We start from the raw sequence: 114851 nt of genomic DNA, 5'->3' as shown, positions 1-114851 counted from the left end.
GTCCAGGTGCAGGCGCTGATAAGCCTCGGTCATCACTGCCAGGCCGTCACCCACGGACGGGGTTTCCTGGAAGTTTTCCACTACATACCGACCACGGTTAGCGGCAGCGACGTACGCCTGACGAGTCAAGTAGTAGTGGGCTACGTGAATCTCGTAGGAAGCCAGCAGGTTGCGCAGGTAGATCATGCGCTGCTTGGCGTCCGGCGCGTAGCGGCTGTTTGGGTAGCGGCTGGTGAGCTGGGCGAACTCGTTGTAGGAGTCGCGGGCGGCACCCGGGTCACGCTTGGTCATGTCCAGCGGCAGGAAGCGCGCCAGCAGGCCAACGTCCTGGTCGAACGAAGTCAGGCCCTTCATGTAGTAGGCGTAGTCCACGTTCGGGTGCTGCGGGTGCAGCCGGATAAAACGCTCGGCGGCAGACTTGGCAGCCTCAGGCTCGGCGTTTTTGTAGTTGGCGTAGATCAGCTCGAGCTGTGCCTGGTCGGCGTAGCGCCCGAACGGATAGCGCGACTCCAGGGCCTTCAGCTTGGCTGTGGCACTGGTGTAGCTATTATTGTCCAAGTCTTTTTGAGCTTGTTGGTACAGCTCGACTTCGCTCAGGTTTTCGTCGACGACTTCCTTTGTTGACGAGCAAGCAGCAGTCATGGCGAGGATGGCGATCAGCAGCAGGTGTTTCACTTGCATGGCGGCTTGCGTCCCTATGACGGCCGCTGTCTTGGGCGGGGCCGTCCTGTTATGATGAGCGCCCCGTTGAAAGCCTCGGGGCAAAAGACGCCGTATTTAACCACAAGCGCGCAGCCGAAACCAAAGGCTGTGCCACGCCTAGTCTGAGCATGTCCGATAAAATTGAACTTCGCGCAGAGGTGCCGTCCGAATTGGGCGGCCAACGCCTCGATCAAGTCGCCGCACAATTATTCGCTGAGCACTCGCGCTCGCGCCTTTCCGCCTGGATCAAAGACGGCCGCCTGACTGTGGATGGAGCGGTTATCCGCCCGCGAGACATAGTTCATGGTGGTGCGATTCTTGAGCTGACTGCCGAGCAGGAAGCCCAGGGAGAATGGGTCGCACAGGACATCGAGCTGGATATCGTCTATGAAGACGACGACATCCTGGTCATCAATAAACCCGCAGGCCTGGTGGTTCACCCGGCGGCCGGGCACGCTGATGGCACCTTGCTCAATGCCCTGTTGCACCACGTGCCGGACATCATCAATGTCCCGCGCTGCGGCATCGTGCACCGCCTGGACAAGGACACCACCGGTTTGATGGTGGTGGCCAAGACTATCCAGGCCCAGACGCAGTTGGTCACACAATTGCAGAGCCGTAGCGTCAGCCGCATCTACGAATGCATCGTGATCGGCGTGGTGGTGGCAGGTGGCAAGATCAACGCCCCTATCGGCCGCCACGGCCAGCAGCGCCAGCGTATGGCGGTAATGGAGGGCGGTAAGCAGGCCGTCAGCCACTACCGTGTACTTGAGCGTTTCCGCTCCCATACTCATGTGCGGGTCAAGCTGGAAACCGGTCGTACGCACCAGATTCGCGTGCACATGGCGCACATTAATTTCCCGTTGGTCGGAGATCCGGCCTACGGCGGTCGCTTCCGTATTCCGCCAGCGGCGAGCCAGACCATGGTTGAATCGCTCAAATCCTTCCCGCGCCAGGCACTGCATGCCCGTTTCCTGGAACTGGATCATCCGACGAGCGGTAAGCGGATGAGCTGGGAATCGCCTCTTCCAGACGATCTGGTCTGGTTGTTGTCGCTGCTCAAGCAGGATCGCGAGGCGTTTATCGGATGAGTGACTGGCTGATTCCTGACTGGCCCGCGCCGGCCGGGGTGAAAGCCTGCGTTACCACCCGTGCGGGCGGCGTCAGTCTGGCGCCGTTCGACAGCCTCAACCTGGGTGATCATGTCGAGGACAGCCTTGAGGCCGTCCTTGAGAATCGCCGTCGTCTGACCGATGCCCTTGATATTCAACCTGCCTGGCTGCGCCAAGTCCACGGGACCACCGTGGTCGAGGCTGACCCGTCGTGCATCGCCGAAGCCGATGGCAGCTGGACCAGCACTGCAGGTATCGCCTGCACATCAATGACCGCCGATTGTCTGCCCGCATTGTTCTGCAACCGCGCCGGTACTCGTGTGGCGGCTGCCCATGCCGGTTGGCGCGGGCTGGCAGCAGGCGTATTGGAAGCAGCCTTTGAAAGCTTGAACACCGAGCCCGGGGAAGTGTTGGTGTGGCTGGGCCCGGCAATCGGCCCGCAAGCCTTTGAGGTCGGCCCGGAAGTGCGTGAAGCCTTTATGCAGCAACTGCCGATTACTGCTGAAGCCTTTGTTCCAAGCCAAAACCCCGGCAAGTACATGGCCGACATCTACCAACTGGCACGCCTGCGCCTGGCCGTGCGCGGTGTCACCGCTGTTTATGGCGGTGGTCTCTGCACTGTGACCGACCCTCGCTTCTTTTCCTACCGGCGCAGCCCTCGCACCGGTCGGTTTGCCTCCCTAATCTGGCTTGACCGCTAGACTCTCTTGATCTGGGTCAATCCTGGTCCATATCGCCCATTGCTCGCTTGAATCTTGCAGAATCCACCCCATCTATAGGGGTATCTGGCAGGTTTCTTCATTCAGGATGTGTGTTTATAGCTCCGGCCTGCTCAAAAGGAAGGTGACTAATGCGTATTGATCGTTTAACCAGCAAATTGCAGTTGGCCTTATCTGACTCTCAATCCCTGGCGGTGGGCCTTGACCACCCGGCCATCGAGCCTGCGCACTTGATGCAGGCCCTTCTGGAGCAGCAAGGTGGTTCTATCAAGCCCTTGCTGATGCAGGTGGGCTTTGACGTCAACAGCCTGCGTAAGGAGTTGAGCAAAGAGCTCGACCAGCTGCCGAAAATTCAAAATCCTACCGGCGACGTGAACATGTCGCAGGACTTGGCGCGCCTGCTTAACCAGGCGGATCGTCTGGCCCAGCAGAAAGGTGACCAGTTCATCTCCAGCGAACTGGTCCTGCTCGCCGCGATGGATGACAACAGCAAGCTTGGCAAATTGTTGCTGGGCCAGGGCGTGAGCAAGAAAGCCCTGGAAAACGCCATCAACAACCTGCGTGGCGGCGAAGCGGTGAATGACCCTAACCATGAGGAGTCGCGCCAGGCCCTGGATAAATACACCGTCGACCTGACCAAGCGCGCTGAAGAAGGCAAGCTTGACCCAGTGATCGGCCGTGACGACGAAATTCGTCGCACCATCCAAGTGTTGCAACGCCGCACCAAAAACAACCCGGTACTGATCGGTGAACCTGGCGTGGGTAAAACCGCGATTGCCGAAGGCCTGGCCCAGCGCATTATCAATGGTGAAGTGCCGGACGGCCTTAAAGGCAAGCGCCTGCTGTCTTTGGACATGGGCTCGCTGATCGCCGGTGCCAAGTTCCGTGGTGAGTTCGAGGAACGCCTGAAATCCCTGCTCAATGAGCTGTCGAAGCAGGACGGGCAGATCATTCTGTTTATCGACGAACTGCACACCATGGTCGGCGCCGGTAAAGGCGAAGGCTCGATGGACGCAGGCAACATGCTCAAGCCAGCCCTGGCTCGGGGTGAGTTGCATTGTGTTGGTGCGACCACGCTCAACGAATACCGCCAGTACATTGAAAAGGACGCGGCCCTTGAGCGTCGTTTCCAGAAAGTACTGGTGGAAGAACCGAGCGAAGAAGACACCATCGCGATCCTGCGTGGCCTGAAAGAACGCTATGAGGTCCACCATAAGGTGGCGATCACTGACGGCGCGATCATTGCGGCGGCCAAATTGAGCCATCGCTATATCACTGACCGTCAGTTGCCGGACAAAGCCATCGACCTGATCGACGAAGCGGCAAGCCGCATTCGCATGGAGATCGACTCCAAGCCGGAAGTGCTTGACCGCCTGGATCGGCGCCTGATTCAACTGAAAGTCGAATCTCAGGCGCTGAAGAAGGAAGAGGACGAGGCGGCGAAGAAACGCTTGGAAAAGCTCCAGGAAGAAATCGTGCGCCTGGAGCGTGAATACTCGGACCTCGAGGAAATCTGGACTTCGGAGAAAGCCGAGGTGCAGGGTTCTGCGCAGATCCAGCAAAAGATCGAGCAGTCCCGTCAGGAACTGGAAGCCGCGCGCCGTAAAGGCGACCTGAACCGCATGGCCGAGTTGCAGTACGGGGTGATCCCGGACCTGGAGCGCAGCCTGCAAATGGTCGATCAGCATGGTAAAAGCGAGAACCAGTTGCTGCGCAGCAAGGTGACCGAGGAAGAGATTGCCGAAGTAGTGTCCAAGTGGACCGGTATCCCGGTGTCGAAAATGCTCGAAGGCGAGCGCGATAAGCTGCTGAAGATGGAGAGCCTGTTGCATCAGCGCGTTATTGGCCAGGAAGAGGCGGTGGTGGCGGTGTCCAATGCGGTACGGCGTTCGCGGGCCGGCTTGTCGGACCCGAACCGTCCGAGCGGCTCGTTCATGTTCCTCGGCCCGACCGGCGTGGGTAAGACGGAGCTGTGCAAGGCGTTGGCCGAGTTCCTCTTTGATACTGAAGAGGCCATGGTGCGGATTGATATGTCCGAGTTCATGGAGAAACACTCGGTGGCGCGCTTGATTGGTGCTCCACCAGGCTACGTGGGCTACGAGGAGGGCGGCTACCTGACCGAAGCTGTGCGGCGTAAGCCTTACTCGGTGATCCTGCTGGACGAGGTCGAGAAGGCCCACCCAGACGTGTTCAACATCTTGCTGCAGGTGCTGGAAGATGGACGCCTGACGGACAGCCACGGGCGTACGGTGGATTTTCGCAACACGGTGATCGTGATGACCTCCAACCTGGGCTCTTCGCAGATCCAGGAACTGGTAGGCGATCGTGAGGCGCAGCGTGCTGCGGTCATGGATGCGCTGACCTCGCACTTCCGCCCGGAGTTTATCAACCGGGTCGATGAAGTGGTGATCTTCGAGCCTTTGGCGCGGGATCAGATCGCGGGCATCACCGAGATCCAGTTGGGCCGCCTGCGCAGCCGCCTGGCCGAACGCGAGCTGGACTTGGAACTGAGCAGTGAGGCGTTGGACAAGCTGATCGCGGTGGGTTACGACCCGGTGTATGGCGCACGGCCTCTCAAACGCGCGATCCAACGCTGGATCGAGAACCCGTTGGCGCAGTTGATCCTGTCGGGCAGCTTCATGCCGGGGACCAGCGTTGCGGCCACGGTGGAAAACGACGAAATCGTCTTCCACTAAGCCCAGCCAGTATGGCTATACGAGCAGGCTCCGCATTGCGGGGCCTTTTTTTTCGATAGGGCGTTGAACTGTAAGGCAAAGGCTTGTAAAGTGCGCCCCGCAGCAACGTCAGCCCACGGGTTTCTTCTCCCCAAGAAGAAATCAGAAAGAAGCGCAAATCATTGTCTTAAAAGCAATTTAAAGGGTTGACAGGGGTTTTTAAGATTGTAGAATAGCGCGCCTCAGAGGCATGAACGTAGCGATACGGACGGGTCGAAGAGAAGGTTGTAAAGCGGTAAAAGTTGTACATTTGAAATATGCAGTTCCGTGATAGCTCAGTCGGTAGAGCAAATGACTGTTAATCATTGGGTCCCAGGTTCGAGTCCTGGTCACGGAGCCAATTTCAAAACCGGGGTATAGCGCAGTCCGGTAGCGCGCCTGCTTTGGGAGCAGGATGTCAGGAGTTCGAATCCCCTTACCCCGACCATTTTTGGGTCGTTAGCTCAGTTGGTAGAGCAGTTGGCTTTTAACCAATTGGTCGTAGGTTCGAATCCCACACGACCCACCATTTTTGAGACCAGTTAATGCTGGAATCGAATCTTAAGATCAGAGGCCAAAAGCACTGATCGAAGAAGGCGACTGAAAGGTCGCCTTTTTTTTACCGGGGTATAGCGCAGTCCGGTAGCGCGCCTGCTTTGGGAGCAGGATGTCAGGAGTTCGAATCCCCTTACCCCGACCATATTAAAAATCCTCGTATCGAAAGATACGGGGATTTTTTTTGCCGTTCGCCCAGCATGGGCGCAATCTTGCGGGTGTAAGTCCGCCGCGAGCAGACCACAGCGAACGAAGTGAAGCGCAACTGCATGAGGGCGACCGAGTGTGGGGAGCAAGCGTGAATCGAAACCGTGAGCCGATGAACAAGAACCGGCTATAAGGCGATGCCGACTAGGGCGAGCGGGCGGTAAACCGCGAAGCTCTTGTGGCCAAAGGGCGGCAGCGTAAATTCGGCGGCTGTGCGGGGAAGGATCGGGTTCTTACCTGGGGAGATCTCGCCTTGTGCCTGAAAGGCCGCCTTCTACGCCGATTGTTGATTCGTTTGCTTGTGCGAATTCCAAACAAATATTGTGCTGATTAGTGCGTTGCTGCGTTGGTGGCGGGTTCCTAGACTGGGCCTCGTCAATTTAATCGCCTCAGGAGCTCGCACCATGACCCTTACTATTGCCACTCATCCCGTCCGCTCATTACCTGCCATGCTCAAGTCCACACTGGTGGGCCTCGGCATGATGATGGGGTTCGGCCACTACGCGGTCGCCGCCGACACGGCCGCGAATCAGCAGCCAACCATTCGCGCCATGTTGGGTGCCAAACCCACAGAACGCCTGGACCCGAAAACCACCGCCCTGCTGGTAATCGACTTCCAGAATGAATACTTCACCGGCCGCATGCCGATACCGGACGGCATGAAGGCTCTGGAAAACACCCAGCGCCTGATCAAATTCGCTGACAAAGAAAAAATCCAGGTCATCCACGTGCAGCACATCGCCCCGGAGGACGCGGCGGTATTCGCCAAGAACGGCAAGACCGTCGATTTTCACCCGCTGATGAAGCCGCGCCCGCAAGACACGCTCGTACAGAAGACCACTGTCAGTGTATTCGCCAGCACCGACCTGGATGCGCAATTGAAGAAGGCAGGCGTCAAGACCCTGATCATCAGTGGCCTGATGACCCACGCCTGTGTTGCCGCAGCTGCCCGGGACGCCGCGCCGTTAGGTTATGACGTTGTGGTAGCATCCGATGCCAGCGCCACCCGGGCGATTACTCGCGCCAATGGCCATTCGGTAACCAAGGATGAGTTGCACAACTCGGCGCTGGCGGAAATTGAAGATACTTTCGGCTCGGTGCTGACCACCTCGCAAATTATCGCGTTGCCGGTTAACTGATTCCCCAAAACCCGCAGGGATCGCTTGTTGCATGAACCAGTTATCCGCCATGCGCGCCTTTCGGTGCATCGTTGACGCCAAAGGCTTTTCTGCCGCCGCAGAGCGCCTGGACACCACGCACTCGACGATTTCCCGGCAGTTGCAGCAGTTAGAGATTGAGCTGGGCGCCCAGTTGATCAACCGCAACACGCGGCGCTTCAGTCTTACGGCGGCCGGGGAGCAGTACTACGCGGCGTGCGTGGATATCCTCGACCGTCTCGACGCTGCATCCCTGGCCATCGCCCACGGGCACCAACGCCCTGAAGGCGTGCTGAGAGTCAGTGTGCCGTTGGTGGTGGGGACCTTGGACCTGCCACACTGGCTGCCGGGTTTTCAGCGCCGCTATCCCGATATTGAGCTGCAACTGTGTTGCGATGATCAATTCGTCGATTTGGTTGCCGATGGGTTTGATATCGCGATACGCATCGCCAGCGCGCTGGCGGATACCTCGCTGATTGCACGCACGTTGACGGTTTCCAGTCAGGTGCTGGTGGCTTCGCCGGGCTACATCGGCCGCCATGGCTTACCGCGTTCAGCCCAGGAGCTCGACAAGCATCACTTGCTGAGCTTCGTGGGGGCATCGTCGGATTGGCAACTGAGCGCGACACGTGGCGGTTTAGTCAGCGTCACGCCGTCGGGGCGGTTCAGCACCAACACTATCAGCGCGCTGCACGCGGCCACGTTGGCCGGGGCGGGCATTGCGTGCTTCACCGAGGCCACCGTGCACAATGATTTGGCGCAGGGCCAACTGGTGCGCATTCTGCCCAATTACTCATTGGGCGAGCGGCACTACTACGCTCTTTATCCACAGTCCCGGCACCTGGCGCCAAAGGTGCGGGCATTTGTCGACTATATGGCCGAGTTCTACCAGCAGAGTTAGCCCAATAAAAAATCCCCCTATCGCGCGATAGGGGGATTTTTTGTGGCCGTTCAGTCGATCAGTGCAGCTTGAGCCGAGGCTCAGTTCCGCGCCCAATCTTGCTGCCCAGCATCAGCATCGCCGTGCGGAAAAAACCGTACAGCGCCATCTGGTGCATGCGATACAGCGATACATAGAACATTCGCGCCAGCCAGCCTTCAAGCATCACGCTGCCAGTCAGGTTGCCCATCAAGTTACCCACCGCGGAGAACCGCGACAGCGAGATCAGCGAACCGTAGTCGGTGTACTTGTAGGGCGGCAGGTCCTTGCCTTCAATGCGTAGCTTCAGCGATTTGGCCAACAACGAAGCCTGCTGGTGAGCGGCCTGGGCACGTGGTGGCACATTGCGGTCCGTGCCCGGTTGCGGGCAGGCGGCGCAGTCGCCAAAGGCGAAGATGTTTTCGTCGCGAGTGGTCTGCAGCGTTGGGAGCACTTGAAGCTGGTTGATGCGGTTGGTTTCCAGGCCATCGATGTCCTTGAGGAAGCCTGGCGCGCGAATCCCGGCGGCCCACACCTTCAGGCTGGCTGGGATGACCTGGCCGCTGCTGGTGATCAGCGCCTCGGCGGTCACTTCGCTGACCGCTGAGTTGGTCAGCACGGTGACACCGAGTTTCTCCAGTGTTTTATGCACAGGCCCACCAATCCGCTCCGGCAGTGCAGGCAATACCCGTGGGCCGGCTTCGATCAGGGTGATGTGCATGTTTTCCGGCTTGATCCGGTCCAGGCCATACGCTGCCAGCTCATGGGCGGCGTTATGCAGTTCGGCGGCGAGTTCAACACCGGTGGCACCGGCACCGACGATGGCGACGCTGATTTGCTCAATGGTATCGGTCTGCCCGGCATGGGCGCGCAGGTAGTGGTTGAGCAACTGCTGGTGAAAGCGCTCGGCTTGTTTGCGCGTGTCGAGGAACAGGCAGTGTTGCGCCGCGCCTTCAGTACCGAAGTCATTGGTGGTGCTACCGACCGCGATCACCAGGCTGTCGTAGCCCAGCACGCGTGCAGGCACCAGTTCGCGGCCTTCTTCATCAAGGGTGGCGGCTAGCTGAATCTTTTTCTGTTCACGGTCGAGCCCACTCATACGCCCCAGTTGGAACTCGAAGTGGTTCCATTTGGCCTGGGCGACATAGTTGAGTTCGTCCTCCGAAGAGTTCAGCGAACCGGCTGCCACTTCATGCAGCAGCGGTTTCCAGATATGGGTCAGGTTGGTGTCCACCAGCGTGATGCTGGCGGTGCCGCGCTTGCCCAGAGTCTTACCCAGGCGGGTAGCCAGCTCCAAGCCGCCGGCGCCGCCGCCGACGATAATAATACGATGGGTCATGGGGATATCTCGCAAGGCTAAAAGAAATCGGAGCAGTTACCCTCGCGAGCGCCAGGCAGCTCATAGCGTCAGATAACTCAAAAGGCGGCTCAGCAGACCAAGCCCGATCACCGCCACCAGCACCACACCAAGGAGCAGCCACGGCCGGAAGGGCTTGCGCTCGACTTGGTTCTGGGAGAGTTGCAGATACTCTTCGACATGCTGTTGGTCATCGGGGTTCAGGCGGCTGGTCATAAAGGCCTCGTCAGGTAGACGTTGCAAAAGGGCGCCACGTTACAGTCAGTGGGGTGGCGGTATTGCCACAAGCGTAGTCTGTGCCCGCGTCACAGGCTGATGCCCACGTCGAATACTATGCTGCGCCCCAGGTTGTTGCGCAAGAAGTCCGGTGCGTCGGGGTGGGCGAACAGCACTCGGGCAAAGGTCGGCCCTACCAGGGACAGCGAGCGCCAGCCCTGGCGCAGGTATTCAGTGGGGGGCGGGAAATGGCTGTTGAGGTCCAGCACCTCGCGCTTGAGGCTGGTGAACGCGATGAGGTCCAGTTCGCCCAGGTCCATACCGCGCTCTTTATAGTTATGCGCTTTTTTGCGCAGCGTCGGTGCCAGGCGCAGCAGGAATTCATGGGCCGGAATGCGCCGCGGCTTGGCCTCGCGCCGCACCAACTGGCTCAGAGAAAATGCACTGCGCCGGCGCAGCAACTCATCACGCCATTCGTCATTCAGACGTCGGCCTTCATCCAGTACGAAAAATACCTCGAAGCTCGCATCGCGAAACAGTACATCCGGCGGCTCTTGACCGGCGGCATGAAACTCTTCGGCCCGGTATGGCACATTCAAGCCTTGCAGCAGGCGCTGGCAGACCCAACGCTCACGCTCCCACTTGCGGGCATTGGACAGGAACGCGTTGGCTTGTTCGGCTGCTACCGTGAGCAGGCGCAAGTAATCTGAGTCATCCATAGGGGTAGCTTAGCGTTCAAATGATGACCGCAGGAAGTCTTGCTTTAAAACGCCGGTGTAGACTGGCCACTCGACCACCATCCGAACCAAGGAGTATGCGGTGAAGTTTTTCGTGGTGCTGTTTTTGAGCCTTTTACCCTTTTTGGCCCAAGCCATCGAAGTGGGGGAGCGTGTCGCGCCGTGGACCTTACTTGATCAGTTTGATCAGGCCTACACCCTGAATGATCAAGCGCAGATTCTGTTGGTGGCTCGCAGTATGAACGCTGCCAAGTTGGTCGATGCGGCGTTGCAAGGTCAACCCAAGGGCTACCTCGAAGCGCGGCATGCAGTGTTTGTTGCGGATATCCAGCGTATGCCCCGGCTTATCGCCAAGCTGTTCGCCGTGCCCGCCATGCAAGCCTACAACTACCGGGTCATGCTCGACCGCGACGCGCGTATCGCCCCGCGTTATCTGGGGGCTGTGGATAAAGTGCTGTGGCTGCAACTCGATAGCGGCAAGCTGGTCGCGCAATCCGAATACAGCTCAGCTGCCGAACTGCGCCAAGCCTTGGAGCAAGTGAAGCCGTGATCAGCGCTGCGGTGCTGGCCCCGGAAACCCTCAGCATCGGCTGGTTGTTGTATGTGCCAGTGGTAATGTGGGCAATCTTGCGCTCGCCGTGGGTTGAGCTGTTCGCCGACCGACGGCGTCAGCATTTGTTGTTCGGTACGGTGTTCGCGCTGTTCATGCTGTGGCTGGTACGGCGAGATTTCGATACGGGGGTTTCCTACCACTTTATCGGCATGACTGCCGTCACCCTGCTGCTCGATTGGCCGTTGGCAGTCGTCGGCGGGTTGGCTGCGCAGTTCGGGCTGGTGCTGCTGGGGCGCCAGGACTTGGCCGCCGTCGGCGTCAACGGCCTGCTGCTGATCGTGTTGCCAGTGCTGATCACTGAGGCCTGCGCGGTGCGGGTCGAGCGGGCGCAACCACGCAATCCCTTTGTGTATATCTTCTGCTCGGGCTTTTTTGCCGCCGCGCTGTCGGCGCTGCTCTGCCTGTTGGCCGCGTTGGGGCTGCTCTGGTTCGACGGCCGTTTTGCAATGCCGCAATGGCTGGAGGATTTTGTCGGTTACCTATGGCTGATCATTTTCCCCGAGGCGTTCATCAACGGCATGGTTGTCAGCGCCCTGGTAGTGTTCTGCCCTGAATGGCTTGAAACCTTCAACCGCACGCGTTATCTATCCGCCCCCTGGAAGGATGACGATTCTCAGCGTTGATCCATATCAAATCTCAGGTAGCCGTACAGGCCCATGCTCTGCGAAATTCTTCCAGGAGCTTGGATTATGAGTGTGTACGAATGGGCAAGGCAGGAGTTGCGCAGGAGCCAGGAAGCCGCACAGGAAATCGGTTTTGACCCTGGCTTGACCCTGCGCGCCATGCTCAGCGCGGTAGTGCAGCAGAGCAAAGGCGTACGCAGTTTCGAAGACTTGGCCGACGAGCTGCAATACCTTGCAGAAAACCTCGACGACCAGCAGGAATACGCCTTTATGCGGCCTTAGTGGCGCGGTGGCAGGTCTTCGGAGAACAGGTCGTCCTCCGCATCCGGGCTGACCGGGATTTTATGTTCTTCCGACGCCCAGGCGCCCAGGTCGATAAGTTTGCAACGGTCCGAGCAGAACGGCCGGTTTGGGTTGGTCGCTTTCCATTCCACGGGCGCACCGCAGGTTGGGCAGTCGACAGTCATAGGTTGGCTCATGATCGGCCTCCACGCAAAGTAAGGTAAAAATGGTGCAGTCGCTCGACCTCGCTGTGTAGCCAGGCGAGGCCTTGGTCATTGACCAGCACGTCATCGGCATGGTTCAGGCGCTCTTCGCGGCTGGACTGAGCCTTCAGAATCGCCTGCACCTGCTGTTCGCTGATGCCGTCGCGCTGCAGGGTACGCTGAATCTGCAGTGATTGCGGCACGTCGATCACCAGGATGCGCTGGGTCATGCTGTACTGGCCGGACTCAATCAGTAGCGGCGACACCAGAATCGCGTATGGCGACCGCGCGCGCGCCAGGTGGCTGCGAATTTCCTCACCAATCAGCGGGTGCAGCAAGGTCTCCAGCCAGCGGCGCTCTTCGGGTACTTCAAAGATCAGCTTGCGCAACGCGGCGCGGTCCAACTGGCCATCGGGCTGCAATACGCCAGTACCGAAATGCTCGGCGATCTGCGCCAGGGCCGGCCGGCCGGGCTCGACTACCCAGCGGGCAGCATGGTCAGCGTCTACCAGGTCGATGCCCAGGTCGATAAAGTGCAGGGCAGCCGCGCTTTTACCGCTGCCGATACCGCCGGTGAGGCCAAGAATCCAAGGTGTTACAACAGAATTGGTCATCTGAAACCGACAGACTGCAAATAGAAGTCGGTTATTTGACCACCCCAGAGCAATGCAATCCAGCCGGCAATCGCCAGGCATGGACCAAACGGCATGGGTATCGAGGCCTGGGGCTTACGCAAGCGCATCACGATCAGCCCGGCGAGCACCCCGAGCAGCGATGACATCAGCAACGTCATCGGCAGAATCTGCCAGCCGCCCCATGCGCCGAGCAGGGCCAATAACTTGAAATCGCCATAGCCCATGCCATCCTTGCCGGTGACCATCTTGAATAGCCAGAACACCGTCCACAGGCTCATATAACCGATCACCGCGCCCCATAGCGCATCGGGCAGTGTCGCTAGCACGTCGGCACTGTTGAGGATCAACCCCAGCCATAACAGCGGCAGCACCAGAATGTCGGGCAGCAGTTGATGATCCACATCGATCAGGCTCATCGCCAGCAACCCCCAGCTCAGCACCATCACTGCGCCGGCTTGCCAGCCGAAGCCGAATTGCCAGGCAACGGTCGCCGAGATCAGCGCGCAGGCAAGCTCCGTGAAGGGGTAGCGCGCGCTGATCGGCTCATGACATCGGGCGCAGCGCCCTCTGAGCAGCAGGTAGCTGAGCAGCGGGATATTTTCCCACGGGCGAATGGGCTGGTTGCACCTCGGACAGCACGAATTGGGCTGCATCAAGTTGTAGGTGGGGCCTGCTGGGTCTGCAGGTAAACCGAGCACCTCTTGGGCCTGGGCGCGCCACTCGCGCTGCAGCATCGTCGGCAGGCGCCACGCCAGCACGTTGATGAAACTGCCGATGATCAGGCCGAGCGCCAGCGCGATCCCGACAAACACCCACGGTTCTTCTTGAAGCAGCAGGCTCAAAATGCGGACCCCAACTGGAACACCGGCAGGTACATGGCGATGACCAAGGCGCCGACGATGCCGCCTAATACCACCATAATCAGTGGCTCCATAAGGCTGGTGAGGTTCTCGATCAGGGTGTCCACGTCGGCCTCATAGTGGTTGGCGACTTTTTCCAGCATGGTATCCAGGGTGCCCGATTCTTCACCGATCGCCGTCATCTGGATCGCCATGCCGGGAAACAGCCCCTTACTGGCCATGGATTGATGCAACTGCATGCCTGTGGATACATCGTGACGCATATGCTCGATCGCCTTTTTGAACAACCCATTACCTACCGCGCCCGCCACGGAATCGAGAGCCTGCACTAAGGGCACACCTGCAGCAAAAGTCGTCGAGAGTGTGCGTGCATAGCGGGCGACGGCGGATTTTTTCAGCAGTGTGCCTGCCAGAGGCGCGTTCAACAAACCGGCGTCCAGCCAGTGGCGAAAACCAGGCAATGTCCGGTAGGCCTGGCGCATCCCGACAATTGTGGCGCCTGCGCCAAGTGCGACCATCCACCAGGCCTGCTGCAGGAATTCGGACAAGGCAATCACCTTCAAGGTAAAGCCGGGCAGTTTGCCGTCGACGCCGGCAAAGAGGCTCTGAAACTGCGGCACCACATGGATCAGCAGGACGCTGCTGACCAGGCATGCGATCACGATCACGGCGAGAGGGTAGGTCATGGCCTTCTTGATTCGCGCCTTGAGTTGCTGGCTTTTTTCCAGGTGCACTGCCACCCGCTCCAGCAGGGTTTCCAGGGCACCGGCCTGTTCGCCAGCAGCGACCAGATTGCAATACAGGTCATCGAAGTAGCGTGGATGTTTGCGCAGTGCTGCGGCCAGGTTATTGCCGGCGGCGATTTCCTGCTTCAAACCTTTTACCAACTCGCGCATCAGTCGGCTGTCGAAGCCTTCGCGGATAATGTCGAAGGCTTGCAACAAGGGGATGCCGGCCTTCAGCAATGTCGCCAACTGGCGGGTGAACAAGGCAATATCGGCGGGTTTTATCGGCGTGGCGAAGCTTGGCAGGTGAGTGGTCTTCTTGCGCACGCGGCTGGGGCAGATCCCTTGCTGGCGCAACTGCGCCTTGATCAGCGCCAGATCATGGCCGACGCTTTGCCCGGACACCTTGCGCCCTTTACGGTTGATGCCTTCCCAGGCGTAGATCGTTGCAGCGTCATTCATTTCACGTTTCCGCACACAGGTCGTTGAAGATTTATAGCTTAGTCTGGTGCCGGATTCGGGCAGGTCGGTGGCGAACGATAAAATGTCAGATTGTGCGTCTTGCACGCGATTGGCCGCTCGCGGATGAGTACACTGGCGCCGCTGCATAATGCGGGGCGTAGGACGCGCCTTGTTACGGGTTCTATCTCTGGAGAGTGAATGTGATGCGTCAGAAAGGTTTTACCTTGATCGAGTTGTTGATCGTCGTGGCAATCATCGGCATTTTGGCCACCGTGTGTTTGCCGCTGTACACCAAGCAACAGGCCAAGGCCAAGTTCACCGCGGGGTTGGCAGAAATCGCTGCGTTGAAGGCCGGTTTCGAAGATACCCTCAACCAAGGCACCGTGCCGACCCTGGCCTTGATCGGTGGCACCAGCCCCACCGCCAATTGCACGATCAGCGTGGCTGGCGATGTGGCTACCGGCACCGGCTCCATAAGTTGTGAAATTCTGGATGCGCCTGCGCCCGTATTGGGCAAAACCATCACGTTGACGCGCAGCGCCACCACGGGCTGGAAGTGCGCAACCAACGTCGACGCGCAGTACGTGGCCAAGGGCTGCGGCGCCGACGGGGCATAACGGCCGCTGGGCGTTAGGCGAGTTAGTTGCCGCATGCCCAATGCGGTGCTAGCTTTAGCCCATCGCCCGTGTAGCTCAGCTGGTAGAGCAGCGCACTCGTAACGCGAAGGTCGCAGGTTCGATTCCTGTCTCGGGCACAAAGGCAACACTGTTTCAAAGGCAACGTTTTCAGATGATCCCAGAATGGTTCTGAAGGCCAGATGAGCCGGTATTCACGCCTGCTCTTTGTATCTGCGCAACCTTGATGACCCAGATGCATCCCCATTCCTCGATCTAAGAGAACAACATGACCACGACTGAAATGACCCAGGAAGTTCGGCACCAAGCAGCGCTCGAAAAATACCTCGAAGAGTCGCCGCAGCTTAAAGACGAGATCAAGGACCTGAGTGATGATGATCAGCGCGATCAGATCCAGTGGGCATTTGAGGATGAGGCCGAAAGCCAGGGCTATCAGCCTTGGGAACTGACCCTCAAGTACACCTCGACACCCGAAGCGTTCGAAGCCGCACGGCTGGCCTTGCACAAAGAGGCCGCCGAGGTGCTGGGTGTCGAATGGGAAGAGTATTGCGAGATGAATGACCTGGTGGTCTAGGCGCTAAGCCTGCAGCGAGCTTGTTGTGGCCAGCCCGCTCGCCACAACAAGCACTTCACCAAGGCTTTTGGTTATGTGCCTCAGATACTCAGGCGCATCGACAAATCCACTGCCTTCACATCCTTGGTCATCGCGCCAATGGAGATGTAGTTCACTCCGGTTTCTGCGATGGGCAGTAGGGTGGTTTCATTGATCCCGCCGCTGGCTTCCAGCTTGGCCTTGCCGGCGTTCAGGCGCACTGCCTCACGCATGTCCTCCAGGCTCAACTCGTCGAGCATGATGATGTCGGCACCCGCCGCCAGTGCTTCGCGCAGTTCATCCAGGCTTTCCACTTCGATTTCTACCGGCTTGCCCGGGGCTATCTGGTGGGCGGCTTTAATCGCCTGGGCAATGCCGCCGCACGCGGCGATATGGTTTTCCTTGATCAGGAATGCGTCATACAAACCGATGCGATGGTTGTGGCAACCGCCGCAGGTTACTGCGTATTTCTGCGCCAGGCGTAAGCCCGGCAGGGTTTTACGGGTGTCCAGCAGCTTGACCTGGGTCGTGGCGACAAAATCTGCCAGCGACTGAGCGCGCGTGGCGACGCCTGACAGCATTTGCAGAAAATTCAGCGCGCAGCGTTCGCCGCTCAGCAGCGAACGGGCTGGGCCTTCGAGGTGGAACAGCACCTGGTCAGGGCTGACGCGCTCACCGTCGGCTACCTGCCAATGCACCGCAACTCTGGGGTCGAGCTGGCGGAATACCGCGTCCACCCAGGCGGTTCCGGCGATAACCGCCGCCTCGCGAGTAATGATCGTGGCTTTGGCCAGCCGTTCGGCCGGGATCAATTGCGCGGTGATGTCGCCGCTGCCGATGTCTTCCAGCAGCGCGCGGCGCACGTTGGCTTCGATTTCGGCGGTGAGGTCGGCAAGACGGAGATTCGGCATAACAGGCTCCACAAACAAAGTGCCTCGATTATAGGGGTTGTGCGCCTTTGAACCCAGGCTCCCATTCATTTACAGCGCAACGGCAGAGTTTGCTGGCGCAACTCCCCTCATTTGCAAGATAATCTCGCGCCTTGCAATTGGCGTCATAGCTTTGACGTCCTGGTGATAATTGGTTTTGCAGCCACCCTTTTGGCCTGTAGTCGTTATTACCCACTTCAACACCGCCGTTTCAGGAGGCCAGGATGCACATTGACGAAAAGGTGGTGCCAATCAGTAAGGCACAGACCACGCCATCGCCGCTCGCGCGCCTGCCGGTGGTGGTGTTGCAGGTTCGCGACAAGGCTGCCCAACAACTGCAGCAAGGCTTGCAGGAGCTGTTCGATAATGCCGACGACACCCTGTTCGAAATGGCCGACAAAGCCCGCAGCAACGCTGACCATCACATTTTCTTTGAAGCCATGCGTGATCTGCGCCTCAAGCGCAAGAATTTCGAGCGCGTGTTCATGGAGCAACTGTTCGCAGCGTTCGCTAACCTGGGCCACACCGGGCACGGTGATCCGCACTGGGTACCCGTGGTGTCTTACGACGCGACGCCTGGCACGTCCAAAGACGATCTCGAAAAAGCCGTTGCGCTGGAGGCCATGCTCGTCCGGGTGCAGCATCGCGATGGCCTGGCGCTGGGGCAACTGACCGCGCGATTGAGCACATTGCTGGAAAAGCCCCTGGATGAACGCGAAAACCCGGTGGGTCCGGCACTGCTGTGTGAGTTCTTTTTGCGCGCAGGGCGCAGCTTAGGGGTAGAGATCCGCGTCAAGCTGATCATGCTCAAGCTCTTTGAAAAGTATGTGCTAAGTGACGCTGATCAACTGTTCGGCGAGGCCAACCAGTTACTGGTTGCCACCGGCGTATTGCCTGAACTCAAGGCCATACCGTCACGTCGCCCTGGCGAGCGAGCGGCGCACGAGCAACGGCACGAAGGCCGCCAGGCCAGCGTCGACCAGCCGTTGGATGAAAACGGCCAGGAAGCCTTCGCCGCGTTGCAAAAGTTGCTCGCGGGCGAGCGTGGCAGCGTAGCGCCCACCCTGGAGGCCAGCGCCGACCCGCAACCCATCGCCCCCCGTGACCTGTTGCGTTTGCTCTCCCACCTGCAGCAATACGTGCCGGAGCCTGAGGTCGAAGACGATTTCGACCTGCGCAACCAGCTTGGGCAGCTGTTGACCCGAGTCAGCGTCAAGAGCGGAAAATCCCGCGTGGTGGAAGACGCTGATGAGGATGCGATCAACCTGATTGCCCTGCTGTTCGAGTTCATCCTCGACGACTGCACCGTGCCGGACGCCTTTAAGGGGTTGATCGCCCGCTTGCAGATCCCGCTGTTGAAAGTCGCGGTGCTGGACAAGAGTTTCTTCAGCCGTACCCACCATCCGGCGCGGCGACTGCTCAATGAAATGGCCGCTGCCGCCATGGGCTGGAGCCCACACGCTGACTACCAGCGTGACAGCCTGTACCTGCAGATTGAGCAGGTGGTGCAATGTTTACTGAATGACTTCGTCGAAGACCCGACGATTTTTTCTCAATTGCTGGCGCAGTTCACCGCGTTTACCGGCGATGAGCGTCGCCGTAGCGAGCTGCTTGAACAGCACACCCGTGAGGCCGAAGAAGGGCGGGTGCGTACGCAAGCCGCTCGTGAGCGTGTAGCCGACCTGCTCAATCGACGGTTAATGGGCAAGGTATTACCGCAATCGGTGGTGCAGTTCCTACAGCAGGCCTGGAGCCAGGTGCTGTTGTTGGCCAGCCTCAAGCACGGCGAACAGTCGGTGCAGTCGCAGGCGGCGGTGCGCACCATGGACGAGTTGATCTGGAGCGTGGGCCTGCAGAAAGACACAGAAGCTGGCCGACACTTGCTGGAGCAACTGCCTGGGCTGCTCACTGCATTGCGCAACGGCTTGACCAGTGCGGCGTTCGATTCCTTCAGCACGCGTGAGTTTTTTGTACGCTTGCAGGCCATGCATCTTCAGACTGCCGAAGGCGAGAGCACCGACACGCCGATCACAGTGCGCGAACCCTTTTCATTCAGTGCCGGGTTACCTGATGCTATGGAAAGCCTGCCGCACGATGACCCGGACCTGCTCAAGGCTCACCAACTGCGTATCGGCGGCTGGTTTGAATTCCAGCAAGACGAAGGCACCTGCCTGCGGTGCAAACTGACAGCGATCATGGCGCCAGCCAATAGCTATATTTTTGTCAGCCGCACAGGGCTCAAAGTCCTGGAGAAAACGGCTGACCAATTAGCGATGGCGTTCAAGCACGGCGCGCTGCGCACCTTGGACGATAGGCTGTTGTTCGACCGTGCGCTGGCGTGTGTGGTTGGCAACCTGCGTCAACTCAATCGCGGCAAGTGATCGCAACCGCAGGGCTGAACGCGGCATACTGGTAATACCTCGTCTCACTCAAGGAACCTGTATGCAGTTGGACCCCACCAGCGGTTGGTGCCAGGGCATTCGTCATTGCCCTTCGCCCAACCATAACGAGCGCCCCGCAGGCGAAATCTCACTGTTGGTGGTGCATAACATCAGTTTGCCGCCGGCGCAGTTTGCCACTGGCAAGGTGCATGAGTTCTTTCAGAATCGTCTGGATGTCACGGAACATCCCTACTATGAAGGCATTGCCGATCTACGCGTGTCTGCGCATTTTCTGATTGAGCGTGACGGCACCGTGACGCAATTTGTATCGTGCCTGGACCGCGCCTGGCATGCCGGGATATCCAGTTTTGAGGGGCGCGAGGTCTGCAACGATTTTTCCCTTGGCATCGAGCTGGAAGGGACGGACGAGCTACCGTTTACCGAAGCCCAATATGCATCGCTGATCGACCTGACGCGCCAGCTGCTGACGGCTTACTCGGACATTACCCTGCAGCGAATTTGTGGCCATAGTGATATCGCCCCGGGACGCAAGACTGACCCGGGCCCGGCTTTTGATTGGACGCGCTTTCGCAGCGCCCTGCAGGATGGAGGACACGCACGATGAGTTTTCTGGTGTTAGTACTGGCGGTCTGGATCGAGAAGTTTTCGGCCCTGCGTCGGCGGTTGCAGCGTGACGGTGGATGGCTGCGTGAGCTGGCCAAGCTGGAATCGAGCCCGCGCATGGGCAAGCAGCCTTGGTTGATTCTCGTGCTGCTGGTGTTGTTGCCGGTGGCCCTGCTCGCGCTGTTGCTGTTGGTACTGGAGCCGGTGGCTTATGGTTTGCTGGCGCTCCCGGTGCACTTGCTGGTGGTGATTTATAGCCTGGGGCGAGGCGACTTGTTGGCTGGGCTCGGGCCGTTTCGCGATGCGTGGCGACGCGGCGACCTGCAAGCGGCGAAACACGTGGCCGAGCGTGATCTGAAGATTGCGGCCGACAGTGGCGAGCAGTTGCTGGAGCGCGTGCAAGGCCATCTGCTCTGGCAGGCTTATCAAAGCTTTTTCGCGGTGATTTTCTGGTACTTCCTGCTGGGCCCGGTCGCTGCACTGGCTTATCGCCTGTTGGCGTTGGCCAGCGAGCATAGCCAGAACCCGTTGGTTGCCGAGCGTGCCGGGCAGATGCGCCATGCGTTTGACTGGCTACCGGTACGCCTGCTGGCGGCGAGTTTTGCTTTGGTGGGTAACTTTGTCGCGGTCAGCCGAGTGATGCTGCATGAGCTGTTGAGCTGGGACATCAGCGCTGCACAGTTGATGGAAAAAGTAGGTCTGGTGGCGGCTGAAATACCACCGCCGTTGGTGGGGGCGGACGGCATCAACAGCCTTGATCGCCTGTGGGAACTGCTGCTGCGTGCGGCGGTGCTGTGGTACGCCGGGTTTGCGATCTGGACGGTGTTGCCGTAGCCAGCAAGAAGTTCGGGTTTGTGTGACGAGGGCGCTTGCTCCTTCGCCACAACAAGCCTGCTCATCACCGGCCATTAACCTTATGTTACAAAACTCCCTTTCGAATTGAGCTATACAGGCAGAGCGCCAAATAGTGGCTTTCTGCCGCGCCCCTTGCGCCTCAATAAAAATAATAGAAAGGGAGTTCACCTGTGAAGAGCTTGCTCTATCCCGCCGTCGCGCTGATGAACCGCCTGAGTTTCGGTATGAAATTCAGCCTGATCAGCGTGCTGTTCCTGCTGCCGATGCTGGTGACCAACTATTTCCTGGTGCGTGATTCCTGGTCTGAATTCCAGGGCACTCGGGTCGAACTGCAAAGCCTTGATCTGCTCGGCAGCAGCCTGGTGCTGCGCCGTGACCTGGAAACCCTCAACAATCAGGTACAGATCAACGCGGTACTTGGCCAGTCCGGTAAGGCCGGTGACCTGGAGAGCAAGATCAGCGCCTTGGAGCAGAGTGTGCTAAGCCGCCTGCAAGCGCTCAACGCGTTGGCCCTCGACCCTGAGCAGGTCAACGCGTTCGACGGCAAGCGCGACGAAATGATCGCTGCGTTCAAGGCCCAGCAACAGGAAACCTCGCTGCTAAGCAAAAGCGCGCTGATCGGCAAGTTGCTCAATCAAGCCCAGATGCTTAGCCTGATCATCGCCAGCCAGTCCGGTTTGAGCCGCGAAGCCCAGAGTGATTTGCGCCAACTCAGTGAGCTGGTCACCCGCGTAACCCCTCACGTCACTCAAACCATGGGCGAAGGGCGCGCTATGGGGGCGTATTCCCTGGGCCAAGGCTTTCTCAATTCATCCTCCAGCACACGCTTTGATGAACTGCTGCAGCAGTTGGAAAAACTCCAGGCTGAGTACGCGTTGAAATTGCAGGATGCACTGGGCGCCAGCAACGCTGCGCATACGGCGCTCGATAACCTGGCCAAGGCCAGCAGTGCGAGCCTCAAGCAAGCCAGTGATGTGTTTGAAGAGCAGGTCGTCATGGCGCAAACCCTCGATGCTCCCTGGCAGGCTTTCTACGAAGACGTCAGCACGCTGATGGCCCAGACCTACCAGCTCGATGAAGCCACCTTGACCTTCCTCAAGCAGCAACTTGAGCAGCGCCTGAGCCAAAACCGTACGCACATAGTGGCGCTGGTCTCAGCCTTGGCGGCGGTCTTTTTACTGATCTTCTACTTGTACGCGGGTTTCTATGCTTCGACCCGCACAACCTTGCGCCGCCTGGGTGCGATGATGGGCAAAGTCGCGGCCGGTGATATGACCGTCACCTTCGTTGCGCACAGCCGCGATGAGCTGGGGGATTTGGGGCAAGTGTTCAACGGCACCGTAGCCAAAATTCACGACCTGATCGAACGCGTCGGCCACACCGTCAGTCAGGTCGAGTTGCAAGCCGGCCAGGTGCAGGCGGTGTCGGTCCAGAGCAATCAGGCGGTTTGTGGGCAGCGCAGTCAGATCGAGCAGGTGGCCACGGCGATGAACCAGATGTCTTCCACGGCTCAGGAAGTGGCGCGCAGCGCGGCGGCAGCGGTCAGCAGTGCCCATAGCGTCAATGATGAAACCGTCAGCGGCCGTGGCTTGGTGCAATCCCAGCAAGGCAGCATTGCGCGCTTGGCCTCGGAAATCGATGAGTCGGTGCGGGTCATTAACCAGTTGGCCACTGACAGCCAGTCGATCAGTAGCGTGCTGGAAGTGATCAAGAGCATCGCCGAACAAACCAACCTGCTCGCGCTGAATGCAGCGATTGAGGCGGCACGTGCCGGTGAGCAGGGCCGTGGTTTTGCGGTGGTCGCTGATGAGGTGCGCACCCTGGCCCGGCGTACCCAGCATTCCACTGAAGAAATCGAACAGATGATCAGCCGATTGCACAGTGGTGTCGATGCCGCGGTAAAGGCCATGGGCACCAGTCATGCCATGGCGAATGGCACCGTGGGGCAGTCGGAAAAGGTCCAACAGGCGCTGGAAAATATCCTCGGTGCGGTCGGCATGATCGTCGATCAGAACCAGCAGATCGCCGCTGCCGTGGAGCAGCAAACTGCCGTCGCCCACGATATCGACCAGAATATCGTCGCCATTAACCGTGCCGGTGAACATGCAGCCCAGGGCGCGTATCAGACCGAAACGGCCAGCCGGCTGCTGTCGGCGCAGGTCATCGAGTTGAAGCAATTGATCGGGGCGTTTCGTGTGTAGGGTCGGCGCGTAGGATTTAGTCTTCGCTGGGCGTGGTGCCTGTCTTGATTTCCGTGTGTGTCTTTTTTCAGTGCCGGAATGGGTGAGAATTTGTTTCAACTCGTCCCGGTCCAAGGAGGCACAACGATGAGCGTTTTTATCGGCATCAAAGGGCATTGCGCCCATTGCGACATCACGTTTGAACTCAAGCCTTGGCAGTTGAACGCCATTGCTATTGATGAGCCGTTTGGTTGCCCGTACTGCCGGAAAACCCTGCAGTTGAGCTGTCCCAGGCAGCTGCGCCAATTTAAGTCGCTGGATCACTGGGGCATGGTGCACCCGAGCATGATGGTCATGACGTGTGCGGTGCTGATCGTGGCGATGGTGGCCGAGTGGCTAGGGTTGCTCAGCGTGATCGGGCAACTCAATGTTTCACTGGTGGTGGTGCTGGTGCACTTCCTGGTGTTGCGTTATGCCCGTTACCGGCGGCGGCTGACGTTAAACTTGCAAGCAGTCAACCCGCTACCAATTGAACACCTCGCACGCATTGCGTGTGCTCGCCTCGGCCAATAATAAGGCGCTTATGCCCATGCGTTCGGCCAAGGCGCTGCAGATGTCCGGCAAGTGTTGCGGGCTGTTGCGCTGGCCTGGGTACATGACGGGCGCCATATCCGGCGAGTCGGTTTCCAGCACTACCGCCTCAAGGGGCAATTGGGCGAGCACCTTGTGCATGCGCAATGCCTGAGGCCAGGTAGCCGCACCGCCCAGGCCCAGTTTGAACCCGAGCTTGATGTACTCGCGAGCCTCTTCAACGCTGCCGGCGAACGCATGGATGATTCCGCCGCGCGGCAGTCGAATGCGCTTGAGCATCGCGATCACCGCCGCGTGACTGCGGCGCACGTGCAGCAGTGCCGGGAGCTGGAAGTCCACCGCCAGTCTCAACTGGGCCTCAAACAGACGTTGCTGGCGCTCACGGTCCAGTTGTTCGAGAAAGTAGTCCAGGCCGATTTCGCCGACGGCGCACAGTTGGCGGTGACCGTGCAGGCGCGAAAGCCAATCGCCCAACTCGCTCAGGTCGGTGGGGCGATGCTCATCGAGGTACACCGGATGCAGGCCGAAGGCGGCGAACAAGTCTTCATCTGCCTGCACCAGATCCCACAACCGTTGCCAATTTTGCTGATACACCCCCAACACCACCATGCGTTGCACGCCGAGTTGACGGCTGTGCGCCAGCACTTCTCGGCGATCAATGTTGAAGTCCGGGAAGTCCAGGTGGGTGTGGGTGTCGATCAGTTCCACGCTCAAGCCTCGTGAATACGCTGCTTGAAGGTCCGGCCGATGGCATGCACGCCCGGTTGGTACTGTTCTTCTTCGATGGCGGCCAGCGCCAGGCGCAGCGCGGTGTCGGCAATCAGCTGATGTTGCTGGGCCATGGCGTTGACTGGCAACGGCAGGAAATCCAGCAATTGGGTGTCACCAAAGGTGCCCAGGCGCAGCGGTCGGGATTTGAGCGGGAAGTCGTGCAGCGCGTCAAACACGCCTTGCAGCAGCACGTAGGAGGTGGTCACCAGTGCGTCAGGCAAATGCCCCAGTTGCTGGAGAAGTTGCTCCATCAGCTGTCGGCCGCAGTCACGGCTGAAGGCTTCACCCTCTTCGATGATGACGTCACCGGTGAACCCTTGCAGGGCTTCGCGGAAACCGGCAGCACGCTCCTGGCTGATGCTCAGCTCGGGCCGTGCACCTATCAGTGCGATCTGCTTGGGCACCGGTTGCAGCAGGCTGCTGGTCAGTTGTTGGCAGGCCTGGCGGTCGTCGCTGACCACTGAGCAGAACTGCTCAGACTCCATCACCCGGTCAATGGCAATCACCGGCAGGCCCTTGGCTTGCAGCTCGCGGTAGCTGTCATCGCTGGCCGGCAGGCAACTGGCAACAAACAGTGCATCGCAGCGCCGTGCGCGGAACAGTTGCAACAACTGGCGCTCGCTCTGCGCCTCATCGTCAGAACTGGCGATCAGTAGCTGATAGCCGCGTGCTCGTGCACCTTGTTCCAACAGCTTGGCGATTCGTGCGTAACTGGGGTTTTCCAGGTCTGGCAGGATGAAACCCAAGGTGCGCGTATGCCGACTGCGCAGCCCGGCCGCCTGGGGGTTTGGGGTAAAACCATGGGCTTGGACCACGCCACGCACGCGCTCGACGGTTGCCTGGCTGATGCGTTGCTGTGCGGCCTTGCCATTGATGACGTAGCTTGCGGTGGTCACGGACACACCGGCCAGACGTGCGATATCACTGAGTTTCAAACCGGGATTTCCTTGTTTTTTCGAGCTTGCCCCGACATTTTGTCCAATCGTAACCGATTCCTGCACACGACTATTGTCTGAGCTCAAGCGCCGAGTGGCCCTTCAAGCTTGCATAATTAGCGCGTAATCTGCCATAAAATCTAGATTAAACGTTTCAGCAGGCGTATTTTTGCGATGTTCGGCGCTGAGTGACTACTGCCAATTGACCGCTCAGTCAGTATTTTTGAACATCCTGCGCTGATTTATTTAAAACAATACCTAGTGCGCACACCGCACTAACTAGGAGAACGGCATGCTTGAGCTCACTGTAGAGCAGATATCCATGGGCCAGATGGCTGTGGATAAATCTGCTGCCTTGCACCTGCTCGCTGACAAACTGGCGGCCGACGGCCTGGTTGCCGAGGGCTACCTCAGTGGTTTGCAAGCCCGTGAAGCCCAAGGCTCGACCTTTCTCGGCCAAGGTATTGCTATCCCTCATGGCACCCCAGAAACCCGTGACCAGGTCTTTTCCACCGGAGTGCGCCTGCTGCAGTTCCCCGAAGGGGTGGACTGGGGGGACGGCCAGATCGTCTACCTGGCTATCGGCATTGCGGCCAAATCCGATGAACACCTGCGCCTGTTGCAACTGCTCACCCGTGCCCTCGGTGAGACGGACCTGGGCCAGGCCCTGCGCCGTGCCAGCTCCGCTGAAGCGTTGCTGAAACTGTTGCAAGGTGCGCCGCAGGAACTGGCGCTGGATGCGCAGATGATCAGCCTGGGCGTGTCCGCCGATGATTTTGAAGAGCTGGTATGGCGCGGTGCGCGTCTGCTGCGCCAGGCCGACTGTGTGAGCAACGGCTTTGCCGCTGTATTGCAGCAAGTTGACGCGCTGCCCCTGGGCGACGGCCTTTGGTGGCTGCACAGCGAGCAGACGGTAAAGCGCCCGGGTCTTGCGTTTGTGACGCCGGACAAACCGATGCGCTACCTCGGCCAGCCCCTCAACGGTTTGTTTTGTTTGGCCAGCCTCGGCGAAGCGCACCAGATCTTGCTCGAACGCCTATGCGCTTTGTTGATTGAAGGTCGCGGCCAGGAATTGGGTCGCGCCACCAGCAGTCGCGCGGTGCTTGAAGTACTCGGCGGCGAACTGCCGCCCGACTGGCCGAGCGCGTGCATCACTCTGGCCAATGCCCATGGCCTGCATGCACGCCCGGCGAAAATCCTCGCGCAATTGGCGAAAAGTTTTGACGGCGATATCCGCGTACGCATCGTCGATGGCCCGGTGGGCGCCGTGTCGGTGAAAAGCCTGAGCAAGTTACTCAGCCTTGGCGCCCGTCGCGGCCAGGTGCTGGAGTTTGTCGCTGAGCCGACGATTGCGGGTGATGCGCTGCCCGCTCTGTTGGCTGCGGTAGAGGCTGGCCTCGGCGAAGAGGTCAAGCCGCTGCCCGCCGTGAGTGCCCAGCCCGCCAGCGTCGACATCGAACCGGTGATCAGCGCGCCCGCAGCAGGCAGCCAGGTCCAGGCCATCGCTGCCGCACCGGGCATTGCCGTCGGGCCTGCGCATATCCAGATTCAGCACGTGTTCGATTACCCCCTTCGCGGTGAGTCCTCAGCCATTGAGCGCCAGCGCCTGCAGAGCGCCCTGGCCGATGTGCGCCTCGATATCCAAGGCCTGATTGAACGCAGCCAGGCCAAAGCCATCCGCGAGATTTTCATCACCCACCAAGAAATGCTCGACGACCCGGAGCTGACCGACGAAGTCGACACGCGCCTCAAACAAGGCGAGAGCGCCCAAGCGGCATGGATGAGTGTGATCGAAGCCGCCGCCAAGCAGCAGGAGTCACTGCAGGATGCCTTGCTCGCCGAGCGCGCCGCGGACCTGCGCGACATTGGCCGCCGTGTGCTGGCCCAACTGTGCGGCATCGACACCGCCGAGGAGCCGAGCGAGCCTTACATCCTGGTGATGGACGAGGTCGGCCCCTCTGACGTTGCACGCCTGGACCCGGCCCGTGTCGCCGGCATCCTCACCGCGCGTGGTGGCGCCACGGCGCACAGCGCCATTGTCGCGCGAGCCTTGGGTATTCCCGCGTTGGTAGGCGCAGGTGCGGCGGTGTTGCTGCTAGCGTCTGGCACGCCGTTGCTGCTCGACGGCCAGCGTGGTCGCTTGCATGTCGACCCCGACGCCGCCGTCCTGCAACGCGCCACCGTCGAGCGTGACACCCGCGAGCAACGCCTGCAAGCCGCCTCGGCCCAGCGCCACGAACCGGCGCTGACCCGCGATGGCCATGCGGTAGAAGTGTTCGCCAACATCGGCGAAAGCGCCGGTGTGGCCAGCGCGGTGGAGCAGGGCGCTGAAGGTATCGGCCTGCTGCGTACCGAACTGATTTTCATGGCTCACCCGCAAGCGCCGGATGAGGCCACCCAAGAAGCCGAATACCGCCGCGTGCTTGATGGCCTCGACGGTCGCCCGCTGGTGGTGCGCACCCTCGACGTGGGTGGCGACAAACCTCTGCCGTATTGGCCGATCGCCGAGGAAGAAAATCCCTTCCTTGGCGTGCGCGGTATTCGCCTGACGTTGCAACGCCCGCAGATCATGGAAGCCCAACTGCGCGCGCTGCTGCGATCGGCGGATAACCGGCCGCTGCGCATCATGTTTCCCATGGTCGGCAGCGTCGATGAATGGCGCGCGGCCCGTGACATGACCGAGCGCCTGCGCCTGGAAATCCCGGTGGCCGACTTGCAACTTGGGATCATGATCGAGGTGCCTTCCGCCGCCTTGCTCGCGCCGGTATTGGCCAAGGAAGTCGACTTTTTCAGCGTCGGCACTAACGACCTGACCCAGTACACCCTGGCCATCGACCGTGGCCACCCGACGCTGTCGGCCCAGGCCGACGGCCTGCACCCGGCGGTGCTGCAACTGATCGATATCACCGTGCGCGCGGCCCACGCCCATGGCAAATGGGTTGGGGTGTGCGGCGAGTTGGCGGCGGACCCGCTGGCGGTGCCGGTGTTGATCGGCCTGGGCGTGGATGAGTTGAGCGTGTCAGCCCGCAGCATTCCTGAAGTGAAGGCGCGGGTGCGCGAATTCAGTCTGAGCGAGGCCCAGGGCTTGGCGCAAAAAGCCCTTGCGGTGGGTTCGCCCGCCGAAGTGCGAGCTTTAGTGGAGGCCGTGTAAATGGCGAAGATTCTGACCCTGACGCTGAATCCGGCGTTGGACCTCACGGTACGCCTGGCACACCTGGAGCCGGGTGAAGTCAACCGCAGCGAAACCCTGTTGACCCATGCGGCCGGCAAGGGTGTGAATGTGGCGCAGGTGCTGGCCGATCTCGGCCATCACGTGAGCGTGGGCGGTTTTCTCGGCGCCGCAAACCCCGAGGCTTTCGATGCCCTGATCGCCAGCCGTGGGTTTGGCGACGCGTTCATTCGCGTGCCGGGCGAAACCCGTAGCAATATCAAGATTGCCGAACAGGACGGCCGGGTCACCGACATCAATGCGCCGGGGCCGTTGGTGAGTGAGCAAGCGCAAAAAGAATTGCTGAGGCTACTGGCGGTAATCGGTCCTGAATTCGATGTGGTGGTGGTCGCCGGCAGCTTGCCGCGTGGCGTCAGCGCGCAGTGGTTTCAGGCATTGCTGGTGGAGCTTAAATCCCTCGGTTTGAAAGTCGTCCTCGACACCAGTGGCGAAGCCTTGCGCGCCGGTTTGCAGGCAGGGCCGTGGTTGATAAAACCCAACACTGAAGAGCTGGCTGAGGCCTTGGATTGCCCCACTGACTCCATCGCGCAACAGGCCCTGGCCGCCGAGCGTTTGCACGCCCAGGGCGTGGAGCACGTGGTGATCTCCCACGGCGCCGACGGTGTGAACTGGTTCAGTCCGGGCACCGCGCTGCACGCCACGCCGCCCAAGGTCAGCGTCGCCAGCACGGTGGGCGCGGGCGACTCGTTGCTGGCCGGGATGCTCCACGGTTTGCTCAGTGCTGATCTGCCGGAAACCACCTTGCGCCGCGCTACCGCGATCGCCGCGATGGCCGTCACGCAGATCGGTTTTGGTATCAGCGATGACGCGCAGTTGGCGCGTCTCGAAAGCGGCGTCCATGTGCGCGCGCTGACAGAACAATAAGAGGGTTTGTGATGAAGTTAGCCATTGTTACTGCCTGCCCGAACGGCATGGTCACCAGTGTGCTGTGCGCCCGCTTGTTGGACGCAGCTGCACAACGCCAAGGCTTGCGCACCAGCGTGGAAGTGGTGGACGTGCAGCGCCCGGAGCGCCAGTTGTCCCAGGCCACGCTTGATGAAGCCGAATGGGTGTTGCTGGTCAGCAGCACGCCGGTGGACATGCAGCGCTTTGTCGGCAAACGTGTGTTCCAGAGCACGCCGGCGCAGGCGCTGGCGGATGTCGAGGCGGTATTGCGCCGTGGCGCCGAAGAGGCTGCCGTCTATGTGGCGACTGCGCAACCGGTTAAAAACGCGCCGCGTATCGTGGCGATCACCGCCTGCCCGACGGGTGTTGCTCACACCTTCATGGCTGCCGAAGCCTTGCAGCAAACCGCCAAGCGTCTGGGCTATGACTTACAGGTTGAGACGCAAGGCTCGGTCGGCGCGCGCACGCCACTAAGCCCGGAGGCCATCGCCAATGCCGACGTGGTGTTGCTGGCGGCTGACATTGAAGTTGCCACCGAGCGCTTCGCCGGTAAGAAGATTTACCGTTGCGGCACCGGTATTGCCCTCAAGCAAGCCGAAGCGACCCTCAACTCGGCCTTGGCCGAGGGCGCGGTGGAAAGTACCGCGAGTGGCGCGGTCGCAAAGAAACCGGAAAAAACCGGCGTGTACAAACACCTGCTCACCGGCGTGTCGTTCATGTTGCCGATGGTGGTGGCGGGCGGTTTGTTGATCGCGTTGTCGTTTGTGTTCGGTATTCATGCGTTTGAAGAAAAAGGCACCTTGGCCGCTGCGCTCAGAGCCGTTGGCGACCAGGCCTTTATGTTGATGGTGCCGCTGCTGGCGGGCTACATCGCTTACTCGATTGCCGACCGGCCCGCCTTGGCACCTGGAATGATCGGAGGCCTGCTGGCGACAACGTTGGGCGCCGGGTTTATCGGTGGGATCTTCGCCGGGTTCCTGGCCGGCTACTGCGTGAAGCTGATTTCGCGCGCGGTGAAATTGCCGCAAAGCCTGGATGCTCTCAAGCCGATTTTGATCATTCCTTTGCTGGCTAGCCTGTTTACCGGGTTGGCGATGATTTACCTGATCGGGCCGCCCGTTGCACGGATGCTCGTGGGCCTGACCAATTTCCTCAGCACGATGGGATCTACCAATGCAGTTCTGCTGGGTATCCTCTTGGGCGGCATGATGTGTGTCGATCTCGGTGGCCCGGTCAACAAGGCGGCCTATGCGTTTTCTGTCGGGATGCTGGCGGCGCATAGTGGTGCGCCGATTGCCGCGACGATGGCGGCCGGTATGGTGCCGCCGATCGGTATGGGCATCGCCACCTTGCTGGCGCGACACAAGTTCGCCCAGACCGAGCGGGAGGCGGGCAAGGCTGCCATGATTCTTGGGATGGTCTTTATCTCCGAAGGCGCTATCCCCTTTGCCGCCAAGGACCCGCTGCGGGTGATTCCGGCGAGTATCGCCGGTGGCGCCTTGACCGGCGCATTGTCGATGTACTTTGGTTGCAAACTTGCCGCCCCCCATGGCGGCCTGTTTGTCCTGGTCATCCCGAACACGATGAACCATGCGCTGCTGTATTTGCTGGCGATTGTCGCCGGCAGCCTGTTGACCGGTTTGGTCTATGCGCTGATCAAGCGCCCGGAAGCGGTGGAGCTGGCGGTTACCTCAGCCAAGGCCTGACGCGATTCAAAATGTGGAAGGGGGGCTCTGGATAGCGCAGTGTCAGCCAGCACATCTATTGGCTGACCCACTGCCATCGGGAGCAAGCCCCCTCCCACATTTGGATCTCCATGGTTGCTGAGTTGGCGTGTCATCTATGCTTCATCCTCGCGTGGTTAAGTGTCCCTTTTGATATTTCAGAGGGCACCTGCATGAGCCACTTCGATCTCGGCCGTCGCCGTGTGATGCAAGCCGTTGGCGCCGGTCTGTTGCTGCCGGGGCTCGCGCCTGCGGTCATTGCGTCGGTCAAAGACCGCCCGCAACTCACCGACGGCGTGCAGTCCGGTGACGTGCTCGGCGACCGTGCGATGATCTGGAGCCGCAGTGACCGCCCGGCGAAGATGGTGGTGGAGTGGGACACTCGCAGTGTGTTCAGCAACCCGCGCAAGTTCATCTCGCCGCTGGCAGACAGCCGTACCGATTTTACCGCCCGCGTCGAACTCACCGGGCTGCCGGTTGATCAGGCGATTTTCTATCGTGTGCACTTTGAAGACGCCCAGACCGGCGTTGCCAGCGAGCCGTGGTTCGGTCACTTGCGCAGTGTGCCGCAACAGCGCCGCGATATCCGTTTTGTATGGAGTGGCGACACCGTCGGCCAGGGCTTCGGCATCAATCCGGACATCGGTGGCATGCGCATCTACGAAGCCATGCGCCTGCGCCTGCCGGACTTCTTTATTCACAGTGGCGACACCATCTACGCCGACGGCCCGGTGCCGGCGCAGCTGACCGTTGAAGACGGTCGCATCTGGCGCAATATCACCACCGAAGCCAAGAGTAAAGTCGCTGAAACCCTGGATGAATATCGCGGCAATTACCGCTACAACCTGCTCGACGAAAATGTGCGCCGCTTCAACGCCGAGGTGCCGCAGATCTGGCAGTGGGATGATCACGAGGTGGTGAATAACTGGTCGCCGAGCAAGCCATTGGATGAGCGTTATCAGACCAAGGACATCAACACCTTGGTCGGACGCGCACGTCAAGCCTGGCTTGAGTATTCACCGATGCGTCGGCAAAGCGCCGATGGCGGCGGGCGTATTTACCGCAAGCTCAGCTATGGCCCGTTGCTGGATGTGTTCGTGCTCGATATGCGCAGCTACCGTGGCCCCAACGACGATAACCTGGGCGGCGAAAAGCCTTTCATGGGCCGTGAGCAACTGGACTGGCTCAAGCGCGAACTCAAGGCCTCTCAGGCACAGTGGAAAGTCATCGCCGCCGACATGCCTATCGGCCTTGGCGTGCCCGACGGCGAGGTCAGCCCCGGCGTGCCGCGCTGGGAAGCTATTGCTAACGGCGACCCTGGCCCCGCGCAAGGCCGCGAGCTGGAAATTGCCGAGCTGTTAGGGTTTTTGCGCGCGCAGCAGGTGCGCAACCATGTATGGCTGACGGCGGATGTGCATTACTGCGCGGCGCATCACTACCACCCGGACCGTGCGGCGTTTCAGGATTTTGAGCCGTTCTGGGAGTTTGTTGCCGGGCCTTTGAATGCGGGAAGTTTTGGGCCGAACCCACTGGACAAGACGTTTGGGCCAGAGGTGGTTTTCGAGAAGGCGCCGCCTGCGCAAAACACCTCGCCGTTTGCCGGGTTTCAGTTTTTTGGCGAGGTGCAGATTGATGGGCAGACGGCGGAGCTGACCGTCATCCTGCGGGATCTGGATGGGGTCTCAGTGTTCGAGCAGAAGCTGCAACCGGTCTGATTTGAAATGCAATCAAATGTGGGAGGAGGCTTGCTCCCACATGTTGATCTATGTTCCTTCAGCGGCTCAATACACATCCCGACGATAGCGCCCTTGCTCAATCAAGCGCTCCACCGTCGCGCTGCCGAGCACCTCGTGCAGCACCTGATCCACGCCAGTCGCCATGCCCTGCAAACTGCCGCAGACATAAATTGCGGCGCCGTCTGCCAGCCATCGGCGCAACACGTCCGCCGATTCGCGTAGACGGTCCTGCACGTAGATCTTCTCTTCCTGATCACGGGAAAACGCCAGATCCAGCAAGGCCAGATCACCGCTGGCCAACCAGCCTTGCAGCTCCTCCTGGCATAAGTAGTCATGGGCGATATTGCGTTCGCCGAACAGCAGCCAGTTGCGCTGCTGGCCATCGGCAATGCGAGCCTTGAGCAAGCTGCGCAGACCGGCAAGGCCAGTGCCGTTGCCCAGCAGAATCAGCGGCACTGGCGCCTCTGGCAAGTGAAAACCACTGTTGCAACGCAGGCGCAGGCTAATGCTTGAACCTATGGCGGCGTACTCCGTCAGCCAGCCGGAACCCAGGCCCAGGCTACCGTCGGGGTGCTGTTCCTGGCGCACGATCAGTTCCAATACGCCGTCGCTGGTAATCGAGGCGATGGAGTATTCGCGCAGGCTTAAAGGCACCAGTGCGTTCACCAGCGCCTGAGCGTGCAGGCCGACCAGGTGCGCACGGTTGTCCGGCAGTTGGCGTGTAGCCAGGGCTTGGTTGAGGGGCTGCGCCAGGCCGTCGATCAATACGCCGTCGCTGCCGGCCAGGCCCAGGCCTTCGAGGAAGTGTTCGACGGCGCGAGGGTCATTGCGCGGCAGTACTTCCACCAAGTCACCTGCCAGCCAGCTTTTTGGTGACGGCGGTGTGAGGCCCAGCAGGTAAATGTTCGCGCCGACGCTGTCACGATTGAGCAAGGTACGTTGGGTGAGTGTCCAGTTTTCGTACTGGGCGGTCTGCCATACCGCTGCAGGCGCGTGACCGGTGAGTTGGCCCAGTTGCTGTTGCCAGGTGAGCAAGGCGCCGGTGTCACCACTGTCGACTTCCACCGGCGCGAACAGCGGGTTGCCGCCCTGATGGGTGAGCCAGAAATGCAGGCGCCGGGCAAAACCACAAAAGTGTTCGTACCGACGATCACCCAAGGCCAGCACCGAGTAGTTAAGGCCTTTAAGCGCCAGGTCCTGGCCGAGCACGCTGCGCTCAAAACCACGGGCGCTGTCGGGAGCTTCGCCGTCGCCGAAGGTGCTGACTACAAACAACGCATTGTCTGACTGGCGCAGATCGTCCTGGCTGACACTGCCCAAGGGCTGTACCTTCACCGGCAGGCCGGCGGCCTGCAATTGCCCAGCCGTCTGCCAGGCAAGCTGCTCGGCGAAGCCACTCTGGCTGGCAAAGCCGACTAACCAGGCCGGGGCATCGCCAGGGGCGGCGCCGAGGCCTTTGCGTGCGTCGCGCACGTGGCGTTTCTTGCGGCGACGGTCGAGGTACAGCAGCCAGCCGGTGATAAAGAACAGCGGCATGCACAACGCGCTGAGGGTGAGAATGATGCGGCCCACCAGTCCGAAATAACTGCCAGTGTGCAGTGCGTAAATACTGGTCAGCAATTGCGCCTTGAGGGTCTTGCTGGCGTACCTGTTATGGACGTTGACCTCGCCGGTGGCTGGGTCGAGGTTAATCTGGTTCAGCGCGCGGTCGTGAGGTGATGATTTGAGCCGGTAATAAATAATGGCCGGTTGCCCGGCGATGGCCGGCATGCGGATGTTGTAAGCGCTTAAGCCGGGGCCAGCACTGGCGTAGATACTGCTCCAGATGGCGTCGTAATTGGCGACCGGCGCGGGGCCTTCAGGCGCCGGCCCGCGCTTGCGTATGCGTTCATTTTGCGGGTCGTCGGAAAGCAGTTTGGTCAGGCCCTGGTTGTACCAATCGTAGGACCAATACAGGCCGGTCAGCGCGGCCAACAGATAAAACAGCAGGCACCAGGTGCCGAACACCGAGTGCAAATCCCAGTTGAAGCTGCGACCCTTTTTGCGCCAGTCCAGTGTCAGCCAGGCGCGCCAGCTCGCCACCTGGCGCGGCCAGCGCAGGTACAGGCCGGAAAGGCAGAAAAATACCAGGATCAGCGTACAGGCGCCGGTGATTTGCTGGCCGGTGTCGCCCATGGCTAGGAAGCGGTGCAGTTGCAGCACAAAACCGAAGAAGTCCTGGCCGACAGCGTCGCCCATGTAGTCGCCGGTGTACGGGTCGAAGTAGCGCATTTGGCCACGACGCGCGTCGGGCGGTGCGCTGAAGATCACCCGCGCGGCGTTGGCGCTTTCGCTTTCCACCCACAGCATCGACACGGTCTTGCCTTCGATGGCCTCAAGCTTGCGCACCAGCTCGGCAGGCGGCAGCACGCCGGCTTCGCGCTTTTCGACGTGCAGCACCGTCGGGTTGAGCGCCCGCAGAATTTCATCCTGGAACGAGACCGTCGCCCCGGTGATCCCCATCAACGCCAGCACCAGCCCGGCGCTAATGCCGAAGAACCAGTGCAACTGGAACAGGGTTTTCTTCAACACGTCTGACGGCCTCGCTGAGCAGGATAGATAGGTCACGGCGCGCATTATGCCGTGGCTTAACGAGAAATATTCTGTTTTACGCGTAAAAGCGCTGCGCATCCGATGCGTGGGGCTTTGGGCTAAAAGTTTGCCGCGTTCAGAAGTGGAAACTGGTGGTCAACAGTGCCGTACGACCGGCGACCTGGTTGGCGAAGTGTGTCGAGAAGGTCTTGTCGTCGTCTGGAGCATGGCTGGGATACCCTCGATTTCTCTGAATTCACGCAAGATCAGACGATAAACCTCAACGCGGGCTCGTTTTCTTCAGTTGGCGGCTTGGAGGGTAATGTCGGCATTGCCCATGGTGTGACGATCGAAGAGGCCAGGGGCGGTAAAGGCAAGAATACGTTAATTGGCAATGCGGCCTTCAATGTCCTGCGGGGCGGTCGTGATAGGGACATTCTGTATGGCGGCAGTGGCGGCGCACAGATGTGGGGCGGGGAAGGGGCGAACACCTTTGCCTTTGATGCCACGTCCAGTGGTAAGCCGAACCTGGTCATGGATTTTGTCAGCGGCAAGGACAAACTCGATTTTTCCGCAATACGCGAGCAATCAGGCCCGCTGAACTTTGTTTCCCGGTTGCCTCTTGATCACAGAACACCTCAGGACCCGAACAACCCAACGTTTATTGCTGGGCGTGGTGACGTGCTTGTCAATTACGACCGCAACGCTCAGCGGATGCTTTTCAGGATGGATACCACGGGCGATGGCAGGATGGATATGCAGATTTTTGTCATCGGGAAGGTCGCTCGCGAGGATATCGTCGTATAAAAAAGCCCATGACATGTCATGGGCTTTTTATTAACCGTGCTGCTTACACGTAGTAAGACTTCAACGGCGGAAAGCCATTGAACTCAATCGCGCTGTAGCTGGTGGTGTACGCGCCCGTCGACAACCAGTACATCCGGTCACCAATCGCCAGGTTCAGCGGCAGGCCGTACTTGTAGTTTTCGTACATGATGTCGGCGCTGTCGCAGGTCGGGCCAGCGATGACCACTTCTTCCATTTCGCCTTTCTTCTCGGTCCAGATCGGGAACTTGATGGCTTCGTCCATGGTTTCGATCAGGCCGGAGAACTTGCCCACATCCGTGTACACCCAACGCTCGACTGCGGTGCGCGATTTACGTGCAACCAATACTACTTCGCTGACCAGAATGCCGGCGTTGGCGATTAACGAACGGCCCGGCTCCAGGATGATTTCCGGCAGGTCGTCGCCGAAATCTTCCTTGAGGAAACGGATGATTTCTTCGGCGTAGGTTTCCAGGCTGTTGGTGCGGGTGATGTAGTTGGCCGGGAAGCCACCGCCCATGTTGATCAGCTTCAGATGAATACCATCTTCTTCTTTCAGGCGCTCGAAGATCACTTTGACCTTGGCGATGGCCGCGTCCCATACGCTGATGTCGCGCTGTTGCGAGCCGACGTGGAACGAGATGCCGTAAGGCACCAGGCCCAGGTCGCGGGCGAGGATCAGCAGGTCCATCGCCATGTCGGTCTGGCAGCCGAATTTACGCGACAGAGGCCAGTCAGCCGTGGTCGAGCCTTCGGTGAGGATACGCACATAGACTTTCGAGCCCGGCGCGGCCTTGGCGATGTTGCGCAGGTCGGCTTCGGAGTCGGTGGAGAACAGGCGCACGCCTTTATCAAAAAAGTAGCGGATGTCCTTGGATTTCTTGATGGTGTTGCCGTAGCTGATACGGTCGGCGCTGACGCCACGGTTCATGACCTTGTCCAGCTCGTAGATCGAGGCGATGTCGAAGCTCGAACCTTTGTCTTTCAACAGGTCGATGATCTCGACAGCCGGGTTGGCCTTGACCGCGTAATAGACTTTGGCGAATTCGAAACCGGCGCGCAGGTCATCGTAGGCCTGGCTGATCATCGCGGTGTCGATCACCACGAACGGGGTTTCTTGCTTGTCGGCGAACGCCTTCATTTTGTCAAAAGTGGCGCGCGCGAAATAATCTTCGACGTTGATCGACATGCTGGAACTCCTAAGGGCAAACTTTAATAAACAATGGGTGCAAATGAACGTCCTCCGTATCCCCACTTTGGTTCGCCTACTTCCCAAGGCATGTCGCCGAAAGCAAAAAGGCCATGGGAATAACCGCTGCCCTTGGCCTTGCTGTCTCGTCGTCAGTACTTGAGCCGGATGGATCGTTTCCAGCATGGACGTTCGGCGCGAACTTTAGGACGTGAGGGGCCATAGATCAACTAAAAATGTCGCGTTTTTGCACGCGTTCGTCGCAGGACCTCGTGCAGCTACTTATGTAACCGACAGGTGTGACGGATTGATGTTCCCCGTCGAGTGGTAATCGAGGCGATTTCCCTGACTCACCGAAGGGGAAATATGGGAGGGGGCTTGCTCCCGATAGCGGTGGATCAGTGACAGATGAAGTAACTGACACACCGCCATCGGGAGCAAGCCCCCTCTCACATTTTTTACCACGTTGTGTCAGGCCAGGGCGGTCTCGGCAGGCGACACAATACTGGTCTTACCGCCACGCGACTTACCGGAACTGAGGTACTCGGCAATCGACTCCTGAGTCACCTCACCCAGGAACACTCGCTCCGCGTCCATCACCGGCAACCACGAGCGGTTGAACTCGTACATGCGCGAGAGCAGGATGCGCAAATGCTCGTCATACGCCGCCGTGGCGTTGAACTCGCGCAAGTACTGGCCGCAGGTGCCGGTCTGACGGTGCAGGTCGCGACGTCGTACATAACCCAGCGCCTTGTTCTCGGCGCAGGTGACCACCACATAGCGACGGTCAGTTTCATCCATCAGTTCCAGCGCATCCGCCACTGGCGTTTCTGGGCTAACCGACGGGGCGTTGTCGGCTGCATCTTCGGCTTTAACCAGCAGCAGGCGCTTGAGGGTGCTGTCCTGGCCGACGAAGTTGCTGACGAACTCGTCAGCCGGATGCGCCAGCAAGGTGTCTGGATGGTCGATCTGCAGCAGCTTGCCGGCGCGGAAGATCGCAATCTTGTCGCCCAGTTTGATGGCTTCGTCGATGTCGTGGCTGACCATGATTACGGTCTTGTTCAGCGCGCGTTGCATCTCGAAGAACTCGTTCTGGATCATCTCGCGGTTGATCGGGTCGACCGCACCGAACGGTTCGTCCATCAGCAGCAACGGTGCATCGGCCGCCAACGCGCGGATCACACCGATCCGCTGTTGCTGGCCACCCGACAGTTCACGCGGGTAACGGTGCAGGTACTGCTTGGGTTCCAGCTTGATCATGCTCATCAATTCGCGGGCGCGGTCGTGGCATTTCTGCTTGTCCCAACCGAGCAGCTTGGGCACCACCACGATGTTTTCCTCGATGGTCATGTTCGGGAACAGGCCGATCTGCTGGATCACATAACCGATGTTGCGACGTAGGGTCACCTCATCCAGGTCGGTGGTGTCTTCGCCATTGATCAGGATCTTGCCCGAGGTGGGCTTTATCAGGCGGTTGATCATTTTCAGCGTGGTGCTCTTGCCGCAGCCCGACGGGCCGAGGAATACGCAAATCTCGCCTTCGTTGACGGTCAGGCTTACGTCGTTCACGGCGGACACAGTTTTGCCGTTGCTTTGAAAAGTCTTGGTCAGGTTTTGAAGTTCGATCATTTGAGCAGTCCTTTTGGAGTCAGCGAGCGTTGCAGCCATTGCAGAAGCAGGTCGGCGAAGATGGCCAGGAGACTGACCAGCACGGCGCCAACGATCAGCATCGACATGTCGCTGCGGCTGATGGAAGCCAGAATAAGTACACCCAGGCCACCGGCGCCGATGGTGGCGGCAATGGTCATGACGCCGATGTTCATCACCACGGCGGTGCGCACGCCGGCGAGGATCACCGGTACAGCGATGGGCAACTCGACCATGCGCAGGCGCTGGCCGAAGGTCATGCCGATGCCTTTGGCGGCTTCGCGAATGCCAGGCTCCACGCCCGTGAGGGCGAGGTAGGTGTTACGCATGATCGGCAGCAGGGAGTAGAGGAACACGGCGGTAATCGCCGGCATCGGCCCCAGGCCCTGGCCGAACCTGGAGTAGAACGGCAGCAGCAGGCCGAACAGGGCGATGGATGGCACGGTCAGCAATACCGTGGCGCTGGCTTGCAGCGGACCGGCCAGGGTTGGGAAGCGGGTCATCAACACGCCCAGGGGCACGCCGACGATAATCGCCAAGATCACGGCAATACCGACCAAGGTGATGTGCTGCCAGGTCAGGTGCAGTACGAGTGCCCAATCAAGATGGGAAAAGGCGTTCAGGAATTCCATGTCTTCTCCTCTTATCAGTTGAGCGGATGTTGGCGCAGGAAGTCTGCGGCGACAGCGGACGGGCTTTCATGGTCGACGTCGACTCGCGCATTCAATTGACGCATGGTTTCATCGTCGAACAGCGCGGCCAACGGCTTGAGGTCAGCCGCCAGTTGCGGGTGAGCATCGAGGTAAGCCTGGCGCACCACGGGGGCGGCGGTGTAGTCCGGGAAGTAATGTTTGTCGTCTTCCAGCAGCTTCAATTTGAAGGCACTTAGGCGACCGTCGGTGGTGTAGACCAAACCGGCAAACACCTGGCCATTACGTAGCGCGGTATAGACCAGGCCGGCGTCCATCTGGCGTGTGTTTTCGCGGGTCAGGTTCATGTCGTACAGCTTGACCATGCCGTCCATACCATCGGAACGGTTGGCGAATTCGGTGTCCAGGGCCACCAGGCGCGTGCCTTTGTTTGTTTGCTCCAAGGCTTGGGTCAGGTCGCTGATGCTGTTGATCTGAGGGAATTCCTTGGACACGTTTTCTGGCAGCGCCAACGCGTAGGTGTTGCTGAATTTCGACGGCGACAGCCAGGCAAGGCCTCGTTTTGCATCGAGTTCTTTCACCCGTGCGTAGGACTCTTCGCTGCTGAGTTTCTCGTCCACATGGTTGTAATTCACCAGCGACACCCCGGTGTATTCCCAGAGCATATCCAGCTGCCCGCTTTCCTGGGCACTGCGCGCCAGGTTACTACCCAGACCGCCGGTCACGCGGGTGTCATAGCCTTTGGTGCGCAGGTACTGGGCCGTGATTTCGGCGAGCAACGTCTGTTCGGTAAACACCCGGGCACCGATGCGGATCACCGGTTTTTCAGCGGCTTGCGCAATACCTGCCAGCAGCAGGACGCAGCTCAATATCAACGTCAGTTTTTTCATGTTGGTTCCTCTTTCAGGCCTAAGACGGGGCCAAGCCTTAAGACGCACGCAGCCCGCGTTCCAGCCAGAGGCGGCTGGCCATGGTTACCAGGCCGTCGAGCAGCAATGCCAGCAACGCGGTACATGCCGCACCGAGCAGCAGCTGCGGATGATTGTTCAGGGCGATGCCGGGGAAGATCAGGCTGCCCAGGCTGTTGGCACCAATCAGGAAGGCCAGCGGTGCGGTGCCGACGTTGATCGCCAGGGCCACGCGCACACCGCCGATAATGATCGGCACGGCGTTCGGCAGTTCCACGCGAAACAGCACCTGGCGCGGCGTCATGCCGATGCCGGTGGCGGCTTCTTTGAGGGAGCCTTGCACGTTTTTCAGACCTTCATAGGTGTTGCGCACGATGGGCAGCAAGGAGGCGAGGAACAGCGCGAAGATCGCCGGGCCGCTGCCGATGCCGAGGACGCCGAGGGCGATGGCCAGTACGGCCAGGGGAGGGACGGTGTTGCCGATGTTGAAGATCTGCATGAAGCGTTCTGCGCGCCCGACCATGTTCGGTCGGCTGAGCAGGATACCGGCAGGGATCCCTACAACGAGGGCAGCCAGCATGGAGACTAGAACGAGGAACAGATGTGCTTGCAGGTAAAACAACAAATCGTCGCGGTACAGTTCGATCGTGTTAATGCCGATCCAGTGGATCAGCAGGGCCAGGAGAGCGACCACGATCACGCCTCCTATCAGCCCTTTGCCATAGCGAATAGCCACAGGCGGACTCCTTTTTTTCTTCTGTCGGCGAACACAATTCTCTGCGGCATGCCATTTCTGGCTGCCTCTGAATGGGGTCGCGAAAAGCAGCTCGCCTATACCGGCAAGGCGGTATGAGTTCGAACCATGAGCGCAGCCTCGTCAGGCTAACTTGCTGATTTTTCAGCCCCTGTTCCGAGTGCGATAGCAGGGGAGTGGACGTCTCTACCTTTTAAAAGGTTCCACACTTGGCAGCATTTAGCCACCCCCAATCGGGTGAACGGTGGTCTGGCTCCCTGGGTTTGCGCTATACTCGCCGCCCTTTTTTGACTCACCTGCTAGGCGATTTCCCATGACCCACCAGGCCGCCGAAGTCGCGAAACGCCGCACTTTCGCCATTATTTCCCACCCCGATGCCGGTAAAACCACCATCACCGAGAAGCTGTTGCTGATGGGCAAGGCAATCGCGGTGGCCGGCACGGTGAAATCCCGAAAATCCGACCGCCATGCCACCTCCGACTGGATGGAAATGGAAAAACAACGGGGTATTTCCATTACCACGTCGGTCATGCAGTTCCCGTATCGCGACCACATGGTCAACCTGCTCGACACGCCGGGCCACGAAGACTTCTCCGAAGACACCTATCGCACATTGACGGCAGTGGACTCGGCCTTGATGGTCCTCGACGGCGGTAAAGGCGTTGAGCCACGTACCATCGCGCTGATGGACGTGTGCCGCCTGCGCGACACGCCGATCGTCAGCTTCATCAACAAACTCGACCGCGACATCCGCGACCCGATCGAGCTGCTGGATGAAATTGAAGCGGTCCTGAAGATCAAGGCTGCGCCGATCACTTGGCCAATCGGTTGCTACCGCGACTTCAAGGGCGTGTACCACCTGGCCGACGACTACATCATTGTCTACACCGCCGGTCACGGCCACGAGCGTACCGACGTCAAGATCATCGAGAAGCTCGATTCCGACGAAGCCCGCGCCCACCTGGGTGACGAGTACGACCGCTTCGTTGATCAGCTGGAACTGGTGCAGGGCGCTTGCCACGAGTTCAACCAGCAGGAATTCCTCGACGGCCAACTGACGCCGGTGTTCTTCGGCACTGCGCTGGGCAACTTCGGTGTCGACCACGTACTCGATGCCGTCGTGAACTGGGCGCCGAAGCCGCTGGCCCGCGTCGCCAACGAGCGTACGGTGGAACCGGTCGAAGAGAAATTCACCGGTTTCGTGTTCAAGATCCAGGCAAACATGGACCCTAAACACCGCGACCGTATCGCCTTCATGCGTATCTGCTCCGGTAAATACGAAAAAGGCATGAAGATGCGCCACGTGCGCACCGGCAAGGACGTGCGCATCGGCGACGCCCTGACGTTCTTCTCCTCCGAGCGCGAACAGCTCGAAGAAGCCTACGCCGGCGACATCATCGGCCTGCACAACCACGGCACTATCCAGATCGGTGACACCTTCACCGAAGGCGAAGTGCTGGGCTTTACCGGTATCCCGCACTTCGCCCCGGAACTGTTCCGCCGCGTGCGCTTGCGTGACCCGCTCAAGTCCAAGCAACTGCGCCAAGGCCTGCAGCAATTGGCGGAAGAGGGCGCCACCCAGGTGTTCTTCCCCGAGCGCAGCAACGACATCATCCTCGGCGCCGTCGGTGTGCTGCAGTTCGACGTGGTCGCCAGCCGCTTGAAAGAGGAATACAAGGTCGAGTGCTCCTACGAGCCGATCACCGTGTACTCCGCGCGCTGGATCGATTGCAGCGATAAGAAGAAGTTGGAAGAGTTCTCCAACAAGGCTGTGGAAAACCTTGCGGTGGACGGCGGTGGTCACCTGACCTACCTGGCGCCGACGCGGGTCAACTTGGCGCTGATGGAAGAGCGCTGGCCGGATGTGAAATTCCGCGCGACCCGCGAGCATCACTAAAAAACGATAGGGGCCATACGATTCGTATGGCCCCTCTTGGTGAGTTTCGTATCAGCGACTAATGCTGGAACGACTCAGGCGAGCATTCAACTGACTACCTTTTAATTGGGAAGTAACTGTTGGTCGTTGCCTCATTGACAAAGCGGTCATATTCGGGGCGTGAGATAAAACCGTTGGTATCTTTGTCTGCAGTCTTGAAGGCGGCGTCATCAAACTCTGATTTATTGGTGTAACCCCGTTCTGTGGCTGTTTTAACGTAGCGGTCATCCATATATATACTCCATTCCTGTCTTGACAGTTGCCCATCCTTATTTCGCTCGGAATAGTCCCAGTTGTCATTGTAGGTGGTGTTGTACAAACCTGCGCAGGCGGTGATGTTTAATAAGACGATGAAGGCTGAAAGTAGGGTAAGAATTCGCTTCATTTTGGTAAGCTCGGCAATGGATGGATGCCGGGACTTTAGTGCGTGGTATTCGATAGATGCAATAAATTCTGTTGAACTTTTACAAATTTCAGAACTGTCTTACTGTGTCATGGCTTAAAGTTTTTTTACGTAAGATTTTTTACCGGGTCGGGGTTTAGGTAAGAGCATGGCACATGCCCCGGGGGCATGAGCATCATTAAGGTCCAAACGGCACAAAAAAGGGCGAAGTCCTTATGGCTTAGCCCTTTTTAACAGGTTGCCAATGAACGTTAAGTTTGTAAGCCGTTCGGCCCGGCGGGAAGTTGTTTCAGCGCCAGTTCAGCGCCCGCGCGAGCCGTTTCAATTTGCGCAATCACAGCATCCTTTACCATCGCTTCGTTAAAGTCACTGAGCTCTAGATTTTTAATATGATCTACGCTGAGGTACAGTAAATGTAGGGTAACGTCCATGGCGCTTTGAAAGGCGACAAGTGTGCTGTCATTACCAAATCTTTCAATCACGCCCTCCCAGCGCCGGTCCGACTCTGCTTGGAGTTTCTTGAACTCAATCAGAGAAACATCGCTATCCTCATAGATATCCTTTAATAACCTTTCAAGTGAGCGAGATATAGGGCGATACTTCATATTGGGTTTTCCGACTCCAGTGAAGAAGTCAAAACTCTATTCGTCTGCTTTGAATTGAGCAATATACAGTGCGATGATGTTGCAAATTTCAGACGTGTCGAACGAGGTCTGTAAGTTATTTCAAGGGGCAGTATTCCTTCTCGACATCAGCATAGGATTGTCCTCGATGTCGTTGGAACAAGGCCGTGCTTAGCCCGTTTTCAAGGCCCCCTATTCTGATCGCCGTGTGGCGAGAAGTTGGCGAGAACCGTGTATCCGGTCTAGCGTTTCGAATACGTCACCCACTTGTCGATGGAATAGGAGACCTGTGTGCGTATAACTCAACGCGCTATCCGCGTGATGCTATTGGCGGCCCTAGGGCTGGCACACATACCGGTGCTGGCCGATGCAGGCACGCCACAGTGGAAAGACACCGGCCCGGTGACCAAGAAAAAGCAGAACGAGGTCAACTCCGGCAGTTGGCAACCCCAAGCCCAGCCCGCGCCCAAGGAGGATGCGGAAAACCCCTATAACGAAGGTGAGGACAGCGAAACCTATGACGACGGCGACACCTGAGGCCTGGCGCAACCCCCCGCATTGGGACTCGCTTCTCGCCAGGCGACGGTAAACCGGCGCCGTGCGGATTCATCTACTGACTGGACGGAAATCGACCATGAGTATTTTTCAACGAGTAGTGCTGTTGATAAAAATGTTGGTGCTGATGTCTCTGGGAATGTCGGCGGCGTGGGCGCATAACCCGGTGCAGAGCAGCCAGGCAGGGTTTGTGGCTGCGAAGACGGTGCAGACCGGTGGTTTGCAACTGGCTAAGAGCGAGGCAGAGCCCGGTGATGAAGATCAGGGCGGCTCCAAGGATTATGATGACCAGCAAGCTCCGCCAGGCGACGATGACACCGAAGGCGACAGCGATACCTGAGTGATAAAAAAGCCCCTTCCACCCTACGTGTGTACCGTCCGGAGGGAGGGGCTGTAGAACACTCACTATGGCGATTAGCCTATATCTTTAAAGTAGTCGCTGCTCAGGATATGTTCGATTGAAAGCCCCGCCTCCGGGCTATAGTCGGCACGGGTAGCCGCGGTAAATTTAATATCCTTGCTGCCCTGGTTAATACTGCGCTCACCTGCAGTTTGCGTACTGGTGGTGTACACCGTGCTGCGCATTTTTACATACCCGCCCATGTCATCTTTTATCTTGGCGAGCTGTTCATTAATTTGTGCTGACGAGAGATTAAGTTTCTTTTCCAGGCGCACACCCCAACGCGTCAGGCACACCTCTGCAAAGTGGCGGACAAGTTGGCCTGGTTCTGCATAGAGCTTTGCACCTTGATTGCCATTGGCGGCAGCATTGCCGACTAAGGTCGCATGGCGGCCGGGCATGGGGTAGATATGAACTTTGGTGGTTTTATCACATTCAGGCACCACACACGCGAAGCCCAGTGAGCGCTCATCTCTAGCATAAAAAGCCACGTACTCTTTAACGTTGCTACCCAGCTTTACCCGGCTATCCTGGAAGTTCAGGAGCCCAGGAACAGGGTCGACGGCGAAGATGTTGACGGGTACTGTCTTTAAGGCGCTGTCATTCAACATGGCATTGGCGAGCATATGGCAGCTGATGCCGCCACGGCTCCAACCGACCAGATTTACTTGGGTCGGAATGATGCCGTCTTTACGAAAGGTCTTGATGATCTGCTCTTGCAGCGCTTGTTGCGTGACTTTGCGCGTACCGTAATCGTAGGTGCGCCAGTACCAACTGCCGGTGATCTTGACCTCTTCAATGGGCACGCCGGCCTTCTGCAGTTGGTTGTAGTTTTCCTCGGTCAGTTTCTCTCGTTGCCAGGTAAACGTGCCCTTCATGATGTTGGCGGCGTGAATAACGTTTTCTTCCCAGCCCGACCCCAAGGCTGTCCCCTTGAGTTGATGGTAATTGCCTGACTCTGTAAACATCTCATCGGCTTGCAAGTTACCGCTGCCGGGGCCGTCGATAACGATCCACTCGGCAAACTCTTTACTCAAGCTTTGGGTGTTTTGCGCCAGTGTGGAGATGAGTTCGCCGTTCCAATAATTGGCGTTGCTATCATCGAATTTAGTTGAGCCGGTGCCGCAGAAAAAAACAGTGAACGTTGTCATGAGCGATTACCCGTCCGTTGGATAAAGTTTGAGAGCCCATGAAAATGCATACAGGTGTGGCTGACTACTGTGAGAACTGACAGGTTGTTAGATTGCTTTCGAATACCTAGCGGGTATTAGTAATAGAAAACTGTTGATGAGCGCGCAAAAAAGAAAGCCCCTCCCGCCAGGCTGATGCGCAACCTGATGGGAAGGGCTGTAGAACTCAAGCAATGCCCCGGATTGAACTGCCGGGGCATTTTTATTTCGGCGTCAAGCCACAAACTGCTCCGCGTAGTGACAAGCCACCTGACGGTTATCCAACGCTCGCAACTGCGGCTCCTCACTGCTGCACCGCGCCGTGGCATACGGGCAACGCTTGTGGAAAGCGCAGCCAGGCGGTGGGTTCAGCGGGTTGGGCAGTTCGCCGACAATCTTGATCTTTGGCTTGTTCGGGTCCGGGTGGATGGTCGGGGTGGCCGACAGCAGCGCCTGGGTGTACGGGTGCAGCGGGCGCGCGTAGATGTCTTCCTTGGGGCCGACTTCTACTGGGCGGCCGAGGTACATCACCATCACATCATCGGCGACGTGTTGCACCACCGCCAGGTTGTGGGAGATGAACACATAGGCGGTGTTGAATTCCTGCTGCAGGTCCATGAACAGGTTCAGCACCTGGGCCTGGATCGACACGTCGAGTGCGGATGTTGGCTCATCCGCCACCAGCACTTTAGGTTGCAGCATCATCGCGCGAGCCAGGGCGATGCGCTGGCGCTGGCCGCCGGAGAACATGTGCGGGTAGCGCTGATAATGCTCAGGGCGCAGGCCCACTTGCTTCATCATCGCCTGGACTTTTTCGCGGCGTTCGGCGGCGGACAGGTTGGTGTTGATCAACAGCGGCTCGCCGAGCTGGTCACCGACCTTCTGGCGCGGGTTCAACGAGGCGTAGGGGCTTTGGAACACCATCTGCACGTCTTTGCGCAATTGCTTGCGCTGGGCCTTGTCGGCGCCGGCAACTTCCTGGCCGGCGATTTTCAAGGAGCCAGACGACGGTTCTTCGATCAGCGTCAGCGCACGAGCCAAGGTGGACTTGCCGCAACCTGATTCGCCTACCACGGCGAGGGTCTTGCCGGCTTCCAGCTCGAACGACACACCATTAAGCGCGCGTACCAGTGCGTGGCCCTTGAACAGGCCACGGGACACTTCGTAGTGACGGGTGAGGTCGCGGGCGGTAAGAACGACGGCCATTACGCCACCTCCTGGTTCAAGGGGTAGAAGCAGCGCGCGAGGCTGTTGCTTTTCGGGTCAAGGCCGGGGCGCTGGGCACGGCAGGATTCCTGCACATACGGGCAGCGCGGCGACAGCAGGCAACCCTGTGGGCGGTCATAGCGCCCAGGTACGATACCCGGCAACGTAGCCAGGCGCGCGGCGCCAAGGCTGTGCTCGGGGATTGCCTTGAGCAGCGCTTCGCTGTATGGGTGCGCCGGAATGTCGAACAACTGCGGCACCTGACCGACTTCAACGGCTTGGCCAGCGTACATCACGCACACGCGCTGGGCGGTTTCGGCCACGACTGCCAAGTCGTGAGTGATCAGCACCAAGCCCATGTTCTGCTCTTTCTGCAGGGCCAGCAGCAGTTCCATGATCTGCGCCTGGATGGTCACGTCCAAGGCCGTGGTCGGTTCATCGGCGATCAGCAGTTTTGGCTCGCCGGCAATTGCCATGGCGATGGCCACACGCTGGCTCATACCACCGGAGAGTTGGTGCGGATAGGCGTCCATACGGCTGGCGGCGCCCGGGATTTCAACTTTTTCGAGCAGTTCGATGGCGCGTTTGCGTGCTTGCTTGCCGGACATTTTCAGGTGCAGGCGCAGCACTTCTTCAATCTGGAAACCCACGGTGTAGCTGGGGTTCAGCGCGGTCATCGGGTCTTGGAACACCATCGCCAAGTCCTTGCCGACGATCTGACGGCGTTGGCGGTTGCTCAGCTTGAGCATGTCCTTGCCGTCAAAGTTCAGCGCGTCGGCGGTGACGATGCCGGGGTGCTCGATCAGGCCCATCAGCGCCATCATGGTCACGGATTTACCCGAGCCCGACTCGCCAACGATCGCCAGGACTTCGCCTTTGTCGACGGAAATGTCGAGGCCATCGACCACCGGCACGGCGGTCTTGTCGCCGAAGCGGACGTTGAGATTCTTGATTTCTAACAGTGACATGGGAATCTCCTCAGGCGGCGTTCTTGAGTTTCGGGTCCAGCGCATCGCGCAGGCCGTCACCCATCAAGTTGATTGCCAGCACGCTGAGCAAAATGGTCAAACCAGGCAAGCTCACCACCCACCAGGCGCGTTCGATGTAGTCACGGGCCGAAGCCAGCATGGTGCCCCATTCAGGGGTTGGTGGCTGTACGCCAAGGCCGAGGAAGCCCAGGGCCGCGGCATCGAGAATCGCTGACGAGAAGCTCAAGGTGGCCTGCACGATCAGCGGCGCCATACAGTTAGGCAGCACGGTGATGAACATCAGGCGTGGCAGGCCGGCGCCGGCGAGGCGGGCGGCTGTCACGTAGTCGCGGTTGAGTTCGCCCATCACTGCAGCACGGGTCAGACGCACATAAGATGGCAACGACACGATGGCGATGGCGATCACGGTGTTGATCAGGCCAGGGCCGAGGATCGCGACAATGGCCACAGCCAGCAGCAGCGACGGCAGGGCCAGCATGATGTCCATCAAGCGCATGATGGTTGGGCCAAGCAGGCGCGGGAAGAACCCGGCGAACAGACCCAGCAGGATGCCCGGAATCAACGACATCACCACCGACGACAAACCGATCAGCAGTGACAGGCGCGAGCCTTGGATCAGGCGCGAGAGCAGGTCACGGCCCAGTTCATCGGTGCCGAGCAGGAACTGCATCTGCCCGCCTTCCAGCCAGACCGGTGGGGTGAGCAGGAAGTCGCGGTATTGCTCACTCGGGTTATGCGGCGCAACCCACGGGGCGAAGATCGCGCAGAACACGATCAGCAACATGAACAGCAGGCCAGCAACTGCGCCTTTGTTCTTGGAAAAAGCTTGCCAGAATTCTTTGTACGGGGACGGATACAGCAGGCTTTGATCGACTGCTGACACTTGAGTAGGTGTGGTCATGGTCATGATCTCAGCGCTGGTGACGGATGCGTGGGTTGGCGAAGCCGTAGAGGATATCCACCACGAAGTTCACCAGGATCACCAGGCAGGCGATCAGCAAGATGCCGTTTTGCACCACCGGGTAGTCCCGCGCGCCAATGGCTTCAATCAGCCATTTGCCGATGCCAGGCCACGAGAAGATGGTTTCGGTCAGTACCGCACCGGCCAGCAGGGTGCCGACTTGCAGGCCGACCACGGTCAGTACCGGGATCAGCGCGTTACGCAGGCCGTGCACGAACACCACGCGCGCTGGCGACAGGCCTTTGGCCTTGGCGGTGCGAATGTAGTCTTCACGCAGTACTTCGAGCATCGACGAACGGGTCATCCGCGCGATAACGGCCAGCGGGATGGTGCCGAGCACGATGGCCGGCAGGATCAGGTGGTGCAGGGCGTCGAAGAACGCGTCTGGCTCGTCAGCCAGCAGCGTGTCGATTAGCATGAAACCGGTACGCGGCGCGATGTCGTAGAGCAGGTCGATACGCCCGGAAACCGGGGTCCAGCCCAGGCTTACCGAGAAGAACATGATCAGGATCAGGCCCCACCAGAAGATCGGCATCGAATATCCCGCAAGGGAGATGCCCATCACCCCATGGTCGAACAGGGATCCTCGTTTAAGGGCCGCGATCACCCCGGCCAACAGGCCCAGGATACCGGCGAACAACAGGGCGGCCATGGACAGTTCCAGGGTCGCAGGGAAGAGGGCGGTGAATTCGGTCCACACGCTGGTGCGCGTGCGCAGGGATTCGCCGAGGTCGCCGTGGGCGAGCTTGCCTACATAGTCAAAGTATTGCGCATAGAGTGGCTTGTTCAGGCCAAGGCGTTCCATTGCCTGTGCGTGCATCTCGGGGTCGACACGGCGTTCGCCCATCATGACTTCTACGGGGTCGCCGGGAATCATGCGAATCAACGCAAACGTCAGCAACGTGATGCCGAAAAACGTGGGGATCAATAACCCCAATCGGCGGGCAATAAAACTAAACATCTTGTTGTGTACCTCAATCAGCCGGTTAGGCAGGTCCGGCACCGTCAATGTCGACGGTGCCGAGCGTCTTCTCTTATTACTTCACCTGGGTGGTGGCGAAGTTATTGGTAGTCAGAGGGCTTTGGGTAAAGCCTTCGACGTTCTTGCGCATGGCGGTGAACATTTTCGGGTAAGCCATGGGAATCCATGGTTGGTCCTTCTCGAAAACCTCCAGAGCTTGTTCATAGAGTGCAGCGCGCTGGGCGGGTTCAGCGATAGCGCGTGCCTTGTCGATCAAGTCTTGAAACTCTTTGTTACACCAGCGGGCGTAGTTTTCGCCGTTTTTCGCTGCGTCGCAACTCAAGTTCGGCGTGAGGAAGTTATCCGGGTCGCCGTTATCGCCTGCCCAGCCAGCGGAAACCATGTCGTGCTCGCCGTTTTTAGCGCGCTTGAGCATTTCGCCCCATTCCATGACTTTGATATTGACCTTCAGGCCAATCTGCGCCAAATCCGCCTGCATGCGCTGGGCGCCGAGCATTGGGTTGGGGTTAGTCGGGCCGCCGCCGTTACGGGTGAACAGGGTGAACTCGGTGCCTTCCGGTACGCCGGCTTCCTTGAGCAGGGCGCGAGCCTTGTCCAGGTCACGCGGCGGGTTTTTCAGCTTGTCGCTGAAGCCCAGCAGGGTTGGCGGGTATGGGCCCGTGGCATCGATGGAGTTGCCTTTGCCGTACAGGGATTCGTTGTAGCCTTTCTTGTCGAACGCGATGTTGATCGCGTGACGCACCCGGGCGTCGCTCATGTACTTGTGGGTGGTGTTCATGGCGGTGTAGCTGGTGGTCATGGCCGCCAGTTCCGCGACTTTCAGGTTTGGATCAGCCTTGGCGCTCGGCACGTCATCGGGCTTGGGATACAGCGCGATCTGGCATTCGTTGGCCTTGAGCTTTTGCAGGCGCACGTTGCTGTCTGTAGTGATGGCCAGGATCAACGGGTCAGCCGGTGGCTTGCCACGGAAGTAATCCGGGTTGGCCTTGAAGCGCACTTGGGCGTCCTTGGCGTAGCGGGTGAAGATGAACGGGCCGGTGCCGATCGGCTTGGCGTTCAGGTCATCGGTCTTGCCGGACTTGAGCAACTGGTCGGCGTATTCGGCGGAATGGATCGAGGAAAACGCCATGGCCAGGTCGGCCAGGAACGGTGCTTCAGGACGGGTCAGGGTGAAGACAACGGTATGGTCGTCGGTCTTCGTTACGCTCTTGAGCAGTTCCTTGAAGCCCATGCTTTCAAAGTACGGGTAGCCCACAGCGGACTTGTTATGCCAAGGGTGGTTCGGGTCCAGCTGGCGCTGGAAACTCCAAAGCACGTCGTCGGCATTCATGTTGCGCGTGGGTTTGAAGTAGTCGGTGGTGTGGAACTTTACGTCGTCACGCAGGTGGAAGGTGTAGGTCAGGCCATCAGCGCTGATCTCGGGCAGGGCCTTGGCCAGTGCCGGTACAACTTCGGTGGTGCCGGGCTTGAAGTCCACCAGGCGGTTGAACATGGTTTCAGCGGCGGCGTCGGCGGTTACTGCGGTGGTGTACAGAACCGGGTCAAAACCTTCCGGGCTGGCTTCGGTGCAGACCACCAGCGGTTTGGCTGAAACGCCGATCGCAACGCTCAACAGCGCAGCGGCAATGGCAGCTTGTAGCGGGAGCATTTTCATTCAGAGCCCTCTGCAATCGATTGAACCAGACAAGCGTAGACGGCGGGTTCGTCATGAACCCGCCGTCTACCTGGCGCTAATTAAAGGATGTTGAACGGGATGGTAGTGACCAGGCGGAACTCACGGATGTTGCCGTCAGCCTGTTGGGCGCTGGCGCGGTGAGTCACGTAGGTACCACGAATGGTGCTGGCTTTAAGCGGACCGCTTTGCAGGGCGTATGTCGCACCAACACCGTATTCCTGGTGGGTCTCACCGTTCATCAGGCGCAGGTCGCTTCGGGCTACACCCGATTCGCCGTAGGCGGTGCCAGTGTAGTGAGTACCGTCAATGCCCCAGCCGCGAGCCGAGTAAACGTTGAATTTCAAGCCTGGCACACCGTATTCAGCCATATTCAGGCCATAGGCAACCTGGAAGGATTTCTCGTTCGGGCTGTTAAAGTCGGACGTCAGGGAGTTGGCCAGATAGATGCCGTTGGTTTCGTGCAGGTAGTCGAAGTATTCGTCACCGTTAACGGCCTGGTAGGCGAAGGTCAGGCTATGGGCCTGGTGAGTCAGGCCCAGAGACAACGAGTAGGTGTCGTTGTCGATCTTGCCCATCTTCTTGCTACCGGTATCGGTCGTTTTGTAGTAGTTCAGGCCGGTCGTCAGGGCCAGCGTCTGAGCATCACCCAGTTCGTGGGTAGCGCCGAAGTAGTACTGATTCCAGAAGTCTTCGACGTTAGCGGCAAAAACGCTGGTTTTCAGGCTCTTGAACGGCTGGTAGTTGAAGCCCAGGGTTTTGACCTTGTCGGTTTCCTGGCCGTTGCCGTACTCGGAGCGGAATTTCGACAGGCTCTGCTCGGTACGTGGCGACACGCGATCAAAGATACCGCCCTGGAACGACAGGTTGCTGAATTCCTGGCTGTCGAACGACACACCTTCAAAGCTCGAAGGCAGCGCACGGTTGCCGATGGTGTCGACAATGCCGCTGCTGAAGTTCTGGCGACCGGCGGTCAAGGTGGTGTTCGAGACACGGAACTTGACGTTGGCCAGGCCCAGTTTGCTCCACTGGCCTACGGCATCGCCGTCGGAGTCAGCCAGCGTACGGTTGGAACCGCCCTTGATGTCACGCTTGCTGCGGTCCAGGGCCACAACGTTGTAAGCCGCCACTTCGGTCGCCACGCCCACGGTGCCTTGGGTGAAGCCTGAGGAGTAGTTAAGGATGGTGCCTTGCAGCCAGTTCGTCCGGTTGGCGTCGGTTTCTTTCACGCCGTGCTTCTTATAAGAGAAGCGCTGGCCACGGAATTTACGCTCGCTGGAGAACCAGTTACGGGTAGTACCACCCAGGCTTTGACCGTCGATAAAGCCTTTGGCCTCGCTTTGGGCGCTGGTGCCGGCCAGTGTGGTAGGAACGAATTCCTGGCTGGTGGGTTCAGCGAAGGCGGTTGCCGTGATGCTGCTGATGGCCAGGGCCAGAAGCGCTTTGCTGCTCAGTTTCATGGGTGAAGCTCCTTTGGTTCTCTTTTTAATGCCGGTCTTTTTAGGTGAACCGGCTATTGGGTGTGTAACTCGTTCAAGCCTTGCAAACGTTTGCCGTAGGAAGTTTCCCAACAAAAGGCTGCACGTTTACCTGGGAGCCAACGTCGCTCCCTGCAATCCGGTTATTTTCTTATGGGGTGATACTGACGCCCGAGAACACGTTGCGGCCGAAGGGGCTGACTTTGAACCCTTCGACTTTGGCGCTTAACGGCTGGTTGACCGTCGAGTGGGCGACTGGCGTGATCGGCACCTGCTGCTTGAGCAGTTGCTGCGCCTGTTTGTACAGAACAGTCCTTTGTTCGCGGTCGGTGACGACCTTGGCTTGCTTGACCAGCTTGTCGTACGCCGGGTCACACCACATGGAGTAGTTGTTCCCGCCGATGGCGTCGCAGCTGTAAAGCGTGCCCAGCCAGTTGTCCGGGTCACCGTTGTCGCCGGTCCAACCGATCAGGCTGACATCGTGCTCACCGTTTTTGGTGCGCTTGATGTATTCGCCCCACTCATAGCTGACGATCTTGACCTTGAGGCCGATCTTGGCCCAGTCGCTTTGCAGCATCTCGGCCATCAACTTGGCGTTGGGGTTGTACGGCCGTTGCACCGGCATCGCCCACAGGGTGATCTCGGTGCCTTCCTTCACGCCGGCAGCCTTGAGCAATTCCTTGGCTTTTTCCGGGTTGTAGGCGGCGTCTTTGATGGTGTCGTCGTAGGACCACTGGGTCGGCGGCATGGCGTTAACCGCCAGTTGGCCAGCGCCCTGGTACACGGCATTCAGGATGCTTTGTTTGTTCACTGCCATGTCCAACGCCTGGCGCACTTCGAGCTGGTCGAAAGGTTTATGGCGCACGTTGTAGGCGATGTAGCCGAGGTTGAAGCCTGGCTTCGTCAGCAGTTGCAGGTTCGGGTCGGCCTTGAGGGCGTCGACGTCGGCCGGGCGTGGGTGCAGGGTGATCTGGCATTCACCGGCCTTGAGCTTCTGCACCCGCACCGATGCGTCGGTGTTGATGGCGAAGATCAGTTGATCGAGCTTGACCCGACTCGGGTCCCAGTACTGTTTGTTGCCCAAATATCGAATCTGCGAGTCTTTCTGGTAGCGCTGGAAGACAAACGGGCCAGTGCCGATCGGCTTCTGGTTGATGTCGCTGGGTTTGCCTTCTTTAAGCAACTGCTCGGCGTATTCGGCCGACAGAATCGAGGCAAAGCTCATGGCGATGTTTTGTACGAACGCAGCGTCGACCGAATTTAAGGTCATCACCACGGTGTGCGGGTCGGTTTTCTCGACCTTGGCAATGTTCTTGTTCAGGCTCATCCCGTTGAAGTACGGGAACTCGGTGGGGTAGGCCTTGCGAAACGGGTGCTCGGGGTCAAGCATCCGGTTGAAGGTGAACAGCACGTCGTCGGCGTTGAAGTCGCGCGTCGGCTTGAACTCCTTGTTGCTGTGGAACTTCACTCCCTCCCTCAGGTGGAAGGTGTAAGTCAGGCCGTCTTCGGAAATATCCCACTTGGTTGCCAGCCCAGGCACCACGTTGGTCGCGCCCTTTTCGAACTCGACCAAGCGGTTATACAGCGGCTCGGCCGCATCGTTATCGGTGGCGGTGGTGTATTGCGCGGTGTCAAACCCGGCCGGGCTGCCTTCAGAGCAGAACACCAGGCTCTTCTTGTCGGCGGCTTGGCCCATCGTGGCCACAGCCAGCAAGCTGGTGCCAAAAATTGCGGATAGAACGGTGGTATGGCGCATGACGATCCCGATCCTTGTTTGTTGTTGTTATCAGCGAGCAATCACCCAGGCTTCTGCCTGGGAGACATCACTGATCCCACACACAGCAAGTGCCTTTCCGTGATTGGTGCTTCTGCTGTCCTACGACGTTATGGGTCGCGGACTTCGCAGTAAATGCGCCAATACGGATTGACCTTGTAGGTAACGGAGCTATACGTCGCGGCTCATTGCTGTAAGACGCAATGACGGCGGTCGTGGCCTGTTTCCTACGGTCTAGGCGGATGCAATAACGGCGACGTTGTGAAACGTCGCCGTTATTAATCCTTACTTGCCGCTTACGCTCACGCCATAGAAGGAGTTCAAGCCGAATGGGCTGATTTTGAAGTCCTGCACGGTGTTGCGCATGGGTTGATACACCGTCGAGTGCGCGATAGGTGTCATCGGGACTGCATCTTTGAGGATATGTTGCGCCTGCTTATACAGCTCGGTGCGTTTGGCGACATCCGACGTAGCCTTGGCTTCTTTCACGATACCGTCGAATTTCTTGTCACACCATTTGGAGAAGTTGTTACCGGCCAGCGAGTCGCAGCCGAACAGCACGTTCAGCCAGTTGTCCGGGTCACCATTGTCGCCGCTCCAGCCAATGATCATGGCCTGGTTCTCGCCGCCTTTGGAACGCTTGATGTACTCGCCCCACTCGTAGCTGACGATGTTGACCTTCAGGCCGATCTGTTTCCAGTCGTTCTGCAGCATCTCAGCCATCAGCTTGGCGTTCGGGTTGTACGGACGCTGAACCGGCATCGCCCACAGGGTGATTTCGGTGCCTTCCTTGACGCCCGCTTCCTTGAGCAAAGCCTTGGCTTTGCTCACATCATGCGGGGCATCCTTGATGGTGGTGTCGTAGGACCATTGGGTCGGCGGCATGGCGTTGACGGCCAGTTGGCCGGCACCCTGGTACACGGAGTCGATGATCTGCTGCTTGTTCACCGACATGTCCAGGGCTTCACGCACGCGGATGTCCGACAGTGGGTTAGGCGCGGTTTGGCCTTTGAGCACCGGCATCACGTTGTAGGCGATGTAGCCCAGGTTGAAACCGGCTTGGTGCGGCAGTTTCAAGTCCTTGTCTTCACCCAGCGCCTTGAGGTCGGCTGGACGTGGGAACAGGGTCACCTGGCATTCGTTTTTCTTCAGCTTCTGGATACGCACCGACGGGTCGGTGGTGATGGCGAAGATCAGGTTGTCGATCTTCACATCTTCAGGCTTCCAGTAATCCTTGTTGCCGGTGTAACGGATGTTGGAATCTTTCTGGTAGCTCTTGAACACGAACGGGCCAGTGCCGATTGGCTTCTGGTTGATGTCTTGTGCCTTGCCTTCTTTCAACAGTTGGGCGGCGTATTCAGCCGACTGGATCGAAGCGAAGCTCATCGCCAGGTTCTGGATGAAAGCAGCGTCCACGGTGCCAAGGGTGAACTTGACGGTGTGGTCATCGACTTTCTCGATGTTCTTGATGTTGGTGTCCATCCCCATGTCCGTGAAGTACGGGAACTCGGTGGGGTAGGCTTTGCGGAACGGATCGTCCTTGTTGATCATGCGGTTGAACGTGAACAGCACGTCATCGGCATTGAAGGTACGGGTCGGCTTGAAGTACGAGGTGGTGTGGAATTTGACACCGTCACGCAAGTGGAAGGTGTACGTCAGGCCATCCGGGGACACGTCCCAACGGGTGGCTAGCCCAGGAATCACAGCGGTGCCGCCGCGTTCGAACTGGGTCAGACGGTTGAACATGGTTTCGGCTGAAGCATCGAAGTCTGTTCCGGTGGTGTACTGGCCTGGGTCAAAACCGGCCGGGCTCCCTTCGGAGCAGAACACCAGGTTAGTCGCCGCTTGGGCGAAAGGGGCTGCGGCCATAAGGCCGGCGCTCACTAAAAGCGGAATGACTGCGTGTTTAAGCATGTTGGCCTCATGATTTGTTGTCATTTTTGGTGGTGAGGGCGACCTCGTGAGTCGGCCTGCGGATACTTATGCAGGGGCCATACCCATTGCAAGATGCTGAGCCGCCACGAGCGTCAAACTGTGGTACGAACGTACAGGAATGTCGCATTTATGAAAGTTTGTACATAAATGCATATATATAGAGGGTTTTTTCGGTGCATCTAGCGCACCAAAAAAGTCCAACCGAGCCGTCTGGCGCACTCGGTTGGGGCGTAGCTGTTACTTATCTAGACTCACACCATAAAACGGCGTGAGGCCAAACGGACTGATCTTGAAGTCCTTAACTTCTTTTCGAATAGGCTGAAAAACCGTCGAGTTTGCGATAGGCGTTATAGGTACTTGTTCCTTAAGGATTTTCTGCGCCTGTTGATACCACTTGATGCGCTGTTCGCGGTCGCTGCTGACCTTGGCTTGCTGCACGAGCGTGTCGTAAGCCGGGTTACACCATTTGGCGTAGTTGCTGCCTTTGACCGCGGCACAACTGTAGAGCACGCCAAGCCAGTTATCCGGGTCGCCGTTGTCGCCGGTCCAGCCGTAAATCATCGCATCGTGCTCGCCATTCTTGGCGCGCTTAATGTACTCGCCCCACTCATAGCTGACGATATTGGCTTTGATACCAACGTTCTCCCAATCCTGCTGGATCATCTGCGCCGACATTCGCGCATTGGGGTTGGAGGCGCGTTGTACGGTCATCGCCCACAGATTGATGGTGGTACCTGGTGCAACCCCTGCTTCTTTTAGTAGCGCCCTCGCCTTGGTCGGGTCGTATGGTGCGTCCTTGATAGTGGGGTCATAAGACCACTGCGCCGGTGGCAGCGCGTTCTGTGCCAATTGCCCGGCGCTTTGATACACGGCCTTGATAATCGCCGGCTTGTCGATGGCCATGTCCAAGGCTTGGCGCACCTTGAGTTGATCCAGTGGCGGGTGGGTCACGTTATAGGCCAGAAAGCCCAGGTTGAAGCCGGCTTGTTGCAGTACCCGAAGGTTCGGGTCCTGTTTCATCACATCGATGTCGGCGGGGCGCGGGTAACCGCTGACCTGGCATTCGCCGGCTTTGAGCTTCTGCAAACGCGAGGCGGCGTCAGGGGTGATGGCGAACACCAGGTTGTCGAGTTTCACATCCTCGGGCTTCCAATACTGTTTGTTGGCGACGTAACGGATCTGTGAGTCTTTCTGGTAGCGCTTGAACACAAACGGCCCGGTGCCCACGGGCTTCTGGTTGATGCTTTCAGCCTTGCCCTCTTTCAACAGCTGGGCTGCGTATTCGGCCGATTGCACCGAAGCAAAACTCATGGCCAGGTTCTGCACGAACGAGGCATCGACGTTATTCAGGTTGAACCGCACGGTGTGGTGGTCAATTTTTTCCACGGTTTTGATCGTGGTGTTCAACCCCATGTCGGTGAAGTAAGGCGACTCGGACGGGTAGGCTTTGCGGAACGGGCTGTCGGCATCCAGCAGGCGGTTGAAGGTGAACAGCACGTCATCCGCGTTGAAATCGCGGGTTGGCGTGAAGTAGTCAGTGGTGTGGAACTTGACGCCATCGCGCAGATGGAAGGTGTAGGTCAGGCCATCTTTGGAGACATCCCAGCGGGTTGCCAGGCCAGGTTCGACTTCGGTGCCGCCACGCTTGAATTGGGTCAAGCGGTTGAACACGGTTTCGGCTGACGCATCGAAATCGGTGCCGCTGGTGTACTGGCTGGGGTCGAAACCGGCGGGGCTGGCTTCGGAGCAGTAAACCAAGGTGCTGGCAGCGTGGGCCATTGGCATAAAGGCCAGAAGGCCTGCGGCAAGGAGCAACGGTTTTAAGGTGATTCTTTCCATGGAGTCCCCTGAAATGGCGGCCCTATATAAAAGCGGCCCAAAAGAAAGCGGCGGTCACCGAGGTTACCGGCGTTCTGAGTGTTCAGGTAGAGACAAGCGTTTGGATTTATTGGCCAGAGGGTTCTGGCACCGAGGCAGTCAACAGTGTGGGTGTCACCTCTTCGATGATGTAAGGGTTATCCGACACTTCGTTACCCAAGCTGATGTTGAAATGGCGGGTGCTGGTCATTTCCATATCCGGAATAAGCTTCATCTCGTCACCCCTTAAGTCATTCAAGTGCCACTTGGCGACGACGTTGACTTGGGCTTCGTTTTTGACAGGGTCATAGTTAATAAAATAGGAGGCGTTACTGACTTTCGGGCTGTAGCCTTCTTTCAAGGCGTTCAGCAACTCAGAATTGGCGGGCCCCGACGATCCTTGATGGGCGATCTCGGAAATACGCGCGCGCAGGCTTGCATCGGGAATCGCGTTCTCGAACTGTTTCAGCCTGTTCTGTTGGATACTTTCGGTTGAGTCCCCGCCGGCGTTGAGCTTGAAATGAAGCTCTCCGTTTTCCGTATAGCGAGTCACCATATAGTTGGCGCGATTGATATCAAGAGTGAAATTATGCGAATAGAGACTGGTGCTGTCGGGTATTGGCCTCGCCCTTTCTGATTCCAGCAGTTCAAACTGCTCTTTTGCGGCCGACCAGGAAATATTTAACTTTCTTCTCAAGACGCCATTTTCTTCATAGCCACTTGTGGACACCGTGTAGGGTTTTGCCTCATCAACGTTCAACAGTTCGTCGAATACCTTAGCCTGCTTGACCGCTCGCCCATCCACCTCGGCGAACAGGTCTGAGAACTCCGGTCTAAGGCGTTCACTGGGCGTTAACGATGCTGAGCGCTGCCATGGCCAAAGTCGAACGCCGCCATCTCCCGGCGCTCGCGCCCATTCGCCACCACGACCGGGTGTGACTACCACCAGTCCCGCACCCTCGTGGTTAATGATTTTGGCAAAGGTATCGCCTGATCGGTAGCGACCGGATATCTCAAATACCCCGCTGGTCCCGGTTTCATCGGTAAGGCGCACGAATTGGCGGAATGCCCCAGTGGCGTCGGTCATTCGATACACCCCCAGTGCGTCACGCGTGGCATTTTTTATCAATTCCTCACCGTTGGGTATGGCATGTTGCGCCAAGTGGATGAGTGACTGGGATTTCGGTAGGGGCACAGGTTTGTTGACTACGAGACGGTTACCGGAGGACGGCCCAGGTTGGGGGGCCTCTATTTCAGAAGGTTCGGGCGGCGCAGTCAGCTTCCCGGATGGTAATTCTGTTTCGGGAGGGCGTGCAAAAGGGTCTTCCGGGGCTGTACTTGCCCCGACCGAGAACAGCGTATTCAGCAAACCGTCGAATGCCTTGGAAGCTCCGTCGTTGCGTTCCGCTTCAGTGTCGCCGGACGAGGTTTTTTCTGCGCCTAAGGTCAGCTCGGTCAACCCGGTGAGTATTGCAGCGCCGGCGACCGGCGCGGCGATGGGCGCAAGCTTGGCTAGCAAACCGGCCGCCGCGGTGATGTCGTTCAGCCAGGTATCGCGAATCACCTCGCTGTTGGACTTGATAACAACGTCGGCATCACTGTGCATCCGCGCTTGACTGGCCGATGTCATTTCCTGAAAAACATCCCCTTTAATGCTTGAGTGTTTGTCATTGATCACGGGGTCTTTCAATTTACCGGCGGCCATTTTGTCGAAGAGGGTGTTCAGGCCGTCCTTCTTTTCCCCAACGTGTGTGAACCACAGCACAGGGACAATTACTTTTTCCAGGCGCGAAAGAAAATTGGCGGTTTGGTCCTGGTGATACATCAACGGAAAATGCCCCATCAATGCGGCGCGTTTTTTTGCATCTTTGGTTTGGTTGACAACCCATTGATCAAGTTTCTCAAGAGAGTCAAACCTGAGAAAAACGGGCACGGCTCCAGGGTAGCAAATCACTTGCCGGCCATTGTCGCCGACACTGAATCGCATGATGTCGTTGGAGGGATAGCCGTGGATGTTAAGGGCGTTCACTTGAACCTTGCTTTTCACCTGCGCCCTGGTCTTGAGTTGTTCGACGGTCAGCGGCGCATTTTCGTCGAGCGGGAGGTTGGACGCTGCGCCCATCACCAGTTCGTAGTCTTCGCGGGTGAAGCGCTGCTCGGGTGGCTGCAGCGCGCGTTCAGCCGGTGATCGGGCTTCAGCCGTTTTTAATTGCTTGCGGGCCTGGTAGACGAACTCGCCTTTGATTGCGGTCTCGTAGTTACCCGCATGAGCATTCCAGAAAGTGTCGATCTTTTGAGTCATCTGGGCTTGAAAGTCAGTCTTCCAGCTTGCGTGCATGAGCTTGGACGGCTCGAGAGGGAATTCGTTATGGGCGCCGTACCCACCCTTTGTGCTTCCACCTGCGCCGACGGTATACAAACCGGCTTGTGCATCCAGGGTGCCCGGGATGCCGTCGTGTTCGGAGAAATTTTTCAGCAGGGCATCCGGCAGGCGTAACGAGGAATACGGCTCTTCGCCGGGGTGTTCCCAGCCAGTAATGGGTATCGGGTCACCGGTTGGCGGGGTGTTGTAGCTATGGAAACGGTTTAAATAAATCGTGTCAGCGTCGACGACTTTGCCGGTCAATTTGAAAATCAGCGCTTCGGCCCACTTCTTGGCTTCTGCCCGCGTGTTTGGCAGGTTATTGGCAACCTCAACGGCCAGGCGTTTGTAAGCCAGTGTCTGGGGGGCGGTACTGTAATACGTGGCAGCATTCTGTTTATGCACTTGCAGAGCATCGGCCGAACGGCTGCTGGCAGGCCGTAAGCGGTCATTGGGGGGGACGGGGTCGAAGGCAACTTTATGTTCCATCTGCCTGATTTGCGCTCGACCCTCAGCGAGGGTGGCGGGGAGTGGCACACCTGCAAAGTGTGCCACTACCTTTGCGGTGACTTGCACGTAGCCATCACGCAATCCCACTCGCAACACGCCACTGTTTCCAGGTGCGATGACTTTGGCGGCCGCCAACAGTGGCCCTGAAATCTGTCCCCATCCGGTGGTGTCCGTGAGACTGAAAGTTTTCTCTTCGCCTCTGACCATGGCGGTCAAAGTCCCCTTAGAGGGGGTGATTGAGACCAGGTTGTCGGGGGTGATTTTCTGTTCACGCATCCAGGCTTGAACAACAGGGTGTTCCAGTTGGTCTCGATACAGTGCAAGCCACTGGCCTAATGTGCTCTCAGGAGGCACTCGTACCAGCTTGGGTGTCAGGCCCAGTACGATGCTTTGTACCGCTTCCAGGTAAGACTTAAGCAACTGCGTTTCTTGAGGCCGGGCCATGTCGCCGGCTGGTAGTTGAGGCGCTTGTGCCTTTGATATTTTGGGGGGTGAGACAGAATCAGCAGGTATGTGGATCTCTTGTGGCAGTTGCACAGAGGGTCTCGGTTTGAGCGCTAAAGTCATAGTTTCGGTTCTCAAGAAATGATTGACGCCTGCGTGTCCCTCCTTGGTGTCGGTGGCAACATTGAGTTGTGAGAACCGAGTATTTGATTCCGTCGTGATATGTCACCGAGTAATACGTGCGTATGCACAGGAGTCCTCAAAAAAAACGGCGCAAACCTACAGGCTGCGCCGTTTTGTCATTCCATACGGGGTTATTGCAGTACTTCAATGACGCCATCAGCGCTCATATTTACCTGGCTGGTGCCGGCTTCTACCTCAGGTGTCGGTGCTGAATCCATCATGGCTGCTTTCATCATCATCCCGCCGTTGCGGGCATACGGCTGTGGGTAACCGTTGGTGTTGAAGTTCAGGTTGACGATCTTGTAGCCCTTGCCGCCCAGTGCATCGGTGGCCAGTTGTGCACGGGCTTTGAAGGCGGCAACCGCGTCTTTGAGCAGCGCATCTTCGCTGGCCTTGCGCGTGGTGTCGGCGATGGCGAAGTCCATGTTTTCCATTTTCAGGGTGTTGAGCAGGTCGCCGGTAAGCTTGGACAGGGCAGGGAAGTCGGCACTTTCGAGGCGCAATTCGGCGCGCTCACGCCAGCCGGTGATCTTTTGGTTCTTGTTGTCGTAGATCGGGTAGCTGTTACGGCTACCCTGGCGTAGGGTCACGCCTTTGACTGCGCGAGCCTCGCCTAGAGCCTTGTTCAGGGTGGTGGTGATTTCGGCGGCGAGCTTGGCCGGGTCGGTATTTTGCGACTCGGTATAAAGGGTAACGATCATCTTGTCGCGGGCCACTTCCTGGCTGACTTCGGCACGCAGGGAAATTTGGTTGTAGTGCAGCTCATCGGCGGCCATGGCCGGAAGGCTGGCCAGGGCGCTGGTGCTGAGGGTGAGAATGGTTGCACTGCGAGTGAAACGAGACATGGAAGCTCCTTGGAATAGTCGTGTTCGGTATGACTGTAGACGCTGGCATCGGGTTCTTCGGGTTTACACATTCGCTACACGTTGCCGTGGCGCCGACGAACGGTCATTTCCCCGGCCTGCGGCAAAGAGCCACACGCGCCGTGCCAGTGCGTCCGCTTCGTTTATACTGCTGCCGATCCGCCTGCAGCGCTCACCGGGAGAGCTCATGCTCGCCGCCGTAAAACTAACTTCCGCCACACGCCAGAATCTCTGGCGCCTGACGTTCATCCGCACCTTGGTATTGGCCGCACAGGCCGGTTCCGTCGGGCTCGCGTATTGGTTCGACCTGCTGCCATTGCCCTGGCTGCAGCTGGCCGTGACCCTCTGCTTCTCCATCGTACTGTGTGTATTCACGGCTATTCGGCTGCGCACCACATGGCCGGTGACCGAATTGGAATACGCTCTGCAGCTGGCCTGCGACCTGTTTATCCACAGTGTGTTGCTGTATTTCTCCGGTGGTTCCACCAACCCATTCGTTTCGTATTACCTGGTGCCACTGACCATCGCGGCCGTCACGTTGCCATGGCGCTACTCCGTGGTGCTGTCGGGTATCGCGCTGACGCTGTACACCTTGTTGCTGGCCCAGTTTTACCCGTTGCAGACGTTCCCCATCGCTCGGGAAAATCTGCAGATCTACGGGATGTGGCTGAGTTTCGCCCTGTCTGCCGCAGTGATTACCTTCTTTGCTGCGCGCATGGCCGAAGAGCTGCGTCGCCAGGAAGAATTGCGCGCTATTCGCCGCGAAGAAGGCCTGCGTGACCAGCAATTGCTGGCCGTCGCCACCCAGGCTGCCGGCGCCGCCCATGAGTTGGGTACGCCGCTGGCAACCATGAGTGTATTGCTCAATGAAATGGTCCAGGACCATCACGACCCGGCCCTGCAAGATGACTTGAGTGTGTTGCAGGAACAGGTCAAGCAATGCAAGCAGACCTTGCAGCAACTGGTGCGCGCCGCCGAAGCCAATCGCCGCCTGGCCGTGGAGATGCAGGACGTGACCCAGTGGCTCGACGAAGCACTGAACCGCTGGCACTTGATGCGCCCCGAAGCCAGTTACCGCTTCAACCTGCTGGGCCAGGGCAGCGTGCCGCGCATGGCGCCGCCGCCGGACCTGACCCAAGCCTTGCTTAACTTGTTGAACAACGCCGCTGACGCTTGCCCCGAAGGCCTGGGTGTGCAGTTGGACTGGGACGCGGAAGACGTGACCATCAGCATTCGTGACCACGGTGCGGGTGTGCCACTGGCCATTGCCGAGCAAATCGGCAAACCCTTCTTTACCACCAAGGGCAAAGGTTTCGGCCTCGGCCTGTTTTTGAGCAAGGCCAGCGTGACCCGCGCGGGCGGCTCAGTGAAGCTCTATAGTCATGAGGAAGGTGGCACGCTCACCGAGCTGCGCCTGCCCCGTGTCGCACGAGGAGATATCGATGAGTGACGAGATCCAAGTCGAAGGCGAAGAACTGCCGCACCTGTTGCTGGTAGATGACGATGCCACCTTTACCCGCGTGATGGCGCGCGCCATGAGCCGTCGTGGCTTTCGCGTGAGCACCGCAGGTTCGGCCGAAGAAGGCCTGACCATCGCCCAGGCCGACTTGCCGGACTATGCCGCGCTCGACCTGAAAATGGACGGCGACTCCGGCTTGGTGCTGCTGCCAAAGTTGCTGGAACTTGACCCGGAAATGCGCGTGGTGATCCTCACCGGTTACTCCAGCATCGCCACCGCCGTCGAGGCGATCAAGCGTGGCGCCTGCAACTACCTGTGCAAGCCGGCGGACGCCGACGATGTGCTGGCTGCCTTGCTCTCCGAGCATGCCGACCTCGACACCCTGGTACCGGAAAACCCGATGTCGGTGGACCGCCTGCAGTGGGAGCACATCCAGCGTGTGCTGACCGAGCACGAAGGCAACATCTCCGCCACCGCCCGCGCCTTGGGCATGCACCGGCGTACTTTGCAGCGCAAGCTGCAGAAGCGTCCGGTACGGCGCTGAACAAAGTCTGAACAATCTGCTTCAGGCCGCACGGAGCCCTGAACCGATCGACTATGATCGGTTCAAACGCCTGTCACCTCTCCTACCGAGCCTGAACGATGAATCAGAACGCTGAGTATTCCGCGGTCAACGACGCAGTGCGTGGGCAATTTTTCCGCCGAATCTGGGCGATGATCACGCCGTATTGGCGCAGTGAAGAGAAGGGCAAGGCTTGGTTGTTGCTGATCACGGTGATCGGCCTGTCACTGTTCAGCGTGGCCATCTCCGTGTGGCTCAACCATTGGTACAAAGACTTCTACAACGCCCTGGAGAAAAAGGACACCGTCGCCTTCTGGCAACTGATCGGCTATTTCTGCGGCATCGCAACCGTGGCTATTCTCGGCGCGGTGTACCGTCTGTACCTGACCCAAATGCTGACCATCCGCTGGCGTGCGTGGCTTACCGAAAAGCATTTCGCGCGTTGGCTCAGTCACAAAAACTACTACCAGTTGGAGCAGGGCGGCTACACCGATAACCCGGACCAGCGGATTTCCGAAGACCTCAATAACTTTACTTCGAATACCTTGAGCCTCGGCCTGGGGCTGCTGCGCAATGTCGTCAGCTTGGTGTCGTTTTCAATCATTTTATGGGGCGTTTCCGGAAGTATCGAAGTATTTGGTATCACCATCCCGGGCTATATGTTCTGGTGTGCGCTGGTCTATGCTGGCGTCGGCAGCTGGTTGACCCACCTGATCGGTCGTCGCTTGATCGGCCTGAGCAACCAGCAGCAACGGTTTGAGGCGGACCTGCGTTTCTCCATGGTCCGGGTGCGGGAGAATGCCGAAAGCATTGCCTTGTACAACGGCGAATCCAACGAAAACCAACGCTTGAGCGTGCGCTTCGGTAGGGTCTGGCATAACTTCTGGGACATCATGAAGGTGTCCAAACGCCTCACGTTCTTCACCGCCGGCTACGAACAGATCGCGACTGTGTTTGCGTTCATTGTGGCGGCACCACGCTACTTCTCCGGCAAGATCGAGCTGGGCGAGCTGATGCAAATCAACTCGGCGTTCGGCAACGTGCAGGGCAACTTCAGTTGGTTCATCAGCGCCTACGCCGACCTGGCCAGTTGGCGTGCTACCAGTGATCGTCTGCTGAGTTTTCATCAGGCGATGCGCGACAACGAGCAGCGCGCGGTAGCCATCGATGTGCGCCCCGAGGGTGAGCACTTGGTGGTGAGTGGCTTGAGCATGGACTTGGCCGACGGCCGTCACTTGCTCGCCGACGCCGACATGACAGTTGCACCAGGCCAGCGTGTGATGCTCAGCGGGCGCTCCGGCAGCGGTAAGAGTACGCTGCTGCGCGCCATGGGCCAGCTGTGGCCAGCGGGACACGGCAGCATTCGCCTGCCGGCTGCGCGTTACTTGTTCCTGCCGCAAAAGCCCTATTTGCCGATTGGCACCTTAAAAGCGGTATTGAGTTATCCACAAGACGACAGCGTTTACACCGCAGAACGTTATGCACAGGTCCTGCAAACCTGCCGCTTGCCGCATCTGGTCAGTCGCCTGGATGAGGCCAACCATTGGCAGCGCATGCTCTCGCCGGGCGAGCAGCAGCGCCTGGCCTTTGCGCGCGCATTGTTGTTCGCACCGCAGTGGCTGTACATGGACGAAGCGACGTCGGCCATGGATGAAGAGGATGAGGCGAGCTTGTATCAAGCGTTGATCGATGAGTTGCCGGGGCTGAGCATCGTCAGCGTCGGTCATCGCAGCAGTCTTAAGCGCTTCCACGGGCGGCATGTGCGGATCGAAGGTGGGTTGTTGCAGGAACAAGCGGTGTCCTGAGGCGTTACTCGGTCAATGTGGGAGCCGGGCTTGCCCGCGATGGCGAAATGTCAGCAGCAGGTGTATTAGCTGGCACACTGCAATCGCAGGCAAGCCACAGTGGAACTCCCTTGTTCTGGCGAGTGAAGCCCAAAAAAGCCCGGATGATCATCGATCAGCCGGGCTTTTTGGGGCTTGAAAATGAGTTACTTCTTCAAGCCGTAATGCTCGTCCAGCATGCCTGGGGCGTTCGGCGTTTTTGGCGCGTAGTCCCTTGGTGGCTCCTGGTTTTCCCGCGGCGGAGTCAGGCGTTCCCGCGGAGTTTGCGGCGCATCGGAATGCAGCGCAGCCAGCAGACGCTGACGGGTTATGTCGTCGAGGGCCAGGCGGTTGGCGCCCTCGGCAAGGTGATCCTGTACTTCCTGGTAGCTCTGAGTGAGCTTCTTGACCAGGGTCGCGGTGCTGTTGAAGTGGGTAACAACCTCGTTCTGATAACTGTCAAAACGTTCCTGAATGTCATCCAACTGACGCTGCGTGCGGTTAGGCGCGGCATTCGGCAGCAGGCGGGCAACCAGGAATCCAATCGCGACACCGGCAACCAAGGCGAGAGTCGGCAACAACCAAACTAAGAGCGAGTGTTCCACGAGTCCTTCCTCTATAAACGGCTTTGCTTTACGTTAACGGCTCGGACCTGCGCTGTATACCGCGATTAAGCTCGCAATGATGCCATGCACAGACTTTTAGCTAGACGAGTCGACCCTTTGAGAGGTCACGGAGTTCATTCCTTGCTCATGCGTGAAACCCCCGTTTTGATCGATGGCCCGGTTGGCCAATTGGAAGCCTTGTATCTTGATCACCCCGAGCCACGTGGCCTGGCGCTGATCTGCCACCCTAACCCGGTGCAGGGCGGGACCATGCTCAATAAAGTTGTCTCGACCCTGCAGCGCACCGCGCGCGATGCCGGTTTGATTACTTTACGTTTCAATTACCGTGGCGTCGGTGCCAGCGCCGGTACACACGATATGGCTACCGGTGAAGTCGACGATGCCGAAGCGGCTGCTACCTGGTTGCGGCAAAAACATCCCGACCTGCCGATCACCTTGCTCGGTTTCTCGTTTGGCGGTTATGTGGCCGCCAGTCTCGGCGGGCGCCTGGAAGCCAAGGGTGAAAAGCTTGCGCACCTGTTCATGGTCGCTGCTGCCGTGATGCGCCTGCGCGATACCGACCTGTTGCCCCAAGACTGCCCATTGACCCTGATCCAGCCGGAAACCGACGAAGTGGTCGACCCGCAGCTGGTTTACGACTGGTCCGCGGCCTTGAAACGCCCCCATACGCTTCTGAAAGTGGCAGAATGCGGACACTTTTTTCATGGCAAGCTGACCGATCTCAAGGATCTGGTACTGCCGCGCCTCTCGAATTGATAGCAGTCTGATAAGCGATTACCCATGACGACTCGTACCCGTATTCTCACCGGCATCACCACCACCGGCACGCCGCACCTGGGCAACTACGCCGGTGCGATCCGCCCGGCGATCCTCGCCAGCCAGGACGCGAATGCCGATTCCTTCTATTTCCTGGCCGACTACCACGCCCTGATCAAATGCGATGACCCGCAGCGCATCCAGCGCTCGCGTATGGAAATCGCCGCGACCTGGCTGGCCGGTGGCCTGGATGTGAACCGGGTGACTTTCTACCGCCAGTCCGACATCCCTGAAATCCCCGAGTTGACCTGGCTGCTGACCTGCGTTGCCGCCAAGGGCCTGCTCAACCGCGCCCACGCCTATAAGGCCTCGGTGGACAAAAACGTGGAGGCCGGCGAAGACCCGGACGCGGGCATCACCATGGGCTTGTACAGCTACCCGGTGCTGATGGCGGCGGACATCCTGATGTTCAACGCGCACAAAGTGCCAGTCGGCCGCGACCAGATCCAGCACGTGGAAATGGCCCGCGACATCGGCCAGCGCTTCAACCACCTGTTCGGCAACGGTAAAGAATTCTTCACCATGCCCGAGGCGTTGATCGAAGAAAGCGTCGCCACCTTGCCGGGCCTCGATGGCCGCAAGATGTCCAAGAGCTACGACAACACTATCCCGTTGTTCACCAGCGCCAAGGACATGAAAGACGCGATCTCGCGGATCGTCACCGATTCGCGCGCGCCCGGCGAAGCCAAAGACCCCGACAACGCGCACCTGTTCACCTTGTTCCAGGCGTTTGCCACCAAGGCCCAGGAAGAACAGTTCCGCGGCGAATTGCTGCAAGGTTTGGGCTGGGGCGAGGCGAAAAACCGCCTGTTCCAACTGCTCGATGGCCAGCTGGGAGAAGCGCGTGAGCGTTACCACCAACTGATGTCGCGCCCTTCGGATATGGAAGACCTGCTGCTGATTGGCGCCAAGAAAGCCCGTGCTGTGGCGGCGCCGTTCCTGGCCGAGCTGCGTGAAGCGGTGGGCCTGCGTTCGTTCGTCAATCAGGCCACCGCGCCGGTTGCGGCTAAAAAGAAAGCCGCCAAAGCCGCACGCTTTGTGAGCTTCCGCGAAGACGACGGCAGTTTCCGCTTCCGCCTGCTGGCGGCCGATGGCGAGCAACTGCTGCTGTCGCGTAACTTTGCCGACGGTAAAGCGGCTGGCGCGGTGACTAAGCAATTGCAAAGTGGCGACGCGCTGGATGTGCGCACTGAGGCTCAGCGTTTTAGTGTGTGGCTGGACGGCGATGCGGTGGCCGACAGCGCTGCGTTCGCCGACGAAGCGTCGCGCGACGCTGCCATCGAAGCCCTGCGCGTCGCGTTGACTCCAATCGAGGATTAACCCGACCAAGGGTTGATTGCCATTCTCCAGGGCCGTCGTTACAGTGACGGCCCGTTTTTGTTGCCTTGCTAACGAAATTATGACGCCCCTAGAACGATATCAAGCTGATCTGAAACGCCCTGAATTCTTCCATGACGCTGCCCAGGAAACCGCGGTGCGTCATTTGCAGCGCCTGTACGACGACTTGGTCGCGGCCTCGCAAAGCAAGCCAGGGATGCTCAGCAAGCTGTTTGGCAAGAAAGACCATACGCCGGTCAAAGGCTTGTACTTCTGGGGTGGCGTGGGCCGGGGCAAGACTTACCTGGTCGACACGTTCTTTGAAGCGCTGCCGTTCAAGGAAAAGGTCCGTACGCACTTCCACCGCTTCATGAAGCGCGTGCATGAAGAAATGAAGACCCTGCCGGGCGAGAAAAACCCGCTGACCATCATCGCCAAGCGCTTCTCCGACGAAGCGAGGGTGATCTGCTTCGATGAGTTCTTCGTCTCCGACATCACCGACGCCATGATCCTCGGCACCCTGATGGAAGAGTTGTTCAAGAATGGCGTGACCTTGGTTGCCACCTCGAACATCGTGCCCGACGGCCTGTACAAGGACGGCCTGCAACGTGCGCGCTTCCTGCCAGCCATCGCGCTGATCAAGCAGAACACCGAGATCGTCAACGTCGACAGCGGCGTCGACTACCGCCTGCGTCACCTGGAGCAAGCCGAGCTGTTTCACTTTCCGCTGAACGAAGCTGCGCACGAAAGCCTGAAAAAAAGCTTCCGCGCGCTCACGCCGGAATGCACCCAGGCGGTGGAAAACGACAAGTTAATGATCGAAAACCGCGAAATCATCGCGCTGCGCACCTGTGATGACGTGGCCTGGTTCGAATTCCGCCAACTGTGCGACGGCCCGCGCAGCCAGAACGACTACATCGAATTGGGCAAGATCTTCCACGCGGTGATCTTGAGCGGTGTGGAGCAGATGAGCGTCACCACCGACGACATCGCGCGCCGGTTTATCAACATGGTCGACGAATTCTACGACCGCAACGTCAAGCTGATCATCTCGGCGGAAGTCGAACTCAAGGACCTCTACACCGGCGGTCGCTTGAACTTTGAATTCCAGCGCACGCTGAGCCGCTTGCTGGAAATGCAGTCCCACGAGTTCCTGTCGCGCGGGCACAAGCCCTAAGCACAGCGCAGGTTCAACGTGGGAGGGGGCTTGCTCCCGATAACGGCGTGTCAGTCACTGTAGATGGTGATTGACCCACCGCAATCGCGAACAAGCCCCCTCCCGCATTGGGTCTACGCGGCCTGCTGGAACTGTTGGCGGTACTGGTTGGGCGACAATTCAGTGTGCTGCCTGAACAGCCGCGCAAAAAAACTTGCATCGTCATAACCCACCTCATAGCTGATGGTCTTGATGCTTTTGCGGCTGCCGGAAAGCAGGCCCTTGGCGGTCTCGATGCGCAGGCGTTGCAGGTAATGCAGCGGCTTGTCGCCGGTTGCAGTCTGGAAGCGGCGCATGAAGTTGCGGATGCTCATGCCGTGTTCCCGGGCGACGTCTTCGAAGCGGAACTTGTCGGCAAAATGCTCTTCGAGCCAGTGCTGGATCTGCAGAATGATCACGTCCTGGTGCAGCTTCTGCCCACCAAAACCAATGCGCCCCGGCGCGTAGCTGCGTTGCACTTCGTAGAGAATATCGCGGGCCACCGCCTGGGCGATATTGGCGCCGCAGAAACGTTCGATCAAATAGATGTAGAGGTCGCACGCCGAGGTAGTGCCGCCGGCGCAGTAAAGGTTGTCGGCGTCGGTGAGGTGCTTGTCCTGATTGAGTTGCACCGTGGGGAAGCGTTCGCTGAAGGCGTTGAAGAACCGCCAGTAAGTAGTCGCCTCTTTGCCATCCAGCAGCCCGGCTTCCGCGAGCCAGAACACTCCGGTGGCTTCGCCGCAGAGCACGGCACCACGCGCATGTTGTTGGCGCAGCCAGGGCAGCACTTGCGGGTAGCGCGTGCACAGGGCGTCGAAGTCATCCCAGAAGGCTGGCAACACGATGATGTCGGCGTCTTCCAGGCCGCCGTCCACCGGCATGATCACATCACTGAAGCTGCGCACCGATTGCCCGTCGGGGCTGACCAGGCGCGTTTCAAACGCTGGGGTCAGGCCCAGGCCTTGTTGTTTGCCATAACGCAGGCTGGCGAGATGGAAGAAATCCTTGGCTTGCATGAGGGTTGAAGCGAATACCCGATCAATGGCCAAAATGCTGACGCGCCGCAGGGGCGTGGAGATTTGGTTAGACATAATTTCATTTATTCTTATAGGGGAAAGTGGTCACCAGACGGCTGGATCGTCTTATTTTTTGTCGCATGTGTCCAGTGTCCCGTGACGCCTTCGCGGCATAGTCTTTGTGGTCCGGTCTTTGTCCGACAATCCACGCAGGTGACCCATGATCCCCAGAACCTTGTTCAGCTCGGAGCACGAACTCTTCCGCGAGAGTGTGCGCACCTTCCTTGAAAAGCACGCCGCGCCGTTCCATGCGCAGTGGGAGAAACAGGGCTATATCGACCGCAGCCTATGGAGCAGGGCAGGCGAGGCGGGGATGCTGTGTTCACATCTGCCGGAGGAATATGGCGGTCTGGGCGCAGACTTTTTGTACAGCGCAGTGGTGATCGAAGAGATCAGCCGCCTGGGGCTGACCGGCATCGGTTTCTCGCTGCATTCGGACATCGTCGCGCCGTACATCCTGCATTACGGCAGTGAAGCGTTGAAACACAAATACCTGCCCAAATTGATCTCTGGCGAGATGGTCACGGCCATCGCCATGACCGAGCCGGGGGCCGGTTCCGACTTGCAGGGCGTCAAGACCACCGCGGTGCTGGACGGCGATGAGTACGTGATCAACGGCTCCAAGACCTTTATCACCAACGGCTTTCTCGCCGAGTTGGTGATCGTGGTGGCCAAGACCGATCCCAAGGCTGGAGCGAAGGGCACCAGCCTGTTTCTGGTGGAAGCCGATACGCCGGGCTTCGACAAGGGCAAGCGCCTGGAGAAGGTGGGCATGAAGGCCCAGGACACCTCGGAGCTGTTCTTTCAGGATGTGCGGGTGCCCAAGGAGAACCTGCTGGGCCAGGCGGGCATGGGCTTCGCGTATTTGATGCAGGAGTTGCCCCAGGAGCGTCTGACCGTGGCGATTGGTGCGCTGTCGTCAGCCGAGGCGGCGCTGCAGTGGACTTTGGAATACACCCGCGAGCGCAAGGCATTCGGTAAGGCGATTGCCGATTTCCAGAACACCCGGTTCAAGTTGGCGGAGATGGCCACCGAGATTCAGATTGGCCGCGTGTTTGTCGATAAGTGCATGGCGTTGCACCTGGACGGCAAGCTGGACGTGCCTACGGCGGCGATGGCCAAGTATTGGGCCACGGATCTGCAATGCAAGGTGCTCGATGAGTGCGTGCAGTTGCACGGCGGTTACGGCTTCATGCGGGAATACCCGATTGCGCGGGCCTGGGCGGATGCGCGGGTGCAGCGCATTTATGCGGGGACCAATGAGATCATGAAGGAGATTATTGCGCGGGCGCTTTGATTTCTTTGTGCTGCAGAGGGCTCCATTGGGAGCAAGCCCTCTGCCACATTTGACGCTGTTCACACATCAAAATGTGGGAGGGGGCTTGCTCCCGATAGCGGCTTAGAGATCAATCAAGGCGCAGGATTCGGGTGATCCTTCTGAATCGCCTCAATCCCTTCCAGCACGTCTTTTGACAGTTTCAGCTCAGCACTGGCGATGTTGCTGTCCAGTTGCATTAGCGTTGTCGCACCAATGATGTTGCTGGTCACAAACGGCTGCTGCGTCACGAACGCCAACGCCATCTGTGCCGGGTCCAGGCCATGCTCGCGCGCCAGCGCCACATAACGGCTGCATGCCGCTTCTGACTGTGGGTTGAAGTAACGGCTGAAGCGGCTGTATTCGGTCAGGCGAGCCTTTGCAGGGCGTGCGCCATTCTCGTACTTGCCGCTGAGCATGCCGAACGCCAGCGGCGAGTAGGCCAGCAGGCCGCATTGCTCACGAATCGCGACTTCCGCCAGGCCCACTTCAAAGCTGCGGTTGAGCAGGTTGTAGGGGTTCTGGATCGACACAGCACGGGTCCAGCCACGGGCCTCGGCCAGGGCCAGGAACTTCATGGTGCCCCACGGGGTTTCGTTGGACAGGCCGATGTGGCGGATCTTGCCAGCCTTGACCTGCTCGTCCAGCGCTTCGAGGGTTTCCTCCAGCGGGGTCAGATCGTCTTCGTCCTTGTGCTTGTAGCTCAACTGGCCGAAGAAGTTGGTGCTGCGTTCCGGCCAGTGTAGTTGGTAGAGGTCGATCCAGTCGGTTTGCAGGCGCTTGAGGCTGGCATCCAGCGCCTCGACGATGTGCTTGCGGTTGTGGCGCAGGTGGCCATCGCGGATGTAGTCGATGGTGTTGCCGGGGCCGGCGATCTTGCTGGCGAGGATCCAGTCGGCCCGGTCGCCGCGGCTTTTGAAGTAATTACCGATATAGCGCTCGGTGGTGGCATAGGTGTCGGCCTTGGGCGGCACCGGGTACATTTCCGCCGTGTCGAGGAAGTTGATCCCCGCCGCCTTGGCCCGTTCGATCTGAGCGAAGGCCTCTGCCTCGCTGTTCTGCTCACCCCAGGTCATGGTGCCCAAGGCTATCGCGCTTACGTTCAGATCCGTGCGGCCCAGCTGTCGATAATCCATCGGGTACTCCTTCGGGGAAAACAATCATAAAAGCAGGTTGAATTTTTTTTCGCAATCTGCATAATTGCCCACCTCTTTCTGCAGTGGAAGTGATGCGCCGCCTGCCGAAGAATCTTGCCGTTGAACGGACGCGCCGACCCGAGCCCCCGATAGCGTCTGTATCCGGCTGCCTTTGACTTGTCAAAGTACGCACTATTCAGTAAGATCCGCCGTCTAATTTACAGGGCGGCCCCTGAGGCTATTAAAGAATGACAACTTTTACTGCAAAACCGGAAACAGTTCAGCGCGACTGGTTTGTCGTCGACGCCGCTGGTCAGACCCTGGGTCGTCTGGCCACTGAAGTCGCCAGCCGTCTGCGTGGCAAGCACAAGCCTGAGTACACCCCTCACGTTGACACCGGTGACTACATCGTGATCATCAACGCTGAGCAGGTACGTGTTACCGGCAACAAAGCGCAAGACAAAATGTACTACCGTCACTCCGGTTTCCCAGGCGGTATCAAGTCTTCGAACTTCGAAGGTCTGATTTCCAAGAAGCCTGAAGCCCCGATCGAAATCGCGGTCAAAGGCATGCTGCCGAAGGGCCCACTGGGTCGCGATATGTTTCGCAAGCTGAAAGTCTATGCGGGCGCTGTACACCCTCATGCTGCTCAGCAGCCCCAAGAACTGAAGTTTTAACGGAATAGTTCATTATGTCGGCGACTCAAAATTACGGCACTGGCCGTCGCAAAACCGCAACCGCACGCGTTTTCCTGCGTCCGGGCACTGGTAACATCTCGATCAACAACCGCACTCTGGAAAACTTCTTCGGTCGCGAAACTGCCCGCATGGTAGTTCGTCAGCCGCTGGAATTGACCGAGACCGTTGAAAAGTTCGACATCTACGTCACCGTTATTGGTGGCGGTGTAAGTGGTCAAGCTGGCGCAATCCGCCACGGTATCACTCGCGCTCTGATGCAGTACGACGAAACCCTGCGTGGCGCTCTGCGCAAAGCTGGCTTCGTTACTCGCGATGCTCGTGAAGTTGAACGTAAGAAAGTCGGTCTGCGTAAAGCGCGTAAGCGTCCGCAGTACTCGAAGCGTTAATTCGCTTTACGTTCCACAAAAACGCCCAGCTCCTCACGGAGCTGGGCGTTTTTTATTGCCTGCGATTTATGCAAAATTTTCGCCGTGACAACTTGCCACATCCGTAGACCCCCTATACTACAAGGCCTGGACAGGGAGCCCCGGGCAATTCCCTTGTCTTACGTGGGGCTTTTCATTACCATTCGGCAAAATTTTTATAAGTAAAGATTCAACACTTAGTAGACGCCTGATTTAACAGGCCAAAAAGCTGATGGGAGAGGACTGAATGAGCAATGACGGCGTGAATGCAGGCCGGCGTCGCTTCTTAGTAGCAGCCACATCTGTTGTGGGTGCTGCAGGAGCGGTGGGGGCTGCGGTCCCGTTCGTGGGGTCATGGTTTCCCAGTGCCAAGGCGAAAGCCGCAGGTGCACCGGTGAAGGTGAATGTCAGCAAGATCGACCCAGGCCAGCAGATGATTGCTGAGTGGCGCGGTCAGCCGGTTTTCATTGTTCGTCGTACTGAGGAGATCCTGGGGAATCTGAAGAAAATCGAAGGTCAGCTGTCTGATCCCGACTCGAAGAATTCCGAACAACCCGCCTACGTCGATAAGGAAATTCGCTCGATCAAGCCAGAGATTCTGCTGCTGATCGGTATCTGCACCCACCTGGGGTGCTCGCCTACCTTCCGCCCTGAAGTTGCCCCTGCCGACCTGGGCAAGGATTGGGTCGGTGGCTACTTCTGTCCTTGTCACGGCTCTCACTACGACCTCGCCGGTCGCGTCTACAAGTCACAACCTGCACCACTGAACCTGCCGGTTCCGCCACATCATTACGAGACTGACAGTGTCATTGTCATTGGCGTCGACGAGGGGGAGAAAGCCTGATGAGCAAGTTCATGGATTGGGTGGATGCGCGCTTCCCCGCCACTAAAATGTGGGAAGACCATCTCAGCAAATATTACGCGCCAAAAAACTTCAACTTCTTCTACTTCTTCGGCTCCCTGGCGCTGTTGGTGTTGGTCAACCAACTGGTCACCGGTGTCTGGCTGACGATGAGCTACACGCCGTCGGCAGAAGAGGCTTTTGCATCCGTTGAAGGAATCATGCGCGACGTCGAGTACGGTTCGATCTTGCGTCTATTGCACTCCACCGGTGCTTCAGCGTTCTTTATCGTGGTCTACATGCACATGTTCCGTGGCTTGCTCTACGGTTCGTACCAGAAGCCTCGCGAGCTGGTGTGGGTCTTCGGCATGCTGATCTACCTGGCGCTGATGGCTGAAGCCTTCATGGGGTACTTGTTGCCGTGGGGCCAGATGTCGTACTGGGGCGCCCAAGTGATCATCTCGCTGTTTGGCGCGATTCCGGTCATCGGTAATGACCTGACCCAATGGATTCGCGGTGACTACCTGATCTCAGGCATCACCCTGAACCGCTTCTTCGCCTTGCACGTCGTGGCCTTGCCAATCGTGATTCTGGGCCTGGTCGTGCTGCACATCCTGGCGCTGCATGAAGTGGGTTCGAACAACCCGGATGGGGTGGACATCAAGAAGCACAAAGATGAAAACGGCATACCGCTGGACGGCATTCCGTTCCATCCTTACTACACCGTGAAAGATATTGTCGGCGTGGTGGTGTTCCTGTTTATCTTCTGCTCGATCGTGTTCTTTTTCCCGGAGATGGGCGGTTATTTCCTTGAGAAGCCTAACTTCGAACAGGCCAACGCCTTCAAGACGCCAGAGCATATTGCGCCGGTCTGGTACTTCACGCCGTTCTACGCGATCTTGCGGGCCATTCCAGACAAGCTCATGGGTGTGGTTGCCATGGGGGCTTCGATTGCTCTGTTGTTTGTGCTGCCGTGGCTTGACCGTAGTCCGGTCAAATCGATGCGCTACAAGGGATGGTTGAGCCGAATCTGGCTGGTCGTGTTCTGTATCGCTTTCATGCTGCTGGGCTGGACGGGCGTGAAGGCGCCGTCGCCTGGGCTGACACTGCTGTCGCAGGTCTGCACCTTCCTGTACTTCGCTTACTTCATTCTGATGCCGTTCTACACCCGGCTCGAGAAGACCAAACCGGTTCCGGAAAGGGTGACTGGCTGATGAAAAAGTTATTTGCTGCATTGATGCTTGCGGCCCTGCCGCTACTGTCCTTCGCTGCCGAGCACGGCGCTGAGCTGGAGAGCGTCGACATCGACGTGTCTGACAAGGCCGCCATGCAGGATGGGCTGCGTACCTTCACCAACTACTGCATGGGTTGCCACAGCGCCAAGTTCCAGCGTTACGAGCGTGTCGCCGATGACTTGGGCATTCCGCATGACGTGATGCTCAGTCACGCGGTGTTCACTGGTGCGAAGATCGGCGACCACATGAACATTGGCATGCAGCCTGCCGACGCCAAGGCCTGGTTCGGGGCTGCACCGCCCGACCTGACCCTGGTTGCACGCGTTCGGGGCACCGATTGGCTCTATGGCTACCTCAAATCCTTCTACGAAGACCCGACGCGCCCTTATGGCGTAAACAACAAAGTCTTCCCGAACGTCGGTATGCCTAATGTTCTGGTCGGCCTGCAGGGGCGCCAAGTGGTAGGATGCAAGCAGGTTCAGGTCGTTGAAGACGGCAAGAAGCAATATGATCCGTTGACCGGTACGCCTTTGACTCATGAAGCGTGCGATCAACTGACCATCGTGCCCAAGACCGGTACGCTGAACGAAGAGCAGTTTGACGAGAAGGTTAAGAATCTGGTGACCTTCCTGGCCTACTCGGCCAACCCGGTCAAACTGCAGCATCAGCGCATCGGTACCTATGTATTGCTGTACCTGGCCTTCTTCTTCGTATTCGCCTATCTGCTCAAACGCGAATACTGGAAGGATGTGCATTGATCCAACCGTAAGCAATTGCTGTTAATCTTGCGCGCCCAGCGGCACCTCTACACGTAGCGGTCTGGTTGAATCAGGCACTACAGAGATGCTCTCTGGGCGCGCTCGTTTTTGAGCTTTCGATAATTTCAACAAGCGAGGAGGACCGCCATGGGCGTGACCAACCGGTTGGCCTGTTACTCCGACCCCGCCGACCACTATTCCCACCGAGTACGCATCGTGCTCGCAGAGAAGGGTGTCAGCGCCGAGATCATCAGTGTGGAGGTGGGACGTCATCCGCCGAAGCTGATCGAAGTGAACCCTTACGGCAGCTTGCCCACCCTGGTCGATCGTGACCTGGCGTTGTGGGAGTCAACCGTGGTGATGGAATACCTGGATGAGCGTTACCCGCATCCACCTTTGCTGCCGGTGTATCCGGTGGCGCGTGCCAACAGCCGCCTGCTGATCCATCGGATCCAGCGTGACTGGTGCGGGCTGGTGGATTCGATTCTGGATTCACGCACAAAAGAAGCCGTTCGGGTGCAGGCACGCAAGGAATTGCGTGAGAGCCTGACCGGTGTTTCGCCGCTGTTCGCCGACAAACCTTTTTTCCTCAGCGAGGAACAAAGCTTGGTGGATTGCTGCCTATTACCCATACTTTGGCGCTTGCCGATCCTGGGCATTGAATTGCCGCGGCCGGCCAAGCCGCTGCTTGATTACATGGAGCGCCAGTTTGCGCGTGAGGCTTTCCAGACGAGTCTGTCTGGTGTCGAACGCGATATGCGCTAAGGCTTAAGGAGCCGCTGATGAACTCCAGTCGACCCTACTTGGTCCGCGCGCTCTATGAGTGGATTGTGGACAACGATTGCACCCCGCACATGCTGGTCAACTCTGAATTCCCCAAGGTTGACGTACCGCAGGGCTTTGCCAGTGATGGGCAGATTGTGTTGAACGTATCACCCAGCGCCGTGCGTCACTTGCACATGGACAATGAAGCTGTCAGCTTCGAAGGGCGTTTTGGCGGCGTGCCGCATACACTGTTCGTGCCTATTGGTGCCATCCTCGGGATCTATGCCCGGGAAAATGGCCAGGGCATGGTGTTCGATCTGGAGTCGCCTTTCGAGGACGACGAAGTGATCGAAAACGAAGGCGGCGATGACCTGCCACCACCGGATTCAGAGCCTCCGCGCCCAAGTGGCCGGCCGAGCCTGAAAGTGGTGAAGTAAGCGGCTTTTACCCTCGGGTGAGCCTGAAAAATGCCTCGACATCTGTCGGGGCATTTTTTTGCGCGAAGGATGTGGATGAAAGTCGCGACCGGACGGTGATCGTACAACCACCATGGGCTATGATGCGGGCTCAAGTTCGCCGAGAAAGATGGATTCATCATGGAAAATGCCAACACCGCCCCTCGTCTTCCCCGCAAGCGCCGCAGCCTTGCCCAGGAATTGGTCACGGTGTTGTCCGAACAGATTCGCGACGGCCAACTCAAACGTGGTGATAAGTTGCCTACTGAATCCGCAATCATGGAAGCCCATGGGGTCAGCCGCACCGTGGTGCGTGAAGCCATCTCGCGTTTGCAGGCGGCGGGGCAAGTGGAAACCCGCCACGGTATCGGCACCTTTGTATTGGACACGCCAAGCCCCAGCGGCTTCCGGATTGATCCGGCCACGGTGGTGACGCTACGTGATGTGCTGGCGATTCTGGAGCTGCGTATCAGCTTGGAAGTGGAATCCGCCGGCCTCGCCGCGCTACGTCGCAGCGACGAGCAACTAGCAGCCATGCGTGCGGCCCTCGACGCCTTGAATGAAAGCGCAGCCCACGCCGGCGATGCTGTCGCGTCAGACTTCGCGTTCCACTTGGAAATTGCGCTGTCCACCGGCAACCGCTACTTCACCGACATCATGACCCATCTGGGCACCAGCATTATTCCGCGTACTCGCTTGAATTCGGCACGCCTGGCCCACGATGACCAGCAGCACTACATGGGCCGCCTGAGCCGCGAACATGAAGAGATTTATGAGGCGATTGCCCGCCAGGATTCGGACGCGGCGCGCGCGGCCATGCGCTTGCATCTGACTAACAGCCGCGAACGGCTGCGCCATGCCCATGAAGAGGCACAAGCGCAGCGCGTTTAGACGGCAGACGACCGAGTTGTACCGGGGGGGCTTGCTCGCGAATGCGGTGTGTCAGTCCGCTTTTGCGAGCAAGCCCGCTACCGAATTTTGGTCTCCAGTGTCTGGGGTGGCGTGTTTACTTAGCTGGCCGGTTGGTTGGGCTTGTAGTCCTTGAGCAGCAGGTACGTACTCCACCCCCACCAATCATTGGTCCAGTGCTTGTCGTTCAGGTCATTCACGTCCTTGCGGCGCAGCACCTTTTCTCCCTCCATCTTGAACAGCGGCGAGAAGTTATTCGCCGGGTTCTGCGCCGCGTTCAAATCCGGCACATACAGCGGCGCCTTGAAGTTGGCCGGGGAGGGCGTGACGCCGCTGATAAAGGTCTCGAAGATCTCATCCGCCGACGCCTGCACCGCACGTTTGACCATCGCCCGATTGTCCGCGTCGATAGCATCGAAGTAGCGTTTATCCCCATAGGCATGCCATTGATCACCCTTGGCGTTGCGCACCTTGAGCCCAAATTTGCTGTCTTCATCGTGCATGAAGCGGCTGATCAGCGAGCCCAACTCCCCAGGCGTCACCACGGCCGCCAATTGTTTACGCGGCACGCGCAGGTGGCCGGCGGAAAATAGGTCGGTCAGAAAGTGATCAGCAAAGCTGTTCATGGCGTAGGCCAATTCCAGTGCCAGGTCGGTGCCGGTTTGATGCGCCACCACGGCCTGCTGCAGCGCCGCCGTATGGCCAGCCAGATAGGCTGACAGCGCCCACTCGCCAAAGTGGTCAGCGTTGTCAGCTGCCAATTTCAGGTAACGCCCCAGCGGAATCAAGGCCGACACCGCACTGCCACCGCCGGTGATGCGGTTCCATTCCTCGGACAACGTATCACCCAGCGCGTCATAGGCTTCATGGGGTTGTTTGCCATCCTTGATCGCCTGCTTGACCGCGTTGATCTCCTTTTGCATCACCGCGAGGATTTTTCCAGCCTCTTCCCGCGAGGCAGGCAGCACGGCCAACGAGTTGAATGCAGCCCTAAAGCGTTGCACACGCTCGGCGGGGGAGGCGCCATCGCTGATGGGTTGGCCGGGAATGCCATAGAAGTCGCCGCCCAGGGCGATCACCTGGCCGTAGTTCAGTGCCAGCCCGTTGGGCAGGTGCAGCTCGACTTGGTGGGCTGGAATCGCCGGAGCGTCCTTGACGAAACGCAGCAGGGTTTCATCGCCGATAGCGGTGTGTTCGCCGCCTTCGAAGCGCAGGGTCGGTGGGTTTTTTTCGGGTGCTGCTAGTTCAAGACCTGACATGTTAGCTCCTTGCTATGTCGTAGGAATCTTCCTTGATTGCTGTATGTATATACAGCTGTGTCGAGCATATCGGAAAAATTTCCTACGTCAAGAAGCCACATCTAAACGCTCGGCCGCAGGTGAAGCTCGATGAATTGCAGTTGACGAATCTTTTTATAGTTGTACGATGACGTACGACATCACCAAAACCAACAACAACCTTTTGACAGACAATCTTCGCCCAGGGTGTTCGAATAATGAATCCACAAGAACTGAAGTCCATCCTCTCCCACGGTCTGCTGTCTTTCCCCGTGACCGATTTCAATGCGCAGGGTGACTTCCACCAAGCCGGCTACATCAAGCGCCTGGAATGGCTGGCCCCTTACGGCGCCACGGCCTTGTTCGCCGCCGGCGGCACCGGTGAGTTTTTCTCCCTGGCCGCCAGCGAATATTCCCAAGTGGTCAAGACCGCTGTTGATACCTGCGCCACCAGCGTTCCGATTCTCGCCGGTGTCGGTGGTTCGACGCGACAGGCTATCGAGTACGCCCAGGAAGCCGAGCGCCTGGGCGCCAAGGGCTTGTTGCTGCTCCCGCATTACCTGACCGAAGCCAGCCAGGACGGGGTCGCTGCTCATGTGGAAGCGGTGTGCAAGTCAGTGAAGATCGGCGTGGTGGTTTACAACCGCAACGTCTGCCGTCTGACCGCGCCCTTGTTGGAACGCCTGGCTGAGCGCTGCCCGAACCTGATCGGTTATAAAGACGGCCTGGGTGACATCGAGTTGATGGTTTCGATCCGCCGTCGTCTGGGCGACCGTTTCAGCTACCTCGGTGGCCTGCCGACTGCAGAGGTTTACGCCGCTGCCTACAAGGCCCTGGGCGTGCCGGTGTACTCCTCGGCGGTGTTCAACTTCATTCCGAAAACCGCGATGGACTTCTACCACGCGATTGCCAAGGACGATCACGCTACCGTCGGCAAGATCATCGACAACTTCTTCCTGCCTTATCTCGATATCCGCAACCGTAAAGCCGGGTATGCCGTGAGCATCGTCAAGGCTGGTGCAAAAATCGCCGGCTATGACGCAGGCCCGGTGCGCACGCCGCTGACCGACCTGCTGCCGGAAGAATACGAAGTCCTGGCCGCGCTGATCGACAAGCAAGGTCCGCAGTAACTTATCAACAAGGCCGCTGAGCGATCAGCGGCCTTTTGCGTCAGGAGAATATGTGTGTCCCAAGCCAAACGTTTTGAGAACTACATCAACGGCGAGTGGGTGGCCGGTACCGACTACTGCAACAACATCAACCCTTCGGAGTTGTCCGATCTCATTGGCGAATACGCCAAGGCTGACGTAGCCCAAGTCAACGCCGCCATCGATGCAGCCCGCGCCGCGTTCCCGTCTTGGTCGACGTCCGGCATCCAGGCTCGTCACGATGCCTTGGATAAAGTGGGCAGCGAAATCCTCGCCCGCCGCGAAGAGCTCGGCACGCTGTTGGCGCGCGAAGAGGGCAAGACCCTGCCCGAAGCCATCGGCGAAGTGACCCGCGCCGGTAACATCTTCAAGTTCTTCGCTGGTGAATGCCTGCGCCTGTCCGGTGACTACGTGCCGTCGGTGCGCCCGGGCGTCAACGTTGAAGTCACCCGCGAAGCCCTGGGTGTTGTCGGCTTGATCACCCCGTGGAATTTCCCGATCGCAATCCCCGCCTGGAAAATCGCCCCGGCCCTGGCCTACGGCAACTGCGTGGTGATCAAACCGGCCGAATTAGTCCCAGGTTGCGCCTGGGCCCTGGCCGAAATCATCTCCCGCGCCGGCTTCCCTGTCGGTGTGTTCAACCTGGTGATGGGCAGCGGTCGTGTGGTCGGCGACGTGCTGGTCAACAGCCCGAACGTCGACGGCATCAGCTTTACCGGTTCGGTCGGCGTGGGACGTCAGATCGCCGTCAGCTGTGTGGCGCGCCAGGCCAAAGTGCAGTTGGAAATGGGGGGTAAGAACCCGCAGATCATCCTCGACGACGCCGACCTCAAGCAGGCTGTCGAGCTGTCGGTACAGAGCGCGTTCTACTCCACTGGCCAGCGTTGCACTGCGTCCAGCCGCTTGATCGTCACGGCCGGTATTCACGACCAGTTCGTCGCGGCGATGGCCGAGCGTATGAAGTCGATCAAAGTCGGTCACGCGCTGAAAAGCGGCACCGACATCGGCCCGGTGGTTTCCCAGGCCCAGTTGGACCAGGACTTGAAGTACATCGACATCGGCCGAGGCGAAGGTGCGCGGTTGGTCAGCGGTGGCGGCTTGGTCACCTGCGACACCGAAGGCTACTACCTGGCGCCAACGCTGTTTGCCGACAGCGAAGCCGCCATGCGTATCAGCCGTGAAGAAATCTTCGGCCCGGTGGCCAACGTGGTGCGCGTGGCGGATTACGAGGCGGCGCTGGCCATGGCCAACGACACCGAGTTCGGCCTGTCGGCGGGCATTGCCACCACCTCGCTGAAGTACGCCAACCACTTCAAGCGCCACTCCCAAGCCGGGATGGTGATGGTCAACCTGCCGACCGCCGGTGTGGACTACCACGTGCCGTTCGGTGGCCGTAAGGGCTCGTCCTATGGTTCGCGCGAGCAGGGGCGCTACGCGCAAGAGTTCTACACCGTGGTGAAAACCAGCTACATCGGTTCGTAACGCCAGCACTGTGGTGGGTCGGTGCCCGCCACAGGCTTACAAATTGATTACCCGCAAAAAAAATAATTAGTGGGAGTACATCTTCATGCAAGCGACCAAGCCGACTCACGTCCGCTATTTGATCCTGCTTATGCTGTTTCTGGTGACCACGATCAACTACGCCGACCGGGCTACCATCGCCATTGCCGGCTCCAGCCTGCAAAAAGACCTCGGTATCAGCGCGGTCACCCTCGGTTACATCTTTTCCGCATTCGGTTGGGCCTATGTGGCCGGGCAAATCCCCGGTGGTTGGCTGCTGGATCGGTTCGGCTCGAAAAGAGTTTATGCCCTGAGCATCTTCACTTGGTCGCTGTTCACCGTGCTGCAAGGCTATGTCGGTGAGTTCGGCGTCTCCACCGCCATCGTTGCGCTGTTCATGTTGCGATTCCTGGTGGGCTTGGCTGAAGCGCCATCCTTTCCCGGAAATGCCCGCATTGTGGCGGCGTGGTTTCCTACGGCTGAACGCGGCACTGCCTCGGCGATCTTCAACTCGGCACAGTACTTCGCCACGGTTTTGTTTGCGCCGCTGATGGGCTGGATCGTCTACACCTTCGGATGGCAGCACGTATTTGTGGTGATGGGCGGCATCGGTATTGTGTTCTCGCTGATCTGGCTGAAAGTTATCCACAGCCCGCGCCAGCACCCGATGATCAACGAGGCCGAGTTCCAGCACATCGCTGCCAACGGCGCGATGGTCGACATGGACCAGGACAAGGGCAAAGGCAAGAAAACCGACGGCCCGAAATGGGATTACATCCGTCAGTTGCTGACCAACCGCATGATGCTCGGGGTTTACCTGGGCCAGTACTGCATCAACGGCATCACCTATTTCTTCCTGACCTGGTTCCCGGTGTATCTGGTTCAAGAACGCGGCATGACCATCCTTAAGGCAGGCTTTATTGCGTCCTTGCCGGCGATCTGCGGCTTTATCGGTGGCGTGTTGGGCGGGGTTATTTCCGACTACCTGTTGCGCAAAGGCCATTCGCTGACCTTCGCCCGCAAAGCGCCGATAATTGGCGGCTTGCTGATTTCCAGCAGCATCGTCGCGTGCAACTACGTGGACATCGAATGGATGGTGGTGGGCTTCATGGCCCTGGCCTTCTTCGGTAAAGGCGTTGGCGCGCTGGGTTGGGCGGTGGTGTCCGACACCTCGCCGAAACAAATCGCTGGCTTGAGCGGCGGTCTGTTCAATATGTTCGGCAACTTGGCGTCCATCAGCACACCGATCGTGATTGGCTACATCATCAGCACCACCGGTTCCTTCAAATGGGCGCTGGTGTTCGTTGGTGCGAATGCCTTGCTAGCGGTGTTCAGTTACCTGGTGATTGTCGGCCCGATCAAGCGTGTGGTGCTTAAAGAGCCACCGGCCAACGGTCCTGAACTGACTAAACTTTCCCAAGCGCATTCCTGAGGGGGCTCGCGTCATGCAGTTGATTGAACATGCCGATTCGCCACGCTCCATCCGTTTGCACGCGCTGGATAACGTGGTGATTGTGGTCAACGACCAGGGCGTACCGGCGGGGACCGAGTTTCCTGACGGCCTGGTGACGGTGGATTTCATTCCCCAAAGCCACAAGGTGACCCTGGAAGACATCCCCGAAGGTGGCCGGATCATTCGCTATGGGCAGACCATCGGTTATGCCTTGCGCCCGATTCCTCGCGGCAGTTGGGTCCAGGAAGATCAACTGCGCATGCCCACCGCGCCGCCGCTGGACCGCTTGCCGCTGTCCACCGAGGTGCCCGAGGCACAGGCGCCGTTGGAAGGTTTTACCTTCGAGGGTTATCGCAATGCCGACGGCACCGTCGGCACTCGCAACATTCTCGGCATCACCACCACGGTGCAGTGCGTCACGGGCGTGCTGGACCATGCGGTGAAACGCATCAAGGAAGAACTGCTGCCCAAGTACCCGAACGTCGATGACGTGGTGGCACTGACCCACAGCTACGGCTGTGGCGTGGCGATTACCGCTACCGACGCCTACATCCCGATCCGCACCGTGCGTAATCTTGCGCGTAACCCGAACCTGGGCGGTGAAGCCCTGGTGATCAGCCTGGGATGCGAGAAGTTGCAGGCCGGGCAGGTGATGCATGACAACGACAGCTCCGTCGACCTGAGCGAGCCGTGGCTGTATCGGTTGCAGGACTCCAGCCATGGCTTTACCGAAATGATCGAACAGATTATGGAATTGGCCGAAACCCGCCTGAGGAAACTCGACCAACGCCGACGTGAAACGGTGCCGGCGTCGGAGCTGATCCTGGGCATGCAATGCGGCGGCAGTGATGCGTTTTCCGGTATCACCGCCAACCCGGCGCTGGGGTATGCCTCGGACCTGTTGTTGCGGGCCGGGGCAACGGTGATGTTTTCCGAAGTGACCGAAGTGCGTGATGCGATCTACCTGCTGACTTCTCGCGCCGAGAGCAAAGAAGTTGCCCAAGCGCTTGTAAGCGAGATGGATTGGTACGACCGTTACCTGGCCAAAGGCGAGGCAGACCGGAGTGCCAACACCACACCGGGTAACAAGAAGGGCGGCTTGTCGAACATTGTCGAGAAGTCCTTGGGCTCCATCGTCAAATCCGGCAGCAGCGCGATCAATGGCGTGCTCGGCCCGGGCGAGCGTTTCAAGCGCAAAGGCCTGATCTTTTGTGCGACGCCGGCCAGTGACTTTGTCTGCGGTACGTTGCAACTGGCGGCCGGGATGAACCTGCATGTGTTCACCACTGGGCGTGGCACGCCGTATGGGCTGGCGATGGCGCCGGTAGTGAAGGTCTCGACGCGTACGGAATTGGCGCAGCGCTGGCCGGACCTGATCGATATCGATGCAGGACGCATCGCCACCGGGCGCGCGAGCATTGAGGAGTTGGGCTGGGAGTTGTTCCACTTCTACCTGGATGTGGCCAGCGGCAAGAAGCAGACATGGGCGCAGCGGCATAAGCTGCATAACGACATCACGCTGTTCAACCCGGCGCCTATCACCTGAGACTGAGTCGCCCGTATTCGCGAGCAAGCCCGCTTCCACATTTGACTGTGTTCACAAATCAAAAAGTGGGAGGGGGGCTCCCGAAGGCGGCCTACCAGACGCCATGGGGCCGCATGGCTTATCATTAGCCACCTGACGACACCCACCAAGGTTCTCCCCGGCATGCTGGCTATCTTCCTCACCACCCTCACCATCACCGCGCCGGTGTTTGCCATGCTGTTCCTGGGTGTGCTGCTCAAGCGCATCAACTGGATCAACGACAACTTTATCCACACCGCTTCGTCCCTGGTGTTTAACGTCACCATGCCGGCGCTGCTGTTTCTGGGCATTCTGCATGCCGACCTGCACTCGGCGCTCAAGCCGGCGTTGCTGATCTATTTTGCCGTCGCAACGCTGCTCAGCTTTGCCCTGGCCTGGGGTTGGGCGCTCTATCGTTGCCCGCGTGAAGACCGCGGTATCTACACCCAGGGCGCGTTTCGCGGCAACAACGGCGTGATCGGACTGGCGCTGGCGGCCAGCATGTACGGCGACTACGGCATCTCCCTCGGCGCGATCCTCGCCGCGCTGGTGATCCTGTTCTACAACACGCTCTCGACCATCGTGCTGGCGGTGTACAGCCCGGTGATCAAGTCCGACCCGTGGAGCATCTTCAAAAGTGTGGCGGCCAACCCGTTGATCATCAGCGTGATCGTGGCGGCGCCCTTCGCGTATTTCCAGATTGGCCTGCCCGGCTGGCTGGAATCCTGCGGGCAGTACCTGGCGGACATGACCTTGCCATTGGCGTTGATCTGTATCGGCGGCACGTTGTCGTTGGCGGCACTGCGCAAAAGCGGGGACATGGCCCTGAGTGCCAGCCTCATGAAGATGATCTGGCTGCCAGTGCTCGCCACCCTGGGTGCGTGGCTGCTGGGGTTTCGTGGGCCGGAGTTGGGGATTCTGTTCCTGTACTTCGGCGCACCCACGGCGGCCGCCAGTTTTGTGATGGCGCGGGCGGCGGAGGGCAATCATGAGCTGGCGGCCGCGATTATCGTGATCACCACCTTGATGGCGGCGGTGACCACGAATATCGGGATCTTTCTGTTGCAGGCAGGCGGCTGGATTTAAACGTCTTTCTGGTAACTGTCGATCACTTCCTGAGCCGCACGGAACGCATCAATCGCTGCTGGTACACCGGCGTACACCGCGCAATGCAGTAGCGCCTCGCGAATCTCTTCCACGGTGCAGCCGTTGTTCAGCGCGCCGCGTACGTGGCCCTTGAGTTCCTGCGGGCACTTGAGGGCGGTCAAGGCGGCGAGGGTGATCAGGCTGCGGGTTTTCAGCGGCAAACCTTCACGGTTCCACACGCTGCCCCAGGCATGCTCATTGACGAAGTCCTGCAGCGGCTGGCTGAACTCGGTGGCATTGCCCAGCGCCCGATCGACAAACACATCCCCCATGACCTGACGACGCATTTCAACCCCGGGCTTTTTCTGATCGTTCATTGCGATTCCCTCTTGTGTTGGCGGCGCCAGGCTTGCAGCGAGGTGAACAACAGGAACGCCACCAGCGCTGGCAGTACGTAATACAGCATCAATTGCTCAAGCTTGGTGGCCAGCGGCATGCCGAAAGTGAACGACACCACATGCAGCCCATACGCGAGGTACAAGCCCAGAAACACCAGGCCTTCGGCACGGGTGACCCGGTAGCCGGTGTAAAACACCGGCAGGCACAACACAATGACGCCGAGCATCACCGGCAGGTCGAAGTCCAAGGCGTTCGGCGACACCGACAGTGGCGAGGGCGCCACCAGGGCGGTAAACCCCAGTACCCCGAGCAGGTTGAACAGGCTGCTGCCGATTACATTACCCACGGCAATTTCGCGTTCGCCGCGCAGGGCGGCAATCAGCGAGGTGGCCAGGCACGGCAGCGAAGTGCCGACGCCGATCAGCGTCAAACCGACGATACGCTCCGACAATCCCAAATCGCTCGCTACATCCACCGCTGCGGCCAACAGCAAATGCCCGGCTAGCACCAGAATCAACAGCCCGCCCAGCATCAGCAGCACGCTGCTCAGCCAGGGCGCCCTGGCCACGGTGTCCAGTGTGCGCGGGCGGCGGGAATGGCGGGTCTGGTAGTGCAAGACGCCGAGGTAGACCACCAGCGCTGCGAGCAGCAGCAGGCCGTCAGCGGGCGTCAGGTGTTCATTGGCTGACAGGGTAAACACCAGCAGGGCGGCGAAGATCATCACCGGGATATCCAGGCGCACCAATTGCCGCGACACCCGCAGTGGAATGATCAGCGCGGACAGGCCCAAGGTCACGAGGATGTTGAAAATGCTGCTGCCAATCACGCTGCCCACGGCGATATCGGTATTGCCGGCCAAGGTGGCCTGTAGGCTGACGGTCATCTGCGGCGCACTGCTGCCGAAGGCAACGATGCTCAAGCCGATGATCAGTGGCCGCACCTTGAGGCTGGCCGCCAGACGCACGGCGGCGCGCACGAGGATTTCGGCGCCGATGATCAGCAGCAGCAAGCCGCTGACCAATTCGAGCAGGCTGAAAGGCGAGAGGGCGGTTAATGCGGAAATGGCCAAAGCTCCCTTAGATTAGTTGCTCATGGCTTGCACGCGAACCCGTGCAGTGCCGCTGCCCAGCATATCGAGTTGTTCGCCAGCTTTGCGTGAAACGTCGATCAGGCGCCCACGGGTATGCGGGCCGCGGTCATTGATGCGTAGCACCACGGATCTGTTGTTGTCGAGGTTAGTCACCTTGACTTGGGTGCCGAAGGGCAGGCGCCGATGGGCGGCCGTCAAAGCGTTCTGGTTGAAAGGTTCACCGCTGGCGGTTCGCTTGCCATGGTGCTTGGCGCCGTAATAGGAGGCGGTGCCGGTTTCGTCGTAGCCGTTGGGGTCGATGAGGCCGCTGGCGCAACCAGCCAACAGGGAGAACAGGGCCAGGAGGCCGAGTAGACGCTTCATTTTCAGGAAATCCCCAATTAAATGTGGGAGCTGGCTCCCACAAGGGGGGCCGAGTGGTGCATGAAAGCCCACCCGGACCATCTCACCGCTATCAGCCTTCGAGCTTGCTTTTCAGCAGTTCGTTCACCTGTTGCGGGTTGGCCTTGCCTTTGGAGGCTTTCATTGCCTGGCCGACAAAGAAGCCAAACATCTTGCCGCGCTTGGCTTCGTCTGCCGCACGGTATTGCTCGACCTGTTCGGCATTGGCCGCCAGCATCTCATCGAGTACGGCCGAAATGGCGCCGCTGTCGGTGACTTGCTTGAGGCCGCGCTTCTCGATGATGTCATCGGCATTGCCTTCACCGCTGGCCATTGCTTCAAACACTGTCTTGGCGATTTTGCCGGAGATGGTGTTGTCCTTGATGCGCAGCAGCATGCCGCCCAGCTGCTCGGCGGTCACCGGCGCTTCGTCGATTTCCAGGCCCTGTTTGTTCAACAGGCTACCCAGCTCAACCATCACCCAGTTCGCCGCCAATTTGGCGTCGCCGGCAATGCTCACGACTTTTTCAAAGTAGTTGGCTTGTTCGCGGCTGGACGCCAACACGCTGGCATCGTAGATCGACAGGCCGAACTGCGCTTGGAAGCGCTCGCGTTTTTGCTGCGGCAACTCCGGCAGGGTGGCGCGGATGTCATTGAGGAACGAGTCCTCAAGCACCACCGGCAACAGATCCGGGTCGGGGAAGTAACGGTAGTCGTTGGCTTCCTCTTTGCTGCGCATGGCGCGGGTTTCGTCCTTGTTCGGGTCGTACAGGCGGGTTTGCTGGATCACCTTGCCGCCGTCTTCGATCAGCTCGATCTGGCGTCGCACTTCGCTGTTTATCGCCTTCTCGATGAAGCGGAACGAGTTGACGTTCTTGATTTCGCAGCGAGTGCCGAATTCGACCTGGCCCTTTGGACGGATCGACACGTTGCAGTCGCAACGCAGCGAACCTTCGGCCATGTTGCCGTCGCAGATGCCGAGGTAACGCACCAGTGCGTGGATCGTCTTGACGTAGGCCACGGCTTCCTTGGCGCTGCGCATATCCGGCTCGGAGACGATCTCCAGCAACGGCGTGCCAGCACGGTTCAGGTCGATACCGGTGGCGCCCGGGAACTCTTCGTGCAGGCTCTTGCCGGCATCTTCTTCCAAGTGCGCGCGGGTGACGCCAACACGCTTGATGGTGCCGTCTTCCAGTGGGATGTCCAGGTAGCCTTTGCCAACGATCGGCAATTCCATCTGGCTGATTTGGTAGCCCTTGGGCAGGTCCGGGTAGAAGTAGTTCTTGCGCGCGAACACGTTGTGCTGGCCGATCTCGGCGTCAATCGCCAGGCCGAACATCACCGCCATGCGCACCGCCTCCTGGTTCAGCACCGGCAGTACGCCGGGCATGCCCAGGTCTACCAGGCTGGCCTGGGTGTTGGGCTCTGCGCCGAACGTGGTGGCGCTACCGGAGAAAATCTTCGATTGGGTGGCGAGCTGGGTATGAATCTCCAGCCCGATCACGACTTCCCATTGCATAGTGTTCTCCTCAGAAGCCGGTAGGGGTGCGAGTGTGCCAGTCAGTGTTCAACTGGTACTGGTGCGCCACATTGAGCAAGCGGCCTTCCTGGAAATACGGGGCGAGCAATTGCACGCCGACCGGCAGGCCATCGACGAAACCGGCTGGCATGGACAAGCCCGGTAAGCCCGCGAGGTTGGCGGTGATGGTGTACAGGTCTTCCAGGTACTCGGCGATCGGATCGCCGGTCTTGGCGCCGATCTTCCAGGCCGGGTTCGGCGTGGTTGGGCCGAGGATCACATCGACTTCTTCAAACGCAGCCATGAAGTCGTTTTTGATCAGGCGACGGATTTTTTGCGCCTTGAGGTAGTACGCGTCGTAGTAGCCGGCCGAGAGGGCGTAGGCACCGACCATGATCCGGCGTTGTACTTCGGCACCGAAACCCTCGCCTCGGGAGCGTTTGTACAGGTCGGTGAGGTCTTTCGGGTTTTCGCAGCGATAACCGAAGCGCACGCCATCAAAGCGCGACAGGTTGGAAGAGGCTTCTGCCGGTGCGATTACGTAGTACGCAGGAATCGCGTGCTGGTTGTTCGGCAGGCTGATTTCCTTGATCACGGCGCCGAGCTTTTCCAGCTCTTTGACGCAGTTGTGCACCAATTCGGCGATACGCGGGTCGAGACCGGCGCTGAAATACTCTGTTGGCACGCCGATGCGCAGGCCTTTGATCGACGTATTCAGGCTAGCGCTGTAGTCCGGCACAGGCTCATCAATGCTGGTGGAGTCCTGTTTATCGAACCCGGCCATACCTTGTAACAATATTGCGCAGTCTTCAGCGGTGCGCGCCAGAGGGCCGCCCTGATCCAGGCTGGACGCATAGGCGATCATGCCCCAGCGCGAAACACGACCGTAGGTCGGCTTCAGGCCGGTGAGGTTGGTGAAGGCAGCGGGCTGGCGGATGGAGCCGCCAGTGTCGGTTGCAGTAGCAGCCGGCAGGAAGCGCGCGGCAACGGCGGCGGCCGAGCCCCCCGACGAACCGCCGGGTACGTGTTCCAGGTTCCACGGGTTTTTCACTGCGCCGTAGTAGCTCGACTCGTTGGCCGAACCCATGGCGAACTCGTCCATGTTGGTCTTGCCCAAGGTCACGGCCCCGGCGGCAGCCAGCTTGGATACCACGGTGGCGTCGTAGGGCGCTTTAAAGTTGTCGAGCATCTTCGAGCCGCAGCTGGTGCGAATGCCCTGGGTGCAGAACAGGTCTTTGTGGGCGATCGGTGCGCCCAGCAATGCGCCATTCTCACCGTTGGCGCGACGTACATCGGCGGCCTTGGCCTGGCTCAGGGCCAGTTCTTTGGTGAGGCTGATGAAGCTGTTGACCTTGGGATCGTGCTCGGCGATGCGCGCGAGCAGGTTCTGGGTCAGCTCTTCGGAAGAAAACTTTTTGTCGGCGAGACCGCGGGCGATCTCGGCCAGAGTCATGTGATGCATTGCAGGCTCTTTCCCTTTAGTCGATGACTTTCGGAACCAGGTACAGGCCGTTTTCGACCGCTGGCGCGATGGACTGGTAAGCCTCGCGATTATTACGCTCGGTCACAACGTCTGCGCGCAGACGCTGGCTGGCTTCCAGGGGGTGAGCCAGCGGCTCGATACCGTCGGTATTCACGGCTTGCATTTGGTCAACCAGCCCGAGAATGCTGTTCAGGGCTGCGGTGGTCTGTGGAAGATCGGCTTCATTCAGGCCAAGCGAGGCCAGATGAGCGATTTTTTCCACGTCGGAGCGTTCAAGCGCCATGGGATTCTCCAGTGGAAAACAGAACGGAGGGCGTCCGTGTGTTAGATTGTCGGAACACTACCGCATTTCTACGGTCATATGGCCGCGATTGTGGGGGTTGGTGCACAGAAAGTCGGCCAATTTAGCACATTGGCGCCTTGCCCAAAATCCCTGTCGTTGTTAGAGTTTGCCGCACTTTTTTACCCACGCGTTGCCTAGGGTCCTTTCCCCATGTTCAAGAAACTGCGTGGCATGTTTTCCAGCGATCTTTCCATTGACCTGGGCACTGCCAACACCCTTATTTACGTGCGCGAGCGCGGTATCGTTCTGAATGAGCCATCGGTTGTGGCCATTCGGACCCATGGTAATCAGAAAAGTGTCGTTGCCGTTGGCACCGAGGCCAAGCGCATGCTCGGCCGAACACCAGGCAATATCGCTGCCATTCGTCCGATGAAAGACGGCGTGATCGCCGACTTCAGTGTCTGCGAGAAGATGCTGCAGTACTTCATCAACAAGGTTCACGAAAACAGTTTCCTGCAGCCCAGTCCTCGTGTGCTGATCTGTGTTCCGTGCAAATCCACCCAGGTTGAGCGTCGTGCCATCCGTGAATCGGCCCTTGGCGCTGGTGCCCGTGAAGTGTTCCTGATCGAAGAGCCAATGGCTGCTGCGATCGGTGCCGGTCTGCCGGTTGAGGAAGCGCGCGGTTCGATGGTGGTGGATATCGGTGGTGGTACCACTGAAATCGCCCTGATTTCCCTGAACGGTGTGGTGTATGCCGAATCCGTGCGCGTAGGTGGCGACCGCTTCGACGAAGCGATCATCACTTATGTGCGTCGTAACTACGGCAGCCTGATCGGCGAATCCACCGCCGAACGCATCAAGCAGGAAATCGGCACCGCTTACCCGGGCGGCGAAGTTCGCGAAGTTGATGTTCGCGGTCGCAATCTGGCCGAAGGTGTTCCACGTGCCTTCACCCTGAATTCCAATGAAGTGCTGGAAGCTCTGCAAGAGTCCCTGGCCACCATCGTTCAGGCCGTGAAGAGTGCCCTGGAGCAATCGCCTCCGGAACTGGCTTCCGATATCGCCGAGCGTGGCCTGGTGCTGACCGGCGGTGGCGCTTTGCTGCGCGACCTCGACAAGCTGCTGGCCCAAGAAACCGGCCTGCCGGTGATCGTCGCCGAAGACCCGCTGACCTGCGTCGCCCGCGGCGGTGGCCGCGCACTGGAAATGATGGATAAACACACCATGGACCTGCTCTCCAGCGAATAAGATCGCTTGAGTGGTTCATGCTTCGCCCGCAGGCAGCACTTTGCAGTGCTGCCTGTTGGCGTTTATCTTCTTCAATCTGCATCCAGGCCGGTTTGATGCCGTATGAATAAAGAGAACATTTGCCTGGGAGGAGCGGCTTATTAAACCGCTTTTCGCCAAAGGCCCCTCATTGGGCGTGCGCTTATTGGTGCTGGTCGTGCTTTCGGTCGCGCTAATGGTGGTCGATGCCCGCTTTGCACTGCTCAAGCCTGTGCGTAGCCAGATGTCGCTGGTGTTGATGCAGACTTACTGGATCACCGACCTGCCGCAACGTCTCTACCAGGGCGTGGCCAGCCAATTCGGCAGCCGCACTGAACTGGTCGCCGAGAACGAAAAACTCAAGACTGAAAACCTGCTGTTGCAGGGGCGCATGCAAAAGCTGGCGGCCCTCACCGAGCAGAACGTTCGGCTGCGTGAGTTGCTCAATTCCTCCGCACTGGTCAACGAAAAGGTCGAAGTGGCCGAGTTGATCGGCATGGACCCTAACCCATTTACCCACCGCATCATCATCAACAAAGGTGAGCGCGACGGTGTGGTCCTCGGTCAGCCGGTGCTTGATGCCCGTGGCCTGATGGGCCAAGTTGTCGAGTTGATGCCCTACACCTCGCGTGTATTGTTGTTGACGGACACGACTCACAGCATCCCCGTGCAGGTGAACCGCAACGGCTTGCGCGCCATTGCCAGCGGCACCGGTAATCCGGAGCGTCTGGAGTTGCGTCATGTGGCGGACACTGCCGACATCAAGGAAGGCGACCTGCTGGTCAGCTCCGGCTTGGGCCAGCGCTTCCCGGCGGGTTACCCGGTGGCGACGGTCAAGGAAGTGATCCACGATTCCGGCCAGCCCTTTGCCATTGTGCGTGCCGTACCGACTGCCGCCTTGAACCGCAGCCGTTACCTGTTGCTGGTGTTCAGCGACAACCGCACGCCGGAAGAGCGCGCCAACGACGCCGCCCAGGCGCAGGAAGCGGAAGACAAACAAAACGGCGCCACGCCGACTATTCCTGCCACGGTGCCAAAACCAGCGTTCGTGGGGCCGCCGGCGCCTACACCAGCCCCGGCAGCGCCCGTGGCGACGCCAGTCAAGCCCGCGGTTCACAGCACGCGCCCAGCTAAACCAGCTGCAGCCAAACCATCGGCGTCGGCGCCAACCGCCGCTAGCCCCGCGGCTAGACCGCGTGCTGCTGTCACCCCGGCAGCCACGCGGCAGAGGGAGGAATAATGGCGGGTACTCATTCTTCGCATAATGGCTGGATAGTCTGGCTGACGTTCGCCATAGGCTTGCTGCTCAGCGTTTCGCCACTTCCGCAATTCATGGAAATCCTGCGTCCTTTATGGCTGGCTTTGCTGCTGGCTTTCTGGTCGTTGACCTTGCCGCACAAAGTCGGGATGGTCACAGCGATGTGCCTGGGCTTGGCGGAAGATGTGCTCTATGGCACCTTGCTGGGCCAGAACGCGCTGATCTTGACCCTGATTACCTTCCTGGTGCTGTCATTACAACAACGGTTGCGCATGTTCCCGATGTGGCAGCAGTGCCTGGTGATCCTGGTGATCTTCGGGCTGGCGCAGTTGGTGCAACTGTGGCTCAGCGCATTGACCGGTAACCGCCAGCCGACTCTGGCGTTGGTGCTGCCGGCACTGGTCAGCGCATTGCTGTGGCCATGGGTCAGTTTTGGTCTGCGTGGGTTACTTCGTCGCTATAAAATCAATTGAATGGATTGCGAGGCTCTGCCTGGTTATCGAGCCCTACAGGGAGAGTCTGGAATGAATTCGCTTTATTTGGCCTCGGGCTCCCCAAGGCGGCGTGAACTGCTGACTCAGATCGGTGTGCCCTTCGCCGTGGTCAGCGCCGCGATTGATGAAACTCCTCTTGCGAACGAACCCGCTGTTGCCTACGTCGAGCGCCTTGCGCGCGGCAAGGCCACGGCGGGTTTTGCTGCGCTTGAAAAAGCGGCGTACGCCTGCGTTTTAGGCGCCGACACGGCTGTGATCGTGGATGATCAGATCCTCGGCAAACCGGTGGATCAAGCGGATGCTTTGGCGATGTTGATGGCCTTGGCAGGGCGTGAGCATGAAGTGCTCACGGCCATTGCGCTCACCGACGGCGAGCGCTGCGAAACCCGATGTGTAAGCAGTCGCGTACGGTTTCGCGGGATTTCTGTCGAGGAGGCTACAACCTACTGGCACAGTGGCGAACCTCAGGACAAAGCCGGCGGCTATGCTATCCAAGGGCTCGGTTCGGTGTTTGTCGCAGGGCTCAATGGCAGTTACTCCGCCGTGGTTGGCCTGCCGGTGTGCGAAACCGCGCAACTGCTCGAGCAATTCGGCATACCCTGTTGGCAAAACCTTACCGCGCGCTGAACGCCTTACTTGCGCGCCAAGCCTTAAGCGATCGGTCACTATTGTGAAAACGCCTGAACGAGACCCAGCCATGAGTGAAGAGATTCTGATCAATATCACGCCGATGGAATCGCGCGTGGCGGTGGTAGAAAACGGCGTTCTGCAAGAAGTGCACGTGGAGCGCACGCAGAAGCGCGGCATTGTCGGCAATATTTATAAAGGCAAAGTTGTGCGCGTGCTGCCGGGGATGCAGGCGGCATTTGTCGATATTGGCCTGGACCGCGCCGCGTTTATCCATGCTTCGGAAATCTCCCTGCGCGAAGGCCCGGCGGTTGAAAGCATCAGCGCGTTGGTGCACGAAGGGCAGAGCCTGGTGGTGCAAGTCACCAAGGACCCCATCGGCTCCAAGGGCGCACGGTTGACGACGCAACTGTCGATCCCTTCGCGTTACCTGGTGTACATGCCGCGTACTGCCCATGTCGGTATTTCCTTGAAGATCGAAGACGAAGCCGAGCGCGAGCGCCTGAAAAAGGTGGTCAGCGACTGCGTGGCTGCCGAGGGCATCAAGGAAGCGGGCGGCTTCATCTTGCGCACCGCCGCAGAAGGTGCCGGCGCGGATGAGATCCTCATGGACATCCGTTACCTGCGGCGCCTGTGGGACCAGATCGGCGCACAGATCAAAACCATCGGTGCGCCCAGCGTGATCTATGAAGACCTGGGCCTGGCCCTGCGTACCCTGCGCGATCTGGTCAGCCCGAAGATTGAGAAAATTCGCATCGACTCGCGAGAAACCTTCCAGCGCACCACGCAGTTTGTCGCCGAACTGATGCCGGAAATCGCTGACCGTCTGGAGCACTATCCTGGCGAACGGCCGATCTTCGACCTGTATGGTGTTGAAGACGAAATCCAGAAAGCCCTGGAGCGCAAAGTGCCGCTTAAGTCCGGCGGCTATCTGGTGGTGGACCCGGCAGAGGCCATGACCACCATCGACGTCAATACCGGCGCATTTGTCGGCCATCGCAACCTTGAAGAGACCATCTTCAAGACAAACCTCGAAGCGGCCACCGCCATTGCCCGCCAGATGCGCCTGCGCAACTTGGGCGGCATCATCATCATCGACTTCATCGACATGGAAGACGGAGAGCATCAACGCCAAGTGCTGCGTACCCTCGAGAAGCAACTGGAGCGTGATCACGCCAAAACCAACATCATCGGAATCACCGAGCTTGGCCTGGTGCAGATGACCCGCAAGCGTACCCGCGAGAGCCTCGAGCAAGTGCTCTGCGAACCCTGCAGCAGTTGCCAGGGGCGCGGTAAATTGAAGACCCCAGAAACGGTTTGCTACGAGATTTTCCGGGAAATCTTACGGGAGGCACGCGCCTATCAAGCCGAAGGTTATAGAGTGCTCGCCAACCAGAAAGTGGTCGATCGGTTGCTGGACGAAGAGTCCGGTAACGTCGCCGAACTGGAGGGTTTTATCGGGCGCACGATTCGCTTCCAGGTCGAAACCATGTATTCCCAGGAACAATACGACGTGGTGCTGCTCTGATCCCCAATTGCTTTCTTTCTTTGAGGCTGACAGACCTTGATCTGCCGTCCGCTAATTGCCTTGAGGGTCGCCTGACATGGAGCGTCTGAAACGCTTTTTTGCCGCTTTGACCCGTTGGGGCCTGGGCTTGTGCGCCTTACTGCTGGTGTTGGCGGCGGTGTACGTGAGCCTGGGTCGAGAATTGACCCCGCTGGTGGCCGAATATCGCGCCGAAGTCGAAGCTAAGGCCCAGGCCGCGGTGGATATGCCTGTGAAAATCGGCAGCCTGGAAGGGCGCTGGAGCGGCTTCGCTCCGGTGTTTCTGGCCCGCGACGTGATGGTCGGCGAGGGCAGTAGTGCCTTGCGCCTGGACCAGGTTGAAGTGGTGCCGGACCTCTGGGCCAGCCTGCGGGCCCGTGAAGTACGCCTTGCCCTCCTGCAAGTCAGCGGCCTGCAATTAAGCGTCAAGGAAGACAAAGATGGGCGCTGGGCGCTGCAAGGCTTACCGGTTCAGGATGACCAGGCGCTGGACCCGGAGCAGTTGCTCAATCGTATACAGGTGGTCAAGCGGGTCTCTTTGCTCGATAGCCAGGTCACGTTGCAGCCCTTTGATCAGGCACCGCTAACCCTGACCTACGTGGGCCTGAGCCTGCACACCGGTGCCACGCGCCAACGCCTCGATGCCCGCCTGACACTGCCGGACGGCCAGCCACTGGCCATGAGCCTGCGCACGCGTATCCGCGCGAGCGAATGGAAAGACGCAAACATCCAGGCTTACCTGAGCCTTCCCCAGAGCGACTGGGCCAAATGGATCCCGACCAAGCTGACCCAGCAATGGAAGCTTTCGCAATTCAAGGCGGGCGGCGAGTTCTGGCTCGAGTGGGCCAAGGGCACCGTGCAGAGCGCCGTGGTTCGCCTCAACTCGCCTCAGGTGACGGGCAGCTACGCTGACCGTAAACCGGTACATATCGAAAACCTCGCCCTCATGGCTTACCTGCAACGCAGTGATACCGGCCTTAGTGTGCTGTTTGATTCGCTGGCGATGAACATCGGAGAGACGCGCTGGGAGTCACGCCTGCAACTGCAGCAGAGCCTGGCCACCGACAAGGATCTTGAAGTCTGGAAACTGCAAGCCGATCGCCTGGACCTGACGCCCATCACGCCATTGCTCAATGCCTTGGCGCCCTTGCCTGAAGGCTTTGCCAAAACCCTCGAACACCTGAAGGCGACTGGCTTGCTACGCAATGTGTTGGTGGATTTCCGTCCCCAGGACACCAGCGACCAAAAGGTCAGCTTTGCCGCCAACCTTGAGCGTATCGGCTTCGATGCTTACTTTGGTGCACCGGCCGCGCGGAACGTGTCCGGCAGCATCAACGGCGACTTGGGCCACGGCGAGTTGCGTATGGACAGCAAGGACTTTTCCCTGCACCTGTTCCCGATCTTCGCCAAACCGTGGCAGTACATCCAGGCCAACGCGCGCCTGACATGGAAGTTGGATAAGGAAGGCTTCACCCTGATCGCGCCGTACATCAAGGTATTGGGTGAAGAGGGTAAAGTCGCTGCGGACTTCTTGATTCGTCTGCATTTTGACCACAGTCAGGAAGACTACATGGACCTGCGGGTTGGCATGGTCGATGGCGATGGCCGCTTCACGCCCAAGTATTTACCGGCGGTGTTGAGCCCCTCCTTGGATGAATGGCTGCGTACGGCGATTCTCAAAGGTGCGGTCGACCAGGGTTTCTTCCAATATCAAGGCTCGCTGAACCACGATGCGCAGCCGGCTGCACGTAATATCAGCTTGTTTTTCAAGGTGCATGACGCCGAGCTGGCGTTCCAGCCAGGCTGGCCGCATGTGAGCAAGGTTAATGGCGAAGTGTTTGTCGAAGAGAGCGGCGTGCGCATCCTGGCGAGCAAGGGCCAGTTGCTCGACACCAAGGTCAAGGACGTCTACGTCAATATTCCTCACGCTCCAGCCGGAAAAGACAGTCATCTACTGATCACCGGTGGGTTCGCGGGCGGCTTGGGCGATGGCTTGAAGATCCTCCAGGAGGCGCCGATAGGCACTGGCTCGACCTTTGCCGGTTGGAAAGGTGAGGGTGACCTGCAGGGCACGCTGGACCTTGATATTCCGTTGGTCAACGGCACCGATCCGAAAATCGTGGTGGATTTCCAAACCGACAAGTCTCGCCTGCAATTGGCCGAGCCGACCCTGGACCTGACTCAGCTCAAAGGCAATTTCCGCTTCGACAGCGACAAAGGCCTGAGTGGGCAGAACATCTCGGCCCAGGCGTTCGACCGTCCGATCACCGCGCAAATCGTTGCCGATGGCAAACCGGGCAAGATCAGCACACGCGTCGCGGTCAAGGGCCAAGTCACGGTCAAACGCCTGACGGATTGGCTGAAAATCACCCAGCCACTGCCGGTGTCAGGCGATATCCCGTACCAATTGCAGCTGAACCTGGACGGTGCGGATAGCCAGCTGATGGTCAACTCCAATATGAAAGGTGTAACGGTCGACCTGCCTGCACCGTTTGGCATGCCCGCAAGCCAAGGCCGTGACAGCGTGTTCCGCATGACCTTGCAGGGCGCCGAGCGTCGTTACTGGTTCGACTACGGCGAGCTGGCGAGCTTTACCTTTGCCTCGCCGCCAGACAAATTCAATGACGGTCGCGGGGAGTTATTTCTGGGTAACGGGGGGGCCGTACTGCCGGCTGCAAAAGGCTTGCGTATCCGCGGTGTGCTGTCGGAGTTGGACATCGACCCTTGGAAAAAGCTGGTGAACCGCTACGCCGGCAATGATCCGGGTGGCAGTGCCAAACAACTGCTCAGTGGCGCTGATTTTAAGGTAGGCAAGCTGATCGGCTTTGGTACCCAGTTTGACCAAGTCAATTTGCAACTCGATCGTAAGCCGGCTGCCTGGGGTTTGCAGCTCGACAGCCAACAGGCCAAGGGCGCTGTGAACCTGCCGGATGCCAAGGGCGCGCCAATTGCGATCAACTTGAAGTACGTGAAATTGCCAGCCATAGACCCCACGGCACAGGCGGATGAGAACGCGCGAGACCCGTTGGCTGATATTGATCCAAAAGACATCCCGGCACTGGATATCGCCATCGATCAACTGTTCCAGGGGCCGGATCTTTTGGGTGCCTGGTCGCTGAAGATCCGGCCAACCGCCAAGGGGCTTGCCTTCAACAACCTGGACCTGGGTCTCAAGGGCATGCAACTCAAAGGTGCTGGTGGCTGGGAAGGGGCGCCAGGCGATAGCAGCAGTTGGTACAAAGGCCGCCTGGATGGCAATAACATTGCTGATGTGCTCAAGGGCTGGGGGTTTGCGCCAACGGTGACCAGCGAGGAATTCCATCTGGACGTGGACGGTCGCTGGCCAGGGTCGCCAGCCTGGGTTGGGCCCAAGCGCTTCTCAGGTAGCCTGAATGCGGCGTTCCGCAAAGGCCAGTTTGTTGAAGTGGAAGGCGGCGCACAAGCTCTGCGAGTATTTGGTTTGCTGAACTTCAACTCTATCGGCCGCCGTTTGCGTCTGGACTTCTCGGACTTGCTCGGCAAAGGTTTGAGTTATGACCGAGTCAAAGGTTTGCTCGCGGCCAGTAATGGTGTGTTTGTGACCCGCGAGCCCATCACAATGACCGGTCCCTCCACTAACCTGGAGCTCAATGGCACCTTGGACCTGGTGGCCGACCGTGTCGATGCCAAACTACTGGTCACCTTGCCGGTGACCAATAACTTGCCGATTGCCGCGTTGATCGTGGGGGCGCCAGCCATTGGTGGTGCGCTGTTCCTGATCGACAAGTTGATCGGCGACCGTGTCTCGCGCTTCGCCAGCGTGCAATACAAGGTGCAAGGTCCATGGAAGGATCCAAAAATCACTTTCGACAAGCCATTTGAAAAACCAAACTGAGAGCCTGTGGAGTAGCATGCCCGCATGCCCTTTACGGAGTGTCGGCCTATGTCCTTTGCGGTAGTTCAAATGGTCAGCCAGCGTGATGTCCTGGCCAACCTGGCCCAGGCCCGGCGCTTGCTCGAGCAAGCGGCGGCGGGCGGCGCGAAGCTTGCAGTGCTGCCGGAAAACTTCGCTGCCATGGGCCGCCGTGACGTAGCCGATATCGGTCGTGCCGAAGCATTGGGCGCAGGCCCGATTCTGCCATGGTTGAAACAGGCCGCCCGCGACCTCACCTTATGGATAGTGGCCGGCACATTGCCGTTGCCGCCCCAAGACCAACCCAGCGCCAAGTCCAACGCCTGCTCGCTGCTGATCGATGATCAGGGCGAAATCGTCGCCCGTTACGACAAATTGCACCTGTTCGATGTCGATGTGGCGGATGCTCGAGGTCGTTATCGCGAATCTGACGACTATGCTTTCGGTAGCAATGTGGTGGTAGCCGACACGCCAGTGGGTCGCTTGGGCTTGACGGTGTGCTACGACCTGCGGTTCCCCGAGCTGTACAGCGAATTGCGTGCGGCGGGGGCTGAATTGATTACCGCGCCCTCAGCCTTCACTGCAGTGACCGGCGCAGCGCATTGGGATGTGCTGATTCGTGCGCGAGCCATTGAAACCCAGTGCTACCTGCTGGCAGCTGCTCAAGGCGGTGTACACCCAGGCCCACGGGAAACCTTTGGCCATGCAGCCATTGTCGACCCTTGGGGCCGCGTGCTGACACAACAGAATCAAGGCGAAGCGGTGCTATTGGCCGAACGCGATAGCAGTGAACAGGCGTCGATACGGGCGCGCATGCCGGTGGTAAACCATCGGCGCTTTTTCTCGCAGGGCGCGCAGCGGCCTGCTTCGGAACGATGAATTTAAGGCCAAACCTATGAGCGAGTTGTTGTCCTCAGTCAGTGAACACCTCCTGGCACCCGGTGGCGTGACCATCGAAAGCTTGCAAACCGTGCTTGGCGATCTGGCCGGGCCCGGTATCGATGCCGCCGACCTGTATTTCCAAGGGCAGATTTCAGAGTCCTGGGCCCTCGAAGACGGCATCGTCAAGGAAGGCAGCTTCAACCTTGACCAAGGCGTGGGTGTGCGCGCGCAATCCGGTGAGAAGACCGGGTTTGCCTATAGCAACGCCATCACCCTTGAAGCCCTGGGCCTGGCAGCTCGTGCGGCACGCTCGATTTCCCGCGCCGGCCAGAATGGCACGGTGCAGGCGTTCAGCACCCAGGATGTGGCCCAGTTATACGCGCCGGATAACCCGTTGGAAGTGATCAGCCGTGCGGAAAAGGTCGATTTGCTCAAGCGTATCGACGCCGCTACCCGTGCCCTCGACCCGCGTATCCAGCAAGTCACTGTGAGCATGTCGGGCGTGTGGGAACGCATCCTGGTTGCCTCCACCGACGGTGGCCTGGCGGCGGATGTACGGCCGCTGGTGCGCTTTAATGTCAGTGTGATCGTCGAACAGAACGGTCGCCGCGAGCGCGGTGGCCATGGCGGCGGCGGGCGTACCGACTACCGTTATTTCCTCACCGATGACCGCGCCATGGGCTATGCCCGTGAAGCGCTGCGCCAGGCGCTGGTCAACCTGGAGGCTATTCCTGCGCCGGCCGGTACATTGCCGGTGGTGCTGGGTTCGGGTTGGTCCGGCGTATTACTCCACGAAGCGGTAGGCCATGGCCTGGAAGGCGATTTCAACCGTAAGGGTAGCTCCGCCTACAGCGGGCGCATGGGCGAGATGGTCGCGTCCAAACTGTGCACCATCGTCGATGATGGCACCTTGGCCGGTCGTCGTGGTTCGCTAAGCGTCGACGACGAAGGTACGCCGACCGAGTGCACCACGCTGATTGAAAACGGTGTGCTCAAAGGCTACATGCAAGACAAACTCAACGCCCGCCTGATGGGCGTGGCGCGTACTGGTAACGGTCGTCGCGAATCCTACGCGCACCTTCCGATGCCACGCATGACCAACACCTACATGCTCGGTGGCGAGAGCGACCCGGCGGAAATCATTGCCTCGGTAAAACGCGGGATCTACTGCGCCAACCTTGGCGGTGGTCAAGTGGACATTACCAGCGGCAAATTTGTGTTCTCCACCAGCGAGGCGTACCTGATTGAAGACGGCAAGATCACCGCGCCGGTCAAAGGGGCGACGTTGATTGGTAACGGGCCGGAAGCCATGAGCAAGGTGTCGATGGTCGGTAACGACCTGTCGCTGGACAGCGGCGTCGGCACGTGCGGCAAAGATGGGCAGTCGGTGCCGGTCGGCGTTGGCCAACCAACCTTGAAGATTGATGCGATCACCGTGGGTGGTACGGGGTCGTAAGAGCGGAGCTTCGGGTGGCGAAGATCGCCACCCGGGGAAGAGGATCAGCGCAGGCCGCGTTGAGTCTCGTCCAGCTCACGGATGTACTTGAAAATTTTACGGCTGGTGGCCGGAGCCTTGTTTTGCGCCAGTTCGTGCTGGGCCTGACGAATCAGGGAGCGCAGTTGCTGGCGGTCCGCGTCCGGATAGTCCACTACGAACTTCTCCAATACAGCGTCATCGCCCGAAATCAGGCGGTCACGCCAACGTTCCAGGTTATGGAAACGTTCGTTGTACTGGCGAGTGGAGGCATCGAGTTGATCGAGCAAAGTCAGAATGGCGTCAGTGTCCTGATCGCGCATCAGCTTGCCGATAAACATGATGTGCCGTTTACGCGCGATATTCGCGGTGTGCTTGGGCGCATCCGCCAGAGCCCGGCGCATTTCGTCGGTCAGTGGCAGTTTTGCAACCAAATCCGGCTTGAGCGTTGTAAGGCGCTCGCCAAGGTCAACCAGAGCATGCAGCTCGCGTTTGACCTGGGTTTTGCTTTTCTCCCCATCGAGGGAGTCGTCGTAAGAATCAACCATGGTGGCAGTCCGCAAAGAAACGCCGCCATGATAACCAGTCGGGGGCCGCTTGTCCGGCCCGGTCGCTCGATGGCCTTAACCGAAAGCAGAATTTGAGTGGAGAAAACCATGAGTGCAGCCCAAAGCGTCGGTCCGCAAGCGTTACCGGCACTGCAGGAACAAGTCGAGCAGATCCTTGCCGAGGCTAAGCGCCAGGGCGCCAGTGCCTGCGAAGTGGCGGTGTCGCTGGAGCAGGGGCTATCGACCTCGGTACGCCAGCGGGAAGTCGAAACTGTCGAATTCAATCGCGACCAGGGTTTTGGTATCACCTTGTATGTAGGGCAGCGCAAGGGCTCGGCGAGTACATCGGCCAGCGGGTCGGATGCGATTCGCGAGACGGTTGCCGCTGCTTTGGCGATTGCCAAGCACACGTCCGAAGATGAAAGCTCTGGTCTCGCCGACAAGGCGCTGATGGCCAAGGACTTGAAGGACTTCGATCTTTTTCACGCTTGGGACATCACACCCGAGCAGGCTATCGAAAAGGCGTTGATCTGTGAAGCGGCGGCATTTGATACCGATGCCCGCATCAAGAATGCCGATGGCACCACGTTGAGTACTCACCAGGGCTGCCGTGTATATGGCAACAGCCACGGTTTTATCGGCGGCTACGCGTCCACTCGGCATAGTCTGAGCTGCGTGATGATCGCCGAAGCCGAAGGCCAGATGCAGCGTGATTATTGGTACGACGTGAGCCGCCAAGGCGAATTGCTGGCTGACCCGGTCAGCATTGGCCAGCGTGCTGCGCAGCGTGCGGCGAGCCGTCTGGGCGCGCGCCCGGTGCCGACCTGCGAGGTGCCGGTGTTGTTCTCGGCTGAACTGGCCGGTGGGCTGTTCGGCAGTTTTCTCGGGGCGATTTCCGGTGGCAATCTGTACCGCAAGTCTTCGTTCCTTGAGGGCGCAATTGGCCAGAAACTGTTCCCCGAGTGGCTGACCATCGACGAGCGTCCGCACCTCATGCGTGCCATGGGCAGTTCGTCGTTCGACGGTGATGGCCTGGCCACTTATGCCAAGCCATTTGTCGAGAAGGGCGAGTTGGTGTCCTACGTACTGGGCACTTACGCCGGCCGCAAGCTTGGGCTGCCAAGCACTGCCAACTCTGGTGGCGTGCACAACCTGTTCGTCACACATGGCGACGAAGATCAGGCGGCGCTGTTGCGTCGTATGGGCCGTGGCTTGCTGGTGACCGAATTGATGGGCAGTGGCCTGAATATGGTTACCGGTGATTATTCACGCGGCGCGGCGGGTTTCTGGGTGGAAAATGGCGAGATTCAGTTCGCTGTCCAGGAAGTGACCATCGCCGGCAACATGCGCGATATGTTCAAGCAGATCGTCGCGGTGGGGAATGACCTGGAGTTGCGCAGCAACATTCGCACGGGTTCTGTACTGATTGAGCGGATGACTGTTGCTGGCAGTTAGTTCCTTTAGGTCGATGATAGCTTCAGGCCGTTTTGCCTGAAGCTATCAAGTCAGTAAGAAATGTTTTTTTGCTGCTATCCACAATTTTCAGTTTTTGCAGCGTGTCATTGATTGAGTCCATAAGCCCTATGTCCGAAGGGTTGGCTTTGTTATTGAGGGTTCTTCGCAAGGATAAGTAAAACCCTAATTTCGCGTGGGTTACCTGGTCGATCGCCGGACCGTCGTTAATAATGCGTTGCGCGAGCGCATTGATAGTGGCTTCAAGGTCAGTTTTAAATCCTGTTAAGTTCATGGGTGCATTCCGTGAGTTTTCCGTGAGTTTTCAATGTAGCGGTTCAAAGAAATTATAGGGCGCACCCCTAGCAATGCCGAGCTGACGAGAGCCCTTTCCCTCGTAGGCTTTTTCCTTACTTCCCTCCTGCTCCACTCCTCCTCTTTCTGTGTTCTAGAGAGATTTGGACGGTCGTCGCTCGCCAATTGTCTTGTTTTGATTCTCAATATCATTTAATAATAAATATCATTACCGAATGAGTGTGGCTCATGAGCTCTGTCCTGCATGAGGATCCCTATCTAGAAAGCTGGCGCTGGATGAGTCGTCAGATTCGCTGTGGTCTTGATCCCAATGAACCTCGCCTGATCGAGCATTACCTCGATGAGGGTCGATACCTGGCGTGTTGCACCGCGACCCATCCGTGGACGATCGCTGAAACCTCATTGCGACTGCTGATCGACACCGCCAGCGATATCGCGTTGCCCTGGCAGTGGCGCGCCATGTGCCTGGACCAGGCGTGGCGCCCGCTGCGCGACCTGGAAAAACTCTCCCACTGTGCCTGTCGCCTCAAGCGCTGGCAGACCTTTGCCTGGCAATTGGCGACCTGCGAATTGCTGCCTTCTATTTCTCATTCCGACCTGGTGCAAGGATCTTCCGATGAGTAACACTCGTATCGAACGCGACAGCATGGGCGAACTGCAAGTACCCGCCGAGGCCTTGTATGGTGCGCAAACCCAGCGCGCGGTGAACAACTTTCCAATCAGCAACCAACGCATGCCGGCGCAATTCATTCGCGCCCTGATCCTGGCCAAGGCCGCTGCGGCCAAGGCCAACGTCGACCTAAAGCAGATCAGCGAAGGCCAGGGCAAAGCCATTGTCGATGCCGCCCAAGGCTTGCTTGAAGGTGATTACATGCCGCACTTCCCGGTGGATATCTTCCAGACCGGCTCCGGCACCAGCTCCAACATGAACGCCAACGAGGTGATTGCGACCCTGGCCACACGGCTGCTGGGCGAGGCAGTCAACCCCAATGACCACGTAAACTGCGGCCAAAGCAGCAACGACATCATCCCGACCAGTATCCACGTCAGCGCTGCGTTGGTGCTTCATGAGCAAACGTTGCCAGCCCTGCTGCACCTGGTACAGGTGATCGAACACAAAGCCGAGGAAGTTCACCCGTTCATTAAGACCGGTCGCACACACCTGATGGACGCCATGCCGGTGCGCATGAGCCAGGTGCTCAATGGCTGGGCGCAACAGCTGAAGGCCAATATCGGCCACTTGCAAGACCTCCTGCCGAGTTTGCAGGCTTTGGCCCAAGGCGGCACGGCGGTCGGCACTGGGATCAATGCCCACCCGGAATTCGCCGTGCGTTTCAGCCAGCAACTGAGCAGCCTGACTGGCGTGAAATTCACCCCGGGCAAGAACCTGTTCGCATTGATCGGTTCGCAGGACACGGCCGTCGCCGTGTCCGGCCAGTTGAAAGCCACCGCCGTCTCGCTGATGAAAATCGCCAACGACTTGCGCTGGATGAACTCCGGCCCGCTCGCCGGTTTGGGTGAAATCGAGCTGGAAGGCCTGCAGCCAGGTTCTTCGATCATGCCGGGCAAGGTCAACCCGGTAATCCCGGAAGCGACCGCGATGGTCGCAGCCCAAGTGATCGGCAATGACATGGTCATTACTGTCGCCGGCCAATCCGGCAACTTCGAGCTGAACGTAATGCTGCCGATCATCGCGCAGAACTTGCTCAGCAGCCTCGAACTGTTGGCCAACTCCAGCCGCTTGCTGGCCGACAAGGCTATCGCCAGCTTCAAGGTCAACGAAGCCAAGCTCAAGGAAGCGTTGTCGCGCAACCCGATTCTGGTCACCGCGCTCAACCCAATCATTGGTTACCAGAAGGCCGCCGAAATCGCCAAGATGGCTTATCAGCAAGGCCGTCCGGTGATTGATGTCGCCCTCGAGCACACCGACTTGCCGCGTAGCCAACTGGAAATCCTGTTGGATCCGGTAAAGCTCACGGCTGGCGGCGTGTAATCACCGACTCTGCTTTGGAGGCTCACCATGGAGCACTGGAAACGCACGATCGAACGGGCCAATCGCTGCTTTATGCAGGGCGAACTGGTCGACGCTCGCGAGGCCTATTTGCAAGCCCTGGCCCTGGCTCAAGTGCTATTCGAGCGTTGGGCGGATGCCGACGAAGCAGTGGCGGCTTGCGTCATTTCCCATCACAACCTGGCGGACCTGCACCTGCGCCTGAACCAGCCTGAGGAAAGCGCGGAATACCTTTGCGCTATCCACCAGCGCCTGTTGCAAACCATGCAGGATCCGCGCCTGAGCCCGCAATTGCGCGAGGCAGCGCTGCACCAGAGCAGCAAGACCTACCTCGAACTGTTGAACTTCATCAGCGATCACGACGAGTACCCGCGTACCCATCGCTTGCTGGGTGGTGCTGCGCCGCAACCGATCACGCCTCATTACGGAGCACATTGATATGACCTACACCTTGCCTGCCTTGCCTTACGCCTTCGATGCCCTGGAGCCGCATATCGATGCGCAGACCATGGAAATCCACTACACCAAGCATCACCAGACCTACATCAACAACCTGAATGCTGCGGTCGAAGGCACCGAATTTGCCGGTTGGCCGATTGAGAAACTGGTGTCCAGCGTCCAGCAAGTGCCGGAACAACTACGCACTGCAGTGATCAACCAAGGTGGCGGTCACGCGAACCACTCGCTGTTCTGGGCGGTGATGTCACCCAAAGGCGGCGGCCAACCAGAGGGCGTGTTAGGCAAAGCGATCGAGCAGCAGTTGGGCGGCTTCGACAGTTTCAAGGAGGCCTTCACCAAGGCCGCCTTGGCGCGTTTCGGCAGTGGTTGGGCCTGGCTGAGTGTCACCCCGCAAAAGATCCTGGTGGTCGAAAGCAGCGGTAATCAGGACAGCCCGCTGATGAGCGGCAATACGCCGATCCTCGGCCTGGACGTTTGGGAGCACGCTTATTATCTGCTCTACCAGAACCGTCGCCCGGAATACATCAACGCCTTCTACAGCGTGATCAATTGGCCGGAAGTCGCCGCGCGATACCAGGCCGCCCTGGCCCGATATTGACCCTATAACAAGATATAAGGCCGACTATGGGTACTGAAACACTGGCGATCAGCAGTGGACGAATGTTTCGTTATGCGTTTGGCTCGCTGCTGCTATTGGCAGGTACTGCATTGCTGGTGGCCCATGGGCTGGTCTGGCTGGATCTTGAGCCGCGTATCCTGCGTGCCTTGCAGGGCGGTTCGATCTGCGCGCTCGGGACGGCGCTGGGCGCAGTGCCGGTGCTGGTGATTCGCCGGATGCCAGCCGCGCTTAGTGATACGTTGCTGGGGTTCGGTGCCGGAGTGATGTTGGCGGCGACGGCCTTTTCGCTGATCGTTCCAGGTATTGCCGCCGCGCAAGGCTTGGGGCTTTCGCCTTGGGGCGCCAGTGGCTTGATCAGCTTCGGTATCTTGCTCGGTGCATGTGGGCTGTACCTGGTCGACCGCAAAGTCTCCGGTGCCAGCCCGGAAATGCTGGTGGGCACGCCGGATAAACCGGTGATCCCACCGCGGATCTGGCTGTTTGTGTTCGCCATCATTGCCCACAACATTCCGGAAGGCATGGCGGTTGGTGTCTCCGCGGGTGGCGGCATGCCGGATGCCGATAGCCTGGCGATGGGTATTGCCCTGCAGGATGTGCCGGAAGGTTTGGTGATTGCGCTAGTCTTGGCTGGGGCAGGGATGTCGCGGGTCAAAGCGTTCCTGGTCGGCGCCGCGTCAGGGTTGGTCGAACCGGTATTTGCTGTGCTCTGTGCATGGTTGGTGAGCCTGGCGCAGGTTTTGTTGCCGCTGGGCCTCGCGCTTGCGGCTGGGGCGATGTTGCTGGTGGTGACTCACGAGGTGATCCCCGAATCGCGACGCAATGGTCACGAAAAGCTTGCCAGCTTGGGGTTGTGTATCGGGTTCTGTTTAATGATGGTGATGGATACAGCGTTGGGGTGAAGCTATTACAGCCTCACACCTGTCTGGAGGGGGGGTTACTCACCCTCGTCAAAGAAGTTATTGATCAACTTCACCAGTGCGTCCATCGCTTCCTGTTCTTGCTCGCCTTCGGTTTTCAAGTGAATCTTGGTGCCCTTGCCAGCGGCGAGCATCATCATTGCCATGATGCTCTTACCGTCGACCATCGACTCCGGCGTGCGGCCAGCGCGGATTTGGCAGGGAAATTGTCCGGCAACGCCGACGAATTTAGCGGAAGCGCGAGCGTGCAGGCCCAGCTTGTTGATGATTTCAATTTCCAGAGCGGGCATCGCTGGGGTGTTCCTTTCAGCTAAGGTCGCGGTGGCGAACCTGGACGTTCTTGAGGGTTTGTTGCAGCACCTGGCCCAGGCGTTCAGTCAGGTAGACGGAACGATGGTGGCCGCCGGTGCAGCCGATGGCAATAGTGACATAGGCACGATTGCTCGCAGCAAAACGTGGCAACCACTTGAGCAGGTAGCTGGAGATGTCCTGAAACATCTCCTCTACGTCCGGCTGTGCGGCCAGGTACTCGGCCACTGGCTGATCCAGCCCGGACTGTTCGCGCAGTTCTGGTTTCCAATAAGGGTTAGGCAGACAACGCACATCAAAGACCAGGTCGGCGTCCACCGGCATGCCGCGCTTGAAGCCAAACGACTCGACAAGAAAAGCGGTGCCAGGCTCCGGTTGGTTCAGCAGACGTAGCTTGATGGCGTCCCGCAATTGATACAGGTTCAGACTGGTGGTGTTGATCTTGAGATCGGCGAGGTCAATGATTGGTCCCAGCAGTGTGGTCTCGTCCTCGATCGCTTCGGCCAGCGAGCGGTGCGGACTGCTCAGGGGGTGGCGCCGCCGGGTCTCGGAAAAGCGCTTGAGCAGTGTCTCCTCGTCTGCATCCAAGTACAGCACGTCGCAATGGATATGCTTGGCACGTACTTCCTCGAGCAGTTGCGGGAATCGCTCAAGGTGGCTCGGCAGGTTGCGGGCGTCAATCGAAACGGCCACCAGTGGTTGCGCCAGTTCCGTGTGTATCAGCGCGCGCTCCGCCAGTTCCGGCAGCAGCCCGGCGGGTAGGTTGTCGATGCAATAGAAACCGTTGTCCTCAAGAACGTTGAGGGCAGTGCTTTTACCCGAGCCGGAACGGCCGCTGACGATGATCAAACGCATGATTACTGCCCGTTTTGTTCATCCAAGACAACCTGATAGAGCGCCTCGTTGGTGCTGGCACTGCGCAGTTTGTCGCGTACTTCCTTGCGGTCGAGCATGCTGGCGATCTGCCGGAGCAGTTCCAGGTGTGCATCGGTGGCGGCTTGCGGGACCAGCAGAACGAACAGCAGGTCGACCGGTGCGCCGTCGATGGCGTCGAAATCAATTGGGGCATCGAGGTGCAGCAGGGCGCTCACTGGTGCTTCACAGCCTTGCAGGCGGCAGTGAGGAATCGCGATACCGTTGCCAAAACCGGTGGAACCGAGTTTTTCACGGGCGATAAGTGCCTCATACACGGCTTGCGTATCCAGGTCGGGCACTTCGCGGCCGATCAGGTTGGCAATTTGTTCGAGGGCGCGCTTTTTACTGCCACCCGGCACGTTCACAAGGGAGCGGCCGGGGGTCAGGATGGTTTCAAGTCGGATCATGGGTGGGGAGTGTTAGCGGCCTGTGCCCTGAAGAAGGCTCTGCTGCTTTTCCTTATGCTTTTTGATTTGGCGATCCAGCTTGTCGGTCAGGTCGTCAATGGCGGCATACATATCTGAATGCTCAGCATTGGCGACTACTTCCCCGCCGGGTATACGCAAGGTGGCTTCGATTTTCTGCTTCAGCTTTTCGACAGTCATGATGACTTGCACATTGGTGATCTTGTCGAAATGCCCCTCAATTCTTTTGAGCTTTTCGCCTATATAGGCGCGCAGCGGTTCGGTCACTTCCAGTTGGTGTCCACTGATATTGACTTGCATACAGCTTCTCCTTCGTTGCCAGTGCATAAAGCGGCGGGTAGGAATACCCGCCACTGGAACGCTATGGCCCGCCCGTCACATCAAACGCTTACGCTCGCTGGAAGGCGCGATCCCGAGGGACTCGCGGTACTTGGCGACGGTTCGACGGGCGACCTGAATGCCTTGTGCCTCCAGTAAACCAGCGATCTTACTGTCACTCAATGGCTTTTTCTGATTTTCCGCAGCAACCAGTTTTTTGATGATCGCGCGGATCGCTGTGGACGAGCATTCGCCGCCTTCGGAGGTGCTGACGTGGCTGGAGAAAAAGTATTTCAACTCATAAATACCCCGCGGGGTATGCATGAATTTCTGCGTGGTCACCCGGGAAATCGTCGACTCGTGCATGCCCACCGCCTCGGCTATGTCATGCAGCACCAGCGGTTTCATCGCCTCGTCGCCATACTCCAGGAAGCCACGCTGGTGCTCGACGATCTGGGTGGCTACCTTCATCAGGGTTTCGTTGCGGCTTTGCAGGCTCTTGATGAACCAGCGAGCTTCCTGCAGTTGGTTGCGCATGAATGTGTTGTCTGCGCTGGTGTCGGCGCGGCGCACAAAACCTGCATATTGCGGGTTGACCCGCAGGCGTGGCACTGACTCCTGGTTCAGTTCAACCAGCCAGCGTTCGTTATCCTTACGCACGATCACATCGGGAATGACGTACTCGGCTTCGCTGGACTCGATCTGAGAACCCGGGCGAGGGTTGAGGCTTTGAACCAGCTCGATGACCTGACGCAGGTCGTCTTCCTTGAGTTTCATGCGGCGCATCAACTGGCTGTAGTCGCGGCTGCCTAGCAGGTCGATGTAGTCGGTAACCAGGCG

At 58.9% G+C, this 114851-nt stretch carries 105 protein-coding genes, 5 tRNA genes and 1 pseudogene (2 of these 111 running past the window's edge); 63 read left to right on the top strand and 48 right to left on the bottom strand.

The genetic code is table 11. The features are described 5' to 3' along the window. A protein-coding gene (locus FW764_RS15505; RefSeq protein ID WP_446434649.1) for an outer membrane protein assembly factor BamD crosses the window boundary here: on the bottom strand, positions 1-681 show its 5' portion. It extends 345 nt beyond the left edge of the window; only the first 681 of its 1026 coding nucleotides appear in the window; its start codon is at positions 679-681; its stop codon lies beyond the left edge, outside the window. Between the two features lie 149 nt (positions 682-830). Between FW764_RS15505 and rluD the strand changes: the two genes are divergently transcribed. From rluD to FW764_RS15460, 9 genes are all read left to right on the top strand, one after another. Beyond that, entirely contained in the window at positions 831-1793 is a 963-nt protein-coding gene (gene rluD, locus FW764_RS15500) for a 23S rRNA pseudouridine(1911/1915/1917) synthase RluD (RefSeq protein ID WP_005784662.1), read from the top strand. After that, positions 1790-2515, top strand: a complete 726-nt coding sequence (gene pgeF / locus FW764_RS15495) for a peptidoglycan editing factor PgeF (RefSeq protein ID WP_446434648.1) — start codon at positions 1790-1792, stop codon at positions 2513-2515. The genes rluD and pgeF overlap by 4 nt, the downstream gene beginning before the upstream one ends. A 149-nt stretch (positions 2516-2664) precedes the next feature. Further along, a complete protein-coding gene (gene clpB / locus FW764_RS15490; protein ID WP_446434647.1) occupies positions 2665-5229 on the top strand; it encodes an ATP-dependent chaperone ClpB in 2565 nt (854 codons plus the stop codon). A gap of 303 nt (positions 5230-5532) precedes the next feature. After that, positions 5533-5608: transfer RNA gene (locus tag FW764_RS15485), tRNA-Asn, on the top strand. A gap of 10 nt (positions 5609-5618) precedes the next feature. Further along, positions 5619-5695: transfer RNA gene (locus FW764_RS15480), tRNA-Pro, on the top strand. A 5-nt stretch (positions 5696-5700) separates the two neighbouring features. Further along, positions 5701-5776 (top strand) — tRNA-Lys (locus FW764_RS15475). A gap of 94 nt (positions 5777-5870) precedes the next feature. Continuing rightward, a tRNA-Pro gene (locus FW764_RS15470) sits at positions 5871-5947 on the top strand. 466 nt (positions 5948-6413) lie between these two features. Then, positions 6414-7148 (top strand): isochorismatase family protein, encoded by a 735-nt coding sequence (locus tag FW764_RS15465; protein WP_446434646.1) that lies wholly within the window; start codon positions 6414-6416, stop codon positions 7146-7148. A gap of 31 nt (positions 7149-7179) precedes the next feature. Further along, the gene (locus FW764_RS15460; protein WP_446434645.1) at positions 7180-8067 is read left to right on the top strand and encodes a LysR family transcriptional regulator; all 888 of its coding nucleotides are present in this window, start codon (positions 7180-7182) and stop codon (positions 8065-8067) included. A 58-nt stretch (positions 8068-8125) separates the two neighbouring features. On the opposite strand, the gene FW764_RS15455 is transcribed toward FW764_RS15460, so the two are convergent. The 3 genes from FW764_RS15455 to FW764_RS15445 form a co-directional block, all read right to left on the bottom strand. After that, the gene (locus tag FW764_RS15455; RefSeq protein ID WP_446434644.1) at positions 8126-9424 is read right to left on the bottom strand and encodes an NAD(P)/FAD-dependent oxidoreductase; all 1299 of its coding nucleotides are present in this window, start codon (positions 9422-9424) and stop codon (positions 8126-8128) included. A 60-nt stretch (positions 9425-9484) separates the two neighbouring features. Next, positions 9485-9658 carry a DUF3094 family protein gene (locus FW764_RS15450; RefSeq protein ID WP_090366854.1) on the bottom strand — a complete coding sequence of 58 codons (174 nt, stop codon included), beginning with the start codon at positions 9656-9658 and terminating at the stop codon, positions 9485-9487. 89 nt (positions 9659-9747) lie between these two features. Then, positions 9748-10377 carry a DUF1780 domain-containing protein gene (locus tag FW764_RS15445; protein WP_083360208.1) on the bottom strand — a complete coding sequence of 210 codons (630 nt, stop codon included), beginning with the start codon at positions 10375-10377 and terminating at the stop codon, positions 9748-9750. Between the two features lie 100 nt (positions 10378-10477). Between FW764_RS15445 and FW764_RS15440 the strand changes: the two genes are divergently transcribed. The 3 genes from FW764_RS15440 (at position 10478) to FW764_RS15430 (ending at position 11913) form a co-directional block, all read left to right on the top strand. Continuing rightward, positions 10478-10945, top strand: a complete 468-nt coding sequence (locus FW764_RS15440) for an FAD/FMN-containing dehydrogenase (protein ID WP_446434643.1) — start codon at positions 10478-10480, stop codon at positions 10943-10945. Beyond that, the gene (locus FW764_RS15435; RefSeq protein WP_446434642.1) at positions 10942-11631 is read left to right on the top strand and encodes an energy-coupling factor ABC transporter permease; all 690 of its coding nucleotides are present in this window, start codon (positions 10942-10944) and stop codon (positions 11629-11631) included. The genes FW764_RS15440 and FW764_RS15435 overlap by 4 nt, the downstream gene beginning before the upstream one ends. 66 nt (positions 11632-11697) lie before the next feature. Next, positions 11698-11913: a hypothetical protein gene (locus FW764_RS15430; protein ID WP_446434641.1), complete on the top strand. Its 216-nt coding sequence runs from the start codon at positions 11698-11700 to the stop codon at positions 11911-11913. Here FW764_RS15430 and yacG read toward each other — a convergent pair. Genes yacG through FW764_RS15410 form a run of 4 tightly spaced genes read right to left on the bottom strand, consistent with a single transcriptional unit; the run spans position 11910 to position 14798 of the window. Beyond that, positions 11910-12110, bottom strand: coding sequence for a DNA gyrase inhibitor YacG (gene yacG / locus FW764_RS15425; RefSeq protein WP_083360205.1), 201 nt, complete (start codon positions 12108-12110; stop codon positions 11910-11912). The two genes, FW764_RS15430 and yacG, sit on opposite strands and share 4 nt — an antisense overlap. Then, the gene (gene coaE / locus FW764_RS15420; protein ID WP_446434640.1) at positions 12107-12730 is read right to left on the bottom strand and encodes a dephospho-CoA kinase; all 624 of its coding nucleotides are present in this window, start codon (positions 12728-12730) and stop codon (positions 12107-12109) included. Before coaE ends, yacG begins: the two co-directional genes overlap by 4 nt. Next, positions 12727-13593: a prepilin peptidase gene (locus tag FW764_RS15415; protein WP_446434639.1), complete on the bottom strand. Its 867-nt coding sequence runs from the start codon at positions 13591-13593 to the stop codon at positions 12727-12729. The genes coaE and FW764_RS15415 overlap by 4 nt, the downstream gene beginning before the upstream one ends. After that, positions 13590-14798 (bottom strand): type II secretion system F family protein, encoded by a 1209-nt coding sequence (locus tag FW764_RS15410; RefSeq protein ID WP_446434638.1) that lies wholly within the window; start codon positions 14796-14798, stop codon positions 13590-13592. Before FW764_RS15410 ends, FW764_RS15415 begins: the two co-directional genes overlap by 4 nt. Positions 14799-15001: 203 nt before the next feature. Between FW764_RS15410 and FW764_RS15405 the strand changes: the two genes are divergently transcribed. From FW764_RS15405 to FW764_RS15395, 3 genes are all read left to right on the top strand, one after another. Continuing rightward, the gene (locus FW764_RS15405; protein WP_446434749.1) at positions 15002-15415 is read left to right on the top strand and encodes a pilin; all 414 of its coding nucleotides are present in this window, start codon (positions 15002-15004) and stop codon (positions 15413-15415) included. A 64-nt stretch (positions 15416-15479) separates the two neighbouring features. After that, a tRNA-Thr gene (locus FW764_RS15400) sits at positions 15480-15552 on the top strand. 149 nt (positions 15553-15701) lie between these two features. Continuing rightward, positions 15702-16007 carry a DUF6388 family protein gene (locus tag FW764_RS15395; RefSeq protein ID WP_446434637.1) on the top strand — a complete coding sequence of 102 codons (306 nt, stop codon included), beginning with the start codon at positions 15702-15704 and terminating at the stop codon, positions 16005-16007. Between the two features lie 80 nt (positions 16008-16087). On the opposite strand, the gene nadC is transcribed toward FW764_RS15395, so the two are convergent. Beyond that, positions 16088-16936 carry a carboxylating nicotinate-nucleotide diphosphorylase gene (gene nadC, locus FW764_RS15390; RefSeq protein WP_083360199.1) on the bottom strand — a complete coding sequence of 283 codons (849 nt, stop codon included), beginning with the start codon at positions 16934-16936 and terminating at the stop codon, positions 16088-16090. A gap of 242 nt (positions 16937-17178) precedes the next feature. Here nadC and FW764_RS15385 point away from each other — a divergent pair, with 242 nt between their 5' ends. From FW764_RS15385 to FW764_RS15360, 6 genes and pseudogenes are all read left to right on the top strand, one after another. Next, positions 17179-19335, top strand: a complete 2157-nt coding sequence (locus FW764_RS15385) for a DUF1631 domain-containing protein (protein ID WP_446434636.1) — start codon at positions 17179-17181, stop codon at positions 19333-19335. Between the two features lie 61 nt (positions 19336-19396). Next, the gene (ampD, locus tag FW764_RS15380) at positions 19397-19960 is read left to right on the top strand and encodes a 1,6-anhydro-N-acetylmuramyl-L-alanine amidase AmpD (protein ID WP_446434635.1); all 564 of its coding nucleotides are present in this window, start codon (positions 19397-19399) and stop codon (positions 19958-19960) included. Continuing rightward, positions 19957-20793, top strand: coding sequence for a regulatory signaling modulator protein AmpE (gene ampE, locus FW764_RS15375; protein WP_446434634.1), 837 nt, complete (start codon positions 19957-19959; stop codon positions 20791-20793). The genes ampD and ampE overlap by 4 nt, the downstream gene beginning before the upstream one ends. A gap of 224 nt (positions 20794-21017) precedes the next feature. Then, positions 21018-22157: pseudogene (locus FW764_RS15370) on the top strand (HAMP domain-containing protein); the annotation flags it as partial. A 144-nt stretch (positions 22158-22301) separates the two neighbouring features. After that, positions 22302-23015: a methyl-accepting chemotaxis protein gene (locus FW764_RS15365; RefSeq protein WP_446434748.1), complete on the top strand. Its 714-nt coding sequence runs from the start codon at positions 22302-22304 to the stop codon at positions 23013-23015. Positions 23016-23141: 126 nt separating this feature from the next. Beyond that, the gene (locus tag FW764_RS15360) at positions 23142-23567 is read left to right on the top strand and encodes a hypothetical protein (protein ID WP_446434633.1); all 426 of its coding nucleotides are present in this window, start codon (positions 23142-23144) and stop codon (positions 23565-23567) included. Here FW764_RS15360 and FW764_RS15355 read toward each other — a convergent pair. Both FW764_RS15355 and cra read right to left on the bottom strand, forming a co-directional pair. Further along, on the bottom strand, positions 23517-24293 hold the full coding sequence (locus FW764_RS15355; protein WP_446434632.1) for a TatD family hydrolase: 777 nt from the start codon (positions 24291-24293) through the stop codon (positions 23517-23519). The genes FW764_RS15360 and FW764_RS15355 overlap by 51 nt on opposite strands. Before the next feature lie 2 nt (positions 24294-24295). Continuing rightward, positions 24296-25291, bottom strand: coding sequence for a catabolite repressor/activator (cra, locus tag FW764_RS15350; protein ID WP_446434631.1), 996 nt, complete (start codon positions 25289-25291; stop codon positions 24296-24298). A 292-nt stretch (positions 25292-25583) separates the two neighbouring features. Between cra and ptsP the strand changes: the two genes are divergently transcribed. The 4 genes from ptsP to FW764_RS15330 all read left to right on the top strand — a co-directional run bounded on the left by ptsP (position 25584) and on the right by FW764_RS15330 (position 32844). Next, positions 25584-28442 carry a phosphoenolpyruvate--protein phosphotransferase gene (gene ptsP / locus FW764_RS15345; RefSeq protein WP_446434630.1) on the top strand — a complete coding sequence of 953 codons (2859 nt, stop codon included), beginning with the start codon at positions 25584-25586 and terminating at the stop codon, positions 28440-28442. Further along, complete coding sequence (gene pfkB / locus FW764_RS15340) at positions 28443-29384, top strand: 1-phosphofructokinase (RefSeq protein ID WP_446434629.1); 942 nt, start codon at positions 28443-28445, stop codon at positions 29382-29384. A gap of 11 nt (positions 29385-29395) precedes the next feature. Next, positions 29396-31111, top strand: a complete 1716-nt coding sequence (locus tag FW764_RS15335) for a fructose-specific PTS transporter subunit EIIC (protein ID WP_446434628.1) — start codon at positions 29396-29398, stop codon at positions 31109-31111. Positions 31112-31302: 191 nt separating this feature from the next. Next, positions 31303-32844, top strand: a complete 1542-nt coding sequence (locus tag FW764_RS15330; RefSeq protein ID WP_446434627.1) for an alkaline phosphatase D family protein — start codon at positions 31303-31305, stop codon at positions 32842-32844. A 66-nt stretch (positions 32845-32910) separates the two neighbouring features. Here FW764_RS15330 and FW764_RS15325 read toward each other — a convergent pair whose 3' ends face one another. Further along, a complete protein-coding gene (locus FW764_RS15325) occupies positions 32911-35436 on the bottom strand; it encodes a PepSY domain-containing protein (protein ID WP_446434626.1) in 2526 nt (841 codons plus the stop codon). Positions 35437-35631: 195 nt separating this feature from the next. On the opposite strand from FW764_RS15325, the gene FW764_RS15320 reads away from it, so the two are divergent. Beyond that, positions 35632-36243: a M10 family metallopeptidase C-terminal domain-containing protein gene (locus tag FW764_RS15320; RefSeq protein ID WP_446434625.1), complete on the top strand. Its 612-nt coding sequence runs from the start codon at positions 35632-35634 to the stop codon at positions 36241-36243. A 43-nt stretch (positions 36244-36286) separates the two neighbouring features. On the opposite strand, the gene FW764_RS15315 is transcribed toward FW764_RS15320, so the two are convergent. From FW764_RS15315 to FW764_RS15295, 5 genes are all read right to left on the bottom strand, one after another. Continuing rightward, positions 36287-37450: a type III PLP-dependent enzyme gene (locus FW764_RS15315; RefSeq protein WP_446434624.1), complete on the bottom strand. Its 1164-nt coding sequence runs from the start codon at positions 37448-37450 to the stop codon at positions 36287-36289. A gap of 471 nt (positions 37451-37921) precedes the next feature. Beyond that, the gene (locus FW764_RS15310) at positions 37922-39079 is read right to left on the bottom strand and encodes an osmoprotectant ABC transporter ATP-binding protein OsmV (RefSeq protein WP_017138294.1); all 1158 of its coding nucleotides are present in this window, start codon (positions 39077-39079) and stop codon (positions 37922-37924) included. Further along, positions 39076-39729, bottom strand: a complete 654-nt coding sequence (locus tag FW764_RS15305; RefSeq protein WP_446434623.1) for an ABC transporter permease — start codon at positions 39727-39729, stop codon at positions 39076-39078. The genes FW764_RS15310 and FW764_RS15305 overlap by 4 nt, the downstream gene beginning before the upstream one ends. Positions 39730-39743: 14 nt before the next feature. Then, positions 39744-40637 (bottom strand): glycine betaine ABC transporter substrate-binding protein, encoded by an 894-nt coding sequence (locus FW764_RS15300; protein ID WP_446434622.1) that lies wholly within the window; start codon positions 40635-40637, stop codon positions 39744-39746. Positions 40638-40674: 37 nt separating this feature from the next. After that, complete coding sequence (locus FW764_RS15295) at positions 40675-41391, bottom strand: ABC transporter permease (protein WP_446434621.1); 717 nt, start codon at positions 41389-41391, stop codon at positions 40675-40677. A 331-nt stretch (positions 41392-41722) separates the two neighbouring features. Here FW764_RS15295 and FW764_RS15290 point away from each other — a divergent pair, with 331 nt between their 5' ends. Next, positions 41723-43306 carry a peptide chain release factor 3 gene (locus FW764_RS15290; protein WP_197625220.1) on the top strand — a complete coding sequence of 528 codons (1584 nt, stop codon included), beginning with the start codon at positions 41723-41725 and terminating at the stop codon, positions 43304-43306. A 94-nt stretch (positions 43307-43400) separates the two neighbouring features. Here the strand turns inward: FW764_RS15290 and FW764_RS15285 are convergent, their stop codons facing one another. Continuing rightward, positions 43401-43730, bottom strand: a complete 330-nt coding sequence (locus tag FW764_RS15285; protein ID WP_446434620.1) for a hypothetical protein — start codon at positions 43728-43730, stop codon at positions 43401-43403. A gap of 269 nt (positions 43731-43999) precedes the next feature. Next, complete coding sequence (locus tag FW764_RS15280) at positions 44000-44353, bottom strand: hypothetical protein (protein ID WP_446434619.1); 354 nt, start codon at positions 44351-44353, stop codon at positions 44000-44002. A gap of 309 nt (positions 44354-44662) precedes the next feature. Between FW764_RS15280 and FW764_RS15275 the strand changes: the two genes are divergently transcribed. Together FW764_RS15275 and FW764_RS15270 are read left to right on the top strand one after the other, a co-directional pair. Beyond that, entirely contained in the window at positions 44663-44908 is a 246-nt protein-coding gene (locus FW764_RS15275) for a hypothetical protein (protein WP_446434618.1), read from the top strand. Positions 44909-45005: 97 nt separating this feature from the next. Continuing rightward, entirely contained in the window at positions 45006-45266 is a 261-nt protein-coding gene (locus FW764_RS15270) for a hypothetical protein (RefSeq protein ID WP_446434617.1), read from the top strand. Positions 45267-45340: 74 nt separating this feature from the next. Here the strand turns inward: FW764_RS15270 and FW764_RS15265 are convergent, their stop codons facing one another. The 12 genes from FW764_RS15265 to FW764_RS15210 all read right to left on the bottom strand — a co-directional run bounded on the left by FW764_RS15265 (position 45341) and on the right by FW764_RS15210 (position 63693). Continuing rightward, positions 45341-46477: a hypothetical protein gene (locus FW764_RS15265; protein WP_446434616.1), complete on the bottom strand. Its 1137-nt coding sequence runs from the start codon at positions 46475-46477 to the stop codon at positions 45341-45343. A 252-nt stretch (positions 46478-46729) separates the two neighbouring features. Then, the gene (locus tag FW764_RS15260; protein WP_017138288.1) at positions 46730-47701 is read right to left on the bottom strand and encodes a peptide ABC transporter ATP-binding protein; all 972 of its coding nucleotides are present in this window, start codon (positions 47699-47701) and stop codon (positions 46730-46732) included. After that, positions 47701-48669, bottom strand: coding sequence for an ABC transporter ATP-binding protein (locus tag FW764_RS15255; protein WP_446434615.1), 969 nt, complete (start codon positions 48667-48669; stop codon positions 47701-47703). The genes FW764_RS15260 and FW764_RS15255 overlap by 1 nt, the downstream gene beginning before the upstream one ends. Positions 48670-48679: 10 nt before the next feature. Beyond that, positions 48680-49591, bottom strand: coding sequence for an ABC transporter permease subunit (locus FW764_RS15250; protein ID WP_407021885.1), 912 nt, complete (start codon positions 49589-49591; stop codon positions 48680-48682). 10 nt (positions 49592-49601) lie between these two features. Continuing rightward, complete coding sequence (locus FW764_RS15245) at positions 49602-50612, bottom strand: ABC transporter permease subunit (RefSeq protein ID WP_446434614.1); 1011 nt, start codon at positions 50610-50612, stop codon at positions 49602-49604. Positions 50613-50688: 76 nt separating this feature from the next. After that, on the bottom strand, positions 50689-52287 hold the full coding sequence (locus FW764_RS15240; protein ID WP_446434613.1) for an ABC transporter substrate-binding protein: 1599 nt from the start codon (positions 52285-52287) through the stop codon (positions 50689-50691). Between the two features lie 80 nt (positions 52288-52367). Beyond that, on the bottom strand, positions 52368-53765 hold the full coding sequence (locus FW764_RS15235; RefSeq protein ID WP_446434612.1) for an OprD family outer membrane porin: 1398 nt from the start codon (positions 53763-53765) through the stop codon (positions 52368-52370). Between the two features lie 169 nt (positions 53766-53934). After that, the gene (locus tag FW764_RS15230) at positions 53935-55479 is read right to left on the bottom strand and encodes an ABC transporter substrate-binding protein (protein WP_446434747.1); all 1545 of its coding nucleotides are present in this window, start codon (positions 55477-55479) and stop codon (positions 53935-53937) included. A 363-nt stretch (positions 55480-55842) separates the two neighbouring features. Beyond that, positions 55843-57471: an ABC transporter substrate-binding protein gene (locus FW764_RS15225; protein WP_446434611.1), complete on the bottom strand. Its 1629-nt coding sequence runs from the start codon at positions 57469-57471 to the stop codon at positions 55843-55845. A gap of 258 nt (positions 57472-57729) precedes the next feature. Further along, positions 57730-59331 (bottom strand): ABC transporter substrate-binding protein, encoded by a 1602-nt coding sequence (locus FW764_RS15220; RefSeq protein ID WP_446434610.1) that lies wholly within the window; start codon positions 59329-59331, stop codon positions 57730-57732. 106 nt (positions 59332-59437) lie between these two features. Continuing rightward, complete coding sequence (locus tag FW764_RS15215) at positions 59438-62758, bottom strand: dermonecrotic toxin domain-containing protein (RefSeq protein WP_446434609.1); 3321 nt, start codon at positions 62756-62758, stop codon at positions 59438-59440. A 221-nt stretch (positions 62759-62979) separates the two neighbouring features. Next, positions 62980-63693 carry an SIMPL domain-containing protein gene (locus tag FW764_RS15210; protein ID WP_446434608.1) on the bottom strand — a complete coding sequence of 238 codons (714 nt, stop codon included), beginning with the start codon at positions 63691-63693 and terminating at the stop codon, positions 62980-62982. Positions 63694-63898: 205 nt separating this feature from the next. On the opposite strand from FW764_RS15210, the gene FW764_RS15205 reads away from it, so the two are divergent. The 3 genes from FW764_RS15205 to FW764_RS15195 all read left to right on the top strand — a co-directional run bounded on the left by FW764_RS15205 (position 63899) and on the right by FW764_RS15195 (position 67537). Then, the gene (locus tag FW764_RS15205) at positions 63899-65161 is read left to right on the top strand and encodes an ATP-binding protein (RefSeq protein ID WP_083360166.1); all 1263 of its coding nucleotides are present in this window, start codon (positions 63899-63901) and stop codon (positions 65159-65161) included. Then, the gene (locus FW764_RS15200; protein WP_003171731.1) at positions 65154-65714 is read left to right on the top strand and encodes a response regulator transcription factor; all 561 of its coding nucleotides are present in this window, start codon (positions 65154-65156) and stop codon (positions 65712-65714) included. Before FW764_RS15205 ends, FW764_RS15200 begins: the two co-directional genes overlap by 8 nt. Positions 65715-65812: 98 nt before the next feature. Beyond that, the gene (locus tag FW764_RS15195; RefSeq protein ID WP_446434607.1) at positions 65813-67537 is read left to right on the top strand and encodes an ABC transporter ATP-binding protein/permease; all 1725 of its coding nucleotides are present in this window, start codon (positions 65813-65815) and stop codon (positions 67535-67537) included. Positions 67538-67722: 185 nt separating this feature from the next. Here the strand turns inward: FW764_RS15195 and FW764_RS15190 are convergent, their stop codons facing one another. Next, a complete protein-coding gene (locus tag FW764_RS15190) occupies positions 67723-68160 on the bottom strand; it encodes a YhcB family protein (protein WP_005784763.1) in 438 nt (145 codons plus the stop codon). 147 nt (positions 68161-68307) lie between these two features. Here FW764_RS15190 and FW764_RS15185 point away from each other — a divergent pair, with 147 nt between their 5' ends. The 3 genes from FW764_RS15185 (at position 68308) to zapE (ending at position 71491) form a co-directional block, all read left to right on the top strand. Next, positions 68308-68937, top strand: coding sequence for an alpha/beta hydrolase (locus FW764_RS15185; protein WP_446434606.1), 630 nt, complete (start codon positions 68308-68310; stop codon positions 68935-68937). A gap of 24 nt (positions 68938-68961) precedes the next feature. Continuing rightward, entirely contained in the window at positions 68962-70317 is a 1356-nt protein-coding gene (locus tag FW764_RS15180; RefSeq protein WP_446434605.1) for a tryptophan--tRNA ligase, read from the top strand. A 79-nt stretch (positions 70318-70396) separates the two neighbouring features. Then, entirely contained in the window at positions 70397-71491 is a 1095-nt protein-coding gene (zapE, locus tag FW764_RS15175; RefSeq protein WP_446434604.1) for a cell division protein ZapE, read from the top strand. Between the two features lie 113 nt (positions 71492-71604). Here zapE and FW764_RS15170 read toward each other — a convergent pair whose 3' ends face one another. Continuing rightward, the gene (locus FW764_RS15170) at positions 71605-72525 is read right to left on the bottom strand and encodes a GlxA family transcriptional regulator (protein ID WP_446434746.1); all 921 of its coding nucleotides are present in this window, start codon (positions 72523-72525) and stop codon (positions 71605-71607) included. A gap of 220 nt (positions 72526-72745) precedes the next feature. On the opposite strand from FW764_RS15170, the gene FW764_RS15165 reads away from it, so the two are divergent. Next, positions 72746-73882, top strand: coding sequence for an acyl-CoA dehydrogenase family protein (locus tag FW764_RS15165; protein WP_446434603.1), 1137 nt, complete (start codon positions 72746-72748; stop codon positions 73880-73882). Between the two features lie 113 nt (positions 73883-73995). On the opposite strand, the gene FW764_RS15160 is transcribed toward FW764_RS15165, so the two are convergent. Beyond that, positions 73996-75036, bottom strand: coding sequence for an NADP(H)-dependent aldo-keto reductase (locus FW764_RS15160; RefSeq protein ID WP_446434602.1), 1041 nt, complete (start codon positions 75034-75036; stop codon positions 73996-73998). A gap of 248 nt (positions 75037-75284) precedes the next feature. On the opposite strand from FW764_RS15160, the gene rplM reads away from it, so the two are divergent. From rplM to FW764_RS15120, 8 genes are all read left to right on the top strand, one after another. Next, on the top strand, positions 75285-75713 hold the full coding sequence (gene rplM, locus FW764_RS15155; protein WP_003171742.1) for a 50S ribosomal protein L13: 429 nt from the start codon (positions 75285-75287) through the stop codon (positions 75711-75713). 14 nt (positions 75714-75727) lie between these two features. Beyond that, positions 75728-76120 (top strand): 30S ribosomal protein S9, encoded by a 393-nt coding sequence (rpsI, locus tag FW764_RS15150; RefSeq protein WP_003216038.1) that lies wholly within the window; start codon positions 75728-75730, stop codon positions 76118-76120. A gap of 265 nt (positions 76121-76385) precedes the next feature. Beyond that, complete coding sequence (gene petA / locus FW764_RS15145) at positions 76386-76982, top strand: ubiquinol-cytochrome c reductase iron-sulfur subunit (protein WP_053254389.1); 597 nt, start codon at positions 76386-76388, stop codon at positions 76980-76982. Next, positions 76982-78193 (top strand): cytochrome b, encoded by a 1212-nt coding sequence (locus tag FW764_RS15140; protein WP_446434601.1) that lies wholly within the window; start codon positions 76982-76984, stop codon positions 78191-78193. Before petA ends, FW764_RS15140 begins: the two co-directional genes overlap by 1 nt. After that, positions 78193-78972, top strand: coding sequence for a cytochrome c1 (locus FW764_RS15135; protein WP_446434600.1), 780 nt, complete (start codon positions 78193-78195; stop codon positions 78970-78972). The genes FW764_RS15140 and FW764_RS15135 overlap by 1 nt, the downstream gene beginning before the upstream one ends. A 147-nt stretch (positions 78973-79119) precedes the next feature. After that, positions 79120-79737 carry a glutathione S-transferase N-terminal domain-containing protein gene (locus tag FW764_RS15130; protein ID WP_446434599.1) on the top strand — a complete coding sequence of 206 codons (618 nt, stop codon included), beginning with the start codon at positions 79120-79122 and terminating at the stop codon, positions 79735-79737. Between the two features lie 17 nt (positions 79738-79754). Further along, the gene (locus FW764_RS15125; RefSeq protein ID WP_446434598.1) at positions 79755-80174 is read left to right on the top strand and encodes a ClpXP protease specificity-enhancing factor; all 420 of its coding nucleotides are present in this window, start codon (positions 79755-79757) and stop codon (positions 80172-80174) included. Positions 80175-80333: 159 nt separating this feature from the next. Continuing rightward, positions 80334-81083 (top strand): FadR/GntR family transcriptional regulator, encoded by a 750-nt coding sequence (locus tag FW764_RS15120; protein ID WP_446434597.1) that lies wholly within the window; start codon positions 80334-80336, stop codon positions 81081-81083. A gap of 119 nt (positions 81084-81202) precedes the next feature. Here the strand turns inward: FW764_RS15120 and FW764_RS15115 are convergent, their stop codons facing one another. Beyond that, the gene (locus tag FW764_RS15115; RefSeq protein WP_446434596.1) at positions 81203-82360 is read right to left on the bottom strand and encodes a phospholipase; all 1158 of its coding nucleotides are present in this window, start codon (positions 82358-82360) and stop codon (positions 81203-81205) included. A 236-nt stretch (positions 82361-82596) separates the two neighbouring features. Between FW764_RS15115 and kdgD the strand changes: the two genes are divergently transcribed. From kdgD to FW764_RS15090, 5 genes are all read left to right on the top strand, one after another. Beyond that, on the top strand, positions 82597-83508 hold the full coding sequence (kdgD, locus tag FW764_RS15110; protein WP_446434595.1) for a 5-dehydro-4-deoxyglucarate dehydratase: 912 nt from the start codon (positions 82597-82599) through the stop codon (positions 83506-83508). A 54-nt stretch (positions 83509-83562) separates the two neighbouring features. After that, positions 83563-85008, top strand: coding sequence for an aldehyde dehydrogenase family protein (locus FW764_RS15105; RefSeq protein WP_446434594.1), 1446 nt, complete (start codon positions 83563-83565; stop codon positions 85006-85008). 85 nt (positions 85009-85093) lie between these two features. Then, the gene (locus FW764_RS15100) at positions 85094-86458 is read left to right on the top strand and encodes an MFS transporter (protein WP_446434593.1); all 1365 of its coding nucleotides are present in this window, start codon (positions 85094-85096) and stop codon (positions 86456-86458) included. A gap of 13 nt (positions 86459-86471) precedes the next feature. Beyond that, positions 86472-88025: a galactarate dehydratase gene (gene garD / locus FW764_RS15095; RefSeq protein WP_446434592.1), complete on the top strand. Its 1554-nt coding sequence runs from the start codon at positions 86472-86474 to the stop codon at positions 88023-88025. Between the two features lie 162 nt (positions 88026-88187). Next, complete coding sequence (locus FW764_RS15090) at positions 88188-89129, top strand: AEC family transporter (RefSeq protein WP_446434591.1); 942 nt, start codon at positions 88188-88190, stop codon at positions 89127-89129. On the opposite strand, the gene FW764_RS15085 is transcribed toward FW764_RS15090, so the two are convergent. From FW764_RS15085 to gatC, 6 genes are all read right to left on the bottom strand, one after another. Continuing rightward, positions 89126-89506 carry a carboxymuconolactone decarboxylase family protein gene (locus FW764_RS15085; protein ID WP_446434590.1) on the bottom strand — a complete coding sequence of 127 codons (381 nt, stop codon included), beginning with the start codon at positions 89504-89506 and terminating at the stop codon, positions 89126-89128. The two genes, FW764_RS15090 and FW764_RS15085, sit on opposite strands and share 4 nt — an antisense overlap. Next, positions 89503-90549: a calcium/sodium antiporter gene (locus tag FW764_RS15080; protein ID WP_446434745.1), complete on the bottom strand. Its 1047-nt coding sequence runs from the start codon at positions 90547-90549 to the stop codon at positions 89503-89505. The genes FW764_RS15085 and FW764_RS15080 overlap by 4 nt, the downstream gene beginning before the upstream one ends. A gap of 60 nt (positions 90550-90609) precedes the next feature. Beyond that, positions 90610-90981 (bottom strand): septal ring lytic transglycosylase RlpA family protein, encoded by a 372-nt coding sequence (locus FW764_RS15075; protein WP_407021772.1) that lies wholly within the window; start codon positions 90979-90981, stop codon positions 90610-90612. Positions 90982-91072: 91 nt separating this feature from the next. Further along, positions 91073-92518 carry an Asp-tRNA(Asn)/Glu-tRNA(Gln) amidotransferase subunit GatB gene (gene gatB / locus FW764_RS15070; protein ID WP_446434589.1) on the bottom strand — a complete coding sequence of 482 codons (1446 nt, stop codon included), beginning with the start codon at positions 92516-92518 and terminating at the stop codon, positions 91073-91075. A 10-nt stretch (positions 92519-92528) separates the two neighbouring features. Continuing rightward, positions 92529-93980, bottom strand: coding sequence for an Asp-tRNA(Asn)/Glu-tRNA(Gln) amidotransferase subunit GatA (gatA, locus tag FW764_RS15065; protein WP_446434588.1), 1452 nt, complete (start codon positions 93978-93980; stop codon positions 92529-92531). A 16-nt stretch (positions 93981-93996) separates the two neighbouring features. Next, positions 93997-94284, bottom strand: a complete 288-nt coding sequence (gene gatC, locus FW764_RS15060; RefSeq protein ID WP_003171764.1) for an Asp-tRNA(Asn)/Glu-tRNA(Gln) amidotransferase subunit GatC — start codon at positions 94282-94284, stop codon at positions 93997-93999. 210 nt (positions 94285-94494) lie between these two features. On the opposite strand from gatC, the gene mreB reads away from it, so the two are divergent. The 8 genes from mreB to tldD all read left to right on the top strand — a co-directional run bounded on the left by mreB (position 94495) and on the right by tldD (position 105705). Beyond that, positions 94495-95532, top strand: coding sequence for a rod shape-determining protein MreB (mreB, locus tag FW764_RS15055; protein ID WP_002555108.1), 1038 nt, complete (start codon positions 94495-94497; stop codon positions 95530-95532). 187 nt (positions 95533-95719) lie between these two features. Next, positions 95720-96790: a rod shape-determining protein MreC gene (gene mreC, locus FW764_RS15050; RefSeq protein WP_446434744.1), complete on the top strand. Its 1071-nt coding sequence runs from the start codon at positions 95720-95722 to the stop codon at positions 96788-96790. After that, on the top strand, positions 96790-97281 hold the full coding sequence (mreD, locus tag FW764_RS15045; protein WP_083360143.1) for a rod shape-determining protein MreD: 492 nt from the start codon (positions 96790-96792) through the stop codon (positions 97279-97281). Before mreC ends, mreD begins: the two co-directional genes overlap by 1 nt. A 51-nt stretch (positions 97282-97332) precedes the next feature. Then, entirely contained in the window at positions 97333-97929 is a 597-nt protein-coding gene (locus FW764_RS15040; RefSeq protein WP_446434587.1) for a Maf family protein, read from the top strand. Between the two features lie 70 nt (positions 97930-97999). Next, positions 98000-99457, top strand: a complete 1458-nt coding sequence (gene rng / locus FW764_RS15035) for a ribonuclease G (protein ID WP_446434586.1) — start codon at positions 98000-98002, stop codon at positions 99455-99457. Between the two features lie 76 nt (positions 99458-99533). After that, a complete protein-coding gene (locus FW764_RS15030; RefSeq protein ID WP_446434585.1) occupies positions 99534-103349 on the top strand; it encodes a YhdP family protein in 3816 nt (1271 codons plus the stop codon). Positions 103350-103397: 48 nt separating this feature from the next. Next, positions 103398-104246: a carbon-nitrogen hydrolase family protein gene (locus tag FW764_RS15025; protein ID WP_446434584.1), complete on the top strand. Its 849-nt coding sequence runs from the start codon at positions 103398-103400 to the stop codon at positions 104244-104246. Between the two features lie 16 nt (positions 104247-104262). Further along, positions 104263-105705 (top strand): metalloprotease TldD, encoded by a 1443-nt coding sequence (tldD, locus tag FW764_RS15020; RefSeq protein ID WP_446434583.1) that lies wholly within the window; start codon positions 104263-104265, stop codon positions 105703-105705. Between the two features lie 44 nt (positions 105706-105749). Here tldD and yjgA read toward each other — a convergent pair whose 3' ends face one another. Next, entirely contained in the window at positions 105750-106271 is a 522-nt protein-coding gene (gene yjgA / locus FW764_RS15015) for a ribosome biogenesis factor YjgA (RefSeq protein WP_083360139.1), read from the bottom strand. 108 nt (positions 106272-106379) lie between these two features. Between yjgA and pmbA the strand changes: the two genes are divergently transcribed. Then, on the top strand, positions 106380-107726 hold the full coding sequence (gene pmbA, locus FW764_RS15010) for a metalloprotease PmbA (protein ID WP_446434582.1): 1347 nt from the start codon (positions 106380-106382) through the stop codon (positions 107724-107726). A gap of 22 nt (positions 107727-107748) precedes the next feature. Here the strand turns inward: pmbA and FW764_RS15005 are convergent, their stop codons facing one another. Beyond that, positions 107749-108018 (bottom strand): hypothetical protein, encoded by a 270-nt coding sequence (locus FW764_RS15005; protein WP_446434581.1) that lies wholly within the window; start codon positions 108016-108018, stop codon positions 107749-107751. Between the two features lie 248 nt (positions 108019-108266). Between FW764_RS15005 and FW764_RS15000 the strand changes: the two genes are divergently transcribed. The 5 genes from FW764_RS15000 to FW764_RS14980 are packed head-to-tail and all read left to right on the top strand — an operon-like array spanning position 108267 to position 112026. Next, positions 108267-108662 carry a FagA protein gene (locus FW764_RS15000; protein WP_446434580.1) on the top strand — a complete coding sequence of 132 codons (396 nt, stop codon included), beginning with the start codon at positions 108267-108269 and terminating at the stop codon, positions 108660-108662. Next, on the top strand, positions 108655-110031 hold the full coding sequence (locus FW764_RS14995) for a class II fumarate hydratase (RefSeq protein ID WP_446434579.1): 1377 nt from the start codon (positions 108655-108657) through the stop codon (positions 110029-110031). Before FW764_RS15000 ends, FW764_RS14995 begins: the two co-directional genes overlap by 8 nt. Before the next feature lie 27 nt (positions 110032-110058). Further along, positions 110059-110487, top strand: coding sequence for a hypothetical protein (locus FW764_RS14990; RefSeq protein ID WP_446434578.1), 429 nt, complete (start codon positions 110059-110061; stop codon positions 110485-110487). A gap of 1 nt (position 110488) precedes the next feature. Beyond that, the gene (locus FW764_RS14985) at positions 110489-111106 is read left to right on the top strand and encodes a superoxide dismutase (protein WP_446434577.1); all 618 of its coding nucleotides are present in this window, start codon (positions 110489-110491) and stop codon (positions 111104-111106) included. Between the two features lie 26 nt (positions 111107-111132). Continuing rightward, the gene (locus FW764_RS14980) at positions 111133-112026 is read left to right on the top strand and encodes a ZIP family metal transporter (protein WP_446434576.1); all 894 of its coding nucleotides are present in this window, start codon (positions 111133-111135) and stop codon (positions 112024-112026) included. A 35-nt stretch (positions 112027-112061) separates the two neighbouring features. On the opposite strand, the gene FW764_RS14975 is transcribed toward FW764_RS14980, so the two are convergent. From FW764_RS14975 to FW764_RS14955, 5 genes are all read right to left on the bottom strand, one after another. Beyond that, positions 112062-112334, bottom strand: a complete 273-nt coding sequence (locus FW764_RS14975) for an HPr family phosphocarrier protein (RefSeq protein ID WP_049709983.1) — start codon at positions 112332-112334, stop codon at positions 112062-112064. Positions 112335-112350: 16 nt separating this feature from the next. Next, on the bottom strand, positions 112351-113208 hold the full coding sequence (gene rapZ, locus FW764_RS14970; protein ID WP_083360130.1) for an RNase adapter RapZ: 858 nt from the start codon (positions 113206-113208) through the stop codon (positions 112351-112353). A gap of 2 nt (positions 113209-113210) precedes the next feature. Continuing rightward, a complete protein-coding gene (gene ptsN / locus FW764_RS14965) occupies positions 113211-113675 on the bottom strand; it encodes a PTS IIA-like nitrogen regulatory protein PtsN (protein ID WP_446434575.1) in 465 nt (154 codons plus the stop codon). 12 nt (positions 113676-113687) lie between these two features. Continuing rightward, positions 113688-113993 (bottom strand): ribosome hibernation-promoting factor, HPF/YfiA family, encoded by a 306-nt coding sequence (gene hpf / locus FW764_RS14960; protein WP_010170586.1) that lies wholly within the window; start codon positions 113991-113993, stop codon positions 113688-113690. Positions 113994-114068: 75 nt separating this feature from the next. Further along, positions 114069-114851, bottom strand: partial view of an RNA polymerase factor sigma-54 gene (locus FW764_RS14955; protein ID WP_446434574.1) — the 3' portion only. It continues 714 nt past the right edge of the window; only the last 783 of its 1497 coding nucleotides appear in the window; the start codon falls outside the window, past its right edge; its stop codon occupies positions 114069-114071.

It is taken from the genome of Pseudomonas sp. 1152_12, assembly GCF_052850675.1.
The sequence above is the reverse complement of the archived record's forward strand: the minus strand, read 5'-3'. Positions and strand labels throughout refer to the sequence as shown.

Coding starts and splice junctions, on each gene's coding strand:
- FW764_RS15200 (WP_003171731.1), top strand. CDS start 65,154: ATGAGTGACGAGATCCAAGTCGAAGGCGAAGAACTGCCGCACCTGTTG.
- ampE (WP_446434634.1), top strand. CDS start 19,957: ATGAGTTTTCTGGTGTTAGTACTGGCGGTCTGGATCGAGAAGTTTTCG.
- FW764_RS15310 (WP_017138294.1), bottom strand. CDS start 39,079: ATGATCGAACTTCAAAACCTGACCAAGACTTTTCAAAGCAACGGCAAA.
- FW764_RS15385 (WP_446434636.1), top strand. CDS start 17,179: ATGCACATTGACGAAAAGGTGGTGCCAATCAGTAAGGCACAGACCACG.
- FW764_RS15025 (WP_446434584.1), top strand. CDS start 103,398: ATGTCCTTTGCGGTAGTTCAAATGGTCAGCCAGCGTGATGTCCTGGCC.
- FW764_RS15300 (WP_446434622.1), bottom strand. CDS start 40,637: ATGAAAAAACTGACGTTGATATTGAGCTGCGTCCTGCTGCTGGCAGGT.
- FW764_RS15265 (WP_446434616.1), bottom strand. CDS start 46,477: ATGACAACGTTCACTGTTTTTTTCTGCGGCACCGGCTCAACTAAATTC.
- FW764_RS15195 (WP_446434607.1), top strand. CDS start 65,813: ATGAATCAGAACGCTGAGTATTCCGCGGTCAACGACGCAGTGCGTGGG.
- pmbA (WP_446434582.1), top strand. CDS start 106,380: ATGAGTGCAGCCCAAAGCGTCGGTCCGCAAGCGTTACCGGCACTGCAG.
- FW764_RS14985 (WP_446434577.1), top strand. CDS start 110,489: ATGACCTACACCTTGCCTGCCTTGCCTTACGCCTTCGATGCCCTGGAG.
- mreD (WP_083360143.1), top strand. CDS start 96,790: ATGGCGGGTACTCATTCTTCGCATAATGGCTGGATAGTCTGGCTGACG.
- FW764_RS15270 (WP_446434617.1), top strand. CDS start 45,006: ATGAGTATTTTTCAACGAGTAGTGCTGTTGATAAAAATGTTGGTGCTG.
- FW764_RS15225 (WP_446434611.1), bottom strand. CDS start 57,471: ATGCTTAAACACGCAGTCATTCCGCTTTTAGTGAGCGCCGGCCTTATG.
- FW764_RS15135 (WP_446434600.1), top strand. CDS start 78,193: ATGAAAAAGTTATTTGCTGCATTGATGCTTGCGGCCCTGCCGCTACTG.
- FW764_RS15315 (WP_446434624.1), bottom strand. CDS start 37,450: ATGTCGATCAACGTCGAAGATTATTTCGCGCGCGCCACTTTTGACAAA.
- FW764_RS15100 (WP_446434593.1), top strand. CDS start 85,094: ATGCAAGCGACCAAGCCGACTCACGTCCGCTATTTGATCCTGCTTATG.
- rplM (WP_003171742.1), top strand. CDS start 75,285: ATGACAACTTTTACTGCAAAACCGGAAACAGTTCAGCGCGACTGGTTT.
- FW764_RS15280 (WP_446434619.1), bottom strand. CDS start 44,353: ATGAAGTATCGCCCTATATCTCGCTCACTTGAAAGGTTATTAAAGGAT.
- FW764_RS15040 (WP_446434587.1), top strand. CDS start 97,333: ATGAATTCGCTTTATTTGGCCTCGGGCTCCCCAAGGCGGCGTGAACTG.
- FW764_RS15180 (WP_446434605.1), top strand. CDS start 68,962: ATGACGACTCGTACCCGTATTCTCACCGGCATCACCACCACCGGCACG.
- rng (WP_446434586.1), top strand. CDS start 98,000: ATGAGTGAAGAGATTCTGATCAATATCACGCCGATGGAATCGCGCGTG.
- FW764_RS15240 (WP_446434613.1), bottom strand. CDS start 52,287: ATGAAAATGCTCCCGCTACAAGCTGCCATTGCCGCTGCGCTGTTGAGC.
- FW764_RS15255 (WP_446434615.1), bottom strand. CDS start 48,669: ATGTCACTGTTAGAAATCAAGAATCTCAACGTCCGCTTCGGCGACAAG.
- pgeF (WP_446434648.1), top strand. CDS start 1,790: ATGAGTGACTGGCTGATTCCTGACTGGCCCGCGCCGGCCGGGGTGAAA.
- FW764_RS15000 (WP_446434580.1), top strand. CDS start 108,267: ATGAGCTCTGTCCTGCATGAGGATCCCTATCTAGAAAGCTGGCGCTGG.
- gatC (WP_003171764.1), bottom strand. CDS start 94,284: ATGGCGCTTGAACGCTCCGACGTGGAAAAAATCGCTCATCTGGCCTCG.
- FW764_RS15170 (WP_446434746.1), bottom strand. CDS start 72,525: ATGCAAGCCAAGGATTTCTTCCATCTCGCCAGCCTGCGTTATGGCAAA.
- FW764_RS14975 (WP_049709983.1), bottom strand. CDS start 112,334: ATGCCCGCTCTGGAAATTGAAATCATCAACAAGCTGGGCCTGCACGCT.
- FW764_RS14995 (WP_446434579.1), top strand. CDS start 108,655: ATGAGTAACACTCGTATCGAACGCGACAGCATGGGCGAACTGCAAGTA.
- FW764_RS15245 (WP_446434614.1), bottom strand. CDS start 50,612: ATGTTTAGTTTTATTGCCCGCCGATTGGGGTTATTGATCCCCACGTTT.
- gatB (WP_446434589.1), bottom strand. CDS start 92,518: ATGCAATGGGAAGTCGTGATCGGGCTGGAGATTCATACCCAGCTCGCC.
- FW764_RS15075 (WP_407021772.1), bottom strand. CDS start 90,981: ATGAAGCGTCTACTCGGCCTCCTGGCCCTGTTCTCCCTGTTGGCTGGT.
- FW764_RS15410 (WP_446434638.1), bottom strand. CDS start 14,798: ATGAATGACGCTGCAACGATCTACGCCTGGGAAGGCATCAACCGTAAA.
- yacG (WP_083360205.1), bottom strand. CDS start 12,110: ATGAGCCAACCTATGACTGTCGACTGCCCAACCTGCGGTGCGCCCGTG.
- yjgA (WP_083360139.1), bottom strand. CDS start 106,271: ATGGTTGATTCTTACGACGACTCCCTCGATGGGGAGAAAAGCAAAACC.
- FW764_RS15115 (WP_446434596.1), bottom strand. CDS start 82,360: ATGTCAGGTCTTGAACTAGCAGCACCCGAAAAAAACCCACCGACCCTG.
- rapZ (WP_083360130.1), bottom strand. CDS start 113,208: ATGCGTTTGATCATCGTCAGCGGCCGTTCCGGCTCGGGTAAAAGCACT.
- rpsI (WP_003216038.1), top strand. CDS start 75,728: ATGTCGGCGACTCAAAATTACGGCACTGGCCGTCGCAAAACCGCAACC.
- rluD (WP_005784662.1), top strand. CDS start 831: ATGTCCGATAAAATTGAACTTCGCGCAGAGGTGCCGTCCGAATTGGGC.
- FW764_RS15285 (WP_446434620.1), bottom strand. CDS start 43,730: ATGAAGCGAATTCTTACCCTACTTTCAGCCTTCATCGTCTTATTAAAC.
- nadC (WP_083360199.1), bottom strand. CDS start 16,936: ATGCCGAATCTCCGTCTTGCCGACCTCACCGCCGAAATCGAAGCCAAC.
- FW764_RS15260 (WP_017138288.1), bottom strand. CDS start 47,701: ATGGCCGTCGTTCTTACCGCCCGCGACCTCACCCGTCACTACGAAGTG.
- FW764_RS14990 (WP_446434578.1), top strand. CDS start 110,059: ATGGAGCACTGGAAACGCACGATCGAACGGGCCAATCGCTGCTTTATG.
- garD (WP_446434592.1), top strand. CDS start 86,472: ATGCAGTTGATTGAACATGCCGATTCGCCACGCTCCATCCGTTTGCAC.
- FW764_RS15365 (WP_446434748.1), top strand. CDS start 22,302: ATGAACCAGATGTCTTCCACGGCTCAGGAAGTGGCGCGCAGCGCGGCG.
- FW764_RS15235 (WP_446434612.1), bottom strand. CDS start 53,765: ATGAAACTGAGCAGCAAAGCGCTTCTGGCCCTGGCCATCAGCAGCATC.
- FW764_RS15125 (WP_446434598.1), top strand. CDS start 79,755: ATGAACTCCAGTCGACCCTACTTGGTCCGCGCGCTCTATGAGTGGATT.
- FW764_RS15305 (WP_446434623.1), bottom strand. CDS start 39,729: ATGGAATTCCTGAACGCCTTTTCCCATCTTGATTGGGCACTCGTACTG.
- hpf (WP_010170586.1), bottom strand. CDS start 113,993: ATGCAAGTCAATATCAGTGGACACCAACTGGAAGTGACCGAACCGCTG.
- FW764_RS15465 (WP_446434646.1), top strand. CDS start 6,414: ATGACCCTTACTATTGCCACTCATCCCGTCCGCTCATTACCTGCCATG.
- FW764_RS15230 (WP_446434747.1), bottom strand. CDS start 55,479: ATGGGCCAAGCCGCCGACAAGAAGAGCCTGGTGTTCTGCTCTGAAGGC.
- FW764_RS14980 (WP_446434576.1), top strand. CDS start 111,133: ATGGGTACTGAAACACTGGCGATCAGCAGTGGACGAATGTTTCGTTAT.
- FW764_RS15210 (WP_446434608.1), bottom strand. CDS start 63,693: ATGTCTCGTTTCACTCGCAGTGCAACCATTCTCACCCTCAGCACCAGC.
- tldD (WP_446434583.1), top strand. CDS start 104,263: ATGAGCGAGTTGTTGTCCTCAGTCAGTGAACACCTCCTGGCACCCGGT.
- FW764_RS15130 (WP_446434599.1), top strand. CDS start 79,120: ATGGGCGTGACCAACCGGTTGGCCTGTTACTCCGACCCCGCCGACCAC.
- pfkB (WP_446434629.1), top strand. CDS start 28,443: ATGGCGAAGATTCTGACCCTGACGCTGAATCCGGCGTTGGACCTCACG.
- FW764_RS15165 (WP_446434603.1), top strand. CDS start 72,746: ATGATCCCCAGAACCTTGTTCAGCTCGGAGCACGAACTCTTCCGCGAG.
- FW764_RS15220 (WP_446434610.1), bottom strand. CDS start 59,331: ATGGAAAGAATCACCTTAAAACCGTTGCTCCTTGCCGCAGGCCTTCTG.
- FW764_RS15455 (WP_446434644.1), bottom strand. CDS start 9,424: ATGACCCATCGTATTATTATCGTCGGCGGCGGCGCCGGCGGCTTGGAG.
- mreB (WP_002555108.1), top strand. CDS start 94,495: ATGTTCAAGAAACTGCGTGGCATGTTTTCCAGCGATCTTTCCATTGAC.
- FW764_RS15430 (WP_446434641.1), top strand. CDS start 11,698: ATGAGTGTGTACGAATGGGCAAGGCAGGAGTTGCGCAGGAGCCAGGAA.
- FW764_RS15450 (WP_090366854.1), bottom strand. CDS start 9,658: ATGACCAGCCGCCTGAACCCCGATGACCAACAGCATGTCGAAGAGTAT.
- gatA (WP_446434588.1), bottom strand. CDS start 93,980: ATGCATCACATGACTCTGGCCGAGATCGCCCGCGGTCTCGCCGACAAA.
- clpB (WP_446434647.1), top strand. CDS start 2,665: ATGCGTATTGATCGTTTAACCAGCAAATTGCAGTTGGCCTTATCTGAC.
- FW764_RS15330 (WP_446434627.1), top strand. CDS start 31,303: ATGAGCCACTTCGATCTCGGCCGTCGCCGTGTGATGCAAGCCGTTGGC.
- zapE (WP_446434604.1), top strand. CDS start 70,397: ATGACGCCCCTAGAACGATATCAAGCTGATCTGAAACGCCCTGAATTC.
- petA (WP_053254389.1), top strand. CDS start 76,386: ATGAGCAATGACGGCGTGAATGCAGGCCGGCGTCGCTTCTTAGTAGCA.
- ampD (WP_446434635.1), top strand. CDS start 19,397: ATGCAGTTGGACCCCACCAGCGGTTGGTGCCAGGGCATTCGTCATTGC.
- FW764_RS15405 (WP_446434749.1), top strand. CDS start 15,002: ATGCGTCAGAAAGGTTTTACCTTGATCGAGTTGTTGATCGTCGTGGCA.
- FW764_RS15005 (WP_446434581.1), bottom strand. CDS start 108,018: ATGAACTTAACAGGATTTAAAACTGACCTTGAAGCCACTATCAATGCG.
- FW764_RS15120 (WP_446434597.1), top strand. CDS start 80,334: ATGGAAAATGCCAACACCGCCCCTCGTCTTCCCCGCAAGCGCCGCAGC.
- ptsN (WP_446434575.1), bottom strand. CDS start 113,675: ATGATCCGACTTGAAACCATCCTGACCCCCGGCCGCTCCCTTGTGAAC.
- FW764_RS15160 (WP_446434602.1), bottom strand. CDS start 75,036: ATGGATTATCGACAGCTGGGCCGCACGGATCTGAACGTAAGCGCGATA.
- FW764_RS15360 (WP_446434633.1), top strand. CDS start 23,142: ATGAGCGTTTTTATCGGCATCAAAGGGCATTGCGCCCATTGCGACATC.
- FW764_RS15030 (WP_446434585.1), top strand. CDS start 99,534: ATGGAGCGTCTGAAACGCTTTTTTGCCGCTTTGACCCGTTGGGGCCTG.
- FW764_RS15250 (WP_407021885.1), bottom strand. CDS start 49,591: ATGACCACACCTACTCAAGTGTCAGCAGTCGATCAAAGCCTGCTGTAT.
- FW764_RS15090 (WP_446434591.1), top strand. CDS start 88,188: ATGCTGGCTATCTTCCTCACCACCCTCACCATCACCGCGCCGGTGTTT.
- FW764_RS15085 (WP_446434590.1), bottom strand. CDS start 89,506: ATGAACGATCAGAAAAAGCCCGGGGTTGAAATGCGTCGTCAGGTCATG.
- FW764_RS15140 (WP_446434601.1), top strand. CDS start 76,982: ATGAGCAAGTTCATGGATTGGGTGGATGCGCGCTTCCCCGCCACTAAA.
- FW764_RS15445 (WP_083360208.1), bottom strand. CDS start 10,377: ATGGATGACTCAGATTACTTGCGCCTGCTCACGGTAGCAGCCGAACAA.
- coaE (WP_446434640.1), bottom strand. CDS start 12,730: ATGACCAATTCTGTTGTAACACCTTGGATTCTTGGCCTCACCGGCGGT.
- FW764_RS15205 (WP_083360166.1), top strand. CDS start 63,899: ATGCTCGCCGCCGTAAAACTAACTTCCGCCACACGCCAGAATCTCTGG.
- FW764_RS15460 (WP_446434645.1), top strand. CDS start 7,180: ATGAACCAGTTATCCGCCATGCGCGCCTTTCGGTGCATCGTTGACGCC.
- FW764_RS15395 (WP_446434637.1), top strand. CDS start 15,702: ATGACCACGACTGAAATGACCCAGGAAGTTCGGCACCAAGCAGCGCTC.
- FW764_RS15290 (WP_197625220.1), top strand. CDS start 41,723: ATGACCCACCAGGCCGCCGAAGTCGCGAAACGCCGCACTTTCGCCATT.
- ptsP (WP_446434630.1), top strand. CDS start 25,584: ATGCTTGAGCTCACTGTAGAGCAGATATCCATGGGCCAGATGGCTGTG.
- FW764_RS15185 (WP_446434606.1), top strand. CDS start 68,308: ATGCGTGAAACCCCCGTTTTGATCGATGGCCCGGTTGGCCAATTGGAA.
- FW764_RS15335 (WP_446434628.1), top strand. CDS start 29,396: ATGAAGTTAGCCATTGTTACTGCCTGCCCGAACGGCATGGTCACCAGT.
- kdgD (WP_446434595.1), top strand. CDS start 82,597: ATGAATCCACAAGAACTGAAGTCCATCCTCTCCCACGGTCTGCTGTCT.